Annotated in this window: 85 protein-coding genes, 3 tRNA genes and 1 pseudogene (1 of these 89 cut by a window edge); 31 read left to right on the top strand and 58 right to left on the bottom strand. The window is 71.9% G+C overall.

What is annotated here, in order from left to right:
- From ACXR2U_RS04910 to ACXR2U_RS04900, 3 genes and pseudogenes are all read right to left on the bottom strand, one after another.
- Nucleotides 1–188, bottom strand: a pseudogene (locus tag ACXR2U_RS04910) (ISL3 family transposase); the annotation flags it as partial.
- Nucleotides 189–369: 181 nt separating this feature from the next.
- On the bottom strand, nt 370–2,535 hold the full coding sequence (locus tag ACXR2U_RS04905; RefSeq protein WP_458823810.1) for a 3-hydroxyacyl-CoA dehydrogenase NAD-binding domain-containing protein: 2,166 nt from the start codon (nt 2,533–2,535) through the stop codon (nt 370–372).
- A 53-nt stretch (nt 2,536–2,588) separates the two neighbouring features.
- Complete coding sequence (locus ACXR2U_RS04900) at nt 2,589–3,800, bottom strand: acetyl-CoA C-acetyltransferase (protein WP_458823809.1); 1,212 nt, start codon at nt 3,798–3,800, stop codon at nt 2,589–2,591.
- An 85-nt stretch (nt 3,801–3,885) separates the two neighbouring features.
- On the opposite strand from ACXR2U_RS04900, the gene ACXR2U_RS04895 reads away from it, so the two are divergent.
- From ACXR2U_RS04895 to ACXR2U_RS04880, 4 genes are read left to right on the top strand one after another with little or no spacing between them, the layout of a single operon-like run.
- The gene (locus tag ACXR2U_RS04895; RefSeq protein WP_458823808.1) at nt 3,886–4,695 is read left to right on the top strand and encodes a MerR family transcriptional regulator; all 810 of its coding nucleotides are present in this window, start codon (nt 3,886–3,888) and stop codon (nt 4,693–4,695) included.
- Nucleotides 4,692–5,843 (top strand): acyl-CoA dehydrogenase family protein, encoded by a 1,152-nt coding sequence (locus tag ACXR2U_RS04890; RefSeq protein ID WP_458823807.1) that lies wholly within the window; start codon nt 4,692–4,694, stop codon nt 5,841–5,843. Before ACXR2U_RS04895 ends, ACXR2U_RS04890 begins: the two co-directional genes overlap by 4 nt.
- 56 nt (nt 5,844–5,899) lie before the next feature.
- Nucleotides 5,900–7,255, top strand: a complete 1,356-nt coding sequence (locus tag ACXR2U_RS04885; RefSeq protein WP_458823806.1) for an amidase — start codon at nt 5,900–5,902, stop codon at nt 7,253–7,255.
- Nucleotides 7,256–7,303: 48 nt separating this feature from the next.
- Nucleotides 7,304–8,983 (top strand): AMP-binding protein, encoded by a 1,680-nt coding sequence (locus ACXR2U_RS04880; RefSeq protein ID WP_458823805.1) that lies wholly within the window; start codon nt 7,304–7,306, stop codon nt 8,981–8,983.
- A 15-nt stretch (nt 8,984–8,998) separates the two neighbouring features.
- On the opposite strand, the gene ACXR2U_RS04875 is transcribed toward ACXR2U_RS04880, so the two are convergent.
- Nucleotides 8,999–9,235, bottom strand: a complete 237-nt coding sequence (locus tag ACXR2U_RS04875; protein ID WP_458823804.1) for a hypothetical protein — start codon at nt 9,233–9,235, stop codon at nt 8,999–9,001.
- 234 nt (nt 9,236–9,469) lie between these two features.
- Here ACXR2U_RS04875 and ACXR2U_RS04870 point away from each other — a divergent pair, with 234 nt between their 5' ends.
- Together ACXR2U_RS04870 and ACXR2U_RS04865 are read left to right on the top strand one after the other, a co-directional pair.
- Nucleotides 9,470–9,769: a hypothetical protein gene (locus ACXR2U_RS04870; RefSeq protein ID WP_458823803.1), complete on the top strand. Its 300-nt coding sequence runs from the start codon at nt 9,470–9,472 to the stop codon at nt 9,767–9,769.
- A gap of 128 nt (nt 9,770–9,897) precedes the next feature.
- Nucleotides 9,898–10,626 (top strand): ZIP family metal transporter, encoded by a 729-nt coding sequence (locus ACXR2U_RS04865; protein WP_458823815.1) that lies wholly within the window; start codon nt 9,898–9,900, stop codon nt 10,624–10,626.
- Nucleotides 10,627–10,699: 73 nt separating this feature from the next.
- On the opposite strand, the gene ACXR2U_RS04860 is transcribed toward ACXR2U_RS04865, so the two are convergent.
- Nucleotides 10,700–10,796: transfer RNA gene (locus ACXR2U_RS04860), tRNA-Glu, on the bottom strand.
- Nucleotides 10,797–10,967: 171 nt separating this feature from the next.
- Here ACXR2U_RS04860 and ACXR2U_RS04855 point away from each other — a divergent pair.
- From ACXR2U_RS04855 to ACXR2U_RS04845, 3 genes are all read left to right on the top strand, one after another.
- On the top strand, nt 10,968–11,417 hold the full coding sequence (locus ACXR2U_RS04855; RefSeq protein ID WP_458823802.1) for a hypothetical protein: 450 nt from the start codon (nt 10,968–10,970) through the stop codon (nt 11,415–11,417).
- A complete protein-coding gene (locus ACXR2U_RS04850) occupies nt 11,414–11,830 on the top strand; it encodes a hypothetical protein (protein ID WP_458823801.1) in 417 nt (138 codons plus the stop codon). Before ACXR2U_RS04855 ends, ACXR2U_RS04850 begins: the two co-directional genes overlap by 4 nt.
- Nucleotides 11,831–12,773: 943 nt before the next feature.
- Nucleotides 12,774–12,983 (top strand): hypothetical protein, encoded by a 210-nt coding sequence (locus ACXR2U_RS04845; RefSeq protein WP_458823800.1) that lies wholly within the window; start codon nt 12,774–12,776, stop codon nt 12,981–12,983.
- Nucleotides 12,984–13,009: 26 nt separating this feature from the next.
- On the opposite strand, the gene ACXR2U_RS04840 is transcribed toward ACXR2U_RS04845, so the two are convergent.
- The 10 genes from ACXR2U_RS04840 to ACXR2U_RS04795 form a co-directional block, all read right to left on the bottom strand.
- On the bottom strand, nt 13,010–13,537 hold the full coding sequence (locus ACXR2U_RS04840; RefSeq protein ID WP_458823799.1) for a type II toxin-antitoxin system VapC family toxin: 528 nt from the start codon (nt 13,535–13,537) through the stop codon (nt 13,010–13,012).
- Entirely contained in the window at nt 13,537–14,253 is a 717-nt protein-coding gene (locus tag ACXR2U_RS04835) for a hypothetical protein (RefSeq protein ID WP_458823798.1), read from the bottom strand. Before ACXR2U_RS04835 ends, ACXR2U_RS04840 begins: the two co-directional genes overlap by 1 nt.
- A gap of 43 nt (nt 14,254–14,296) precedes the next feature.
- Nucleotides 14,297–14,596: a hypothetical protein gene (locus tag ACXR2U_RS04830; RefSeq protein WP_458823797.1), complete on the bottom strand. Its 300-nt coding sequence runs from the start codon at nt 14,594–14,596 to the stop codon at nt 14,297–14,299.
- A gap of 52 nt (nt 14,597–14,648) precedes the next feature.
- On the bottom strand, nt 14,649–15,026 hold the full coding sequence (locus tag ACXR2U_RS04825) for a hypothetical protein (protein ID WP_458823796.1): 378 nt from the start codon (nt 15,024–15,026) through the stop codon (nt 14,649–14,651).
- Nucleotides 15,027–15,403: 377 nt separating this feature from the next.
- Nucleotides 15,404–16,249 carry a hypothetical protein gene (locus tag ACXR2U_RS04820; protein WP_458823795.1) on the bottom strand — a complete coding sequence of 282 codons (846 nt, stop codon included), beginning with the start codon at nt 16,247–16,249 and terminating at the stop codon, nt 15,404–15,406.
- Nucleotides 16,250–16,263: 14 nt separating this feature from the next.
- Nucleotides 16,264–16,524, bottom strand: coding sequence for a hypothetical protein (locus ACXR2U_RS04815; protein WP_458823794.1), 261 nt, complete (start codon nt 16,522–16,524; stop codon nt 16,264–16,266).
- 144 nt (nt 16,525–16,668) lie between these two features.
- Nucleotides 16,669–16,854, bottom strand: a complete 186-nt coding sequence (locus ACXR2U_RS04810; RefSeq protein ID WP_458823793.1) for a hypothetical protein — start codon at nt 16,852–16,854, stop codon at nt 16,669–16,671.
- The gene (locus ACXR2U_RS04805; protein WP_458823792.1) at nt 16,851–18,200 is read right to left on the bottom strand and encodes an AAA family ATPase; all 1,350 of its coding nucleotides are present in this window, start codon (nt 18,198–18,200) and stop codon (nt 16,851–16,853) included. Before ACXR2U_RS04805 ends, ACXR2U_RS04810 begins: the two co-directional genes overlap by 4 nt.
- A 190-nt stretch (nt 18,201–18,390) precedes the next feature.
- Nucleotides 18,391–18,723 carry a hypothetical protein gene (locus ACXR2U_RS04800; RefSeq protein WP_458823791.1) on the bottom strand — a complete coding sequence of 111 codons (333 nt, stop codon included), beginning with the start codon at nt 18,721–18,723 and terminating at the stop codon, nt 18,391–18,393.
- Nucleotides 18,724–18,749: 26 nt separating this feature from the next.
- The gene (locus ACXR2U_RS04795) at nt 18,750–18,944 is read right to left on the bottom strand and encodes a helix-turn-helix domain-containing protein (RefSeq protein ID WP_458823790.1); all 195 of its coding nucleotides are present in this window, start codon (nt 18,942–18,944) and stop codon (nt 18,750–18,752) included.
- Between the two features lie 136 nt (nt 18,945–19,080).
- On the opposite strand from ACXR2U_RS04795, the gene ACXR2U_RS04790 reads away from it, so the two are divergent.
- Complete coding sequence (locus ACXR2U_RS04790) at nt 19,081–19,617, top strand: helix-turn-helix domain-containing protein (RefSeq protein ID WP_458823789.1); 537 nt, start codon at nt 19,081–19,083, stop codon at nt 19,615–19,617.
- A complete protein-coding gene (locus ACXR2U_RS04785; RefSeq protein ID WP_458823788.1) occupies nt 19,617–20,813 on the top strand; it encodes a tyrosine-type recombinase/integrase in 1,197 nt (398 codons plus the stop codon). The genes ACXR2U_RS04790 and ACXR2U_RS04785 overlap by 1 nt, the downstream gene beginning before the upstream one ends.
- A gap of 5 nt (nt 20,814–20,818) precedes the next feature.
- Here the strand turns inward: ACXR2U_RS04785 and ACXR2U_RS04780 are convergent.
- From ACXR2U_RS04780 to ACXR2U_RS04765, 4 genes are all read right to left on the bottom strand, one after another.
- Nucleotides 20,819–20,891 (bottom strand) — tRNA-Glu (locus ACXR2U_RS04780).
- 37 nt (nt 20,892–20,928) lie between these two features.
- A tRNA-Gln gene (locus ACXR2U_RS04775) sits at nt 20,929–21,000 on the bottom strand.
- Nucleotides 21,001–21,040: 40 nt separating this feature from the next.
- Nucleotides 21,041–22,513 carry a glutamate--tRNA ligase gene (gltX, locus tag ACXR2U_RS04770; protein ID WP_458823787.1) on the bottom strand — a complete coding sequence of 491 codons (1,473 nt, stop codon included), beginning with the start codon at nt 22,511–22,513 and terminating at the stop codon, nt 21,041–21,043.
- Nucleotides 22,510–23,259 (bottom strand): fumarylacetoacetate hydrolase family protein, encoded by a 750-nt coding sequence (locus ACXR2U_RS04765; RefSeq protein ID WP_458823814.1) that lies wholly within the window; start codon nt 23,257–23,259, stop codon nt 22,510–22,512. The genes gltX and ACXR2U_RS04765 overlap by 4 nt, the downstream gene beginning before the upstream one ends.
- A gap of 120 nt (nt 23,260–23,379) precedes the next feature.
- Between ACXR2U_RS04765 and ACXR2U_RS04760 the strand changes: the two genes are divergently transcribed.
- On the top strand, nt 23,380–23,661 hold the full coding sequence (locus ACXR2U_RS04760; RefSeq protein ID WP_458823786.1) for a hypothetical protein: 282 nt from the start codon (nt 23,380–23,382) through the stop codon (nt 23,659–23,661).
- 35 nt (nt 23,662–23,696) lie between these two features.
- Here the strand turns inward: ACXR2U_RS04760 and cimA are convergent, their stop codons facing one another.
- The 3 genes from cimA to ACXR2U_RS04745 all read right to left on the bottom strand — a co-directional run bounded on the left by cimA (nt 23,697) and on the right by ACXR2U_RS04745 (nt 27,259).
- Complete coding sequence (gene cimA, locus ACXR2U_RS04755) at nt 23,697–25,289, bottom strand: citramalate synthase (RefSeq protein ID WP_458823785.1); 1,593 nt, start codon at nt 25,287–25,289, stop codon at nt 23,697–23,699.
- 157 nt (nt 25,290–25,446) lie between these two features.
- The gene (locus ACXR2U_RS04750) at nt 25,447–26,466 is read right to left on the bottom strand and encodes a 3-isopropylmalate dehydrogenase (protein WP_458823784.1); all 1,020 of its coding nucleotides are present in this window, start codon (nt 26,464–26,466) and stop codon (nt 25,447–25,449) included.
- Between the two features lie 91 nt (nt 26,467–26,557).
- On the bottom strand, nt 26,558–27,259 hold the full coding sequence (locus tag ACXR2U_RS04745; protein WP_458823783.1) for an SDR family NAD(P)-dependent oxidoreductase: 702 nt from the start codon (nt 27,257–27,259) through the stop codon (nt 26,558–26,560).
- A 120-nt stretch (nt 27,260–27,379) separates the two neighbouring features.
- Here ACXR2U_RS04745 and ACXR2U_RS04740 point away from each other — a divergent pair, with 120 nt between their 5' ends.
- The gene (locus tag ACXR2U_RS04740; protein ID WP_458823782.1) at nt 27,380–28,543 is read left to right on the top strand and encodes a benzoate/H(+) symporter BenE family transporter; all 1,164 of its coding nucleotides are present in this window, start codon (nt 27,380–27,382) and stop codon (nt 28,541–28,543) included.
- Between the two features lie 51 nt (nt 28,544–28,594).
- Here the strand turns inward: ACXR2U_RS04740 and ACXR2U_RS04735 are convergent, their stop codons facing one another.
- From ACXR2U_RS04735 to ACXR2U_RS04710, 6 genes are all read right to left on the bottom strand, one after another.
- Nucleotides 28,595–28,909 carry a hypothetical protein gene (locus ACXR2U_RS04735; RefSeq protein WP_458823781.1) on the bottom strand — a complete coding sequence of 105 codons (315 nt, stop codon included), beginning with the start codon at nt 28,907–28,909 and terminating at the stop codon, nt 28,595–28,597.
- Between the two features lie 26 nt (nt 28,910–28,935).
- Entirely contained in the window at nt 28,936–30,618 is a 1,683-nt protein-coding gene (locus ACXR2U_RS04730; protein WP_458823780.1) for a sodium:solute symporter family protein, read from the bottom strand.
- Between the two features lie 103 nt (nt 30,619–30,721).
- Nucleotides 30,722–31,750 (bottom strand): ketol-acid reductoisomerase, encoded by a 1,029-nt coding sequence (ilvC, locus tag ACXR2U_RS04725; protein ID WP_458823779.1) that lies wholly within the window; start codon nt 31,748–31,750, stop codon nt 30,722–30,724.
- A 24-nt stretch (nt 31,751–31,774) separates the two neighbouring features.
- Nucleotides 31,775–32,305 (bottom strand): acetolactate synthase small subunit, encoded by a 531-nt coding sequence (gene ilvN, locus ACXR2U_RS04720; RefSeq protein WP_458823778.1) that lies wholly within the window; start codon nt 32,303–32,305, stop codon nt 31,775–31,777.
- Nucleotides 32,302–33,021, bottom strand: a complete 720-nt coding sequence (locus tag ACXR2U_RS04715; protein WP_458823777.1) for an aspartate/glutamate racemase family protein — start codon at nt 33,019–33,021, stop codon at nt 32,302–32,304. Before ACXR2U_RS04715 ends, ilvN begins: the two co-directional genes overlap by 4 nt.
- Nucleotides 33,018–34,790 carry an acetolactate synthase large subunit gene (locus ACXR2U_RS04710; RefSeq protein ID WP_458823776.1) on the bottom strand — a complete coding sequence of 591 codons (1,773 nt, stop codon included), beginning with the start codon at nt 34,788–34,790 and terminating at the stop codon, nt 33,018–33,020. Before ACXR2U_RS04710 ends, ACXR2U_RS04715 begins: the two co-directional genes overlap by 4 nt.
- Nucleotides 34,791–35,042: 252 nt before the next feature.
- Between ACXR2U_RS04710 and ACXR2U_RS04705 the strand changes: the two genes are divergently transcribed.
- Both ACXR2U_RS04705 and ACXR2U_RS04700 read left to right on the top strand, forming a co-directional pair.
- Nucleotides 35,043–36,800, top strand: a complete 1,758-nt coding sequence (locus tag ACXR2U_RS04705; RefSeq protein ID WP_458823775.1) for a hypothetical protein — start codon at nt 35,043–35,045, stop codon at nt 36,798–36,800.
- A gap of 1,043 nt (nt 36,801–37,843) precedes the next feature.
- The gene (locus ACXR2U_RS04700; protein WP_458823774.1) at nt 37,844–39,265 is read left to right on the top strand and encodes an HNH endonuclease signature motif containing protein; all 1,422 of its coding nucleotides are present in this window, start codon (nt 37,844–37,846) and stop codon (nt 39,263–39,265) included.
- Between the two features lie 8 nt (nt 39,266–39,273).
- On the opposite strand, the gene ACXR2U_RS04695 is transcribed toward ACXR2U_RS04700, so the two are convergent.
- The 5 genes from ACXR2U_RS04695 to ACXR2U_RS04675 form a co-directional block, all read right to left on the bottom strand.
- The gene (locus tag ACXR2U_RS04695; RefSeq protein ID WP_458823773.1) at nt 39,274–40,902 is read right to left on the bottom strand and encodes a bifunctional 3'-5' exonuclease/DNA polymerase; all 1,629 of its coding nucleotides are present in this window, start codon (nt 40,900–40,902) and stop codon (nt 39,274–39,276) included.
- A gap of 21 nt (nt 40,903–40,923) precedes the next feature.
- Entirely contained in the window at nt 40,924–42,453 is a 1,530-nt protein-coding gene (locus ACXR2U_RS04690; protein WP_458823772.1) for an acyl-CoA synthetase, read from the bottom strand.
- Nucleotides 42,454–42,455: 2 nt separating this feature from the next.
- Nucleotides 42,456–43,250, bottom strand: coding sequence for an SDR family NAD(P)-dependent oxidoreductase (locus ACXR2U_RS04685; protein ID WP_458823771.1), 795 nt, complete (start codon nt 43,248–43,250; stop codon nt 42,456–42,458).
- Nucleotides 43,251–43,314: 64 nt separating this feature from the next.
- Nucleotides 43,315–43,737, bottom strand: a complete 423-nt coding sequence (locus tag ACXR2U_RS04680; protein ID WP_458823770.1) for a PNPOx family protein — start codon at nt 43,735–43,737, stop codon at nt 43,315–43,317.
- 22 nt (nt 43,738–43,759) lie between these two features.
- Complete coding sequence (locus tag ACXR2U_RS04675) at nt 43,760–44,755, bottom strand: LLM class flavin-dependent oxidoreductase (protein ID WP_458823769.1); 996 nt, start codon at nt 44,753–44,755, stop codon at nt 43,760–43,762.
- A 144-nt stretch (nt 44,756–44,899) separates the two neighbouring features.
- On the opposite strand from ACXR2U_RS04675, the gene ACXR2U_RS04670 reads away from it, so the two are divergent.
- From ACXR2U_RS04670 to ACXR2U_RS04655, 4 genes are all read left to right on the top strand, one after another.
- Nucleotides 44,900–46,855 carry an acetoacetate--CoA ligase gene (locus ACXR2U_RS04670; protein WP_458823768.1) on the top strand — a complete coding sequence of 652 codons (1,956 nt, stop codon included), beginning with the start codon at nt 44,900–44,902 and terminating at the stop codon, nt 46,853–46,855.
- 15 nt (nt 46,856–46,870) lie between these two features.
- Nucleotides 46,871–47,581: an LLM class flavin-dependent oxidoreductase gene (locus tag ACXR2U_RS04665; protein WP_458823767.1), complete on the top strand. Its 711-nt coding sequence runs from the start codon at nt 46,871–46,873 to the stop codon at nt 47,579–47,581.
- A gap of 103 nt (nt 47,582–47,684) precedes the next feature.
- Nucleotides 47,685–48,389, top strand: a complete 705-nt coding sequence (locus tag ACXR2U_RS04660) for a response regulator transcription factor (RefSeq protein WP_458823766.1) — start codon at nt 47,685–47,687, stop codon at nt 48,387–48,389.
- Nucleotides 48,386–49,669 carry a GAF domain-containing sensor histidine kinase gene (locus ACXR2U_RS04655; RefSeq protein WP_458823765.1) on the top strand — a complete coding sequence of 428 codons (1,284 nt, stop codon included), beginning with the start codon at nt 48,386–48,388 and terminating at the stop codon, nt 49,667–49,669. Before ACXR2U_RS04660 ends, ACXR2U_RS04655 begins: the two co-directional genes overlap by 4 nt.
- 15 nt (nt 49,670–49,684) lie before the next feature.
- Here ACXR2U_RS04655 and ACXR2U_RS04650 read toward each other — a convergent pair whose 3' ends face one another.
- The 3 genes from ACXR2U_RS04650 to ilvD all read right to left on the bottom strand — a co-directional run bounded on the left by ACXR2U_RS04650 (nt 49,685) and on the right by ilvD (nt 53,222).
- Nucleotides 49,685–50,632: a heme-binding protein gene (locus ACXR2U_RS04650; protein WP_458823764.1), complete on the bottom strand. Its 948-nt coding sequence runs from the start codon at nt 50,630–50,632 to the stop codon at nt 49,685–49,687.
- Between the two features lie 162 nt (nt 50,633–50,794).
- Nucleotides 50,795–51,523 carry an SDR family oxidoreductase gene (locus ACXR2U_RS04645; RefSeq protein WP_458823763.1) on the bottom strand — a complete coding sequence of 243 codons (729 nt, stop codon included), beginning with the start codon at nt 51,521–51,523 and terminating at the stop codon, nt 50,795–50,797.
- A 13-nt stretch (nt 51,524–51,536) separates the two neighbouring features.
- Nucleotides 51,537–53,222 carry a dihydroxy-acid dehydratase gene (gene ilvD, locus ACXR2U_RS04640; protein WP_458823762.1) on the bottom strand — a complete coding sequence of 562 codons (1,686 nt, stop codon included), beginning with the start codon at nt 53,220–53,222 and terminating at the stop codon, nt 51,537–51,539.
- A 34-nt stretch (nt 53,223–53,256) separates the two neighbouring features.
- On the opposite strand from ilvD, the gene ACXR2U_RS04635 reads away from it, so the two are divergent.
- Entirely contained in the window at nt 53,257–53,718 is a 462-nt protein-coding gene (locus ACXR2U_RS04635) for a PH domain-containing protein (protein WP_458823761.1), read from the top strand.
- A gap of 12 nt (nt 53,719–53,730) precedes the next feature.
- Here the strand turns inward: ACXR2U_RS04635 and ACXR2U_RS04630 are convergent, their stop codons facing one another.
- A complete protein-coding gene (locus ACXR2U_RS04630; RefSeq protein ID WP_458823760.1) occupies nt 53,731–54,636 on the bottom strand; it encodes a 2-hydroxyacid dehydrogenase in 906 nt (301 codons plus the stop codon).
- Nucleotides 54,637–54,733: 97 nt separating this feature from the next.
- The gene (locus ACXR2U_RS04625; protein WP_458823759.1) at nt 54,734–57,877 is read right to left on the bottom strand and encodes an IPT/TIG domain-containing protein; all 3,144 of its coding nucleotides are present in this window, start codon (nt 57,875–57,877) and stop codon (nt 54,734–54,736) included.
- Between the two features lie 251 nt (nt 57,878–58,128).
- Between ACXR2U_RS04625 and ACXR2U_RS04620 the strand changes: the two genes are divergently transcribed.
- On the top strand, nt 58,129–59,313 hold the full coding sequence (locus ACXR2U_RS04620) for a PQQ-dependent sugar dehydrogenase (RefSeq protein ID WP_458823758.1): 1,185 nt from the start codon (nt 58,129–58,131) through the stop codon (nt 59,311–59,313).
- 67 nt (nt 59,314–59,380) lie between these two features.
- Here the strand turns inward: ACXR2U_RS04620 and gatB are convergent, their stop codons facing one another.
- The 3 genes from gatB to gatC are packed head-to-tail and all read right to left on the bottom strand — an operon-like array spanning nt 59,381 to nt 62,738.
- Entirely contained in the window at nt 59,381–60,868 is a 1,488-nt protein-coding gene (gene gatB, locus ACXR2U_RS04615; RefSeq protein WP_458823757.1) for an Asp-tRNA(Asn)/Glu-tRNA(Gln) amidotransferase subunit GatB, read from the bottom strand.
- Complete coding sequence (gene gatA, locus ACXR2U_RS04610; protein WP_458823756.1) at nt 60,865–62,418, bottom strand: Asp-tRNA(Asn)/Glu-tRNA(Gln) amidotransferase subunit GatA; 1,554 nt, start codon at nt 62,416–62,418, stop codon at nt 60,865–60,867. The genes gatB and gatA overlap by 4 nt, the downstream gene beginning before the upstream one ends.
- The gene (gene gatC / locus ACXR2U_RS04605) at nt 62,418–62,738 is read right to left on the bottom strand and encodes an Asp-tRNA(Asn)/Glu-tRNA(Gln) amidotransferase subunit GatC (RefSeq protein ID WP_458823755.1); all 321 of its coding nucleotides are present in this window, start codon (nt 62,736–62,738) and stop codon (nt 62,418–62,420) included. The genes gatA and gatC overlap by 1 nt, the downstream gene beginning before the upstream one ends.
- 129 nt (nt 62,739–62,867) lie before the next feature.
- On the opposite strand from gatC, the gene ACXR2U_RS04600 reads away from it, so the two are divergent.
- Nucleotides 62,868–63,533, top strand: coding sequence for an ACT domain-containing protein (locus ACXR2U_RS04600; RefSeq protein ID WP_458823754.1), 666 nt, complete (start codon nt 62,868–62,870; stop codon nt 63,531–63,533).
- 152 nt (nt 63,534–63,685) lie between these two features.
- Here the strand turns inward: ACXR2U_RS04600 and ACXR2U_RS04595 are convergent, their stop codons facing one another.
- Complete coding sequence (locus tag ACXR2U_RS04595) at nt 63,686–64,471, bottom strand: hypothetical protein (protein ID WP_458823753.1); 786 nt, start codon at nt 64,469–64,471, stop codon at nt 63,686–63,688.
- A gap of 168 nt (nt 64,472–64,639) precedes the next feature.
- On the opposite strand from ACXR2U_RS04595, the gene ACXR2U_RS04590 reads away from it, so the two are divergent.
- Together ACXR2U_RS04590 and ACXR2U_RS04585 are read left to right on the top strand one after the other, a co-directional pair.
- Entirely contained in the window at nt 64,640–65,221 is a 582-nt protein-coding gene (locus ACXR2U_RS04590) for an RNA polymerase sigma factor (protein WP_458823752.1), read from the top strand.
- A complete protein-coding gene (locus ACXR2U_RS04585) occupies nt 65,218–66,003 on the top strand; it encodes a hypothetical protein (RefSeq protein WP_458823751.1) in 786 nt (261 codons plus the stop codon). Before ACXR2U_RS04590 ends, ACXR2U_RS04585 begins: the two co-directional genes overlap by 4 nt.
- 39 nt (nt 66,004–66,042) lie before the next feature.
- On the opposite strand, the gene ligA is transcribed toward ACXR2U_RS04585, so the two are convergent.
- From ligA to ACXR2U_RS04540, 9 genes are all read right to left on the bottom strand, one after another.
- On the bottom strand, nt 66,043–68,241 hold the full coding sequence (gene ligA, locus ACXR2U_RS04580) for an NAD-dependent DNA ligase LigA (protein ID WP_458823750.1): 2,199 nt from the start codon (nt 68,239–68,241) through the stop codon (nt 66,043–66,045).
- A gap of 108 nt (nt 68,242–68,349) precedes the next feature.
- Nucleotides 68,350–69,561, bottom strand: coding sequence for a lytic transglycosylase domain-containing protein (locus ACXR2U_RS04575; RefSeq protein WP_458823749.1), 1,212 nt, complete (start codon nt 69,559–69,561; stop codon nt 68,350–68,352).
- A 114-nt stretch (nt 69,562–69,675) separates the two neighbouring features.
- Nucleotides 69,676–70,674 carry a methionine synthase gene (locus ACXR2U_RS04570; protein ID WP_458823748.1) on the bottom strand — a complete coding sequence of 333 codons (999 nt, stop codon included), beginning with the start codon at nt 70,672–70,674 and terminating at the stop codon, nt 69,676–69,678.
- Nucleotides 70,671–71,744 carry a tRNA 2-thiouridine(34) synthase MnmA gene (mnmA, locus tag ACXR2U_RS04565; RefSeq protein WP_458823813.1) on the bottom strand — a complete coding sequence of 358 codons (1,074 nt, stop codon included), beginning with the start codon at nt 71,742–71,744 and terminating at the stop codon, nt 70,671–70,673. Before mnmA ends, ACXR2U_RS04570 begins: the two co-directional genes overlap by 4 nt.
- A gap of 14 nt (nt 71,745–71,758) precedes the next feature.
- Nucleotides 71,759–72,952: a cysteine desulfurase family protein gene (locus tag ACXR2U_RS04560; protein ID WP_458823747.1), complete on the bottom strand. Its 1,194-nt coding sequence runs from the start codon at nt 72,950–72,952 to the stop codon at nt 71,759–71,761.
- Nucleotides 72,953–72,960: 8 nt separating this feature from the next.
- Nucleotides 72,961–74,361, bottom strand: coding sequence for an MFS transporter (locus tag ACXR2U_RS04555; RefSeq protein ID WP_458823746.1), 1,401 nt, complete (start codon nt 74,359–74,361; stop codon nt 72,961–72,963).
- Between the two features lie 150 nt (nt 74,362–74,511).
- The gene (locus tag ACXR2U_RS04550; RefSeq protein WP_458823745.1) at nt 74,512–75,471 is read right to left on the bottom strand and encodes an electron transfer flavoprotein subunit alpha/FixB family protein; all 960 of its coding nucleotides are present in this window, start codon (nt 75,469–75,471) and stop codon (nt 74,512–74,514) included.
- Nucleotides 75,472–75,498: 27 nt separating this feature from the next.
- Nucleotides 75,499–76,272 carry an electron transfer flavoprotein subunit beta/FixA family protein gene (locus tag ACXR2U_RS04545; protein WP_458823744.1) on the bottom strand — a complete coding sequence of 258 codons (774 nt, stop codon included), beginning with the start codon at nt 76,270–76,272 and terminating at the stop codon, nt 75,499–75,501.
- Nucleotides 76,273–76,364: 92 nt separating this feature from the next.
- Nucleotides 76,365–76,967: a hypothetical protein gene (locus ACXR2U_RS04540; RefSeq protein ID WP_458823743.1), complete on the bottom strand. Its 603-nt coding sequence runs from the start codon at nt 76,965–76,967 to the stop codon at nt 76,365–76,367.
- A 50-nt stretch (nt 76,968–77,017) separates the two neighbouring features.
- Between ACXR2U_RS04540 and ACXR2U_RS04535 the strand changes: the two genes are divergently transcribed.
- Entirely contained in the window at nt 77,018–78,205 is a 1,188-nt protein-coding gene (locus ACXR2U_RS04535; RefSeq protein WP_458823742.1) for a hypothetical protein, read from the top strand.
- A 10-nt stretch (nt 78,206–78,215) separates the two neighbouring features.
- On the top strand, nt 78,216–79,376 hold the full coding sequence (locus tag ACXR2U_RS04530; protein WP_458823741.1) for a glycosyltransferase family 4 protein: 1,161 nt from the start codon (nt 78,216–78,218) through the stop codon (nt 79,374–79,376).
- A 14-nt stretch (nt 79,377–79,390) separates the two neighbouring features.
- Here ACXR2U_RS04530 and ACXR2U_RS04525 read toward each other — a convergent pair whose 3' ends face one another.
- The 6 genes from ACXR2U_RS04525 to ACXR2U_RS04500 all read right to left on the bottom strand — a co-directional run bounded on the left by ACXR2U_RS04525 (nt 79,391) and on the right by ACXR2U_RS04500 (nt 83,978).
- Nucleotides 79,391–79,846 (bottom strand): MarR family winged helix-turn-helix transcriptional regulator, encoded by a 456-nt coding sequence (locus tag ACXR2U_RS04525; protein ID WP_458823740.1) that lies wholly within the window; start codon nt 79,844–79,846, stop codon nt 79,391–79,393.
- Between the two features lie 43 nt (nt 79,847–79,889).
- Complete coding sequence (locus ACXR2U_RS04520) at nt 79,890–80,480, bottom strand: acyltransferase (RefSeq protein ID WP_458823739.1); 591 nt, start codon at nt 80,478–80,480, stop codon at nt 79,890–79,892.
- Nucleotides 80,477–81,181 carry an HAD hydrolase-like protein gene (locus ACXR2U_RS04515; protein WP_458823738.1) on the bottom strand — a complete coding sequence of 235 codons (705 nt, stop codon included), beginning with the start codon at nt 81,179–81,181 and terminating at the stop codon, nt 80,477–80,479. Before ACXR2U_RS04515 ends, ACXR2U_RS04520 begins: the two co-directional genes overlap by 4 nt.
- Entirely contained in the window at nt 81,178–82,140 is a 963-nt protein-coding gene (locus tag ACXR2U_RS04510; protein ID WP_458823737.1) for a class I SAM-dependent methyltransferase, read from the bottom strand. Before ACXR2U_RS04510 ends, ACXR2U_RS04515 begins: the two co-directional genes overlap by 4 nt.
- A complete protein-coding gene (locus ACXR2U_RS04505; protein WP_458823736.1) occupies nt 82,137–82,943 on the bottom strand; it encodes an enoyl-CoA hydratase/isomerase family protein in 807 nt (268 codons plus the stop codon). Before ACXR2U_RS04505 ends, ACXR2U_RS04510 begins: the two co-directional genes overlap by 4 nt.
- 186 nt (nt 82,944–83,129) lie before the next feature.
- Complete coding sequence (locus tag ACXR2U_RS04500) at nt 83,130–83,978, bottom strand: ABC transporter ATP-binding protein (protein ID WP_458823735.1); 849 nt, start codon at nt 83,976–83,978, stop codon at nt 83,130–83,132.
- 24 nt (nt 83,979–84,002) lie between these two features.
- Between ACXR2U_RS04500 and glgX the strand changes: the two genes are divergently transcribed.
- Together glgX and ACXR2U_RS04490 are read left to right on the top strand one after the other, a co-directional pair.
- Complete coding sequence (glgX, locus tag ACXR2U_RS04495; RefSeq protein WP_458823734.1) at nt 84,003–86,159, top strand: glycogen debranching protein GlgX; 2,157 nt, start codon at nt 84,003–84,005, stop codon at nt 86,157–86,159.
- A gap of 89 nt (nt 86,160–86,248) precedes the next feature.
- On the top strand, nt 86,249–87,202 hold the full coding sequence (locus ACXR2U_RS04490; protein WP_458823733.1) for a transglycosylase SLT domain-containing protein: 954 nt from the start codon (nt 86,249–86,251) through the stop codon (nt 87,200–87,202).
- Between the two features lie 172 nt (nt 87,203–87,374).
- Here the strand turns inward: ACXR2U_RS04490 and glgP are convergent, their stop codons facing one another.
- Nucleotides 87,375–89,933 (bottom strand): alpha-glucan family phosphorylase, encoded by a 2,559-nt coding sequence (glgP, locus tag ACXR2U_RS04485; RefSeq protein WP_458823732.1) that lies wholly within the window; start codon nt 89,931–89,933, stop codon nt 87,375–87,377.
- Nucleotides 89,934–90,077: 144 nt separating this feature from the next.
- On the opposite strand from glgP, the gene ACXR2U_RS04480 reads away from it, so the two are divergent.
- The 3 genes from ACXR2U_RS04480 to ACXR2U_RS04470 form a co-directional block, all read left to right on the top strand.
- Nucleotides 90,078–92,075, top strand: a complete 1,998-nt coding sequence (locus ACXR2U_RS04480) for an alpha-1,4-glucan--maltose-1-phosphate maltosyltransferase (RefSeq protein WP_458823731.1) — start codon at nt 90,078–90,080, stop codon at nt 92,073–92,075.
- Nucleotides 92,076–92,163: 88 nt separating this feature from the next.
- A complete protein-coding gene (treS, locus tag ACXR2U_RS04475) occupies nt 92,164–94,023 on the top strand; it encodes a maltose alpha-D-glucosyltransferase (RefSeq protein ID WP_458823730.1) in 1,860 nt (619 codons plus the stop codon).
- Nucleotides 94,020–95,382: the 5' portion of a maltokinase N-terminal cap-like domain-containing protein gene (locus ACXR2U_RS04470; protein ID WP_458823729.1), read on the top strand. It continues 158 nt past the right edge of the window; the window shows 1,363 of its 1,521 coding nt (coding positions 1–1,363); it begins with the start codon at nt 94,020–94,022; the stop codon falls past the right edge of the window. The genes treS and ACXR2U_RS04470 overlap by 4 nt, the downstream gene beginning before the upstream one ends.

Here is a 95,382-nt window from a genome sequence, read left to right as displayed (position 1 = left end):
CACCGCCGCACGCCGGCTCCGCGGTCATAACCGGGGCACCGCACACCGCACTTGCCGCACCGTCGCTGCGCCTTGCGGGCCGGATGCACATCGATGACGAGGTGCTGCGCCCGCTGGTCGAACACGACACCGTCGACCACGGTGTCATCGACCCCCAGCACAGCGCGCCATAGGCTGGCGTCGCGCACGCCGTTCTCCGTTCATGGTTGCTGACCTTCGACAAGCCAGAAACCTAGACAGAGAACGGCGTGTTGCTATCTCACCACCCCGAACCCACCCACAGATGCGTCACAAGAGCCGCTTTTCCTGACCATTCGACGGGAGAGGTGCCCACTCGCCGGACTCCGTGGGCTGGGACCCGGGGACGGGTCAGAAACGCTCGCCGTTCTCGGCCATCTTGTGCAACAGCGGGTTGGGGGCGAAGCGCTCGCCGAAGCGGTCCGCGAACGACGACGCGCGGGCGACGAATCCCGCCACCCCGCCCTCGAACCCGTTGACGTACTGCAGGACGCCACCGGTCCACGGCGGGAAGCCGATGCCCATGATCGAGCCGATGTTCGCGTCGGCGGTGGTGAGCAGGACACCCTCCTCGACACAGCGCGAGGACTCGACGGCCTCGATGACCAGCATCCGTTCGCCGAGCTCGTGCAGGTCGAGCGCAGCAGGGTCGGCGACCGGCGCGAAGTGCTCGGCGAGGCCCGGCCAGAGACCGGTCCGGGCGCCGTTCTCGTCGTAGTCGTAGAAGCCCGCGCCCTTCAGCCGCCCGGGGCGCCCGAGTTCGACCATCTTCTCCACGACGTCCTCGGCCGGGTGCCGCACGTAGGAGGCTCCGGCGGCCTCGCGCGCCTCGTTGCGGATCTTCAGGAACAGCTCGAGGTTGAGTTCGTCGGCCAGCTGCAGCGCCCCGACGGGGTACCCCGCCTGCAGCGTGGCCTGCTCGACCGAGGCCGGCGGCACGCCCTCGGCGAGGATCGCCAACGCCTCGTTCACGAACGTGCCGATGACCCGCGAGGTGAAGAACCCGCGGCTGTCGCCGACCACGATGGGGGTCTTGCCGATCTGCTTCGCGTAGTCCAGCGCCCGGGCCAGCGCGGCGTCGGAGGTCTGCCCGCCGCGGATGATCTCCAGCAGCGGCATCTTGTCGACGGGCGAGAAGAAGTGCAGCCCGATGAAGTCCTCGCGCCGGGTGACGCCCTCGGCCAGACCGGTGATCGGCAGGGTCGAGGTGTTCGACCCGAGCAGGGCGTCGGCCGCCACGACCGGCTCGGCCTGGGCGAAGACCTCGTGCTTGAGCGACTGCTTCTCGAAGACAGCCTCGACGACGAGGTCGCACCCGGCCAGATCGGCGTAGTCGGCCGTGGGGGTGATCCGGGCCAGCACCTCGTCGCGCTGCGCCGCGGTGCTCTTGCCGCGGGAGACGGCCTTGTCGAGGATCTTGGCCGAGTAGGCCTTGCCCTTCTCGGCGGCCTCGATCGAGACGTCCTTGAGCACCACGTCGATGCCGGCCTTCGCGCTGACGTACGCGATCCCCGCACCCATCATCCCGGCGCCGAGCACGGCGACCTTGGTGGCCGGGCGCGGCTCGAAGCCGGCCGGGCGCGAGCCGCCCCCGTTGATGGCGTTGAGGTCGAACCAGAACGCCTGGATCATGTTCTTCGCGACCTGACCCGTGGCCAGGTCGAGGAAGTAACGACCCTCGATGGTCAGGGCGGTGTCGACGTCGACCGCCGCCCCCTCGACCGCCGCGCACATGATGTGGTGCGGCGCGGGCATGGGCGCGCCCTTGAGCTGCTTGCGGAGGTTGGCCGGGAAGGCCGGCAGGACGGCGGCGAGCTTCGGCGTGCTGGGTGTCCCGCCGGGGATCTTGTAGCCCTTGACGTCGAACGGTTGGGTGGCGTCGGGGTGGGCCGCGATCCACGCGCGGGCCGCGGCGAGCATCTCCTCGGGCGTCGCGGCCAGTTCGTCGACCAGGCCCAGTTCCACGGCCGCCTCGGGACGCAGCCGCTGACCCTGCAGCAACAGCTTGGTCAGCGCGTCGGCGATGCCGAGCATCCGGACCGAGCGGACCACGCCGCCCGCGCCGGGCAGCAGACCGAGCGTGACCTCGGGGAAGCCGAACCGGGCCTTCGGGTCGGCGAGCGCCACGCGGTGGTGACAGGCCAACGCGATCTCCAACCCGCCGCCGAGCGCCGAGCCGTTGAGCGCGGCGACCACGGGCCGGCCGAGGGTCTCCAGGCGCCGCAGCCGCCCCTTCATCTGCTCGACGCCCGCGGCGAACTCGTCCTGGTTCTCGACGGTCACCTGCGAGAGCAGACGCAGGTCGCCGCCGGCGAAGAACGTGCTCTTGGCCGAGGTGACCACCACACCGGTGACGGAGTCCTTCTCGGCCTCGAGCCGGTCGACGGTCGCGCCGAGCGACTCCTGGAACGCGGCGTTCATCGTGTTGGCGCGCTGGCTCGGGTCGTCGAGGGTGAGCGTGACGACGCCGTCGGCGTCCCTGTCCCAGCGGATGGTTCCGGCTTCGGGTGCGGTCATGAGTCCTGTTCTCTCCTGGGTACGGCGGTCGCGGTGCGGTCGGTGGCCGCGGGTCAGACGCGCTCGACGATGGTCGCGACGCCCATGCCGCCGCCGACGCAGAGCGTGGCGAGGCCGTAGCGCTGGTCGCGACGCTCGAGTTCGTCGATGACGGTGCCGAGGATCATCGCGCCCGTCGCGCCCAGCGGGTGACCGAGCGCGATGGCGCCGCCGTTGACGTTGACCTTCTCGTGCGGCACACCGGTGTCCTTCATGAACTTCATGACGACCGCGGCGAACGCCTCGTTGACCTCGAACAGGTCGATGTCCTCGAAGCTCAGACCGGCCTTGGCCAGCGCCTTCTGCGCCGACGGCACCGGCCCGGTCAACATGATCGTCGGCTCGGTGCCGACGACACCGACCGACACGATCCGGGCGCGGGGGGTCAGGCCGAGGTCGGTGCCGACCTGCTCGTTGCCGATGAGCAGCGTGGCCGCGCCGTCGACGATGCCCGAGGAGTTGCCCGGGGTGTGGACGTGGCGGATCTTCTCGATCCAGTGGTACTTCTGCAGCGCGACGGCGTCGAAACCGCCGCCCTCACCGACGGCCGCGAACGACGGCTTGAGCGCGGCGAGGGTCTCGGGGCTCGTGCCCGGCCGCGGGAACTCGTCCTGCTCCAGCACGATCCGACCGTTCACGTCGACCACGGGGATCACGGAGCGCGCGAAGGCGCCGTCGGCGAGGGCCTTGGCCGCCCGCTCCTGCGACTCGACCGCGAACAGGTCGACGTCCTCACGCGAGAAACCCTCGACGGTGGCGATGAGATCGGCGCTCACGCCCTGCGGGACGAAGCTGGTGTCGTAGGCCGTCTCGGGGTCCATCGCCCACGCCCCGCCGTCGCTGCCCATGGGCACGCGCGACATCGACTCGACCCCGCCGGCGACCAGCAGGTCCTCCCAGCCGGAGCGGACCTTCTGCGCCGCGACGTTCACGGCCTCGAGGCCGGACGCGCAGAAGCGGTTGAGCTGGAAGCCCGGGCCGGAGGTCTCGTAGCCCGCGGCGAGCGCAGCCGTGCGCGCGATGTCGGCGCCCTGGTCACCGACCGGCGTCACGCAGCCGAGCACGATGTCCTCGACGCGCGAGGGGTCCAGGCCCGGGTTGCGCTTGCGCAGTTCGTCGAGCAGACCGACGACGAGCGAGACCGGCTTGCTGCCGTGGAGGCTGCCGTTCGCCTTCCCCTTCCCGCGCGGGGTGCGGATGGCGTCGTACACGAACGCTTCGGTCACTGCGGTCCTCCTCGGGACGGGACGGCTCGTGCGGTCCTCGACGGACGACACGCGACATTGACAGTATGACTGTTACAGTTCCTGTGTGCCAGAGGCCGTGACGGAGACCGGCGCCACCCCAGCACGCCTCGCGCCGTTCACCGTCGACGACCTCGCCGCCCGCACCGGACTCACGGTCCGGACGATCCGCTTCTACGTCAGCGAGGGCCTGGTCGCACCGCCGGTCCGCCGCGGCCGGATCGCGTACTACGACGACACGCACCGCATGCGCCTGGACCTCATCCGCACCCTGCAGGACCACGGCTACACCCTCGCCGCGATCGAACGCGTGCTCGCCCGGGTGCCCGACGACGCCGGCGCCGCCGAGTACGCCGTGCAGGCCGCGGTCCTCGCGCCGTGGTTGTCCGACGAACGCGAGGTCCTCGACCGCGCGGGCCTCGACCGGCGCGCGGGCCGTCACGTGGGCGACGACGAACTGCGGCACCTGCGTCAACTCGGTGTGGTCGAGCGCCGGCCGGACGGCGACTTCCTCGTCGCCCCCGCGATGCTCGGACACGCGGTGGAGCTCATGCGGTACGCCGTGCCCGCCGTCGTCCTGCGCGAGTCCGCCGACATCATCGAGACCCACGCGGCCGCGGTCGCGGAGGGCCTGACCGACCTGTTCGTCGAGCAGTTCTGGGCGCCCTACCAGCGCGGCGAGATCGACCACGAACACCTGGTCGGGATGCTCGCCCGGTTGCGGCCGCTCGCCGTGCACGGGTTGGTCGCGGCGTTCGGTCACGCGGCCGACCGCGCCGCCCGCCGTGGCCTCGAGCCCGGACTCCCGGACGACACCGCCACCGCACCGCCCCCCGACGGACCGGCGGGCGTCGAACGAGCTGGGAGAGCCTCATGACCACGGCCACCCGCCCCCGTTGGAGCGACGACGAGACGGAGGCGTTCCGCGACCTCGCGCACGCGTTCTTCGCCAAGGAGTGCGCACCGCACGAACACCGGTGGGGCGAGCAGCAGCACGTCGACCGCGAGGTGTGGAACAAGGCCGGGGAACTCGGCCTGCTGTGCCCGTCGATCCCCACCGAGTACGGAGGGGGCGGCGGCACGTTCGCGCACGAGGCCGTGCTCATGGAGGAGCAGGCCCGCACGCTCGCGCCCAGCCTCGGCACGTCCGTGCACAGCACGATCGTCGCCCACTACGTCAACAGCTACGGCACGGAGGAGCAGAAGCAGCGGTGGCTGCCCGGGCTCGCCACCGGTGAACTCGTCGGCGCCATCGCGATGACCGAACCCGGCACCGGCTCGGACCTGCAGAGCGTCCGCACCAAGGCGATCCGCGACGGCGACAGCTACGTCGTCGACGGCGCCAAGACCTTCATCACCAACGGGTACCTCTCGAACTTCGTCATCGTGGTCGCGAAGACCGACCCCGCCGACAAGGCGAAGGGCATCTCGCTCGTCGTCGTCGAGACCGACGCGGCCGAGGGTTTCTCCCGCGGCCGACCCTTGCACAAGGTCGGCCAGCACGGCCAGGACACCGCGGAGTTGTTCTTCGACTCCGTCCGCGTGCCCGCCGCCAACCTGCTGGGCGGCGAGGAGGGGCAGGGCTTCGTCCAGCTCATGCAGCAGCTGCCACAGGAACGCCTCGCGATCGCGGTGGCCGCCGTGGCAGGCATCGAGGTCTCGGTCGAGCACACGCTGCGCTACACCAAGGAACGCGAGGCCTTCGGGCGTCCGGTGTTCCAGTTCCAGAACACCAAGTTCACGATGGCCGAGATGGCGACCACCGCCACCGTGGCGCGGGTGTTCGTCGACGACTGCATCGCGAAGCACCTCGCCGGCGAACTCGACATCCCGACGGCGTCGATGGCCAAGTGGTGGACCACGCAGATGCAGTGCGACGTCGCGGACGCCTGCCTGCAGTTCTTCGGCGGCTACGGCTACATGGCCGAGTACCCCATCTCGCGGATGTGGACCGACGCCCGCATCCAGAAGATCTACGGCGGCACCAACGAGATCATGAAGGAGATCATCTCCCGCTTCCTCTGACGCGGGCGCCGGGGTCGCGGCCTCGATGGTGGACCCCGGCTGACTACGGTCAGCCCATGGCCAGCACCGCCGCCGAGACCGCGGCCGACGTCCGCGCGAGCCGCACCACCGCCGAGGCCGAGACCCGCGCCGCCCTCGAGCGCATCGCGCAGACCGACCCGGGGATCGGCGCGTTCCAGGTCGTGCGGGGCGAACAGGCCCTCGCCGAGGCACGGGCCGTCGACTCGCGACCGGACCGTTTCGCCCTGCCGCTCGCGGGGGTGCCGGTGGCGGTTAAGGACAACGTGCCGGTCGAGGGCGAACCGATGCGCAACGGGTCGCTCGCCACCTCACCCGAGCCGCAGCTGCGCAGCCACGTGGTGGTCGACCGGTTGCGCCGCGCCGGCGGGGTGGTCGTCGGCATCACCCGCGTTCCGGAGTTGTGCGTGTTCGGCACGACGGATTCCCCGTTCGGTGTCACCCGCAACCCCCTCGACGTGCGCCGCTCCCCCGGTGGTTCCAGCGGCGGCAGCGCCGCGGCCGTCGCCGCCGGGATGGTGACCGTTGCACATGGCAACGACGGCATGGGCTCGTTGCGCATCCCGGCCGCGTGCACCGGGTTGGTCGGGTTCAAGCCGGGTCGCGGGGTCGTGCCGTGGGGCGACGACGCCTCGTGGTTTGGTCTGTCCGAGCACGGTCCGCTCGCCACCACCGTCGACGACGCCGCCCTGCTGCTGTCGGTCCTCGCGGCCGACCCCGCACTCGCGGTCCCCCTCGACCCGGGGCCGCTCCGGGTCGCGACCTCGACCGTGGCGCCGGTGCCACTCACCCCGGTGCACGCGTCGTACGTGCGGGCGGTCGAGACGGCCGCGGCCGCGCTGCGCGACGCGGGTCACCGGGTCGAGCAGGCCGACCCACCCGCTCCGGTCACCACCGCGGTCGACGCGCTGGCGCGCTGGCTGGTCGGCACCGCCGAGTCCACCGAACCCCTGCCGCATCCCGACCGCCTGGTTCGCCGCACGCGGGTGCACGCCGCCCTCGGCCGCGTCGCGGGTCGGGCGGGGTTCCCGCACGCCGCCGCCCAGCAGCGGTGGGTCGAGACCGCCGAGAGGTGGTTCGGAGCAGGCCACGACGTCCTGGTGACGCCCGCGCTCGCCGGGCCGCCCAAGCACGTGGCGTCGCGGTCGGGTCGGCCGTGGTCGGACCGCGGGTGGCTCGCCAACGTGGTGAGCGACGCCCGCTACGCCCCGTTCGCCGCGCCGTGGAACCTCGCCGGGTGGCCCGCGATCGCCGTGCCGGTCCCTTCGGCCGCCGACCGGTCGGCACGGATCCCGCCGTCGGTGCAGCTGGTCGGACCGCCCGGCAGTGAACGCACGTTGCTCGCCGCCGCTCGGCTCGTCACCGGTGAGGGGTCACCCGCACAGCCGGTGTAACCGGAACTCGCAGTATCGGGATCTGGTCGGAGCGGGTAGAACGGTCCCATGCCGGACACCGCCGCCCGACTGTCCCCGGACCGTTTCCGCCACGCCCGCCTCGCGCTCGAACGCCTCGCCCGCACCGCCGCGACCCGCGCGGTGTCGGAGGCCAACGCGACCGCCGCGCTCTGGCGCTCGGGGGCGGTCGGTGTCGACCTCCCGCACCGGATGCTGCCCGCCGCGGGCGCGCTGGTGCGGACCGGACCCGTCGGTGCGGCGATCGCCCTGCCCACCGGGCGGTTCCCGGACCGGGTCGCGGTCGTCGACGAACGCGGACCGGTCACCTTCGCCGAACTCGACGCCCTGGCCCGCCGGCTGGCCGGCGCGCTGGCCGCCCGTGGCGTGGGCAGCGACGACACCGTGGCCGTGATGTGCCGCAACCACCGCGGGATGCTCGTTGCCCTGTTCGCCGGCACGGTGCTGGGCGCCCGCACCGTGCTGCTCAACACCGACTTCGCCGGGCCGCAACTGCGCGACGTCCTCACCCGCGAGGAGGTCACGGCCGTCGTGGCCGACGCCGAGTTCGACGAACGCACCGCGGGCCTCGACACCCCCGGCGGGCGGGTCCTGCTCCCCCACGCCACCGACGACGGCGGGGTCACGACCGGGCACGACGACCTGTTCGACGAGACGGCCGCGCACCCGCCGGCGCCCCGCCCGACCCGTCGTCAGCGCCTCGTCCTGCTGACCGGCGGCACGACCGGCACCCCGAAGGGCGCACCCCGCGACTTCGGCACCACCCTGGCCATCCCCGGCGGCTACCTGGAGAAGATCCCGCTGCGTTCGGGCCGCACCGCGATGGTGCTGTGCCCCGTGTTCCACGCCTGGGGGCTGCTGTCGACCGTGCTCGCGCTCACCGTCGGCGACACCCTGCTGCTCCGGCGCGCGTTCGACGCCGACGCCGCCGCCGCGACGATCGCGGCCGACCGGGTCGACACCGTCATCGCCGTCCCCGTCCTGCTGTCCCGCCTGCTCGACGCGGTCACGGCCCACGGCGTCGACACGTCGTCGGTCCGGGTGGTGGCGGTGTCCGGTTCGGCCCTCTCGACCGATCTGGCCCGACGCGCGCGCGAGGTGCTGGGCGACGTCGTGCACAACCTGTACGGCTCGACCGAGGTGGCGTTCGTCACGATCGCCACGCCCGCGGATCTCGCGGCCGCTCCGGGAACGGTCGGCCGTGCGCCCACCGGCACCACCGTCGCGATCCTCGGGGACGACGACCGATCCGTTCCCACGGGCGGGACCGGGCGCATCTTCGTGGCCAACACGATCCACTTCGAGGGTTACACCGGCGGCGGCAGCAAGGACCAGGTCGGCGGGATGATGACCACCGGCGACCTCGGCCACCTCGACGCGAACGGACGCCTGTTCATCGACGGACGCAGTGACGACATGATCGTCTCCGGCGGGGAGAACGTGTTCCCCGGCGAGGTCGAGGACCTGTTGCTCGGACACGACGAGGTCAGCGACGCCGCCGTCGTCGGGGTGGAGGACGACGACTTCGGGCAACGCCTGCGCGCCTACGTGGTGACGTCGGCCGGGAGCGCGCTCGACGAGGACGCCGTGAAGGCGTACGTGAAGGAGAACCTCGCGCGGTACAAGGTTCCTCGCGAGGTGCGGTTCGTCGACGACCTGCCCCGCAACCAGGCGGGCAAGATCGTCAAGCGCGAGCTCGACGCCGACTGACGCCGCGCGCAGCCCTCAGGCGAGGCGCTCGACGGCGAGACGGAAACGGGTGCCGTCGGCGAGGTCGAGCTCGACCGTCGCGACCCGACCCCGGCCGGGCCCGACGTCGTCCGGCCGCGCGGCCGTCTCGACCCGGCGCACGTCCAGACCGACGTCCTCCGGGGTCGCGAACGGCTCCTCGAGCAGGTCCACGAGCGCCTGGGCGAGCATCCCGGCGGTCCAGGGCGCCCCGCTCGTTCCGGGCGTGTCCATCAGCCGGTCCCGTCCTCGTGCGTCGTGCCGGGGCGTTCCGCCACGACCGTCTTCTCTTCGCGTGACAACCATCATCCGGCAAAGCAGTTGCGGACACCTCAAAGCCTCAGCATCGGTTCACCCAAACCTCACCTGTGGAACATCTGGCGCGTGAAAGGTCGACCGGTCACACTCGGTGGTGACATTCCCCCGTCGACCGCTGCCGCGCCCGACGTGGCGAGCACCAGGGACGAGGTGAGGACACTGACCACCGACGACCACACCTGCGTCCTGCTGCTCGACGACGTCGTCCTGCGCCAGGTCCTCGGGCTCCGCGACGCCGACGAGCGCGCGATGCTCCTGCGGCTCAACCTCGCCGCCAACAACGTCCCCTCCTTCGACGGTCGACTCATCGGCCGCGGGCGTCACGCCGCGCGGCACGCCGCCACCGCCGCCGACCGCGCCCGCCACCCCAGCGCCGGCCGCCACGCGGCCACCCCGAGCCCGGCCCCTGCTCCCGCGGTCGACGCCCGCCAGCAGAGCGCCGCAGCCTGAACCACCCCGCTCGTCCCGACCCCCTCGCCCGGCCGAGCCGTCACCCCCTGCACGTCGACGTCCCGTTCGGCACCGGCATGCTCTGCCGGTGACCTCCCGCCACCGACGACCGCGGTGAGCAGCCGGTGATCGCCCTGGCCGTCGCGGGCGGGTCGGCGGTGATGACGCTCGTGGGCGGCCTCGCGGCGCTGCGGGCCGGGCGCTACCGGCACCTGGTCCTCGGCCTCGCCGCGGGGCTGATGCTCGGCGTCGTCGGGTTCGAACTGCTGCCGGAGTCGCTGGAGGAGAACGACGCGACCGTCTGGTCGACACCGGTGCCGTTGGTGCTGTTCGTCGTGGGCTTCCTCCTGCTCCACGTCCTCGAGCGGTCGTTGTCGCTGCACCACGGCCACGAGGACGCCTACGGTCCGCACCACCACGACCACGCCGCCGGCACGCTGGCCGCGTCCGCGCTCGTGGGCCACAGCGTGCTCGACGGCTTCGCGCTCGGGGTGGCCTTCCAGGTCGACACCCGCATCGGCGTGGGAGTCGCCGTGGCCGTCATCGCCCACGACTTCGCCGACGGTTTCAACACCTTCACCCTGAGCACCCTCCGGGGCGCGGCCCGGCGGCGCGGGCTGATCCTGCTGGCCGCCGACGCCGCGGCGCCCCTGGTCGGTGCGGGGTTGTCGACGGCGGTGGACATCCCGGCGCCGACGCTCGGGGCGTACCTCGGCTTCTTCGCGGGTGTGTTGCTCTACCTCGCCACCGCCGACGTGCTGCCCGAGGCGCACGAACCCGACTCGTCGGCCCTCACCCTCGCCAGCACGGTGCTGGGCGCTGCCGTGCTGTTCGTGGTGGTCGGCGTCGCGGGCTGACCCCGACGACACCAGGGGCCTGGAACGACGCGAGGCCTCCCCGCTGCTGCGGGAAGGCCTCGTGTCGTGTGTGTAGCCCCAGCGGGATTCGAACCCGCGCTACCGCCGTGAGAGGGCGGTCAGACGTGGATCTGTGTCGCCCGGATTCTGGGCTCTCCGCACTGGAGGCCCCGTGCTCTCTGGGCTGCGTGGCGTTGGCTGCGTTGGGCCGTGTTGGACGTCATCGGACGTTCTGCGGACCTCTCGCGGACTAGCTGCGGACTGAACGGCCCGAACCGGTGCGTCAACACCGGCCCGGGCCTTGATCGACACCCACCTGCTAGAGACAGGGAGCACGACCCATGAACGACCGTATCGACACCGGTGTCTTCGGCACCGACCTCCGCCCGATGACACCTCAAGAGGCAGCGCGGTACGCCTCGCAGCGTGAGCGCTGGGCCGACTACCCGGACATCCTCACCGAGCTGGACGTGGACATGCGCCGCCAGCTCTCCCGGCCGGCACCGCCGCCGTGCCCGGAGTGGTGCACCGAGCGGAACCACGACGGCTACGAGGACTTCACCGACGGCACCGGGCGGCAGATGCGCAGCCACGTGCTCGAGGTCTCCTTGGGCGTGAGCTTGGTGGTCGAGGAGTACCGCGACGCCGCCGACGTCGTCACCCTGGGTGACCCGTTCATCGTCGCGGAGACCCCGACGGGGTACGCCATGTCCGCGCAGCAGGCGCAAGAGATGGGCGAGGGCCTGTTGCGGGCCGTCGCCCGCCTCGGTGAGATCGGCGGTGCGGCATGAACACCGACACGACGCCGGACATCATCGCCCAGATGCGTTCCGTTTCGGCCGAGCCTGACTGGCAGGCACACGTCGATCGCAATGAGTGGAACATGCTCAACCAGCCTGCACGTCCAGCGTGTCCGCACTGGTGCACCGACAAGCCGGGGCACCGGTTCGACCTCATCGACATCGGGGAAACGGTTTGGAGCCGTCAGCACACCGACGACATCACCGACAACGTGACGATGGAGCAGGTCGAGGTCTACGACCCGACCACCAGCTCGGTGACGTTGTCGCCGCCGTCGATGTCGTTGTGGGTCGACGGCACCCGGGTCGAGGGTCAGTTCACTGCTCAGTCGGCGAGGGCGCTGCTGGCGACCATCGGCGAGGGCGTGCGGCGGTTCGAAGAGATGACGGTGGTGGACAGCTAGGCACCCACGACGCACAGAAGCTTCGCCGGTGTTTCGCGCTAAGTCAGCATGCATAAAGCTGGCTTTGTCGCTGAACTTCTTGCCGCTTCCCCACCGACTCGCCAGGGAATCGGCTCGCCTCGTATCGTGCCGATCACCCCCGACCGCGAGAGGAGAGCAGTCGGTGGCGTGGTGGGCGTGGCTGCTGATCGCGTGGCTGGTGCTGTCGTGCGCTGTTGCGGTCGTCTTGGCCTACGTGATGCGGCGGGCCCGGGAGATCGATCAGGAGCGCGGCGGGCCGGGCTGCTAACGCTCACCCCGCCCGAGCAGCGCCGGAGTGTTGCCCGGGCGGGGTGGCGGTTGCGGAAGGCCGTCGGCGCTTGAGCCGGACCGGCGATCCCCCGTGTCGGCTACGTCCGTTCCCCCGAATCAGACGTTGCCGACGCATGTAGTACCGCGAGTGAGTCAGGCCCAAACATCACGATCAAGGTGATCTCCCCAGTCAGTTCGATCGCTGCAGCCACCTCGAGGTAGCTGCAGCGTCGGGGACAGGCAGGTCGAGGCGGTGCCACCGTTACCGCGGGGGGTCGGCCGGCGGCACCGCCAAAGTGATCATCAACGTCAGGTCGAGGTTCCGCTAGAGCAGAGGCGACGTGGGCCACAGGTTGTTAGCTCTCTGTTACCCCGGGTATCACTTGTTCGCTGGCGTCGTTCGGGGGATCGACGGTCCAGCGCACGGGGAAGAGGCTCAGCCGGTCGCAGTCGGGGGACAGGCGACCGGCGAGCCCACCCTGACTTCGAGACCCGCGCCCACTTCACGCCACTGACGTCGAACGGTGTCGTCGCACTCCGGGGTCCGGTGCGACGACACCGCCAGCCTGAGCATGGCCCTTGGCGGACATCTCCGCCCGTTGAGGCTCAAACCGTGACAGACCCGCGCCTCGCGGGTGGCTACCGTCGAGCGGTGGCCAAGACGCAGCAGGTGCAGCAGGTGCAGGCAACGTGGGGGATCGCTACACACGGTCGGCTCGACGTCGAGCGTCGGGGGGACGACGTCGTCAGCCTCACCATGCCCGGCGGGTTCGTCATGACCTTGATGGTCGACGAGGCCAGGACGCTGGCGGCTCGGCTGACCGAGGAGTGCTCACACAGCGCGGTTATCCGGCGCGAGTAGGTCTCCGGCGGCCCCGCTGAGCCACATCAGCGATCATGCCTTTCCTCCTGCGCACGGTCGAGTTCGGTTGCGTCGGTGGGATCATCCTCGAAGAACAGACCCACGCTGAGCGGTGTGGCTGGCTTGCGGATCGTCAGCACCGGTGACCCGATCTGGTCAGTCTTCTTGAGCAGCCCGAGGTCGAAGGTCTCAAGGGCGGCTGCCTTGACGGCAATGGCGGTGGCGACGTGGATGGCGTCCTTGGGGTCGACCCCGTTACGCCAGACTATCGCTCGGGCCTGCTCGGCGATGAACCGATCCACGTTTCGGACCACTATGAACTCGTTGGCAAAAAAGTCGATTACGGTCTGTTCGTCGTCGCGGGTGACCGGCTTGCGATGCTTCATCTTGATCACCTCGGCCAACGCCAGCGCTGAACAGACAATCCGAACCTGTCCGGCGTGGGCGCGGTCGAGCGTTGCCTGACAACGGATCAGACGGTCGTCGTCGGTCTGCTTGTTCAGGTAGGACAGGAACGCGTCGGAGTCCCAGCACACCAGCTCGGGTGTCGGCATCAGCCGGCGTCCAGGATGCCGCGGGCGGTGGAGAAGTGCGGCAGGTCGGATTGTCGCGGTAGAGGAGTGACCGACTCGGCGGCGATCGACAGCACGGTGCCGTCGGCCCGGGACCGCAGGGTCCCGTAGACGCTGACGCGCCGGTCGACGTTCCTGGTCACGTCCTCAAGTTGGACGCGACTGCCGAACGAGCACCGGATACGCCGGCCGGTGAGCAGGTCGTACAGACTGAACTCTGGGCTCTGGTGCACGGTCACGCTCTCAAGGCGCCCCTCGACGGACCCGAGGGCGATGACGGAGGCAGCGAGCAGGTGGTCCACGTGCGCCGCGGTCTCGGTGGTCAGGGCACGGCGGGTGGAGGGGCGTCCAATCTCGATCTGGACCGTGTCACTGGTTCGCCTACTGATAGACCGCACGCGGTCCAACGCCCTCTCGGAGAAGTGGGACGGCCAGCCAACTCCCTCGTTCAGCCAGACCAAGCCAGCCTCCAGTTCCTGAAGGATCTCTTCGGCATCCTCGGTCTCGACGGGGCGTGCCGTGATCGTGGCCGGACTGTTTCGGGTCAGGCTGTCGAGCACCCAGTGCACCTGGTCCTTGCCGACCACCTCGGCCGAGAGCTCGGTCAGCAGCTCGATGACGTCGGAGACAACGTGCGCGAACAGCGGCAGCCCGATGACGTCGGCGTCAAGTCGGAGGGATAGCTCATCATCAGCCATCGTGGTCCCCCTTCCTCTCTGGTCGTTGGGCTAGCGGACAGGTTCAGGCGGTCCCGCGGTGGCGGGCAGGCGGCGGGTCGAACTCCTCGAGGAGCGGCCCACCCGGCAGCAGGTCGGCTTGTCGGAGGTGCGCCACGATCTCGCGTAGCGCTCGCACAAAGTCGTCGTCCTCTTCGTGGTTGCCGCCCTCCACCAGCCGGTCCGCCCAACCGCGTACCCATGCGGCGACCTGCAGATGGTTGACGTACACCGCCGGATGATCACGGAAGGCAGTAGCAACGCGGGCGGGGTTGTAGTCGGCGAGGTTCGAGGTGTCGAACGTGAAGTAGTCCGGGGCGGTCACATCCCGGAGTGTCATGCCTTCCCCGCCGCGGTGTCCAGCGGGGGGGAGCCCGTCATGCACCCCTTCGCGACCACCGAGCGTTCGCCAGCGTCCGGGCCGACGACGACCTCGACAACGCGCTGCCGACCGTGACCTCGTCGGGCAGCTCAAGCTGACGGACCAGCCGGGCCAGAGCCGCACGCTGCTGTCGCGCCTCCGAGATCAGCGGGTGCTCACGCATCTGCCCCATCGAGCCGGGCACCGTCAACGGCTGGCCAGCGACCTCGGCGTCGAGGCGGGCCAACACGTCGAGGGTCCGGCACGCGGACTCCAACACCACCAGCTCATCGAGGCGGAGCCCGTACTGCGCCGTCACCTTCACCCAGAAGGCAGCACCAGTTGTCCCCAAACCGGCCGGCTGAGGCACCGACGGGGTGTCCTTGCCGGTCATTCGGTCACCACCGGGAAACCGGTGCTGTGCGCACGCGGGATGGCGGTTGCTAATTTCAGGAGTGTCCAGGGATCCCCCGTCGGGGGGCATGTGGCCAGGGGGGTGGGCACATGCCCTCTCGACCCCCTCGGACGGAGACTCCTTCATTAGCGACGCGTCTCTCTCCACCACATCCTGGGGAGGCAGGAACACCGCTGGCGGGACCGTCTCGGGCTCCACGGTGGTGCTCGAGGTGGGGACAGGACCGGAGGTGGTGGCGAGACGGTGGGCGCTGGCCGGTCTGTGCGAGAGGAAAGGTGACTCGCTCGCGACCATCGTTCCGGGCGGCAACCCAGCTCCGGTGCTTCCGGTGGCGTTGACGCCCACCGCCTGCCGGCTCATGCGACCCGCCGCGCTCGGTTGGCGGCAGCGTCCGGGTCGTTGGCGAGGTCAAGCAGTTCGCCGAGGGTGTGGTCGAACACCCCGCCGTCTCCGGTGTTCATCAGCGCGGCCCGGGCGTGCTGGTACCGCTCTGACCGACGCAGTGCCCCCCCGGGTTCGGCGAGGCTAAGCCCGAGCGGCTGGAGCCGCGCCCAGTGCTCGAGGGTGTTCGGGAGGCCCCCGCGGATGTCGATGACGGCCTGGTCGACGTCACGGACGGTGGCGCCCGCGGGCGGGTCGATCAGCAGGAACACGGCGCCGTAGTGGCCGAGGTCGTCGCCTTCGCCGAGTGCGAGTGCGAGCTGGCCTCGGTCGTACGCGGCCTGCGTGGCTTCCCCGATGATGCGGAGCAGCGCGGTGTGGGCCTCGACCGCCTCGGCGCTCTCGTGACCGGTCAGGGTCCGGGGGGCGGTGTTCAGCAGATCCTGGAGACGGGGCAGCAGGTCGGTGTTCACGTCGTTGACGAGCTGGTCGCACACGGCCGCTGCGTGGCCACGGCCGGCGCGGACACTGTCGAGTTCGAGGCGGTCGGACAGCTCACGGGCGACGGTGACGCGGTCTCGGTGCTGCTGTCGGGCGGTGGCCTGCCGGGTGCACCACTCCTTCGCCTTGCCGGGCGCCGGCAGGGCGGTGACGGCGGCAACGGGTTCAGGCTCGATGGTGAGCTTCTGGACCTCAACGCGGAGGGCTTGCAGGGTGCCCCACCCGTCGGGCAGCGGGTAGCCGCGGGTGCTTGCGATCCGGATGACTTCGGTGGCGGTGTTGCGGAGCCGCTGGAAGTCGACGTCGTTGGTGATGGTCATGTCGGGTGTCCTTCTCAGTAGGGGGATCGGGTGGTGAGGTCGGTCCAGCCGCCTTCACCTCGAGGGCTGGCCATGCTGGTCAGTGCGTTGACGAGGAGTCGTTGACCGATCTCCTCGGTGGACATCACGCGGGCGCCGCCGCTGCCTTGGGCTCGGTTCGGCGCCGGTGTCCGTGGGCCGGGTGCCGCAGGTTCGACCGTTGCGATCGAGGTGGCGGTGGGGACGTTGTTCAGCGAGGACAGGACCTCGGTGAAGTCCTCAGCGGGTGTCGTCACGGGTCGCTCCTTGGGTTGGTTCGTTCTCGGTTGACCACCACGGGTTGACCGGCGGTGTGGGTCGGCGTCGGCGTGCGCACGGCCGGCAGCCGGTCCCTCTCCACGTCACGGGTTCGGTGGTGTGCTCACTGCACACATATGTGCTCACGAGGACGCACCTGCCTTGATCCGCTGCCAGGTTGGGCAGGTCGGTTGGTGGCCGACGTGACCCATGAACACGCCGGGCTTCTCTTCGGCGAGGTGGGTGGTGGCGGGGCAGTCGTCGCAGCCGCCGGCGATCTCGACTCCGACGAGGCGTCGCAGAGCCGAACGGATGGCGTCGTCGGTCATGAGGTCACCTCGGAGGCGTTGGTGAGGTTGGCGGCGATGCACAGGGCGCACTTCCCGGCGGTGGTCTTGACCTTGTCGGGGTGGTCGCAGTCGGTCGAGGTGGTGGTGCCGAACAGGCTGACGACGGTGGCCGCCGGCCGCTCGGCCTCCATAGGCGCCGCCATAGATGCCATAGGCGCCACCTTCTGAGGGGTGACATCTATGGCGCCTTTGGTGTCATCTATGAGCACCCAGACCCACCGGCCCTCGGCACCGAACCCGCGCCGCTCGGCCGTGGCGACCTTCTTTCGAGCGCGCTGCACCGTGCGGTCGGAGAACCCGTCCCGGCGAGATGCCTTGAGGACGTCACCGGCGACGGCCTCACCACCGAGGTCGGTCAGGTGCTTGGTGATCCAGTCGACGACCTCGGTGCGGTCGGCCTGGTCCTCGGTGCTGGCGGCGTCGCGGAGGACGTCGGACACGGACCGTTCGGAGGTGCCGGTGAAGACGAACTTCCCGACCTCGGTGGTGCCACCCTTGACCTCGAGGGGGACGGTCTCGATGGTGTACGACAACGACGGCAGGTCATCGCGCCCGAGTGAGTTCTTGACCTGCGTCATCACCCGCCCGTCGTCGTCGCGGGCGAAGCCGAACACCGACCGCGGGACGTCCTTGAACGCACCCGAGCCGGTGATGAGCGACGCGGCGTCGGTGCCGGCGGACTTGTTGAAGTGCGCGATCCCGCAGACGATGGCGCCGGTCTCGTCGGCCAGCTTGGCGAGCGGGTCGAGCGCGGACCTGACCTCGTGGGAGCGGTGCGTGTCGATGCCGTCGCCGATCATGGACAGCAGCGGGTCGAGGATGACCAGCCCGACGTCGTGCGTCTTGATCGTGGCCTTGAGCGCGGCCAGGTCGTGCGGCAGGGACAAGGTCACCTCGTCGCCCTCGGTGGTGGTCACGTCGATTCGGCCGACCCGCCCGAGGTCCGCACCCGCAGCCATGAGACGCGGGACGAGGGTGTGCCGCCACGAGTCCTCGGTCGCGGCGATGAGCACCGTCTTGGGCTTGCCCTTGAGTGAACCGGGCAGCGAACCGCGGGTGATGTTGGCGCCCAGCCACAGCGCGCACGACGATTTCCCCGTGCCCTCGCGGCCGGCGAGGATCGTCAACGTCCCCGACGGCACCCGTCCCTCGCCGCTGTCGATCCACGCCCAGACGACCGCCTCAGGGGTGATGCTGTCGGCCCAGGTCACCTCGACCTTGCGGACCTTCGTCGTGGTCGTCGAGGTGGTCTTCGCCGAGGCCGGGTACCAGTCGTCCGGGAAGCTGGAAGCGGTCGGCAGGTCGGCGATGTCGTAGCCGGTCACGACACCACCGTCGTCGACTTCTCGACGAGATCCCGTTCACCTTCGGCGCCGAGGTAGTCACGACCACCTCGACCCCAGTACGCCAGTGACCGGATGCAGCGGGAACACCGACGACAGAACCGAGTACAAGGCTTGTTATCCGGCTCGACGTTCGCCACCCGGACGATCGGCCGGCAGGTCGCGCACCCCATCACGCACGCTCCCAGACCGCGTGCACGCCGCCGGCTCGAGCAGCCCGACGCGCCTGGTGGTAGCCAACCCGGCGGATGACACCGTCGCGGGCGGCGGTGGTGAACACCGCACCGAGTCGGCAGGGGTGGTCCGGCAGTCCGATGACGTCCGAGTCGGTGATGTCGTCGGCGCAGATGATGGCGCCGACGGGATACTGCTCGATCAGCAGACGAGCACCCTCGGCCCACCACGGGTCGGCGTAGGCGATCGCGACCTCAAGTCCGCTTGAGCTAACCTCGGTGGTGACGCCGCCCGCGTTGATCGTGTTGTTGGACGAGGCCTCGGTTCCCACGCCGGGGCCTTCGTCATGTCCGGACCTCATGCCACCACCGGCCGCGGGTTGGCCTCGCGCTGGTCGCGCACCCACTGGTCGACGTCGGCGCGGGCGTACAGCACCCTGCGCCCCACACGCGTCCCTCGCGGTCCGGTGCCGGTGTGCCGCCAGTACCGGACGGTCGCCGGCACGGTGCGGAACTCAGAGGCGACGTCCTCGGTCGTCAGCCACTCCGTCATCACGCTGTCCCTCCGCTCGATTGCCCGACCGGTGTGATCGGGTAACTGAATGGTGCGGGTCAGCGCTTGACGTTGTCGACCGAATCGTGCATCGTGTCATTCTGAAGTTCGAATGCCTACACGAGGGGCCGCACCGATGCCACGGGTCAACCCGCTGCGCAACCTGACCAACGAGCGCAACGTCGCCGAGCGTGTGCGGTACGAACGCGAGCGGGCGGGCATGTCCTACGCCGGCCTCGCAGAGCGCATGAGGCAGGCAGGCTTCCCAATCCAGCCGTCAGCCGTCTTCAACATCGAGAAGGGCGACCCGCCGCGCCGCGTTGCAGTTGACGAACTGGTCGGCTTCGCCACCGTCTTCGAGGTGGATGTCGCCGAGATGCTCACCCCCGTGTCGCTGGTGCACGACCGCGATGCGGCGACGACGGTCCGCGAGGCGTGGACGATCTACGCCACGCTGAACAAGAGCATCGACGACCTCACTGACCTACTGCGCAAGGTCCGACGGCTCGCACCGGAGTCCCGTGGACGTGTCGACGCACTCATGGCGGACGGCGAGGACCAGCCGATCCCGAGTTGGGTCACCACGACCCCGGCGGGCGAGCGTTTGAACGAGGCGTACGCCGCCCTACTCCATGCAGTCGCCGATCTGAGCAACGAAGGGGATGAAGTCTGATGGCATCCATCGCGAAGCGCCCTGACGGCCAGTACCGCGCCCGGTACCGCGACACCGCAGGCAAGGAACACTCCCGCCACTTCGGCCGGAAGATCGACGCGCAGCGGTGGCTCGACGACGTCACCACGACCATCGTCACCGGTGTGTGGGTCGACCCCGGGCGCGGGCGGGTCACGGTCAGTGAGTGGTCGCAGCGGTGGCTCGAGGCGCAGTCCCACCTCAAGCCGTCGACGCACGAGCGGTACGCAGGCATCCTGCGCGAGCACGTCGTACCGCGGTGGGGGGCGGTGCGGCTGGTCGACGTCGGGCACGCCGACGTGCAGGCGTGGATCACCGGGTTGATGTCATCACCTCGGTCCCAGCGGGGCGATCGAGATCTCGTTCTGACCACGACCTCGATCTCGGCCGCGACGGTGCGCAAGGTGCACCAGGTGTTCTCCCTGGTTCTCAAGCTGGCGGTGAAGGACGGTCGCCTGTCCCGTAACCCGGCCGACGACGTCAACCTCCCCCGCGTCGTCCAGGCGGAGCACGTCTACCTCACCCACGAACAGGTCGACGACCTCGCGGGCCGCTGCGGGCCTCACCGGCTGGTCGTGCTGTTCCTCGCCTACACCGGGGTCAGGTTCGGGGAGATGGCCGCGCTGCGGGTCGCCCGACTCGACCTCATGCGGCGCCGGGCGACCATCGCCGAATCCGTCACGCTGGTACGGGGCGTGCAGACGTGGGGCACCCCGAAGGGTCACCTGCGCCGCGCCGTGCCGATCCCCCGGTTCCTGGTCGACGAGCTAGCCGCGCACGTCGCGGGCAAGGCGCCGAACGACCTGGTGTTCACCGGCGAGAAGGGCGGGGCGCTGCGGGCGCAGGTGTTCCAGCGGTCGGTGATGACGCCGGCCGTCGAGGCGATGGGTGTGCACGGTCTGCACCCCCACTCACTGCGCCACACCGCGGCCTCGCTGGCGATCGCGTCAGGAGCGAACGTGAAGGTCGTCCAGCAGATGCTCGGGCACAAGACGGCCACGATGACGCTCGACCTGTACGGGCACCTGTTCGCCGACCAGCTCGACGAGGTCGCGGACGCCATGGACGCCGCCCGGTCCCGCGGACTTCTTGCGGACCAGGTGCGGACTGACGGGGTGGTGGTCGCTCTGCCGACCGGCACTGAAAGTGCTACACCCCCCGGAAACCGGGGGGTGTAGAGGTGTAGCCCCAGCGGGATTCGAACCCGCGCTACCGCCGTGAGAGGGCGGCGTCCTAGGCCGCTAGACGATGGGGCCCCAGAACCCGGCCGACACAGGTGCCGGCCGTGCTGCGCTGGGGTACCAGGACTCGAACCTAGACTAACTGAACCAGAATCAGTTGGGCTGCCAATTACCCCATACCCCAAGAGCTCGGTCCACGGTGTCGCTGTGGGCCGCAGGAGAGCCTACCCGATGGCTGCGCGCAGCCGGGACAGGGTGGTCCCCCGACCCAGCAACGCCATCGACTCGAACAGCGGGGGCGACACCGTCCCGCCCGTCACGGCGACCCGGAACGGCGCGAGCGCCTTGCCCAGCTTGAGCTCGCGGGCCTCGATCATCGCTCGCAGCGCGGCCTCGATCTCGGCGTGCTCCCACGTCTGCAGCGGCTCGAGGACCTCGAGGCCCGCGGCGAGCACGGCGCGGCCGTCCTCGGTGAGGGCCTTGGCCGCGGCCTTCTCGTCGAGCGCGAAGTCGTCGGCCGCGACGAGGAACCAGAGCAGGTCGACGGCCTCCCCCAGGGTCTTGCACCGTTCCTGGACGAGCGGGGCGCCCGCGCGCAGCGTGCCGTTGAACAGGGCGAGGTCGACGCCGCGGTACTCCCCCGCGTACGCGGCGAGGCGGGCGGCGAAGTCGTCCGGGTCGAGGCGCCGGATGTGGTCGCCGTTGATCGCCAGGCACTTGGCGCCGTCGAAGCGGGCCGGGTTGCCGCCGACGTCGGCGATGTCGAACGCCTCGACCATCTCGGCGATCCCGAACACGTCGCGGTCCGGGGCGATGGACCACCCGAGCAGGGCCAGGTAGTTGAGCAGTCCCTCGGGCAGGTAGCCCTGCGCCCGGTAGGTGTCCAGGCTCGCCTGGGGGTCCCGCTTGGACAGCTTCTTGTTGCCCTCGCCCATGACGTAGGGAAGGTGGCCGAACTGCGGTGTGGACTCGGCGACGCCGAGTTCGGTCAGCGCCGCGTAGAGCGCGATCTGCCGCGGCGTGCTGGGCAGCAGGTCCTCGCCCCGCAGGACGTGGGTGATGCGCATCATCGCGTCGTCGACCGGGTTGGTCAGGGTGTACAGCGGATCGCCGTTGGCGCGGACGACCACGAAGTCGCTGACCTGCTCGGCGGCGAAGGTGATCTCACCGCGGACGAGGTCGTTCCAGCCGATGTCGGTGCCGGGCATCCGGAAGCGCAGCACCGGCTGGCGCCCCTCGGCGCGGAAGGCCGCGCGCTGTTCGTCGGTGAGGGTGCGGTCGTGGTTGTCGTAGCCGAGCTTGGGATCACGGCCGGCGGCCCGGTGCCGGGCCTCGGTCTCCTCGGTCGTGGTGAACGACTCGTAGACGTAGCCGCCGTCGAGCAACCGCCGCGCCACGTCCGCGTAGATCTCGCGCCGTTCGCTCTGCCGGTACGGCCCGTACGGCCCGCCGACTTCGGGCCCTTCGTCCCAGCCGAACCCGAGCCAGCGCATCGCCGACAGCAGCTGCCCGTAGCTGGTCTCGCTGTCGCGGGCGGCGTCGGTGTCCTCGATGCGGAACACGAACGTGCCGCCGACGTGGCGGCACCACGCCCAGTTGTAGAGCGCGGTGCGGACCAGGCCGACGTGCGGGTTGCCCGTCGGGCTCGGACAGAACCGGACCCGGACCGGGCTGGTGCCGACAGCCGGGATCGTCACGCGCGCACCACCGGGTTGACGAGCGCGCCGATGCCCTCGATCTCGACGCTCACGGTGTCGCCGGGCACGATCGGCCCGACGCCCGCGGGGGTGCCGGTCAGGACGACGTCGCCCGGCAGCAGCGTCATGACGTGCGACATGAACGCCAGCACCGTGCCGACGTCGTGGATGAGCTGACTCGTGCGGCCGTCCTGCTTGAGCACGCCGTTGACGCCGGCGCTGACCCGCAGGTCGGCCGGGTCGAGGACGGTCTCGATCCACGGGCCGATCGGGCAGTACGAGTCGTAGCCCTTGGCGCGGGTCCACTGGCCGTCGGCCTGCTGCGCCGTGCGGTCGGAGACGTCGTTGGCGCAGGTGTAGCCCAGGACACCGTTCATCGCGGTGGCGGCGTCGACGTTCTTCAACGGCCGCCCGATGACGACGGCCAGCTCGGCCTCGTGGTGCACCTCGCCCGCGTCGGCGGGCAGCCGGATCGGGTCACCCGACCCGATCACCGCGGTGCTGGGCTTGAGGAAGATGACGGGCGCGGCCGGGGTCTCACCGCCCATCTCGGCGATGTGGTCGGCGTAGTTCTTGCCGATGCACACGACCTTGCTGGGCAGGATCGGCGCGACCATCCGGACGTCGGGCAACGCCCACCGGGCGCCGCTGAACTGGATCGGCCCGAACGGGTGCTCGGTGATGCTCGCGACCGTGAGGTTCTCCGGCGGGGCGTTCTTCGGGCCCTCGACGACCCCCCACGCCATGCCGGCGGGGACGGTGAGTGGACCCCCTCCCGGCCCTCCGTGGTCGACGACGGTCTCCGGGTGGACGTAGCGGGCGATGCGCACGCCCCGACCCTACTGAGCCGCGTGGATACTGGACCCATGGCTTCCGCGCTCTCGACCGTTCCGCTCGACCGCCGCCGCCGGTCGGCCTGGGTCGCCTCGGGCTTCGCCGTCGTCCTGCTCGCCGTCGGTGTCCTGCCGTGGACCATGCAGACCGACTCGGTGATCCGTTTCCTCACCGCGTTCGTGCTGCTCGCGGCGGTGCTGACCGGGCTGGTCGCGGTGGGCCTGCTGCGCTCGATGAAGGTCGCCCCGCCGCGCGCCTCCTCCGGCGGTTGCGGTGGCGGCTGCCAGTGCGGCCAGCAGCAGCCCGGCTGCTGACCGCGCGGCGTCAGCCCGGCGGGTCGACCCGCCCGTCAGCCGCTGGCAGCACCGGCGGTCCCGGCCGCCAGGCCGTACCGCACGGCGTCGTGCAGGGCGAGCCACGAGGCCTCGATGACGTTCGAGTGCACGCCCACGGTGGTCCACTCCCGTTCGCCGTCGGACGTCGTGATGAGCACCCGCGTCACGGCGTCCGTGCCCTCCTCCGCGCCGGGCAGGATGCGCACCTTGTAGTCGACCAGTTCCATCGCGTCGAGCTGGGGGAACGCCGAGCGCAGCGCCGAGCGGAGCGCGCGGTCGAGGGCGTGGACCGGGCCGTTGCCCTCCTCGGTGGAGATGACGCGGCGGCCGCCCGCGTGCACCTTGACCGTGGCCTCGACCACCGATCCCGTCGGTGAGGAGTCGATGATCGCCCGCCACGACTCGACGACGAACGGCTCGACCGGCTCACCCATCGCGTCGCGCACGAGCAGTTCGAACGACGCGTCGGCTGCCTCGTAGGACCAGCCGACCGCTTCGCGTTCCTTCACCGTCGTCACCACCGAGCCGACGACCTCCGGCCGCCCGGACACGTCGACGCCCAGTTCGGCCGACTTCAACTCGACCGAGGCGCGCCCGGCCATCTCGGTGACGAGGATGCGCTGGTCGTTGCCGACGACCGACGGGTCGAGGTGGTTGTAGAGCTCGGGGCTGACCTTGATGGCCGAGGCGTGCAGCCCGGCCTTGTGGGCGAACGCCGAGACACCCACGTACGGGGCGTGGGAATCCGGCGCCAGGTTGGCGATCTCGGCGATGGCGTGCGCGACGCGCGACATCTCGGGGAGCGTCCCGGTCGGCAGCACGTCACGGCCCATCTTCGTGACCAGACCTCCGATGACCGCGAAGATGTCGGCGTTGCCGGCCCGCTCGCCGTACCCGTTGGCCGTGCCCTGCACGTGGGTGACGCCCGCGTCGACCGCGGCGAGCGTGTTGGCGACCGCGCAGCCGGTGTCGTCCTGGGTGTGGATGCCGAGCCGGATCCCCGTGCGCTGCCGCACGGCCGTCACGACGTCGTGGATCCCCATCGGCAGCATGCCGCCGTTGGTGTCGCACAGGACGCCGACGTCGGCGCCCGCGGCCATCGCGGCGTCGAGCACGCGCACGCCGTAGTCGGGGTCGTGGCGGTAGCCGTCGAAGAAGTGCTCGCAGTCGACGAACACCCGCCGCCCCTCGGCGCGCAGGAACGACACGGTGTCGCCGACCATCGCGAGGTTCTCCTCGAGCGTGGTGCGCAACGCCCGCTCGACGTGCCACACGTCGGACTTCGCGACCAGGGTGACGACCGGGGCACGCGAGTCGAGCAGCGCGCGCACCTGGGCGTCGTCCTCGACCCTCACCCCGGCCTTGCGCGTGGCGCCGAACGCCACGAGTTGCGCGTGTTCGAGCTTGAGCTCGCCGTCGGCCGCCCGCGCGAAGAACTCGGTGTCCTTGGGCATCGCGCCCGGCCAGCCGCCCTCGATGAACCCGACACCGACCTGGTCGAGCAGCCGGGCGACGGCGAGCTTGTCGCCCACCGAGTAGCTGATGCCCTCGCGCTGAGCACCGTCGCGCAGCGTGGTGTCGAAGACGTGGAAGAGGTCGGTCTGCATGGCTGTCCTTCGTTCTCACGGGCTCTGACAAACAGAAAACCCCCCGCCCGGAGGGCGGAGGGTTGAGCGCGTCGGCGTGGTGCTGGCTGCCGACGCGCTAGGCGATGATGATGATCGCGGAGTGACGCACGGCCTCAGTGTGACACAGCATCACCGTTCAGGACACCGCTGCTGCGAGCCGGTCGCCGACCTCGCTGGTCGATCCCGGCGCCTTCGGATCGCGGCCGGCGAGGTCGGCCGCCACCGCGGCTTCCACCTTCGCCGCGGCCGCGTGGTCGCCGACGTGCTCGAGCAGCATCGCCGCCGAGAGCACCGCCGCGGTCGGGTCGGCCTTGCCCTGGCCCGCGATGTCGGGTGCGCTGCCGTGGACCGGCTCGAACATCGAGGGGTTGATGCGCGAGACGTCGAGGTTGCCGCTCGCCGCGAGGCCGATGCCACCGCTGATCGCCGCGGCGAGGTCGGTGATGATGTCGCCGAACAGGTTGTCGGTGACGATGGTGTCGAACCGACCCGGGTCGGTGGTGAAGAAGATCGTCGTGGCGTCGACGTGCTGGTAGGCGGTCGTCACGTCGGGGAACTCGGTCGCCACCCGGTCGAAGATCTTCTTCCAGAGACCCCCGGCGAACACGAGCACGTTGGTCTTGTGCACCAGCGTGAGGTGCCGGCGCGGACGCGCCTGGGCGCGGCTGAACGCGTCGCGCACGACCCGCTCGATGCCGAAGGCGGTGTTGACGCTGACCTCGTTGGCGACCTCGTGGACCGTTCCCGTGCGCAACGATCCGCCGACCCCCGCGTACGGACCCTCGGTGCCCTCGCGGATCACGAGCATGTCGATGGTGGGGTCGCCCGCCAGCGGGCCGGTGACGCCGGGGTAGAGCTTGGCCGGGCGCAGGTTGACGTGGTGGTCCAGCGCGAAGCGCAGCTTCAACAGCAGGCCGCGCTCGAGCACACCGCTGGGGACGGACGGATCGCCGATCGCGCCGAGCAGGATGGCGTCCTGACCGCGCAGTTCCTCGAGGACCGAGTCCGGCAGCGTCTCGCCGGTGCGGTGCCAGAACGCCGCGCCGAGGTCGTAGTGCGTGGCGTCGACGCCCGCGCCGACCGCTTCGAGCACCTTGACCGCCTCGGCCGTGACCTCGATACCGATGCCGTCGCCGGGGATGACCGCGAGCTTCATGCGCCCGACCGTAGCGAATCCCATCCCACGTCCCACGATGTGGGAAGAGCTGGCGTCGTCTTGGCGGCGGCGCCAGCACCGGGCGGACCGCTCACGGGAGCAGCACAGGGTCGCGACCGCCCGCCAGCATCGTCACCACCCGCCCGGCCAGGTCGTCGGCCCGAGCCAGCCGGACGATCTGCGCGGCGACCTCGGACGGCGGCACCAGCGGCGGCGTGGCGGCACGCTCGGCCTCCGGGAGCTCGGCCCACTGCTGCTGCGCCCGGGGCAGCCCGATCCACCCCGGCACGACGCAGGTGACGCGCACCCCGAACCGCTCGCGCCAGTCGGCCACCGCGGTCGTGAACCGGATCAGCCCGGCCTTGGCCGCGCCGTACTCCGGCGAGCCGTACGCCCCGGTCTCGACACCGGCGCTCGACGCGACGTTGACCACCGCTCCCCCACCCCGGGCCAGCTGCGGCAGGCACAGCTGGGTCAGCGCCATCGGTGTCAGCAGGTCCAGTTCCAGCGCGGCCCGCCACGCCGCGGCATCGGCCGCGGGGTACTGCGCGCCACCGCGCGACCAGCCGCCGGCGTTGTTCACGAGGACGTCGATCCCGCCGAGGTCCTCGGCGGCCTGCACCAGCCGTGCCCGCCCGGCGTCGGTCGTGACGTCGGCGGTCAGGACACCCGGCCCGGGTGTGAGGTCGACGGCGACCACCCGGGCGCCCGACCCGGCGAACGCGGCGACGACGACCGCCCCCAGCCCCGACCCGCCGCCCGTGACGACGACGACCTTCCCCGTGAGGTCCACGCCCACGATCCTGGACCCCGGGTCCGACACGGCACTCCAGGAGTCTGCGCCGGGTCAGGAGGCGTCCCCAGCACCGCTCAGACTCCAGGAGTCCGGTCCGACACCGATAGGTTCCGCGTCGTGGAGCGCAGCCAGCCGTACCTCGCTGGCCTGATCACCGCCCTCGTCGGGTTCACCAGTTCGTTCACTGTGGTGTTGGCCGGGCTGCGGGCGGTCGGCGCGACCGAGCGGCAGGCGGCGTCCGGGCTGCTCGCCCTGTCGGTCGCGATGGGCCTGGTCGCGATCGTCATGAGCTGGCGCCGGCGGATCCCGGTGAGCATCGCGTGGTCCACGCCCGGCGCGGCGCTGCTCGGCGCCACCGGCGCCCTGAGCGGCGGGTACGGGACGGCGATCGCCGCGTTCCTGCTGTGCGGGGTGCTGCTGCTCGTGACAGGGCTGTGGCCCGCGCTCTCCCGGCTCGTGGCGGCCATCCCCCGCTCCCTCGCCAACGGCCTGCTCGCCGGGGTCCTGCTCGAGCTGTGCCTGGCTCCGGTGCGGGCGGTCGTGGACCGGCCGGCACTGGCCATCCCCGTGGTGCTCGTCTGGCTGGCGCTGACCCGGCTCGCACGGCGCTGGGCGGTGCCCGGGGCGTTGGTCGTGGCGCTGGTCGAGATCGGCGTCACCTCGCGTGACGCCGAGTTCGGTTCGTTCGCGCCGGTGCTGACCTGGACGGCACCGCACCCGGCGTTCGCGGCCGTCACCCTGGGCGTCTCGCTGTACCTGGTGACGATGGCCGCCCAGAACCTGCCGGGCGTGGCGGTGCTCGAGAGCTTCGACTACGAGGCGCCGCTCGCGCCGGCCCTGCGCAACACCGGCCTCGCCACGGTCGTCGCGGCCCCGTTCGGGGCGATCGCGGTCAACCTCGCGGCGATCAGCGCCGCGCTCTGCGCCGGGCCCGAGGGCGGCGACGACCGCTCCCGCCGGTGGATCGGTGCCGCCACCGCCGGCGGCATCTACATCGTGTTCGGCCTCGCCGCGGGGGCGTTGAGCTCGTTCATCGCGGTGGCACCGGCCGTCCTGGTCGAAGCCGTGGCGGGCCTCGCCCTGCTGGCCACCCTCGGCGGCGCACTCGCCGCGACCGTCGCCGACGACGGTCGGACCCCGCGCGAGGCGGGTGTCCTGACGTTCCTGGTCACCGCCTCGGGCATCCAGGTCGCGGGGATCGGCGCGCCGCTGTGGGGCCTGCTCGCCGGTCTGGTCGTCACCTTCTGGCTCCGCCGCCGACCATCCCCGAATTCTGTGTAGTCCTGCGTCCCACGGACGCAGAAGAACACAGAATCCGGTCGTTTCCGAAGGTCAGTGGCCGGCGAGGGGGTCCTGCGGGGCGGAGCCGGTGTCGTCGCCGTCGTCGTCCGGCACGAGGTCCTCGCGCTTGAGCGGGCGCCACAGCCGCCAGGCCACGAACACCAGGCCGAGGACGACCATGCCGATGCCGGTCCAGAGGTTGATGCGGACGCCGCTCGCCTTGTCCAGCTCCGCCTGGCCGTCGAGGGCCCCGACGACGATCAGCAGGATCCCGAACACGATGAAGATCCCGGCGATGAGCTCGCGCAGGTCGAACAGCCGGTTCGAGGCGTTGCTCTCGCCCCCTGTGGTCTTGTCGGTGCTCACGCGATCACCCTTCCGCTCCGTGTCGCTCACACCGTCACCAGCACGCTCGCGCCGACGGTCAGGACCCCGATGATCCCGGCCAGCACCCACACGTTGGTGTACCAGTGGTCACTGCTGGTGTCGACGAGGTCGGTCGGCGCCTTGCCCCAGACCAGGCCGTCGAGTTCTTTCTCCGGCTTGGGCGCGGTCACCAGCGTGACCCCGATCGAGACCACGAGGTCGACGACGAACGCCACGATGGCCTGGTAGAAGTTCTGGCTCTGCGAGGACTCGATGTGCACGAGGATCCCCGAGCCGTTGATCCAGCCGACGAACGAGAAGTGGGCGATGACCGCGCCCAGGGTGCCGGTGACCAGACCCCAGAAGCCCGCCCACGGCGACATCCGCTTCCAGAACAGACCCAGCAGGAAGGTCGCGAACAGCGGGGCGTTGAAGAACGAGAACAACAACTGGATGTAGGTGAACAGGTTGCTGAAGCCGGAGGCGATGAACGCCGTCCCGACGCCGATCGCGACCCCGATGACCGTGACCCAGCGCCCCACCGAGAGGTAGTAACGGTCGCTGCGGTCCTTGACGACGTAAGCCCGCCAGACGTCGTAGGTCCAGACGGTGTTGAACGAGGAGATGTTCGCGGCCATGCCGGCCATGAAGGCGGCCAGCAGACCGGTGAGCGCCAACCCGAGCACGCCGTTCGGGAGGATGTCCTGGATGAGGTACGGGATGGCGTCGTTGTAGGTGTACATCGCGTTCGGCCCCGTGCCGATCTTGTCGCCGAGCAGCGACAGCACGATGAGGCCCGGGATGACGGTGATGATCGGGATGAAGATCTTGGGGAACGCGCCGATGAGCGGCGTGCGCCGGGCGGCCGAGAGGTCACGGGCCGACAGGCCGCGCTGGACCTCGGCGAAGTTGGTCGTCCAGTAGCCGAAGCTCAGCACGAACCCGAGCCCGAACACGATGCCGATCCAGTCGCCCAGCGGGTTGGTCGGCGTGCCGACGTGGGTCCCGGCCCAGGTGGCGAGCTTGGCCGGGCCGTCGTCCATCGTCGCGATCTTGTCCTTGAGACCGTTCCAGCCGCCGACCTTGACCAGGCCGACCACGACCAGCGGCACCAGGCCCGCGATGATCATGAAGAACTGCAGGACCTCGTTGTAGATCGCGCCCGACAACCCGCCGAGGGTGATGTACACGAGCACGATGGCCGCCGAGACGACGATGGCCAGCCAGAGCGACCAGCCGAGCAACGCCTTGATGACCAGGGCCAGGGCGTACAGGTTGACGCCGGCGGTGAGCACACCCGAGGCCGCGAAGGTCAGGCCGTTGAACAGGTGGGTGGCGTTGTTGAACCGGCGGCGCAGGTACTCGGGCACCGAGTGCACCCGGCTGCCGTAGTAGAACGGCATCATCACCAGGCCGAGGAACACCATGGCCGGGACGGCGCCGATCCAGTAGAAGTGCACCGTCGAGATGCCGAACTGGGTGGCGTTCGCCGCGTTGCCGATGATCTCGATCGCGCCGAGGTTCGCCGAGACGAACGCCAGACCGGTGATCCACCCGGGCAGCGAGCGCCCCGAGAGGAAGAAGTCGTCCGAGGTCGCGATGGCCCGGCGGGCGAGCAGACCGATGGCGATGACGACCGCGAAGTACGCGATGAGGATGACGTAGTCGACCGCGTTGACGGACAGCCGCAGACCGTCGGTACTTGTCACACGTCCTGCCTACCCCCTTCTGTCCCGATTCCCAACACCGGGGTGGGCAGACAGCTACGCCCCGGGTCCGACGGGACCCGGGGCGTGACCGTTGCAGGGTGCGTCAGCGGGCGGCGGTGCCCTCGGTGTAGTCGTCGCTGCTCTCGACCCAGCTCATGAGCCCGCGCAGCTTGGCGCCGGTGACCTCGATCGGGTGCTGCTCACCCTCGGCGCGCAGCCGCTTGAACTCGGGCGCGCCGGCGTCCTGGTCGGCGATGAAGCGGGCCGCGAAGGTGCCGTCCTGGATGTCGGAGAGGATGCCCTTCATCGACGCCTTGACGTGGTCGTCGACCACGCGCGGGCCGGAGACGTAGTCGCCGTACTCGGCGGTGTCGGAGACCGACCAGCGCTGCTTGGCGATGCCGCCCTCGTACATGAGGTCGACGATGAGCTTGAGCTCGTGCAGGCACTCGAAGTAGGCGATCTCCGGGGCGTAGCCCGCGTCGGTGAGGGTCTCGAAGCCCGCCATGACCAGCGCCGACATGCCACCGCAGAGGACGGCCTGCTCGCCGAAGAGGTCGGTCTCGGTCTCCTCGGTGAAGGTGGTCTTGATGGCGCCGGCGCGGGTGCCACCGATCGCCTTGGCGTACGACAGCGCGAGGTCGAACGCCGAGCCGCTGGCGTCCTGCTCGACCGCGACCAGCACCGGCACACCCTTGCCGTCGACGAACTGACGACGCACCAGGTGACCCGGGCCCTTGGGGGCGACCATGGAGACGTCGACGTCGGCCGGCGGCTTGATGTAGCCGTACCGGATGTTGAAGCCGTGGCCGAACATGATGGTCTTGCCGGGGGCGAGGTTCGGCTCGATGGCCTCGGCGTACAGGCCCCGCTGGGCGGGGTCCGGTGCGAGCACCATGATGACGTCGGCCTCGGCGCACGCCTCGGCGGGCGTGAGCACCCGCAGGCCCTCGTCCTCGGCCTTGCCGCGGCTGCGGGAGGTCTCGGGCAGCCCGACACGGACGTCGACGCCCGAGTCGCGCAGCGACAGCGCGTGGGCGTGGCCCTGGCTGCCGTAGCCGAGGACCGCGACCTTCTTGCCCTGGATGAGCGAGAGGTCGGCGTCGTCGTCGTAGAAGATCTCGACTGCCATGCTGGTGGTTCTCCTCTGGTTCTGTCAGGCGCTGCGCTCGACCGAGCGCAGCGTGGCTTGGATCATCGAACGCGGACCGCGGCCGAGCGCGACGGCCCCGGACTGCACGAGCTCACGGATACCGTAGGGCTCGAGCATCTTCACCATGGCGGCGAGCTTGTCGCGGGGGCCGGTGACCTCGATCGTCAGGGCCTCCGTGCCGACGTCCACGACCTTGGCCTTGAACAGCTCGACGGTCTCCAACACCCCGCGGCGGGTGGAGTCGTCGGCCCGCACCTTGATGAGCAGCAGCTCGCGCTCGACGGCCTGGCTGCGCTCCAACTCGACGATCTTGAGCACGTTGACCAGCTTGTTGAGCTGCTTGGTGACCTGCTCGAGGGCGTTGCTCTCTCCCTCGACCTCGACAACGATCGTGATCCGCGAGATCGCCGGGTGCTCGGTCGGGCCGACCGCGAGTGAGCTGATGTTGAAGCTGCGGCGGCTGAACAGGCCGGAGACCCGGGCGAGCACGCCGGGCTTGTCCTCGACCAGCACCGACAGGGTGTGCAGGCTCATCGGTCCTCTCCCAACATGAACGAGGTCAACGCTGCACAGTGCACCGTTGTCGTGTCGACGAACGGCACGGCGGCGTCGCCGTCGTGCAGCAGCAGGTTCTGCTCGGTGCAGCCGAGGATGACGGCCTCCGCCCCTTCGGCGACCAGCTTCTCGACGACGTCGAGGTAGAAGGTCTTCGACGCGGCCGAGACGACGTCGCGGGCGAGCTCGTCGTAGACGATGTCGTGCACCCGCTGCTGGTCGTCGGTGGACGGCACGACGACCTCGATCCCCCGTGCACCCAGCCGGTCCGGGAACATGCTGCTGCGCATGGTGAACCCGGTGCCGAGCAGGCCGACCTTCCGGTGCCCCGCCACGGCGTCGGCGGTGGCGTCGACCAGGTCGACGAACGTCGCATCGCCGATCACGGCCCGGACGTCGTCGGCCACGATGTGGGTGGTGTTCGCCCCGAGGGCGATGCCCTCGCAGCCGGCGTCGACCAGGCGCCGCGCGGCGTCGGCCAACACGCGCCCGACCCCCGGCCAGTCCTCGTCGTGCTGCAGCCGGGCCATCTCGCCGAACTCGACGGACCACAGCGTGACCGGTGCGCTGTGCAACCCACCGGCCGCGGCGGAGACGCTCGAGTTCAGGACCCGGTAGTAGTGCTCACTGGAGACCCAGCTCGTGCCACCGATGAGACCCAGCCGCCGCCAGGTGGCGGGGTCGGCCGCACTCACGTGTTCTCGCTGAAGTCGGGCCGGACGTCGCGGGCGGCCTGGATGTCGTCGTTGCTCGCGCCGGCGGCGACCATCGGCCACACCATGGCGTCCTTGCCGACGGTGAAGTCGACGACCACCGGGGCGTCGTCGATCGCCATGGCCTTCTCGATCGTGGCGTCGACGTCGGCCGCGCTCTCGCACCGCAGCCCCACGCACCCGAGCGCCTCGGACAGCTTGACGAAGTCGGGCACGCGCTTCTTGTGGTGGGTGCCGAGTTCGGTGTTGCTGTAGCGCTTGTCGTAGAACAGCGTCTGCCACTGGCGGACCATGCCGAGGTTGCCGTTGTTGATGAGGGCGACCTTGATCGGGATGCCCTCGATCGCGCAGGTCGCGAGCTCCTGGTTGGTCATCTGGAAGCACCCGTCGCCGTCGATGGCCCAGACCAACTTCTCCGGAGCGCCCACCTTCGCGCCCATCGCGGCGGGGACCGCGTAGCCCATGGTCCCGGCGCCGCCGGAGTTGAGCCAGGTGCGCGGGTTCTCGTACTGCACGAACTGGGCGGCCCACATCTGGTGCTGGCCGACGCCGGAGACGTACACCGCCTCGGGCCCGGCGATCGAGGACAGCCGCTCGATCACGTACTGCGGCGCGAGCGTGCCGTCGACCGGCTCGTCGTAGCCGAGCGGGTAGGTGTCGCGCCAGCCGTCGATGCGCTGCCACCAACCGCCGAGGTCGGCCTGGTGGCCCGCGGCGAACTCGGCGCGGACGGCCGCGAGCAGCTCGGTGATGACCTCGCGCGCGTCGCCGACGATCGGGACGTCGGCCGCGCGGTTCTTGCCGATCTCGGCCGGGTCGATGTCGGCGTGGATCACGGCGGCGTCGGGGGCGAAGGTGTCGAGCCGGCCGGTCACGCGGTCGTCGAAGCGGGTACCGAGCGCGATGAGCAGGTCGGCCTTCTGCAGCGCGGTGACGGCCGCGACCGTCCCGTGCATGCCGGGCATGCCGAGGTGCTGGCGGTGGGAGTCCGGGAACGCACCGCGCGCCATCAGGGTGGTGACCACGGGGATGCCGGTGAGCTCGGCGAGTTCCCGCAGCTGGGCGCTGGCCTCGGCCTTGATGACGCCGCCACCGACGTAGAGCACCGGGCGGCGGGCGCCGGCGATGAGCTTCGCGGCCTCGCGGACCTGCTTGCCGTGCGGCTTGGTGACCGGGCGGTAGCCGGGCAGGTCGAGGGTCGGCGGCCACGAGAACGAGGTCGCGGCCTGCAGGACGTCCTTGGGCAGGTCGACCAGCACGGGACCCGGCCGGCCGGTGGTGGCCAGGTGGAACGCCTCGGCGATGGTCCGCGGGATCGCCGCGGGGTCCTGCACGAGGAAGTTGTGCTTGGTGATCGGCAGGGTGAGGCCGGTGATGTCGGCTTCCTGGAAGGCGTCGGTGCCGATGAAGCTGCGCCCGACCTGCCCCGTGATCGCGACCATCGGGACCGAGTCCATGTAGGCGTCAGCGATGGGCGTCACGAGGTTCGTGGCACCGGGGCCCGAGGTGGCGATGCACACCCCGGCGCGCCCGGTGACCTGCGCGTAACCCTCTGCGGCGTGTCCTGCGCCCTGCTCGTGGCGGACGAGGATGTGCCGGACCCTGGTGGAGTCGTACAGCGGGTCGTACGCCGGGAGGATCGCTCCCCCGGGGATCCCGAACACGACGTCGGCCCCGACCTCCTCCAGCGAACGCACCAGCGACTGGGCTCCGGTGACGGACTGGTCGGCCGGGTTCGAGGCGGCGGTCATGACATCTCCTGCAGAGGAATCAGGCTCGGCGTGTGGTCGGACGTGCAACAAAAAACCCCCTGTGCCGGAGCACAGAGGGTTCAGCGTCTTGCGTGAGCGGTCGGCTCATGCAAGACGCTGATGGATGAGTACGAGGTGACGCACGAGCCAGACACTACCTCCCCCCGCAACCGGTGTCGACCGCAGGACACACAGAGTGGGACGTGGTGTCCACATGCTGGGACGGCGTCCGTTCCGGCACAATCCGTGACCATGACGGACGCTCCGGCACGGCCCGGGCCGTCGACACCCTCACCCCTCGCGCCGGCGGCCGGGGTCACGGCGCTGGTCGCCGTGGCCGCCTGGGTGCTCGCGCTGATCCGGCCGTGGGGCGACACGGGGGTCGGCCGCGCCGCCGCGTTGTCCGACGCGACGCCCGTGGCCCACGTGGTCGCGGTGGGCGTCGCCGCCCTCGCCGCGGTCGTGACGGTCGTGCTGGTCCGTCGCCGCCCCGCCCGTGTCGCACTCATCGCGGGCGTGGTCCTCACCGCTGTGGGCGCGGTCGCGCTCGTGGCCGTCCTCGCGGTGACGACCGCGCAGGTCTTCCCCCGTGACGCCGGGTGGTGGGCGATCGTCTCGACCGTCGCCACCACGGTCACGGGCGCGCTGCTCGTCGCGGCGACGCTGGCGCCGGTCCGCCACACCCGGGCCGACCTGCTGACCCTCGCGGTGGCCGTGGTGGTGCCGGTGGCACTCGTGGTCACCGGCGCTGTGGTGGCGCCGGGGTGGGCCGGGCACGTCGTGGACGGCTCCTCCCCCTCGACGTTCTCCGAGTCCCCCGGCCCCGCCACCGTCACGCGGGTGGCCTGGCGGCAGGACTTCGGCCCCGGGTCGACCTCGGCCGTCCTGGGCGGTCGGGTCGTGGTGGCCGAGGAGACCAACGACAGCGGGCGGTGCCGCCTCGACGTCCGGGCGCTCGACGCCGGGACGGGCGACGCGGTGTGGTCGTCGGCCCGGACGACCCGGTGCAACGGTCCGACGCTCGCCGCGCTCGACGGCAACAACTCCATCGTGCGCGTGACCCTGCGCGGACCTCGCTACGGCGGCGACGCCCGCACCGGACCGGCCACGTACCTCTACCTCGGCACCGAGGACGGCCGGATCCTGCAGCCGTCGTCCGCCCTCGACGCCGTGCGGTGGTGGACCGAGGGTTTCGGACTGGTCACCGACGGCGACAGTGTCCGCGGCCTCGACGCGACCACCGGCGTCACCATCTGGACCCGACCGCTCCCCCGATGCCGTGACGGCAGCAACGCCGCGGTGCAACTGCCGCCCGCACCCGAGCCGGGCCGTCTGGTCGCGCGGACCCCGTACGACCCGCTCACAGCCGTCCCCGGCTCGATGCAGGCCGCGGGCGTCGGCAACGACGTCGTCCTGGCACTGGACTGCGACGGGCTCCCGAGTGTGTGGCTGGTCGACGCGATCAACGGCCCCTCGAACGACCGGGTGGTGGCGCTGCCCGCCGAGCGCACCGCGGGCCCGACCACGTTCCTGCCGTGGCTCGACACGGTCGTCGCCGTCGTCCCGACGGCTGCCGCCACCTCGTCGTTGCACCCCGCAACGGTCTACGGCGTCACCGTCGCCACCGGCCGGGTGGCGTGGGCGCAGACCCTCGGGGACCTGACGTCGATCGACGTCTCGCCGGTCGACGGCCGCGTCTCGGTGTCGCGCATGGACGGCACCGGTCAGACGGTCGTCCTCGACGTCCACAGCGGCAGCGTCCTCGCCACCAGCCCGAACACACTGCCGTCGGCGACGGTCGCGCTGACCCAGGCCCGCCTCGAGTTCGGTACCGCCGGGTTGTCCGTCGAGGACGCGAAGAACGGCACCTCCGCCCTCCCTCTCCAGGACTGCGCGACGGTCGGAGGTGACGGCTCGGCCCTCGCGCTCGCCGGACCCGGCGGCGTCGCCGTCCGCTGCGGCAACGCCCCCTTCGGCCCCGGCAGCCTCGTGGTGGGCCTGGTTCCCTAGTCACCGACCCCGCGCCGCCAGCCTCTGAGAGGCTCGCTGTTGCGAGGGCCGCCTGCTGTTGCACAGTGAGCCGGTTTCGAGAGAACTACGAGTAGCGGTACCCGACTCCCGTGGGTGGTGCCGTGGACCAGTCCGCCCTGCGATGTCGAGTCACCCTGCGCTGGCCGTCTACCTGGTTGTGGTGCTCTGCCGACAAGAGCGGGCGGTGACCACAGGCAGGCGAACGGCGCGCGGCGGGTGCGCCGAGAGCGGGAGCTGGTCTGGTCCAGTCGACCATGCCGTCAGGTCGGGGACCCTCATCGCAGTTCTCTCGGAACTGGTGCACGGCGTGACCTTGGCGGACACGCGATGCGTGAGCAGTTCTCCGTTCGTCAGCGGCGGTTGCGCGAGGGTTGGGTTTCGAGAGAACTGCGAGTAGGGGTACCCGACTCCCGTGGATGGTCGACTGGACCAGACCGTCTCCCGCGGTCGGCTGGCGGTTCCGTTTCCCGCCTACCTGCTTGCAGTGCTGTTCCGAGAAGAGCGGGCGGTGACCACAGCCAGGTGAACGGCGCGCGGCGGGTGCGCCGAGAGCGGGAGCTGGTCTGGTCCCATCGACCATGCCGTCAGGTCGGGCACCCTCATCGCAGTTCTCTCGGAACTGGTGCCCGGCGTGACCGTCGCGGACACGCGATGCGTGAGCAGTTCCCCGTTCGTCAGCGCCGGTTGCGCGAGGGTTGGTTTTCGAGAGAAGTGCGAGTAGGGGTACCCGACTCCCGTGGATGGTCGACCGGACCAGACCGTCTCCCGCTCTCGGCGCGCGCGCCGCTCGCCGTCTGCCTGCTCGTGGTCACCTCGCGCGCTTGTCGGAACAGCACCACAAGCAGGCAAACAGGAAGCGGGACTCGTGTCGACACCGCAGGACGGACTGGTCCACCGCACCACCGACGGGAGTCGGGAACCCTCATCGCAGTTCCCTCGGAACCGATCCCCATCGGAGCCGGCGGCCGGAGAATCAGCAGCAAAGCATTGACCTTTCGGGTTCGACTGGTAGACTCGAACACATGCACGAATCGTTGACGGCCCTCGACAACTGGGTGCCGTGCGAGCCGGTCTTCCTCGAGACCGACGACGGATTCGTGCTCTCCGACCAGGCCAAAGCCATCCTCGCCGCGATGGACGCCGTCGAAGCTGACGGCAGCAAGCCGCTGTCGATGCTCGACCAGGTCGCAGCCCTGCGCGCTCAGGTCGACAAGCTGGCCGTGCTGATCCCCGCCGCGGTTCGCGAGGCCGAGGGGCACGAGGTCCTGGATGCGGTCCACGAACTGCAGGCCGCCGTCAACGTCATCGCTTCCTGCGATCAAGTCCTGATCGCGGAGATCGAACGACGACCCGACACCATCGAACGCACCGGCGCCCGCTCCACCGCCGCCTGGCTGGCCGGCGCGCTCCGCATCCGGCCCGCGGAGGCGAAACGACGCGTGCGCACCGCCAACGGCTGCGCCCCGCGCGTGACGTTGACCGGCGAACCACTGCCACCTGTGCGTCCGCACGTTGCCGCCGCCCAGAGCGCGGGGTTGATCACCGCGGACCACGCCCACACCATCGACCGGGCCCTGACCGCCCTCCCGGTCGGACTCCCGGTTGAGGTCGTCGACGCGGCCGAGCAGGCCCTGCTGAAGGTCGCCCGGGTGTACGACGCGTCCGATGTGGCGCAGCTCGGGCGGGACATCCGCGACCGGCTCGACCAGGACGGACCGGCGCCCCGCGACGAGCGACAGCGCCGCCGCCGCTCGTTACGGCTCACGCAGCACGACGACGGCGCGTGCGCCGCCCACGGGGACCTGACTGCCGGGCTGTTCGCGAAGCTGCAGACCGTCCTGAGTCCCCTCGCGGCCCCGCGACCCGACGACGGTCACGGCCCCGACACCCGCCCCGCCGACGTCCGCCTGCACGACGCCCTCGAAGAACTCTGCGACCGGTTCCTGCGCTCCGGCACCCTGCCCGACTCCGGCGGCGTCCCCACCACCCTCGTCGTCACCATGACCGTGCACGACCTCGAGACCCGCACCGGCCGGGTGCATACCAGCCACGGCGGGGACATGTCGGTGGCCGAACTGCTGAACCTGGCCGCCGAAGCCGAGGTCATCCCCGTCGTCCTCAACGACGCCGGCGGCGTCCTCAGTCACGGTCGGACGAGACGGCTCGCCAGCCCCGGACAGACCAAAGCGCTCATCGCAAGAGATGAGCACTGCAGCTTCCCCGGCTGTCGGATCCCACCGCAGTGGTGCCAACGACATCACGTCCTGGACTGGCTGTTCGACGGTGAGACCGAGATCGACAACCTCACCCTGCTGTGCGGTCACCACCACCGCAACTTCGGGCGCTGGGGCTGGACCTGCGAGATGCAAGACGGCGTGCCGTGGTGGACACCACCACCCGACGTCGACCCCACCCGAACACCGTTGCGCAACGCAACGGTGTGAGCAGTACGTCAACCGGCCTGGTCGTACGCCTCGACGACCGCGACGTCGAGCGGGAACTCGAGCGGGAAGTCCGCGAACAGCAGGCGGGTCGCGTCGAGCGCGGCGGCTTGCACCGCCTCGACCACGGCGTCGGCGAGAGGGGCCGGGGTGTGGACCACGACTTCGTCGTGCAGGAAGAACACCAGGTGCGGGCGCTCCGGCAGCGGGCCCGTGCCGAGCTCCCACAGCGACCGGCGCAGCGTGGCCAGCCAGCACAGCGCCCACTCCGCGCCGGTGCCCTGCACCACGAAGTTGCGGGTGAACCGGCCCCAGGAGCGGGCGTCGCGGCGGTCGGCCGCAGCCTCGGCCTCGTCGGCGGGCAGGCGCCCCACCCACGTCGCGGTGGGTCGGGGCGAGCCGCGACCCAGGCGGCTGTGCACGACCTCGCCGCGCTCGCCGGCGCGGGCGGCGGCCTCGACGGTGTCGAAGGCCCGCGGGAAACGACGTTTCAGCCGCTCCACGATCCGGCCGCTGTCGCCGGAGGTCCCGCCGTACATCGCACCGAGCATGCCGACCTTGGCGTCGGCACGCGTCTCGACCGCACCGGCGTCGACCAGGCCCTGGTAGAGATCGGCGCCCCGGGCGGCGCGCGCCATGTCGAGGTCGCCTGCCATGGCGGCGAGGACACGGGGTTCGAGTTGGGCGACGTCGGCCACGACGAGGCGCCAGCCGTCGTCGGCGACGACGCTGGGCCGCAGCGGCCCGGGCAGCGACAACGCGCCACCGCCGGTCGCGGCCCAGCGACCGGTGACCACGCCGCCGGGCAGGTAGCGCGTGCGGTACCGGCCGTCGCGCACCCAGGTGTCGAGCCAGTGCCACCCGTTCGCCGTGTGCAGGCGCATCAACCGGCGGTACTCGAGCAGCGGCGCCACCGCCGGGTGGTCGACGCGTTCGAGCGTCCACGAACGGGTGTCGGTGACGTCGAGACCCGCCCGGCGCAGCGCGGTTAGCAGATCGGCCGGCGAGTCGGGGTTGAGTCCGGGCGCCCCGAGTGCCGCGCGGGCCTGGTCCACCAGCGGCTCGAGCTTCGGCGGCCGCTCCCCCGCGCGTGGGCGCTCGCCCAGCAGGTCGGCGAGGAGGGCGCGGTGGACGTCGGCGCGCCACGGCAGCCCGACGAAGGTCATCTCGGCGGCGGCGAGCGCGGCCGCGCTCTCGGCGGCGAGCAGCAGGGTGAGCCGGCCGGGGTCGGACGACGACGCCACGGCCCTCCGCTGGCGGTCGAACTCCGCGGTGACGTCGAGCGACGCGACGTGGTCGGCGACGTCGAACAGCGTGTCCTCGACGGCCGTCGCGGCCGGCTCGAGGGCGTCCCAGCGGGCGGCGTCGGCCGGGTCCCACAGCGCCTGGTCCACCCACGGTGAGTGCCGCAGCACCACGTGCTGCAACCGCAGATCGGTGCACTGCGCAACACGCACGCCCGCGGCCAGCAGCGCCGGGTACCAGCGGGCGGTGTCGTCCCACACCCAGCGCGTGCCCGGAGCCTCGCGCTCCGCCACCCAGCCGGCGAGGTCGCCCGCGGCCACATCGACGGTCGCGCCGCCGACCTCGGCGACGGCGACGGTCCCCGGGTCGCGCCGGGTGAGCACGAACGTCGCCACCCGGCGGACTCTAGACAGCAGCTACGACGAGAGTTCCCGCTTGATCTCGGTCTTGAGCACCTTACCGACCTTCGAGCGCGGCAGGTCGGGCCACACCTCGATCTGCTTGGGCGCCTTCACGCTGCCGATCCGTTCCTTGACGAACGCGGTGAGCTCGCCCGGGTCGAGCTCCGCACCCGGCCGCAGCTGGATGACGGCCGTCACCCGCTCGCCCCACTTGTCGTCGGGCAGTCCCACCACCGCACAGTCCGCGACCGCCGGATGGGCCATGACGGCCTGCTCGACCTCGCTGGAGTACACGTTGAACCCGCCGCTGATCACCATGTCCTTCGCGCGGTCGACGATGAAGAGGTAGCCGTCCTCGCCGAGGAACCCGATGTCGCCGGTGTGGTGCCACCCGTGCGCCGACGCCTCGGCCGTGGCGTCCGGATCGTGCAGGTAGCCCCGCATCACCAACGAACTGCGGACGACGATCTCGCCGCGTTCACCTTGCGGCACCCACGTGCCGTCCTCGGCCATGATGCCGACGGTCACCAACGGCGCGGGCCGGCCCGCCGAGGCCAGCCGCTCGGTGGCGATGGAGCCGTCGGCGTGGAAGTGGTCGCGCGGGGCCATCGTCGAGATCATCATCGGCGCCTCGGTCTGTCCGAACAGCTGCGCCATGACCGGCCCGATGCGGGTGAGCGCCTCGGTCAGCCGCGAGGTCGACATCGGTGCGGCGCCGTACCAGAAGCACTGCAGCGACGACAGATCCGTGTCCCCCAGCCGCGGGTGGTCGAGGGCCATGTAGATCAACGTCGGCGGCAGGAAGGTGTGGGTGACGCGGTGTTCCTCGACGTTCGCGAGGAATCCCCCGACGTCGGGTTTGCGCATGATGACGATCTCGCCGCCCAAGGCGAGCACCGGGAAGCAGAGCACTCCGGCCGCGTGGGTCAGCGGCGCGAGCGCCAGGTACACCGGCCGTCCCTCGAAGGGGTAGCTCATCAGGACGATCGAGGACATCGTCTCGAGGTTCGTCCCGGTGAGCACGACCCCCTTGGGGCGACCGGTCGTACCGCCGGTGCCGACGATCATCGCGACGTCGTCGACGCTCGGGAAGTCCGCGGCCGCGGTGTCGTCGCCGCCGAGGAACGCGTCCCACGTCAGCGCCCACCCGAGATCGGCGTCGAGGCAGACCAGCGTGGTCAGCTTCGGCAGGTCGCCCCGGATCGCGTCGACCAGCTCGGCGAACGCCGCCTGGAACACCAGCACCACACAGTCGAAGCGGTCGAGCAGCTCGCGGTTCTCCGCCGCCTCGTTGCGGGGGTTGATCGGGCACCACACGGCGCCGGCGGCGCTGACCCCGAACACGCAGGTGAACGCGGTCGGGTCGTTGGCGGAGAGGATCGCGACCGTGGCGCCCGGCACCACCCCGTGCCGCACCAGGGCCGCCGACACCCGGGACGCGGTCTGCCGCACCTCGGCGTAGTTCCGGCTGACGCCGTCGGTGGTGAGGCACGGGGCGTCGGGACCGAGCGAGACGCCCTTGTCGAGGTAGTCGACGAGGCGCATGCCTACATGCCCATGCCGCCGTCGACGGGGATGCCCGCGCCGTTGACGAACCGGGAGGCGTCGGACGCGAGCCACACGACGGCGTCGGCCATGTCGGCCACCTCGCCCAGCCGGCCCGACGGCGTCAGCTCGATCACCGCACCGACCGCCTCCTCGGGTGAGGGGAACAGCCCGAGGCGCGCGACGTCGTTGGCGAGCCCCGCACCCATCGCGGTGGGGACCAACCCCGGGTAGATCGCGTTGACCCGCACGCCGTACCCGAGCTTGCCGGACTCCATGGCGGCGACCCGCGTCAACCGGTCCACGCCGGACTTCGTGGCGCTGTACACGGAGATCCCGGGGAAGGCGATGGTGGCCGCGACCGAGGCGACGTTGACGATCGACCCGCCCCCGCCCGCCACACCACCCGGACGCATGGCGCGGAACGCGTGCTTGATGCCCAGTGCCGTGCCCAGCAGGTTCACCTCGAGCTGCTTGCGGACGTCGGCCGGGTCGAGGTCGACGATGAGGCTGGTGATCTCGACCCCCGCGTTGTTGACGACGATGTCGAGGCCGCCGAGCTGACCCGCGGCGTCGGCCACCGCCGACTCCCAGTTGGCGTCGTCGGTGGTGTCGAGGTGGACGAACCCGTGGCCGTCTCCGAGCGCCTCGGCGACCTTGGCCCCGAGGTCGTCCTGCAGGTCCGCGATCACCACGGACGCACCCGCGGCGGCGAGCGCCTGGGCCATCCCCTCGCCGAGGCCCTGCGCCCCGCCGGTGACCAGTGCCTTGCGGCCGGACAGATCGAGCTGCGTCATCGCGGCTCCTCCTCTTCGTGGTGGACGTGGTCGGGGCCCGCGGTGGACCCCGACGTGAACGGGCCTAGCTGCTGGCGGCGGACCAGCCGGTCAGCCCCACCACGCGGCACACCAGCACGCGGTGGAACGGCTTGTCGGCGTACTGCGGAACCGTGCGGGACAGGCGGTCGGCGAGGTCGGCGGTGACGGCCGCGGGTGGATCGGGGACGTGCCGCAACTGCGCCCGCACCCACCACAGCCGCGACCAGTCCTCGGTCTCCCAGTGCTCGACCAGCAGCGAGCCGCGGGGATCGGCCTCGAGGTTGTCCTCGCGGCGCAACCGGGTCGACGACTTGGGTTTGACCGTGTCGATGGGCACGCCGACGTGACCGTCGTCGGTCAGGGCGTAGACCACCGGCTGCGGGTCCGGGCCACGCTCCGGGTGCAGCGTGACCAGGACGCCGTGGACCTCGGCGGCGAGGCGCGTGCGCGCCTCGTCCTCACTCATCTTCACGGTCGACGAACCGAGGTCAGCCCGCGTTGACCTTCGGCAGGATCTCCTCGTTGATCCGCTTGAGGTCGTCGAGGGTCTTGGCCGTCGGCACGTCGCGGAACGGCGGCCAGATGAGCGGCATGGTCAGGCCGGCGTCGCGGTAGCGCTTGAGCATGTCCTCGATCTGCTGGGCGGTTCCCGCCAACAGGTTCGTGGCCTTGCCGGCGGGCGTCTGGTCCATCGGCGCGTCCGTGATGACCGTCCAGATCATGCTGCACATCTCGAAGCCCTCGGGGAACCCGCGACCGAGTTCGCCCAGTTCGCGTTCCATCTCGCCCTTCCAGCGGGCGATGTCCTCGGGCGAGTCCTGGATGCCGATCCACCCGTGCAGGCCGTACTTCGCGATGCGCTTCGCGGAACGCTTCGGGTCCTTCAGACCGGAGAAGAAGATCGGCGGGCCGGGTTGCTGCAGCGGCTTGTGCCCGAACCCCGACGGCTCGAAGTCGGCGAACTCCCCGTGGTACTCGAAGACCTCGTTCTTCTCGTCCCAGATGCCCTGCATGATCTCGATCGTCTCGCGCACGTGCGCGTGCCGGCGGGGGAACAGGTGCGCGACGCTCGCCGCCGCGAACTCCTCGGGCATCCAGCCCGAGCCGACGCCGACGTTGAGCCGCCCGCCGGCCAGGTGGTCCTGCGTGGCCAGTTCGGCCGCGAGCACACCTGGGGACCGGTACGGGGTGTCGATGATGCTCATGCCGAGGCGCACCTTCTGCGTCTTGGCGGCGAGCCACGGGATGAGCGTCATGCCCTGGAACCACTTGCCGCGCGCGACGACCGGCAGCGCCTTCGGCAGGTCGCTCATCATCCCGAACGGGTACTGCATCTCCACCCGGTCCGACGACTCCGGGACGATGATCCGGTCGAGCGTCCACACCGAGTCGAAGTCGAGGTCCTCGGCGAGCTGGGTGAGATCCTCGAGTTCCTGGAGCGTCACCTCGTCGCGGAAGTTCGGCAGGTACAGAGCGAGCTTCATCGATCGTCTCCTCGTGCTGTGGTCGGGCCGGTGTGCGCGTGCCCGTCAGCGTGGCCGACCGGCCTCAACGGGACCTGGGAGCCGTCTCAACGGACCATCAACGCCGGGGTGCAGCCACGTCCGGATGGCCTAGCGTCGGCGGCGATGGCCGACATCGTGTGGCGACCGACGCCCGAACGCATCAGGGGTTCGGTCCTGCGCGCCTACCTCGACGGCCTCGAACGCCGTGAGGGTCGCGCCTTCGCCGACCACGACGCGCTCTGGGCGTGGTCCGTGGCGGACCTCGACGGGTTCTGGCGATCGGTCGTCGACCACTTCGGCATCACCATCAGCGGTGACCCGCAGCAGGTACGGACCGACGACCCCATGCCCCACACCCGCTGGTTCCCGGGCGGGCGGCTCAACTGGGCCGAGCACGCCCTGCGCCACGGCGCCGACGACGCGACCGCCGTGGTGTGCACCGGCGAGGAGGGGGTCCCGACCCGCGAGATCACCTGGGGCGCGCTGCGGCGGTCGGTCGCCGGCGCCGCCGCGTGGCTGCGGGCCGCGGGTGTGCGGCCCGGCGACCGGGTCGCCGCGTACCTCCCCGCCACGGAACACGCCGTGGTCGGGGTGCTCGCCGCGGCGGCCGTCGGCGCGGTGTGGGCCTGCTGCTCCCCCGACTTCGGCGCCGACGGCACCTCCGCCCGGTTGGCCCAGCTCGAACCCACCGTGCTCGTCGCGGCCGACGGCTACCACTGGAACGGCAAGGTCGTCGACCGCCGGGACGTCGTCGCGCAGCTGCGGGGCGATCTGCGCACGGTGCAACGGTTCGTCTCCGTGCCGTACGTGTTCCCGGACGATCCGCCACCCGACGGCGCCACCCCGTGGGCCGAGGTCGTCGGAACCGACGCCGCACCGGCGTTCGAGCTCGTCGGGTTCTCCCATCCGTTGTGGGTGTTGTTCAGCTCCGGCACCACCGGGAGACCCAAGGGGCTCGTGCACGGCCACGGCGGGATGACGCTGCAGGGGGCGATGTGGACCGGCCTCTACGCCGGCCTGCGCGAGGGCGAGCGCATGTTCACCTACACCTCGACCGGCTGGGCGCTGTGGAACATGCAGCTCGGTGCGCTGCTGCAGGGCGCGAGCATCGTGCTGCACGAGGGCAGCCCCGGTCATCCCGCCGGGGCGGTGTGGGCCACCGCCGCCCGCACCCGGGCCGACGTCGCGTTCATGGGCGCCGCGGTCGTCACCGCGTCCGCGGCGGCCGGGGTGTCGCCGCGCACCACCCACGACCTGAGTCGGTTGCGGCACCTCATGATCAGCGGCTCCGCGCTGCCGCCGGACGGCTACCGCTGGGTCATGGCCGAGGTCGGCGACGACCTGCGCATCGACTCGACCAGCGGCGGCACCGACGTCTCCGGCGCGTTCGTGGGATCGAACGAGTACGCCCCCGTCCACGTCGGACGCATCGGGGGCCGGCTCGCGGGCGTCGACTGCGCCGCGTGGGACGAGCGGGGCGAGCCGGTCGTCGGGCAGGTCGGCGACATCGTCGTCACCCAGCCCATGCCCTCGATGCCCGTGGCCCTGTGGGACGACCCGGACGGCCACCGCTACGCCGAGACCTACTTCGACACCTGGCCGGGCGTCTGGCGCCACGGCGACTGGGTGACGTTCCACGACGACGGCAGCGTCACGATGCACGGGCGTTCCGACGCCACCCTGAACCGCCAGGGCGTGCGCCTCGGCAGCAGCGAGTTCTACGACGTCCTCGACACCCTGCCCGGGATCGAGGAGACCCTCGTGGTGGGTGTCGAGGAGCCCGACAACGGTTACTGGCTGGGGCTGTTCGTCGTCCCCGCGGCGGGCCACGACCTCGACGACGACCTGCGCCGCACCATCGTCACCACCCTGCGCACCCGGCTCACACCACGGCACGTTCCCGACGAGATCGTCGCCGCACCCGCGATCCCCCACACGCGGACCGGCAAGAAGCTCGAGGTGCCGGTCAAGGCGTTGCTGCGCGGAACCCCGTTGGACCGCGCCGCGAACCTGTCCTCGGTCGACGACCCCGACGCGTTGCGCTGGTACGAGCGCTTCGCCGCCGACCGCCGGAGCTGACGTGGGGCCGACGGGATGAGGCTGGGAGCCACGCTCGTCCACTTCGCCGACGCCCCGCCGTTCGAGACCGTGCCGTGGGCGCAGCGGCTGGAGGCGGCGGGGTTCGAGAGTCTCTGGACCTCGCACGTCATCGGCCGCGCCACGTTCGTCCCCGACCCGTTCGTCACCCTGGCCGCGGCGGCCGCGGTGACCCGCGAGGTGGAGATCGGCTCGGCCACCGTGCAGGTCCCGCTGTTCCACCCGGCGGATCTCGCCCACCGCGTGCGGTCGCTGCAGGCGGTGTGCGGGGACCGGCTCACGTTGGGCGTCAGTCCGGGTTCGACCGATCTCGACTTCCGGCTGCTCGACCGCGACCACGCCACCCGGTTCCGCGTGTTCCGCGAGAACGTCGCGCGCCTGCGCACACTGCTCCCCGATCCGCCCGACCTGCTGCTGGGCACGTGGGGTCACAACGTCGAGCGGGCGGCCACCGAGTTCGGCGGCTGGTTGGTCTCGGGCCACCGGGTGAGCGACGACGCGATGGTGGCGGCGCTCGAGCGGTTCCGCGCCGCCGGCGGCCGTCGGGCCGTCGTCTGCACGCTGCCCGTCGGCCGGGACCTCGACGCGACGGCCGCGCGAATCCGCACCCTGGCCGACGCCGGTTTCGACGACGCCGTCCTGCTGTTCGAGCCGGGGGGCCCGGGGCCGGAGGAGGCGCGCACGCTCCTCCCCCGCGCCGCGGTGTGACGCACCTCGCTCTCGCACCGGTCCGACCGGTACGGTCCAGGGCGCAGGGGCCGGACGTGGTCGCGACGGGGCGGCCGCGTGGGCCGGTCCGGCGGGAGCGCGGATGACGGTGAGCACGGACGAGCGCCCGTCGCTGCTCGTCGTCGACGACGACGCCCGGGTGCGCACGGTCGTGGGCTGGCAGCTCGAGGCCGACGGCTACGCCGTGCGCGAGGCGGCCGACGGCCACACCGCCTGGGCGGCGATCACCGACCGCCGGCCCGACCTGGTCGTGCTCGACCTGTCGCTACCCGGGCCGTCGGGCCTGGACCTGCTGCGGCGGTTGCGGGCGGCCGGCGACCGGTTGCCGGTCGTGGTGCTGTCCGGTCGCAGCGGCGAGGGCGACCGCATCCAGGGGCTCGACCTGGGCGCCGACGACTACCTGGTCAAGCCGTTCTCGGTCGGCGAGCTCGCGGCGCGCATCCGCTCGGTGCTGCGCCGCAGCGCTCCCGAGGCGCCCGCCCCGGCCGCCCCGGACCCGCTCGGGGAGACCTCGTCGGCGCTGCACCTCGACCTGCGGGCCCGCGAGGTGGAACTCGACGGTGAACCCGTGCCGCTGACCGCCCGCGAGTTCGACCTGCTGGCCTTCCTCGCCGCCCACCCGCGGCAGGTGTTCACCCGCGCCCAGCTGCTCGAACAGGTCTGGTCCAGTTCCCGCAGCTGGCAGCAGGAGGCGACCGTGACCGAACACGTCCACCGCCTTCGGCACAAGCTCGGTGCGGAGCACCTCGTCACCGTGCGCGGCGTCGGCTACCGGCTCGAGCCGTGACCGCCGTCGACGTACGGCTCGAGCCGTCGGACGCCGTGGCGCTGCTCGAACGGCAGACCGAGATCCTCGAGCAGATCGCGACCGGGACGCCGCTGGCCGTGGTGCTCACCGGCATCGCCGCCACCCTCGAGGACCTCGTCCCCGGCTGCTGGTGTTCGGTGCTGCTGCTCGACCGCGGGCCGGGTGTGCTGCGGCACGGGGCGGCCCCCTCACTGCCCGCCGCGTACTGCGCGAGCATCGACGGCCTCGCCATCGGGGCGGTCGCCGGGTCGTGCGGCACCGCCGCCTACTCCGGCCGGTCGGTGGTCGCAGTCGACATCCGCTCCGACGACCGCTGGGTGGATTACCGCGAGCTGGCCGAGGGATTCGGCCTGCGCGCCTGCTGGTCGACCCCCATCGGCGGGCGTGACGGCGTGAGCGGGACGTTCGCCGTCTACCACCGTGACCCGCACCGGCCGACCGCCCGCGAGGAACAGCTCGTCGAACGCCTCACCCACCTCGCCTCGGTGGCCATCGACCACGCCGCCGCCGAGCAGGAACGGCACCGGCGCATCGAGTCCGAGCTCGCCCGCTCCGCCGCGGAGGCCGCCAACCGCGCCAAGACCGACTTCGTCGCCGCGCTCGGGCACGAACTGCGCACCCCGCTGCAGGCGATCACCGGGTTCACCGAGGTGCTCGGCACCCTCGACCTCGACGACGAACGACGCACCGCGGCGCTGCACCACATCACCGCGGCGGCCGGGCACATCCTCGAGATCGTGGGCGACGTCCTCGACGTCGCGCGCATCGAGACCAACGCGCTGCCGCTGACGCTGCGCGACGTCGCGGTGCCGGAGGTGGTCGAGGAGGTGGTGGCGATGGTGCGGCCGCTGGCTGCGGCCGAACGGGTGACGCTGCGCCTGGAGCCGTCGCCCGACGTGCTGGTCCGGGCCGACGAACGCCGCGTGACGCAGGTGTTGCTCAACCTCGTGACCAACGCGATCCGGTACAACCGCGACGACGGCGCGGTGTCGGTGGCGTGGTCGGTGGTGCCGTCGGCCACCGGCGACACCGTGTGCGTCACGGTCCGCGACACCGGTCCCGGTATCGCCGCCGAGCACCGCGACCGGCTGTTCACGCCCTTCGACCGCCTGGGCCGTGACTGCGACGAAGGTGTCGGTCTCGGCCTGCCGCTCGCCCGCGGCCTCACCGAAGCGATGGGCGGTCACCTCGACGTCGAGAGCGAGGTCGGGACCGGCACGACGGCCGCGATGGTCCTGCCGGTGTCGCCGACCTCCTAGCGCGCGGGACGCTCGTCACTCGGGCGTCGGCTGGTTCTCCACGGGCGGGGCCGGGTGGACGCGGCGCAGGGTGCCGATGGTGATGTGCGGCCAGCTCAGGCCGTTGAAGTCGAGCATGACGACCTGGCTGTACTGCAGCACCGACGGCTCCGGTTCGTCACCGACGGTCTGCAGCCAGATCGTCGCCGTGGTCGCGGTGGCGGTCGCGTTCGGGATGAGGAACGCCGTGTTCCCGGATCCGCCGCCCGGGATCCCCGCCGGCGGCGGGGTGCTCACGTGGATCACCGTCGTCGTCGTCACGCCCGCGACGGCCTCGAGCGCGGTGTTCATGTCGTCGATGATCGACTGGGTGAACCCGTGCGCGGCCGGATCGGGCGTGCGGAACGGGGTGGGCCGGTCCAGGTGCTGCTCGTCGAAGTCGATGGTCTGGCCGGGCTGGCCGATGACGAACGGGGTGAGGTCGACCTCCGGGAAGCTCGGCGGGCCTCCCGCGGCCGTGGCCGTGCCCTGCGCGTTGATGGTGCTGCCGTGCGGGATCGAGGCCATCCGGGCCACGGTCTCCCCGACGGGCGGGTCCTGCGTCTCCGGTACGGCGAGCCAGATGCCGGTCTCGAAGTGGATGCCCTTGCCGTTGCTGGAGATGGTGTTCGCGTACTCCAGGCCGGCCATGAACAGGTCGGCCTGGTTCAAGCCGCGGTTCGGGATGGTGCCGTCGAGGGCCTTGAACTCGAAGGCGTCGACCGTCGGTGCGAGTTGCAGGAAGTGCGCGTTGCCGGTGACCTCCTTCTGACTCGGGGTCCAGATGGCGTTCAGTCCGCTGCCGGACCAGGTGCCGACCAACCCGGCGAGGAGCCCGAGCGTCGAGACCACCGGATCGGTGGTGCCGCCGTCGTCCCTGGTCGACGGGTGCGGCGAGAACGGCAGGACGGTCGGTGTGGCGGGGATCTGGGTCGTGTCGGTCATGACGGCACCCGGCTTCCGGAGTGGTGGCGATCGGACGCCGACCAGCATGTTCTCCGGGGCCCGACGGGTCAGCAGTTCCGCCCCGGTGCTGCACCAAGGCGCATGCCCTTCCGGACCAGGGGGTTCCACTTCACCGCGGGGTCGTCACACCCGGGTGTCGCGTCACCGTTCCGTGCGCACCCAGTCGTCCCAGCCGCGCGCGGCGGTGAGGGCGGACGAGTCGGCCGGCAGCAACGACCCGTCGCGCACCGCGGCTGACAGCCGCCCCGGCACGCCGAGGTGCAGGACGCGGTGGCCGCCGAGGTCGCGGGCCGCCCGGGCGAGGGTGACGGTCTGCGGGCCGCCCATCTCGATCGTTGCACCCTGCGGCGGTTGCATGACGCGGCGGACGACGAGGGTGGCGACCTCGTCGACGTCGCACGGTGCAACGATCCACCCGCGCGGGGCGACGCCGAAGCGAGCGAGCTGGCCCGCGACCTGGCCGACGAACGGGAACCACTGCGTGGACCGGACGATCGTGGCGGGCACGCCCGACCCCCGCACCACCTGCTCGGCGGCGTGCTTCGCGCGGTAGTAGGAGAACGGGGTCCGGTCGACACCGACGATCGACAGGTACACGACGTGGCGCAGCGACCGGCGCGAGCACGCCTCGAGCACCTTGGCGGTGCCGGCGACGTCGACGTCCTGCGCGTGCCGCGGATCGGTGGCCGCGTGCACGAGGACGTCTGCCCCTTCGAGCACTTCGTCGAGGGCGTACGCGAGCGACGTCGTCCCGCGCAGGTCGACGCCGTCGGCCCGGCCCACGGCGACACCGTGCAGACCCTGCGCGGCCAACTGCGGCACCAGCGCGCGACCGAAGCGGCCGCTCCCGCCGAGGACGACGACCTTCACGGCGCGGGCGGACTCAGCCGCAGACGGCGCCCTGGGCGGCGGACCCGACCAGCTTCGCGTACTTGCCGAGCACCCCGAAGTCGAGGTTCTGCGCCTTGGGCTTCCAGCCGGCGCGGCGCTTCTCGAGCTCCTCCTCGGACACGACGAGGTCAAGGGTCTTCGCGGCCATGTCGAGCCGGACGATGTCGCCGTCCTCGACCAACGCGATGGGTCCGCCGTGCGCGGCCTCCGGCGCGACGTGGCCGATGCACAACCCCGTGGTGCCGCCGGAGAACCGGCCGTCGGTGAGCAGCAGGACGTCCTTGCCGAGGCCCGCGCCCTTGATCGCGCCGGTGACGGCGAGCATCTCGCGCATGCCCGGTCCGCCCTTGGGCCCCTCCCACCGGATGACCACGACGTCGTTCTTGTTCAGGGTCCCTGCGGCGACGGCGTCCATGGCGCCCTGCTCACCGTCGAAGACCCGCGCGGGGCCCTCCCACACCTCGGCGTCGAACCCGGCGCTCTTGACGACCGCACCCTCGGGCGCGAGCGTGCCCTGCAGCACGGCCAGGCCGCCGGTGCGGTGGATCGGGTTCGACATCGAGTGCAGGACCTCGCCGTCGAGCTCCGGCGGCGCGAGCAGTTCGAGGTTCTCGGCCATGGTCTTGCCGGTCACGGTCAACGTGTCCCCGTGCAACAGTCCGGCGTCGAGCAGGGCCTTCATGACCACGGGCACGCCACCGATGCGGTCGACGTCGGTCATGACGTACTGGCCGAACGGCTTGACGTCCGCGAGGTGCGGCGTGCGGTCGCCGATCCGGTTGAAGTCGGCGAGGGTCAGGTCGACGTGCGCCTCGTGGGCGATCGCCAGCAGGTGCAGCACAGCGTTGGTCGAACCGCCGAGCGCCATGACCACGGTGATGGCGTTCTCGAACGCCTCCTTGGTGAGGATCTGCCGGGCGGTGATGCCGGCGTCGACCAGGTCGACCACCGCCTCGCCGGAACGGCGGGCGTAGACGTCGCGGCGGGCGTCGGGCGCGGGCGGCGCTGCCGAGCCCGGCAGCGACATGCCGAGGGCCTCCGCGGCCGAAGCCATGGTGTTGGCGGTGTACATGCCACCGCACGCCCCCTGCCCCGGGCAGATGGCCTCCTCGACGCGCTTGACGTCGGCCTCGGTGATGCGACCCGCCAGGCACGCCCCGACGGCCTCGAAAGCGTCGATGATGGTGACGTTGCGGCCGTCGAGCGAGCCCGGCAGCGTCGAGCCGGCGTAGAGGAACACCGCGGCGACGTCGAGGCGCGCGGCGGCCATGAGCATGCCGGGCAGGGACTTGTCGCAGCCGGCGAGCAGCACGGCGCCGTCGAGCTGCTCGGCGCGCATCACGGTCTCGACGGAGTCGGCGATGATCTCGCGGCTCACCAGGCTGTAGTGCATGCCGCCGTGGCCCATCGAGATGCCGTCGGACACCGAGATGGTGCCGAACTCCAGGGCGTAGCCGTCGTTGCCGAACACGCCCTCCTTGGCGCCCTGGGCGAGGCGCTGCAGGGACAGGTTGCACGGCGTGATCTCGTTCCAGCTGCTGGCCACGCCGATCTGCGGTTTGCGCCAGTCGTCGTCGCCCATGCCCACCGCGCGCAACATGCCGCGGGCCGCGGCGCGCTCGACGCCGTCGGTGACGATGTGGCTGTGCGGCTTGCGGTGCTGGCGGGGCTCGCTCATGAGGCCAGAGCCTACGGCGGTTACCGTCAGGCCCATGAGCGAGCCGGGAGCGATCACCCCCGAGGGGGCGGGTGACGACCTGCGGGTGCGCTTCCGGCTGCCCAAGTCCTCGTACCTCGCGGTGCTGTTCCTCGCCCTCGGCGTCTCGGTCCTGCTGTTCCAGCCCTGGTTCGGGTTCCTCTACCTCGTCCCGGTCGCGGTGGCCCTGTTCATCGCCCGGCGCGGCACCGACGTCGACGCGGACGGCGTCACCGTCCACGCCCTGCTGCGCTCGGAGCGCTTCCCGTGGTCGCAGGTCCGGGGCATCGCGGTCGACGCGAAGGGACGTGTGGCGCTCGCCCTGCGCGGCGCCGACGGCGGCGTCGCCGCGACCGTCCGGTTGCCCTGCATCGGCACGGCCGGGCTGCCGGTCCTCGCCGAGGCGAGCGGCGGCGCACTGCCCGACCTGCCCGCGGCCGTCATCACGCCCGCGCCGGGCCGCACCCGCCGGCGGTAGCGGCGGCGGCGGTCAGTAGCCCTCGCTGACCACGTTCTCCAGCGGCTCCCCCGCGAGCCAGCGCCCGAGCTGGGCCAGCACCAGCTTCTCCGCGCGGCCCGGGAACCCGACCACGTTGCCCCCGACGTGCGGGGTGACCAGCGCGTTGTGCAGGTCCCACAGCGGGTGGCCGGCGGGCAACGGTTCGGGGTCGGTGACGTCGAGGGCCGCCCGCAGCCGCCCGGCCGACAGTTCGGCGAGCAGGGCGTCGGTGTCGACCACCTTGCCGCGGGCCGCGTTCACCAGCACCGCGCCGTCGGGCATGGAGGCGAGGAACCGGGCGTCGACCATGCCGGTCGTCGCCGGCGTCAGCGGCACCATGACCACCACGACGTCGGCGGCGGGCAGCAGGGTCGGGAGCTCGTCGGTGGCGTGCACGCCGTCACGGGCACGCCTCGCGACCATCGTGACCGTGGCGTCGAACGCCTCGAGCCGGCGCTTCATCTGCTCGCCGAGATCGCCGGCACCGAGCACGAGGACGCGCTTGTCCTGCAGTTCGTCGGTGGTGTGCCGGTCCCAGATCCCGCGCTCGGCGGCCCGGACGAACACCGGGATGTCGCGGAGCACCGCGAGCAACGCGGTCATCGCCCACTCCGAGGTCGATCCGCCGTGCACGCCCCGGCCGTCACACAGGGTGACGCCCTCGGGGACGACCTCGACGAACGTCTCCGCGCCCGCCGACGCCAACTGCACGACCTGCAGGGCACCGAGCTTCGCGAAGTCGGCCCCCGAGGCGAGGAACTCGGGGACCCAGAACTCGACCCGGTCGAGCCCGTCGGGCGGCGAGTGCTGGTCCGACCACACCAGCACCTCGAGCTCCGGGTGCGCGGCCGTGATCGCGGCGGCCAGGTCGGGGGTGCTCACGCAGACGGTCGTCACGAGCCTCACCGTAGAGCGCGGCGGACCCCGCCCCGGAAGGTGCCCGGGGCGGGGTCCGTCGATCGGGTCGAGCGTCGAGGCGGAGCGGGTCAGCCCGTCACGCGGTGTAGGTGAAGGTGGCGGCGGTGACCACCGCCGACTGCCCACCCGGGGTCGTCACCCGGACGTTCACCGTCCCGCTCACCCCGTTCGGTGCCGGCACCGTGATCTTGGTGGCGGACACGACCGTGAACGACGTCGTCACCTTCGACCCGAACTTCACCGAGGTCGCCCCGGTGAGGTCGGTCCCGGTGATGGTGACGACCGTGCCGGCCGCTCCGGAGCGCGGGCTGACCGCGGTCACGGCCGGGGCCCGGACGTAGGTGAACGTCCCCCCGGTGACCGACCCCGCCGGCACGGTCACCTTGGTCTGGACCGCTCCGGTGCCGGCCGGCGAGACCGCCTGGATCTTGGTGTCGCTCACGACCGTGAAGCTGGTCGCGGCGACGGTGCCGAACTTGACGGCGGTCGCCCCGGTGAAGCGGGTGCCCTGGATCGTGACGGTCGTGCCGCCCGCGGTCGGGCCCTTCTTCGGGCTGATGCTCGTGATCGTCGGTGGGACGAGCAGCGAGATCGAGTCCGAGACCGGCGCCGACCACATGCCGGCGTTGTTGAGGTACCGCACCCAGACCGTCTTGGCGCCGTTCGCCCCGGGCAGCTGCACCTTCGTCGAGGTCGCGTAGGGCACGACGGCCTCGGTGTCGAAGGTGCCGTCGGTGCTCAGTTGCATGGACACGACCCCGGTCTCGGCGTCGGACCCCGACAACGTCACCGTCGGCTTGACCTTGGTGGTCGACGCCGCACCACCGGCGATCGAGATCGTCCCGGTCGGGGCGCTGACGTCGGCCCAGAGCTGGACACCGCCCGATGTCATCCCCTGGTTGACCAGGACCAGACCCGCGTAGCCCGTGGCCGACGGGGTCACGGCGAGCGAGACGTCCTGCCCGGCGGCGCCGACCGGCCCGTTGACCGCACTGCTGCGGCCGAGGACTCCCACCCCCGGCTGCAGGAAGCTCAGCGCGAGGGTCTGACCGGCGAGCGGCACGGCCCGGTAGTACACCGGGACGCCCGCGTTCTGGTAGCTGTCGCGGATCGAGATCGGCAGCGTCGAGCCGGTCGACACGGTCTGGCCGCCCGACGACAAGGTCGACGAACCTTGGTAGAACCCGACCGTGTAGTTGCCGGTGCCGGCGAAGCGGTTCACCCGCGGGAAGTAGGTCTGCAGCGGCCGGACACCACTGTTGGAGTTGACCGCCACGAAGTCGGTCGTGGTGCTGGTGTACCCGGACGACGCGAGCACCGAGCTCTGGGCCGCGTCGTCGTAGAGGATCAGGTCGGAGTCGCTGCCGTCCTGCGGCCGCACGGCGACCGCGGACCAGTAGTTCCGCGTCGTCGTGGCGCTGTAGTTGTGCGCGACGTACGCCTGCGGCTGGTTCTTGCTGATGCCGTCGGTCAGCGGGTTGCGGAAGCCGTAGTCGATCGTGCCCTGGAACAACGCCGACAGAGCCGCCTGGGAGACGTCCTGGCCTCCCGCCGCCCGGCCGGCCCAGAAGCTCGCGAACGTGGTGGGCTTGTAGGTCCGCATGGTCGACCAGAAGTTCACCGCGGTGCGGTACCCGGGCCCGGAGATGTTGTCGAACGGGTACTTGGCCCCGTCGTTGAGGCTCGCGAGCGCCTGCACGACCCGGCCCTCGACCTGGTCACCGGCGTCGCCGCCGTCCCACGTGCGGTTGAAGTCGTCCGTGCCGCCGGTGCTGTAGGTGTAGAGCGTGTTGCCCCAGACCGACACGTCGGCCCAGTCGGCGTAGCCCTCGGTCCAGGCGCAGGTCGTCGAGCTGACACTGAACAGGTAGTGCGGGCTGCAGTTCGTGGTCGACGGGAACGTGCTGCCGTAGAGGTCGTACATCAGCTCGTGGTTGTACTCGTGGGTCGGGACGTCCTCGGAGTCCGGAGACGTCGCCCCGAGGTACACCCGGTCCGGGGTCCAGTTGCTCCCGCTCGCGTGGTCGGCCTGCCACATGACCTGCATCTGGCGGCAGCTGCTGCCGTACGGGCTCCAGCAGCCGACGTTGGGGTCGGTGCCGGAGTTCTGGTAGATCCAGTCGTAGGTGATGGCCGCCGTGTGGTACGCGTGGAGCGCGCGGCGCTGGGTGGTGTCGGCGGGCAGCAGCGTCCCGAAGTCGTAGGTGCCGCCGTCGGCGATGCTCACCGTGCCGGTCACGTACGCGTAGTCCGCACCGGCGTCGTTGACGACCTTCCACACCTTGTTCGTGTGCACGAACCGGACGTACACGGAGTTGGCCGTGCCGCCGCTCGCCCAGCACAGGGTGTAGCCGCCGGAGTTGTTCGCGAACTGGCTGGCGATCTGCGCGCCGCCGCGCCAGACCTGGATGACGGCCTTGGCCGTGCCGACGGTCGCGCCGCCGGCGTCGGTGAACGCCCAGGTGCCGGTCGCGCAGGTCGTGCCCGGCGCCGCTGCCGTCGCGGCGGACTGGGTCGCCGGCCGCGAGAGTGCCGGCAGCGGGGCCGAGGGCCGGTTCACCGCCAGCGGGGCGACCTTGGCCCTGGTCGCGACGACCGCGCCGTCGCCGGTCTTCGGGGCCAGGCCCTTGTGGGTGGTCGCCGCCGTGGCGCCGACGGTGAGGTGCACGGTGTCGGCGCCGACGTCGGTGCGGGTCTTGCCGACCACCGCGCTGGCCTTCGCCGTGAGCTCACCGAAACCCGTACGGACCGCCTTCACCGTGCGGGTGTAGGTCCGGCTCGCGCCGGGGGCGAGGTCGGTGGTGGCGAGGGTGGCGCGCTGGGCGGCGCCGGCCCCGTTGACCGCGGCCGTGGTCGCGGTGCCGTCGGCGAACGCCAGGGTGGACGGCAGGTCGACGGTGACCCTCGTGCCCGCCTCGGCGCGGCCGGCCCTCACCGTGACGGTGAGGGTGGCGGTCGCACCGAGTGCGGGGACCGACGAGAGCGTCGCGCCGACCCCGATGCAGGACAGGTCGTCGGACTTCTGCGTCAGCGACGGCGACAGCGTGCAGCCGGCGTCCGGGTTCGGTGCGGCCGACGCGGGCGCGCCCTTGGCGCCGCCGGACGACCCGAGCGGGTCGGCGGCGGCGGTGCTCGCGGTGGCGAGCCCCGCGGTGGTCACGAGGGTGGCGAGGACGGCGGTGGGGACCGCCCACCACCTCCTGCTGGACTGCTCGGTCATCTGGCCTCATTCGTCCGGTGGCGGTCGGCCGCCCGGGGTCCGGGCAGCGGAGGGATCGGCGGGAACCTCTCACCGGCTCGGACGCGGCCTCAAGGGATCGGGCTGGTCTTGGTCTGATCGGGCACTCACACGGCTCTGACATGCACGCTTTGGGCGAGTCGTCACGTGCGACCCGGGGTCCCGACCCGTCCGGGCGCCGTGCCGACGACGCTCAACGCGCACCCTCAGGCCCGTCGGTCACACTGGTCGGCGTGACCGTCCGTCTCCGGCCCGCCGTCCTGGTGGGTCTCGCGGCCCTGACGCTCACGGCGTGCGGGACGGCGGCCGCGGAGGCGCCGGACTGGCAGCCCAAGCCGGACGCCCCCTACGCGGCGGAGCCGGACGCCCCGACCCAGGCGGCACCCACGCCCGGCCAACCGAGCCCGTCGACCCCGCAGTCGCCCGGTCAGAGCCCGTCACCCGGACCGTCGACCACCGGGCCCGACCCCAGCGTGCTCGCCACGAACCTGACCCAGCCCTACGGCCTGGTCCTGCTGCCCGATGGCACCGGGCTGGTCGGTGAGCGCACGACCGGGCGCATCCTGCAGGTCCAGCCGGTCGCGGGGCAGCCGACCCCGGTGGTGGAGACCGTCCCCGGCCTCGACGCCACCGGCGACGGCGGCCTCATGGATCTCGCCATCGCCCCCACGTACGACGAGACGGGTCTGGTCTACGCCTACGTCACCACCGCCGCGGGCAACGCCGTGGTCACCTTCACCCTCGGCGGCCCGGTCACCACGGTGCTCTCCGGCATCCCGAAGGGGCCGACCGGCAACCTCGGGCGCATCGGCTTCGACCCGAACGGCGACCTGCTGGTCGCCACCGGCACCGCCGGGCAGCCCGTCACGGCGACTTCGCTGAACGGCAAACTGCTCCGGTACGACGACGTCGGGCGGGCCGCGGCCGACAACCCCACGGCCGGATCACCCGTCTACACCGAGGGTCTCGCCGGCGCCGAAGCCCTGTGCGCCGTGCCCGTCGACGACGCCGGACCGGTCGGCGCCACGGTCCTCATCGGGTCGGCGACCGACGGTGGACTCCGCACCGCCGATCCCGGCACGACGATCGGGGCCCCGATCGCGACCCTGCCGACGTCGTTCACCGGCCTCGGCGGCTGCGCGGTCCAGGGTCAGCAGGTGTTCGTGAGTTCCCTCGACGGGAAGGCGCTGCTGGCGGCCGACATCTCGGCCCCCACCCCCAGCTCCCTCGGCCTCAGCACGTTCAAGCCGACCGTCCGCGACACCTACGGCCGGTTGCGCACGGTGGTCCCGGCGCCTGACGGCTCGCTCTGGGTGACGACCTCGAACAAGGACGGCAAGGGCAAGCCCGTGGCCACCGACGACCGGGTCGTGAAGATCACGCCGTCCGGCGGGGGCGGCGGGGACTCCAAGGCCTGACCCGCCGCGGCGAGTTCCGTGTACTCCTGCGGCCTCAGGCCGCAGGAGTACACAGAATCCGGTCCTCTCAGAGGCCGAGGCGCTCGCGCAGGAGACGGTCGACGGCCTTGGGATCGGCCTTGCCGCGGGTGGCCTTCATGACCGGGCCCTTGAGACCGTTGATGGCGTTGGGGTTCGCCTCGACCTTGGCGACGATGTCGGGGTTGTCGGCGATCGCCTGGTCGATGATCGCGCCGAGCTCGTCGTCGTCGGACTCCAGTGCCAGCCCGCGGGCGGCGATGACGGTGTCGATGTCGTCGCCGGACTCGGCGACGCCGTCGAGCGCCTGCCGGGCGAGCGCGGTCGACAGCGTGCCGGCGGCGACCAGCGCCACGGCCCGCGCGACGTCACGCGGGGTCACGCCGAGCTCGCCGACCTCGACGCCCTTGGCGCCCGCCTGCTGGTTGAGGTAGCCCAGCCACCAGTTGCGGGCCTCCTCGACCGACGCGCCCGACTCGACGGTGTCGGCGACCAGTTCGACCGCTCCGATGTTGGTCAGCTTGGACAGGTCGTCCGCCGAGAGCCCTAGCGTCTCCCGCTGCCGGATCCGGCGCTCACGCGGCAGCTCGGGCAGCGACGCGCGCAGGTTGTCGATCCACGCGCGGTCGGGAGCCATCGGCACCAGGTCGGGGTCCGGGAAGTACCGGTAGTCGGTCGCCTCCTCCTTCGAGCGGCCGGCGCGGGTCGAGCCGTCGGTCTCGTTGAAGTGGCGGGTCTCCTGCTTGATCGTGCCGCCCTCGGACAGGATCGCTGCCTGGCGCACCATCTCCGAGCGCATGGCCCGAGCGACCGACCGCAGCGAGTTGACGTTCTTGGTCTCGGTGCGGGTGCCCCACCCGGAGCCGGGCAGGTTGAGCGAGATGTTGACGTCGCAGCGCAACGAGCCCTGCTCCATCTTCACGTCGGAGACGTCGAGGGTGCGCAGGATCTCGCGCAGTTCGGTGACGTACGCGCGGGCGACCTCGGGCGCGAGGGCGCCGGTGCCCGGCACGGGCTTGGTGACGATCTCGACCAGCGGGATGCCGGCGCGGTTGTAGTCGACGAGGCTGTGGTCGGCGCCGTGGATGCGCCCGGTGGCCCCACCGACGTGCGTGTTCTTGCCGGTGTCCTCCTCGAGGTGGACCCGTTCGATCTCGACCCGGTAGGTCTGGCCGTCGAGGTCGACGTCGACGTAACCGTCGGTGCACAACGGCTCGTCGTACTGCGAGATCTGGTAGTCCTTCGGCATGTCCGGATAGAAGTAGTTCTTGCGGGCGAAGCGGCACCACTCGGCGATGTCGCAGTGCAGCGCCAGGCCGATCTTGATCGTCGACTCGATCGCGACCTGGTTCGCCACCGGCAGCGATCCCGGCAGCGCCAGACACACCGGGCAGACGTGGGTGTTGGGCTCCGCACCGAACTCGGTCGAGCAACCGCAGAACATCTTCGACGTCGTGCCGAGTTCGACGTGGGTCTCGAGCCCGAAGACCGCCTCGTACACCTCGGCGACGTCGGACGGTTCACGGAAGGTCGTCATCGGGAAACCCCTTCTGCGCCGACGAGGGCCGGGGCGTTCGCGAGGATCGAGCCGTTGGCCGCGACGTACGCGGCCTCGAAGGTGGCGGCGACCCCGAAGCAGAGGTCGTCGGCGAGGGTCGGGGCCATGATCTGCAGCCCGCTCGGCAGCGGGACCCCCTCCTCGGTGCTGACGCCGTTGGGCACCGAGATGGCGGGCGTGCCCGCGAGCGACGCCGGCAGCGTGCAGAGGTCGTTGACGTACATGGCCATCGGGTCGGCCACCCGCTCACCGATCGGGAACGCGAGGCTCGGCGAGGTCGGGGAGACCAGCACGTCGGCCTGCTCGAACGCCGCGGCGAAGTCGCGCGCGATGAGCGTGCGGACCTTCTGCGCCTGGCCGTAGTACGCCTCGTAGTACCCCGAGGACAGCGCGTACGTGCCGAGGATGATCCGACGCTTGACCTCGGGCCCGAAGCCCGCCTCGCGGGTCAGGGCCATCATCTGCTCGGTGGTGTTGCTGCCGTCGTCGCCCACGCGCAGGCCGTACCGCACGCCGTCGAAGCGGGCGAGGTTGGAACTGCACTCGCTCGGCGCGATGAGGTAGTAGGCGGGCAGCGCGTACTCGAAGTGCGGGCAGTCGACCTCGACCACCGTGGCGCCGAGTTCGCGCAACGTCTCGACCGAGGCGTGGAAGGCGTCGAGCACGCCGGTCTGGTAGCCGCCGGTGCCACCGGTCAACTGCTTGACCACCCCGACCTTCGTCCCGCGCAGGTCGGCGCGGGCGGCGCCCTCGCGCGCGGCCGCTGCGGCCGCGAACCGGGTGTCGGGGATCGAGGTGGAGTCGAGCGGGTCGTGGCCCGCGATGACGTCGAACAGCAGCGCGGTGTCGAGCACGGTGCGCCCGAACGGCCCGGCCTGGTCGAGGCTGGAGGAGAAGGCGATGAGGCCGTAGCGCGACACCGCGCCGTAGGTCGGCTTGTGGCCGACGATGCCGGTGACGGCCGCGGGCTGGCGGATCGACCCGCCGGTGTCGGTGCCGATCGACAACGGCGCCTCGAACGCGGCGACGGCCGCGCTGGACCCGCCGCTCGACCCGCCCGGGATGCGGGAGAGGTCCCACGGGTTGTGGGTGGCGCCGTAGGCGGAGTTCTCGGTCGAGCTGCCCATGGCGAACTCGTCCATGTTCGTCTTGCCGAGCATCACCACGCCCGCGGCCTTGATCCGGGCGGTGATGGTCGCGTCGTACGGCGGGCGCCAGCCCTCGAGGATCTTCGAGCCCGAGGTGGTCGGCAGACCCTTGGTCACCACGACGTCCTTCATGGCGAGCGGGACACCGGCGAGCGGGCCGAGGTCCTCGCCGCGGCGGAGAGCGGCGTCGACCTCGCGGGCCGCGGCGAGCGCGCCGTCGTCGTCGACGTGCAGGAAGGCGTGGACGGCGCCGTCGACCTGGTGCACGCGGTGCAGGTGGGCCTCGGCGACGTCGACGGCGGTGACCTCACCGGTGGCGACGGCCTCGGCCGTCTTCGCGGCGGTCCAGCCGGTGATCGACGCGTGGTCGGGAACGGTCATCAGGCTTCCTCACCGACGATGCGGGGCACACGGAACCGGTCGTCCTCGACGTCCGGGGCGCCCGCCAGGGCGGCCTCGCGGTCGAGCGAGGGGACGTTGACGTCGGGTCGGTAGACGTTGACCAGGGGCACGGCGTGCGAGGTGCCCGGGACGTCGGGCGCCGCGACCTCGCCCACCCGGGCCACCGCGCCGAGGATGACGTCGAGCTGGCCCGCGAACAGGTCCAGTTCGGCGTCGGTCACCTCGAGCCGGGCGAGGGAGGCGAGGGTGGCGACCTCGTCGCGGGTGACCCGCGCGGTGGTCTGTTCGTCAGCTGGCACGTCTGCCGAGTCTAGGAGGTCGCCCCGACCCGGTTCCGGGCCTGGCGAGGTGGCGAACCTGGGAGCAGGCTCACGACCGCCTCACCCCCGTTACCTCGCCGTCACCCCGGTCCGTGACACTCCTGTTCCGTGTCGTTCCTGCTCCGCCTCGTCCTCCCCGACCGCCCCGGCGCGCTCGGGGCCGTCGCGACGGCTCTGGGCGGGGTGCAGGCGGACATCCTCTCCGTCGACATCGTCGAACGCACCCACGACGGCCGCGTCACCGACGACATCGTCATCGACCTGCCGAGCGACCGGCTCCCGGACAGCCTGATCACCGCGGCCGGATCGGTGACCGGCGTGCGCGTCGAGTCCATCCGCCCGTACGCCGGCCGGATCGACCCTCACCGTGAGCTCGAGCTGCTCGACGCCCTCGCCGCCCAGCCGTCCGACGCCCTGCAGCTGCTGGTCGACGGCGTGGCCCGGATCTTCCGCGCCGGCTGGGCCGTGGCGCTGCAGCCGGGCTCCCCCACCCACCTCGCGCACGTGATCGCCGCCAGCTCCGCCGCGCCCGAGGTCGAGGACCTGCCCACCCCGTGGTGGCCGCCGCACCCCGCCCGGGTGCTGGAGATCGGCGACGACGGCGGCGGCTGGGCGCCCCAGAACTGGTCGACGCTCGCCACCGAGCTCGCCGTCTGCCCGCTCGGCCACGACGCCCTGCTGGTCGGGCGTCCGGCGCTGCGCTGGCTGCCCTCGGAGCTGGTGCGCCTGCAGCACCTCGCCGCCATCGCGGCGACGGTCGCCACGCTCCACTGAGCTGAGCCGCCTCCCCGGGTTTCACGCGTGTCGTCTGGACCCAGCGCACGCGGCGGACGCGCTGATGCCCACGGCCGGGCAGCCCGAGGTCACGGACGGCGGAAGGGCCGCCCCGACGGTGTCGGGACGGCCCTTCCGGTCGTGCGGGTACCTCACGCTTCGGAGCGGGCCTCGGCGGCTTCCTTCGCGGCACGCTCACCCAAGGCCTTGGCGCGGGCGGCCTGACGCTCGGCGACGACGCGGTAGGCGTCGGCGGCGAAGTCGGGGTCGAGCGGCTTGCTGTCCACCTTCGTGACCGGGTGGCGGGCGTCGATGTAGGCGCCGAGCTCCGGGCCGGACGTCCACGACGTGATGAGGCAGTAGCGCGGACGCTCGGTGTTGGGGTGCCACACCGCGTGCCACAGCCGCTGGGTGTCGATGACGACCTGGGTGCCGGCCGGCAGCGGGATGCGGGTCTCGGTCGAGGGGTCCTCGCGGTCCTCGCGCAGGATCATCACGGCGTCGGGGTCGTCGGTGAGGTTGAAGAACCCCCGCACGATCCAGCCGGTGCCCTCGGGGTTGAGGCGGTTGTTGTCGTCGCGGTGCAGGTTGTAGATGCAGTCGCTGTAGGAGTTCGGCTGCAGCTCGATGACCCGGCAGCGACCGACGTTCGCGCCGGGCTCCTGGGCGCGGGCGGTGAGGCGCGGCGCGAGCGCGACGTTCTTCTCGACCCAGACGCCGTCCTTGTCGGTCTTCGGCGGCGTGTGGTTCCAGAATCCGTTGCACTCCATGTCGCCGTACGCCGACGCGAGCGGCGCGAACCGGGTGTCACCCGAGGACTTCCAGTCGACGTACTCGATGTCGAGCCACTCCTGCGGGTCCTGGCTCTGGTCGTAGCGGTCGAGCACCACGTAGCCGGTGTCCTCGAAGACGGGGAGCTTGATGTAGTCGTCAGCCATGAGCTGGGGTGGATCCTCTCCGATGTGCCGTGATCGTCTTGTGACCTCGCGGGCCACCCTAGCCGTCGGACCCACGAACTCCCCTCAGGCTCGGGGCGTCGCCCGGGGCGCGGAAGGTCGGGGTCACCCCTCGCGGAACCACGCGGGGACGTGCGGACAGGAACGGGTGTGAGCGCGACGCCGAACGGACGGTCCGACGAGGACACCTGGCGCACCGCCGACGGCGCGACCGCCCTCGGGGCCCTGTTCGACCGCCACGCCGACCGGGTGCACGGCCACTGTCTGCGCCAGCTCGGGTCGGTCGCCGACGCCGAGGACGCGACGGCCGCCACCTTCCTCACCGCCTGGCGACGGCGGGCGGACCTGCGCTTCGTCGACGGCTCCGCCCTGCCCTGGTTGCTCGTGACCGCGACCAACACCTGCCGCAACCTCGCCCGGGCGCGTCGGCGCCACCGCGCCTGGCTGGACCGACTGCCCCGGCCCGACGTGGAGCCGGACCCCGCCGAGGCCGCGGCGCTGCGGCTCGACGCCGCGGGCTCCGGGGTCGTACGGGCGTTCCGCTCGCTCGGCACCGACGCGCAGGTCGTCCTCACGCTCTGCGACATCGAGGGACTGGGCTACGAGCAGGCCGCCCGGGTGCTCGGGGTGCCGGTCGGCACCGTCCGCTCCCGGTTGTCGCGCGCCCGTGAATGGCTGCGCCACGCCCTCGCCGCCACCACCCCACCCCTCTCGGAGGAGGTCCGACCATGATGCTCGACCGCCCGGACGACACCCTGCGCGAACCGTTCCGGTCCGCGCTCCACGACCTGCTCACCGAGTACGCCGACGAGCCCCCGCTCGCCCACCGGCCGCCGCGGAACGCGCGCCGACCGCTGTCGGCCGGCGCCCTGCTCACGGCCGGAGCCGCCGCGGCTCTCGCCGCGTGGTTCGCCCTCGCGCCGTCCGACGGTGGGCGGACGGTCGGTCCGGCGGCCTCGACGAGCGCCGCGTCGAGCGGTGCCGTCCCGAGCACGGCTCCGCCCGCCGACCTGGTCGGCACCACCCCGCAGGTCGTGGTCGCGACGTTGGTCTCGCTGCTGCCCCCGGGCACGGTGTCCGGCGCCCGGGGTGGCTCGGCCGGCGGTCAGGAGTACGGCTCGGTGGTCTTCGACGACGGGCGGGGCGCCGCACTGGTGTCGATCCTGGTCGCACCCGCCGCGCAGTCGCCGTGCGGTCTGGGCGGCGGCATCACGTGCACCGCCCGGCCGGACGGGTCCCTGATGTGGTCGACCTACGACTTCGAGTACCCGCAGCAGCAGCGCGGCGCGATGGAACGGTCGGTGATCCTGGTCCGCGACGGCATGATGCTGCAGCTCCAGGAGTGGAACGCGCCCACCGAGAAGGACTCGGCCACCACCCGGGAGGCGCCCCCGCTCGACGAGACCCAGGTGTTGGCGCTGCTGGACGACCCGGCGTGGGCGCTGCAGGTCCCCGCCACCGCCGCGGCCTCGGCCTCGCCGTACTTCACCCCGACCCGCCCGCCCGGCGGCTGAGTCGCTGGGTCGGCCGGCGGGTCCGGCCCGGTGCCGGGGCTAGCCGGGCGCGCCCGGCGCGGAACCCGCTTCGGAGGGGTCGGCCTCCGGCCCGGCACCCGCCCCGTCCGGCCCGGCCTGCGCGACGGCGCGGGCGGCGTCGGGCCCCTCGGCCAGCAGGACGTCGAGGCCGTCCTCGTCCAGGACGGGGACCTTGGCGGCGATCGCCTTCTCGTACTTGGTGCCGGGGTTGTCGCCGACGACGACGAAGGAGGTCTTCTTCGACACCGACCCCGAGCTCTTCGCGCCGCGGGAGGTCAGGGCCTCGACGGCCTGGTCGCGGCTGTAGCGGGCGAGGGTGCCGGTGACGACGACCGACAGACCGTCGAGCGGCCGGGGGCCTTCCGCCTCCCCCGCGACGTCGGCGAAGTTGACGCCCGCCTGCCGCCACTTCTGCACGATCTCGGCGTGCCAGTCGACCGAGAGCCACGACTTCAACGCCTCGGCGATGACTGGCCCGACGCCGTCGACCGCGGCGAGTTCCTCGACCGGCGCGGCCTCGATGCGGTCCATCGAGCGCAGCTCACGGGCCAGGGCCTGCGAGGCCGTGGGGCCGACGTGGCGGATGGAGAGCGCGACCAACGCCCGCCACAACGGACGGGTCCTGGCCGTCTCGAGCCCCCGCAGCAGCAGTTCGCCACGGGCCCCGAGCACCCGGCCGGCGGCACCGGCCTTCTTCTCCGCCGCCGAGGGCGCCCGCGTGAAGAAGTCGACCCCGAGCAGGTCGGCCTCGGTGACCGTGAACAGGTCGCCTTCGTCGTCGACCAGGTGGTGCTCGAGCAACGCCTGGCAGGCCTCGTAGCCCAGGCCGTCGATGTCGAACGCGCCCCGACCCGCGACGTGGAACAACCGCTCCAGCAGTTGCGCCGGGCAGGAACGGGTGTTGGGGCAACGGATGTCGAGGTCGCCCTCGCGCTCGTAGGCCAGCACGGTGCCGCAGCGCGGGCACTTCGTCGGCGCCTTCCACTTCCGCAGCCCCTTCGGGCGCAGACCCAGCACCGGCCCGACGATCTCCGGGATGACGTCGCCGGCCTTGCGCAGCACCACGGTGTCGCCGGGGCGGACGTCCTTGCGCGCGACCTCCGTTGCATTGTGCAACGTGGCGCGCTCGACGGTGGAACCTGCGACCAGCACGGGGGTCATGACGCCGAACGGGGTCACCCGGCCGGTGCGGCCGACGTTGACCTCGATCCGCAGCAGCTCGGTGTTGACCTCCTCGGGCGGGAACTTGAAGGCGATCGCCCACCGCGGTGCCCGCGAGGTCGAACCGAGTCGACGCTGCAACCCGAGATCGTCGACCTTGACCACCACACCGTCGATCTCGTGCTCGGCCACGTCGTGGCGGTGCTCGCCGGTGTGCGTGATGTAGGCCTGCACGCCGGCCAGGTCCTCGACCACGCGGAACGCCGGTGAGGTGGGCAGTCCCCAGCCCCGGAGCTGCTCGTACCAGCCCGACTGCGAGGCGGGGGTCGGCCCACCCTCGACCGCCCCGACGCCGTGCACGACCATCGACAGCGACCGCGAGGCCGTCACCCGCGGGTCCTTCTGCCGCAGCGACCCCGCCGCCGCGTTGCGGGGGTTGGCGAAGGTCGGCTTGCCCGCCTCGACCAGCGACGCGTTGAGGGCCTCGAACGCGACGACCGGGAAGTACACCTCGCCGCGGACCTCGAGCAGCGACGGGACGTCCCCGCCCGTCAGGCGGTGCGGGATCGCGGCGATGGTCCGCACGTTGCCCGTGACGTCCTCGCCGGTGCGGCCGTCGCCACGGGTGGCGGCGGTGACGAGCCGGCCCTCGCGGTACACCAGGTCGATGGCCAGGCCGTCGACCTTGAGCTCGCAGAGGTAGGACGGCACGGTGCCGGCATCGCGTTCGACCCGCTGCGCCCAGGCCGCGAGGTCGGCGTCGGTGAACACGTTGTCGAGGCTCAGCAGCCGCTGGACGTGCTCGACCGGCGCGAACGTCGTCGAGAACCCGCCCGCGACCTTCTGGGTCGGCGAGTCCGGCGTGCGCAGCGACGGGTACTGCTCCTCGAGCGCCTCGAGCCGGCGCATCCGGGTGTCGTAGTCGATGTCACTGCTCGTCGGCTGGTCCAGCACGTAATAGCGGTAGCTGTCCTCGTCCAGCTTCTCCGCCAGGTGCTGGTGTTCGGCCCGCGCCTCGGCCGGGACCTCGCGGGCCGCGGCCACCTCGTCGCTCACGCCGTTCACGCTAGCGAGGGGGTCCGACAGTCCACCGGCTCGACCGGCTCGACCGGCTCGACCGGCTCGACCGGCTCGACCGGCTCGACCGGCTCGACCAGCGCGGTGTCAGGCGCCGGGTGACGGCGCCACGCTCGGGTCCGCGTCCGCCGACGGCACGACCGACGACGTCGGCGCGACCGTGGTGGTCGCCGCCGAGGTGGACGCCGTGGGCGTCGGGCAGCCGCTCGGGACGGGCGTGGCGGTCCCGGTCGACGTCGCGCTGCTGCTCGGTGAGGTGGTCGAGGTCGGCGACGGGGTCGGGCAGGTCGGGGTGGTCGTCGTCGTCGTCGGGGCCGGGGTGGTCGGGCGGGTCGTCGTCGGGGTGGTCGTCGGTGTCCCGGCCCGGGTCGGCGTGGCGGCGGGCCGCGGGGCGGACGGGGTCCCGGACGGCGTGGGCGAGACCGCGGGCGGCGCGGCGGGCGACGGTGAGGTCGTGGTCACCGGCCGGTGGGCGTAGGCGGCGTCGAGCGCGAGGACGGTCGCGACGTAGCTGTCGAGGTGGTTGTAGCCGAACACCGCGACCCGACGCCCGGCGTCGGTGCGCAGGTCCTGGTCGTAGCGGCAGAGGTAGTCGCCGGTCGTCGCCGCGGCGTCGACGATGTTGAACGGGTCGGCCTTGCCGTCGCCGTTGCCGTCCAGGCCGCGCAGCGCCCACGTGCTCGGGATGAACTGCATCGGGCCGACGGCCCGGTCGAAGGTCTTGTCGCCGTCCAGCCGACCGCCGTCGGTGTCGGCGATCCGGGCGTTGCCGTCGGTGCCGTCGAGGACCGGCCCGATGACGTGCGGGAGGTCCTGGCCGTCGGCGTAGAGGCGGGCGCCGGCGTGGGTGCCGTGGCCGGACTCCACCGCCCCGATCGCCGCGACCAGGGTCCACGCCAGGTGGCACGAGGGCCGGGTCGCCGCCTGCAGGGCCGCCGCCTCCCGGTACGCCTCCAGCGCCACGATCGGGATGCCCTGCGCGGCGAGCGCCGTGACCGCCGGTCCGCTCGGGGCCGCGGTGGCGCCCGGCGTCGGGGTCCGGGTCGCGTGGGGGTTCGTGCTCACGTCGCCCGGCAGGTCGAGGGCGTCGTCCGCGGCGCTGCCCAGCAGGGGGGCAGCCACGGCGACCGGCTGGGGCGTCACCGTCGACGGTGCCTGCGCCACCGGCCGGGCCGCGCTCGGTCCGGGCGCGAACGTCGCCGCGCCGGCGAGGGCCGCGATGACGGCGAGCCCGGCGAGGCCGGACACCCGGTGACGGCGGGAGGTGACGAACTCGGGCAGCGGCACGGCGGTGGGCACGGCAGGGACCTCGTGGACTTCAGGGAACTGACGACGGTGGCGGTTCCCCCCGACACTAGGTGTGTTCCGCGGTCACCGCCCGTCGGTCACCGGGTCGTCACCCGATCGACGCCGTCAGGACAGTTCGGCTGCCGCCCGGCCGACGTCGCGCAGCACGCCCATGACCGCCCGGGCGTACGCGGGGGTCGCGCCCGCCATGCCGCACGCGGGGGTCGGGACGACGACGTCGGCGAGCTGCCCCGCGGGGAACCCGAGGCGGGACCACCAGGCGGTGAGCCGGTCGCGGGTGGCGGCGAACGTCGGCGGCTCGTCACCCGTCGAGGCGACGACGCCGAGCAACACCCCGACGCCGGCGTCGACGGCCGCGCCCAGCGCGTCGGTCGTGGCGGTGTCGACGGTTGCGAGGTCGACCGCGACCGCGGTGGCGCCGGCCTCGACGAACAGGTCGACCGGTGGGGCGTCGGCACAGCAGTGCACCACCCGGTCCGTCGGCAACGCCGTGAGCACCCCACCCAGCGTGTCCCGCACGACGGCCCGGTCGACGTGGCGCACGGTGCCCCACCCGGACGCGGTCGGCAGCGTGCCCGCGAGCACCCCCGGCAGCGACGGCTCATCGAGCTGACCGACCAGCGTGGCCGCGGGCATGCGGGCGGCGAGGTCGGCGGTGAGGACGCGCAGCCCCTCGGCGAGCGACTCGGCGAGGTCGCGGGTGGCGCCGTGGTCGGTGACCACCCGGTGCCCGTTCGGCAGTTCGAGTCCCGCGGCGAGCGTCCACGGCCCCGCGGCCGCGAACTTGAAGGCGCCGTCGAACCGCGACGCGAGTTCGGCGACCGCGTCGAGATCGCGGGCGAGCAGGTCGCGGGCGCGGCGCAGGTCGCGGCCCGGGCGTCCCGCGATCCGCCACCCCGAGGGCACGAGTTCGACCGGTAGGTCGACGAGCACCGCGGCGGTGCGGCCGATGACGTCCGCGCCCGGACCGCGCGCCGGCAACTCGGGCAGGTAGGGCAGGTCCGGGACCTCGCCGAGCACGGTGCGCAGCGCCTCGGTGGCGTCGGTGCCGGGCAGGGAGCCGAGCCCGCTGGCGGCCCCCCGGGGCCAGGGCCGGGTGGTCACGCGGGCAGTCCGGCCGGCACCGCGGCGGTGATGGTGGCGCTGCCCAGCACGGTGGTGTCGGTGGGCTCGTCGTAGAAGACGGCCGCCTGCCCCGCGGCGACACCGCGGACGGGGACGTCCGGCACGATCTCGACCAGGTCGTCGCGCAAGGTGACCGTTGCAGGCGACACCATTCCGTGCGCTCGCAGCTGGACGCGGGTCCGGAACGAGTCGCTGGGCGCACCGCCGCGACCCCACACGGCCCGATCCGCCGTCACCACGGCGACGTCGAGAAGTTCGCGCCGCCCCACGACGACCGTCCGGTCGACCGGGCGCAACCCCAGCACGTAACGGGGTTCCCCGCCCGGAGCCGAGCGGTCGAGCGCCAGACCGCGCCGCTGGCCGATGGTGAACCCGTGGGTGCCGCGGTGCGATCCCACGACCTCGCCGGACTCGGCGTCGACGATCTCGCCGGGCGCCTCACCGAGCCGGCGGGCGAGGAAGCCGCGGGTGTCGCCGTCGGCGATGAAGCAGATGTCGTGGGAGTCGGGCTTGTCGGCGACGGCGAGCCCGCGCGCGGCCGCCTCGGCCCGGACCTGGTCCTTGGTGGAGTCGCCGAGCGGGAAGTGCGCGCGTGACAACTGCTGCACCGTGCACACCGCCAGCACGTACGACTGGTCCTTGGCGGCGTCGGCCGAACGCGAGAGCACGGCGTCGTGGACGCGGGCGTGGTGGCCCGTGACCACACCGTCGAACCCGAGGGCGACCGCGCGGTCGAGCACCGCAGCGAACTTGATCTTCTCGTTGCACCGCAGGCACGGGTTGGGCGTGCGGCCCGCCTCGTACTCGGCGACGAAGTCCTCGACGACGTCCGCGGCGAAGCGTTCGGCCATGTCCCACACGTAGAAGGGGATCCCGATGACGTCGGCGGCGCGGCGGGCGTCGCGGGCGTCCTCGAGCGTGCAGCAGCCCCGGGCCCCGTTGCGGGACGCCGCGGGCGAGGGTGAGAGCGCGAGGTGCACGCCGGTGACGTCGTGACCGGCCTCGGCGGCGCGGGCGGCGGCGACGGCGGAGTCGACCCCGCCGCTCATGGCGGCGAGCAGCCTCACGGCGCGGCCGCCATGGTCGCCGCGGCCTTGCGCGCCCGCTCGACCGCCGGCCCGATGGCTGCGACCGCGGCGTCGACGTCGGACTCGGTCGAGGTGTGGCCGAGCGAGAACCGCACCGAACCGCGGGCGACCTCCCGCGAGGCGCCGAGCGCGAGCAGGACGGCGGACGGTTCGCTGACGCCCGCGTTGCAGGCGGACCCGGTCGAGCACTCCACGCCCACGGCGTCGAGCAGCATGAGCACGGCGTCGCCCTCGCAGCCCGGGAACGACACGTGCAGCAGACCAGGCAGACGCTGGGTGGGGTGGCCGTTGACCACGAGGTCGGGGACCTCGGACCGTAGGCCCGCGAGCAGCCGCGACCGCAACGACTCCAACCGCCGGGACAGCGCATCACGCTCGGCGACCGCGGCGGTGACGGCGGCGGCGAACCCGACGATCGCGGCCACGTCGAGGGTTCCCGAGCGGACGTCACGTTCCTGACCGCCCCCGTGCAGCAGCGGCTCGCAGTCGAGGTCACGGCGCAGCACCAGTGCACCGACCCCGCACGGTCCGCCGAGCTTGTGGCCGGTCACGGCCATGGCGTCGACCCCGGACGCGGCGAACGACACCGGCAGGGTGGCGAGCGCCTGCACGGCGTCGGTGTGGACGAGAACGCCCCGCTCGTGAGCGAGGGCGGCGAGCTCGGCGACCGGCGAGACGGTGCCGATCTCGTTGTTCGCCCACATGACCGACACCAGGGCGACGTCGGTGGTGTCGGGGCCGAGCGCGGTGTCGAGGGCCTCGGGGGTGATCACGCCGTACGGGTCGGCCTCGACGGTGACGAACTTCGCGCCCTCGTGCGCGGCGAGCCAGTGCGCGGCATCGTGCACCGCGTGGTGCTCGGTGCTGCCGGTGAGGACCCGCACGCGGGCGGGATCGGCGGCCCGGCGAGCCCAGAACAGGCCCTTGACGGCGAGGTTGTCGGACTCGGTGCCCCCGGACGTGAACACGATCTCCGACGGCCGGGCGTCGAGTGCCTCGGCGACCGCCTCCCGCGACTCCTCCACCCGCCGGCGCGCCCGGCGACCCGCGGCGTGCAGCGCGGACGCGTTGCCGGTGTCGGCCTGGGCCTCGGCGACGGCGGCGATCACGTCGGGACGCACGGGTGTGGTCGCTGCGTGGTCGAGGTAGGCGTACTCGGTGACTGGCATGGCGCCGTTCAGCTTACGGACCGCGCGGGCCGCAACCGGCGCGCCGCGAGCGCGCCGAGCAGGGCCACCCCGGCCATGGCCAGGTCGACGACGGTGAACGCGGCGCCGTACCCGAGCGCACCACCCGCGGCCAGTGCGACGAGGATCCCGCCGAAGCCGGTCGCGAGCGCGGCCCCCACGGCGTCGCACAACTGCATCGACGAGGAGTCCCGGCCGCGGTCCGCGTCGGTGGTGAAGCGCAGCAGCAGCACCGACACCGCGGTGATGCCGAGCCCGACACCGAGTCCGGCGACGCCCTGCGCGGCGACGGCGATCCACGGCCAGACGGAGGGGTGCGCCACCGTGGCCATCCCGGCCGCACCGACGGCGATGCAGAGCAGGCCGCCCTGCATGAGCCGCACCCGCTGCGTCACCGTCCAGCGCTCGCGGCCCTGGATCCACGAGCCGAGCGCCCACGTGAGCGAGCCGCAGGTCAGCGGGATGCCCGCCTCCAGTGGGGAGAACCCGTGCTGGGTCTGCAGGGTCAGCGGGACCAGGGCGTCGAGCCCGAAGAACGCGCCGGCGAGCACGCCGCGCATCACCACCGGCCCGGACACGCCCGGTGCGAGCTTCCACCACCCGGTCGGCAGCAACCCGAGCAACGCCACCACGACGACCACCACGCCGCCGACCGCGAGCGGCACGGCCGCGCCGATGTCGACGTGGCCCGCCTGCTGGAACAGCGCGACCCCCGCGGCGACCACGAACGCCAGCACCAGACGCGCCTTGACCGGCGGGGCGTCGGCACGGCCACCACCGGCCAGACCGCGCAGGGCCGGCACGAGCAGGACGCCCGCGACGATCACGAACGGCGCGATCCCCCAGAACACCCAGCGCCACCCGACGGTCTGGGTCAACGCCCCCGACACCACCGGGCCGATGAGGGACGGCACCACCCAGGCCGACGAGATCGCGGCCATCATCTTCGGCTGCAGCGCGGTCGGGTAGTGCGAACCGATGACGACGTAGAGCGCGGTGATCATCATGCCGCCGCTCACGCCCTGGATCACGCGGCCGAGCACGAGCACCTCGAGGTCGACGGCGGCGCCCGCCACGACCAGACCGACGCAGAACCCGATCAGGCCGGCGACGAGCGGCACACGTGGCCCCCGCCGGTCCGACAGGCCGCCGCCCGCGACCATCCCGACCATGTTGGCCACGAGGAAACCGGTGAACAGCCAGCCGTAGCCGGCGACACCGTCGACGCCCTTCGCCGCGGACGGCAGGGCCGTGGCGACGGCCATCCCCTCGAACGCGACCAGCGTGATCGTGATGACGATGCCGAGGGTGGTGGTGCGGTACCGGCCGGCGAGGATCGAAGGGGCGGTGCCGCCGTCCTGCTCGACCGGGGCGTCGTCGACCCGGGTCACTCCCCCAGTGTCCACACCGGCCGGGGCGGCCCAGCACCCCGGGACGCCAGCACTCCGAGACGGCAGAGCACACCGGGACAGCAGAGGACCCCGGGACAGCAGAGGACCCCGGGCGGATCGCCCGGGGTCCTCTGGTGGAGCGTCGTGGAACTACTTGCGCTTGTCGATCTCGTCGGTGAGCTGCGGCGCGACGTCGAACAGGTCGCCGACGATGCCGTAGTCGGCGAGCTCGAAGATCGGCGCCTCCGGGTCCTTGTTGATCGCGACGATGGTCTTGCTCGTCTGCATCCCGGCGCGGTGCTGGATCGCACCGGAGATGCCGACCGCGATGTAGAGCTGCGGCGACACCGTGACACCGGTCTGGCCGACCTGGCTGGTGTGCGGGTACCAGCCGGCGTCGGTGGCGGCGCGCGAGGCACCGACCGCGCCACCGAGGGAGTCGGCGAGCTTCTCGACGATCGCGAAGTTGTCGGCGCCACCCATGCCACGACCGCCGGACACGACGATCGCGGCGTCGGCGAGGGCCGGACGCGAGGAGGTCTCCTCGACGACGCGGTCGACGACCTTGGCCTTCTTGGCCGAGTCACTCACGGTGAACTCGACCGGCACGACCTCGCCCGCACCCGACGACGCCTCGGCCGCGACCGAGTTGGCGCGCAGCGTGATGATCGGCGTGCCGCGGGTGACCTTGCTCTGCGTGGTGATGGCACCACCGAAGATCGACTGGGTGGCGGTGCCGTCGGCCTCGACGCCCACGGCGTCGGTGAGGATGCCGCTGCCGGTCTTGATGGCGAGCCGGCCCGCGATCTCCTTGCCCTCGGGGCTGGAGGCCACGAGGACCGCGACCGGGGAGGCCTGCGCGACGACGGCGGCGAGCGCCTCGGCCTTGGGAGCGACGAGGTAGCCGTCGACGTCGTCGGACTCGGCGACGTAGACCTTCGCCGCGCCGTAGTCGGCGAGGACGTCCTTGACCTTGTCCGCGGTGCCGGGCGCGCCGATCACGACGGCCGAGGGCTCGCCCAGCGCACGGGCGGCGGTGAGCAGTTCGAAGGTCGCCTTGCCGACGGTGCCCTCGGCACTGACGTCGGCGAGAACCAGTACTTCAGCCATGTGTGCTGTCTCCTCTTCCCGGCCTGCTCAGACGATCTTCTTGGTCACGAGGTACTCGGCGATCTTGGTGCCGCCGTCGCCCTCGTCCTTCACGGCCTGACCGGCCTGGCGCGGGGGCGCGTTCTCGAACGTCGCCACCTGGCTGGTCGCGTTCTCCAGCCCGGTGTCGTCGAGGCCGAGGTCGGCGGCCGACACGGTCGTGACCGGCTTGGACTTGGCGGCCATGATCCCCTTGAAGCTGGGGTAGCGGGGGTCGTTGATCTTCTCGACGACGCTGACGACCGCGGGGGTCTGGGCCTCGACGACGGTGTAGCCGCCGACGCCCTGACGCTCGATGCGGACCGTGTCGCCGTCGACCTCGACCTTGCGGGCGAGGGACAGCTGGGCGACGTCGAGTTCCTCGGCGAGCATCGCCGGCAGGATCGACAGCCGCGAGTCGGTCGCCTCGGAGCCCGCGATGACGACGTCCCACTCGATGGTGCCGAGCGCCTTGGCGATCGCCTTGGTGGTCTGGACGACGCAGGCGCCGTGCAGCGCCGGGTCGGTGATCAGCAACGCCTTGTCCGCGCCCATCGACAGCGCCTTGCGGACCGATTCCAGCGCGCGCTCGGGACCCATCGACACGATGGTCACCTCGCCGCCGTGGGCCTCCTTGAGGCGCAGGCCCTCCTCGATCGCGTACTCGTCGATCTCGTTGATGACGGCCTCGACCCCGTCGCGGTCGAGCGTCTTGTCCGAGTCGGACAGGGTGCGCTCGGCCCAGGTGTCGGGGACCTGCTTGACCAGGACTGCGATGTTCACAGCGTTCCTCTCGTGGAGTGCTCGGATCGCGACGGCTCTGTTACAACCGGATGTCACCCCATCGTGCCGTTGTTACTGGCGAGTAGCAAACGTCAGGCGCCCGGATCCTCCGTGACACCACTCACCAGGTCGCGGGGCTCGGCCCCGAACCGCCGGTACAGCGCCCCGAGGACGAGTCCGACCGCGGGCACCGCACACACGACGCACAGCAGCAGCATGAGGCCGGCGAGGTCGGTGTGCGCGTCGTCGGCGTCGTCGACGAAGAGCGCACGGGTGCCCACCGCGCCGCCGGTGCAGGCCACCGAGACCGACCCGCTCACCGGCGCGACGAACTTCCCGACCGCGTGCGTCGCCCGGCTGTCCGCGGCCTCGGCGGTGACCGGCAGGGGCATCGTGGCGCCGGCGGCCGTGGTGAGGGTGCAGGAGAGCTGGGCGGCGGCCGGGACCGCACCCGGGCCGTCGACGGTCGAGAGCAGGTAGTCCTGGCCCGCGGTGAGCCGGACGGCCGCGGGCGGCGTCGGGTTGCGGTCGTAGCTGTGCTCGCCCTGCCCCGAGCGCACCAGGTAGCCCAGCCCGAACACGATCGCGAGCGCCAGCAGGGCGACACCGACCAGGCCCGCGTAGCTGCGGCGCGGGCGGGGTTCGACCGGCGGTGGCGGGATCGGCACGGGGCTGATCCGCACGGTCCGGGGCACGCACGCATCGTCGCACGCGCCGGTGGTGTCGTCGTGGCACGCTCACCGCCGTGACACGGGTCCCGGAGTCCGCCGTCCGCACGGCCGTCGCGGCGTACGCCGACCGTTGGCACCGCGGCCTGCCCACGGCCCACCAGGTGACGTCGCCGCTGGGCGCCTGGCTGGTGCTGGCGCTCGCCGCGCCGCTGACCTCGGGCCGCGACCGGGCGGACGTCGAGGCGGCGCTCGGACTTCCCGCGGACGAGGCGTCCGTCGCCGCCGGCGCGCTGCTGGACGCCGCACCCGAGGCCGTCGCCGCGGCCGCCGCCTTCTGGTGCCGACCCGAGGTGCTGGACGGGTGGACGCCGACGTGGCCCGAGGCCGTGGCCACGGGCCCGGTCCCGGACCAGGCCGCGGCGGATGCCTGGACGCGCGAGCACACCCTCGGCCTGCTGTCGCGGTTCCCCGTCGAACTGTCGCCGCTGACGATGTTCGTGCTCTGCTCGGCGATCGCTACGCGGGTGCGGTGGCGGGTGCCGTTCCAGGTCGGGGAGCCGTTCGGGGGTTGGACCGTGCCCACCCTGACGGCCGCGGGCGGAGCCGCAGGTGCCGGGATGATCGTCGGGTCCCGGATCGGTGATCTCGCGGTCTGGACAGCGTCCACGGACGACGGCCTCGACGTCACGTCCGTCGTCGCCGATCCGGCGGTGCCCGCGGCCGACGTCCTGGCCGTCGCGCACGAGGTCGCGGTGTCGGTCACCACCGATCCGGGTCACACGCCGCGACGTCGTTCACTGTTCGACCTGCCCCTGGGGGCGACCGACCGGTGGGAGCTCACCGAGCACGTCGGGCCGCACCCCCGCTCGGAACGGGTCACCGCCCGGCTGCCCGCCTGGGAGGCCGGGTCCACGCACGCCCTGCTCGCCGACCCGGGCACGGGCTTCGGGGCGATCGGCCGCGCCCTGGCGGCGCGCACGGGCGGTCCGGAGGTCGACGCGGTCCAGGCCGCTCTCGCCCGGTTCGGCCGTGAGGGGTTCGAGGCCGCGGCCGTGACGGCGGTGGCCGGGCGCGCGGCCGCCTCCGGCAGGGAGGACGGACCACAGCGGCACGCGACGTTGCTCTTCGGCCACCCGTACGCGGTGGTGGCCACGGCGGGCGGCTGGCGTCAGGAGGACCTGCACAGCCCGTGGTTCGGGATGCCGGTGTTCGCCGCGTGGGTCTCCCGGGCGTCGGACCCGGCGGACGTGACGACCGGTTAACCTCCCCGCCGTGCGCGTGACGATGCCGTCGTGGGAGTTCCCACCCCTGGTGGTGGGCGGGCTCGGCCGGCACGTCGACGGCTTGTCCCGTGCGCTCGCGGCCGGCGGGACCTCGGTCGAGGTGGTCACCCGCGGGGCACCCGAGGTGCCCGCGCAGGAGACCCGCGACAAGGTCGAGGTGCTCCGCGCCCGGGCCGACGAGATCGAGGTCGGCTTCGCGGTGGAGTCGCTGCTGGCGTGGGCGTCCTCGGCCGACCACGCGTTGCTGCGCGCGGCCCTGCCGCGGGTGCTCGCGAACCCGCCCGACGTCGTGCACGCCCACGACTGGCTGGTGGCGCAGAGCGCGGTGACCCTCGCGCAGGCCGCGGGCGTGCCGCTCGTGACGACCATCCACGCCACCGAGTGGGGACGGCACCGCGGCCACCTCACGACGCCACTGCGCCGGGCCGTCGACTCGGTGGAACGGTGGCTGGTGCACCAGTCCGAACGGGTCGTCGTCTGTTCGCAGGCGATGCGGTCGGAGGTCGTCGACCGGCTCGGTGCCGACCCCGCACGGGTGGACGTCGTGACGGGCGGGGTCGATGCCGACGCGTGGGGCGGACGCCGACCCGCGCGGGCGCCCGGCCGGCCGCCCGTGCTGCTGTTCGCCGGCCGGGTCGAGTGGGAGAAGGGGCTGCAGACGGTCGTCGAGGCCCTCCCGGCGCTGCGGCGCGCGGTCCCCGGCGTGACGCTGCGGGTGGCGGGCGACGGCGCGTACCTCGACGAGGTCCGGGCGCTCGCCCGGCGCCGCCGGGTCGCGTCGGCGGTCACCTGGCTCGGTCGACGTTCCGACACCGACCTCGCGGCCGAGTACCGCGCGGCCGACGTCGTGGTCGTGCCGTCGCTCTACGAGCCCTACGGGTTGGTGGCGCTCGAGGCGGCCGCCGCCGGCACACCCCGCGTGGTCGCGGCGACCGGCGGCCTGGCCGAGCAGGTCCGCGACGGAGTCTCCGGCGTCGTCGTCGAACCCGGGGACGTCGCAGCGTGGGTCGCGGCGTTGCGCTCGGTCCTGGCCGACCCCGACCGGGCCCGTCGACTGGCCGCGGCCGCCCGTCGCGACGCGCGGCGTCGGCACGGGTGGGACGTCGTGGCCGCGGCGACGAGCGAGGTGTACGCCCGCGCGCTGGGCTGAACGGTCGGGGTCGATCAGCCGCGGTAGCCCGGGTGCACGCCGGCGGTCAGCTCGTGGTGGTCGGCCAGACGCCGCAGCAGGTCGGTGAGCGTGGCGCGTTCCGCGGCGTCCAAGGGGGCGGTGACGGCCTTCTCGTGGGCCCGGGCCACCGTCGCCACCTCGGCCAGCGCCGCCCGACCCGCCGCGGTCAGGTCGAGGACGTTCACCCGGCGGTCGTCGGGGTCGCGCACCCGGGAGATCCACCCGCGGCCCTCGAGGTCGTCGACCCACGCGACGACCCGACTCGGCGCCGCTCCCAGCACCCCGGCGAGCGCCTGTTGGCTCAGGCCCGGACGGACGGCGAGCAGGCGCAGGACACCGGTCAGCGGCGGGGTGAGCTCGAGACGGGCGACGGCCTCGGCGTACCGGCCGGCGGCGAAGGTGCCCAGCTGGGTCAGCAGGAACGCGACGCCGTCGGACGGGGTGGGCACGGGTCAACCGTAGTGGGGGTGAACCGTTCGCGCGCTGAACGGATCAGCGGCGGTCGCCGCGTTTGCGCACGACCCGCGCCGGCGCGCCGACCGCGACCGAGTACGGCGGGACGTCGCGGGTGACGACCGCGTTCGCACCGACCACCGTGCCGCGTCCGACGACCACCCCGCGGCCGACGGTCGACTTGACGCCGAGCCACACGTCGTCCTCGATGCGGACGCGGGCCTTGACGATCCCCTGGTCCTTGATCGGGCGGTCGCGGTCGTCGGTGCGGTGGTCGAAGTCGGAGATGTAGACGTCGTCGGCCATGATCACCGCCTCACCTATCTCGACGTCGAGATAGGTGTTGATGGTGCTGCGCTGCCCGACGACGCACTTGGCGCCGATCCGCAACGTCCCCTCGTGGCACCGGATCGAACTGCCCCGGCCGAGGTGGGTCCAGGGCCCGAGGACGAGTCGGCCGCGGCCGCGCTCGAGCTTGACGTCGACGTCCCGGTCGAGGAACACGAGTCCCTGCAGGTGGATCTGTGGATGACGCAGCTTGAGGCGGGCGAGCCGGAGGTATCGGATCAGGTACCAGGGGGTCCAGGCGCGGTGACGGACGGCCCACCGCACCCACGCCCAGCGGTTCACGAGCCGACGGGGTCGACGAACGCGGGCAGGGTCGCCAGGGCGTCCGCGGCGTCGGGCCACACCCAGACCGCCCCGGCCTCCTCGAGCTCACCCGGCGGCGCGTAGCCCCAGGCCACCCCGATGCAGTCGATGCCGTGGGCGAGAGCGCCCTCGACGTCGTGCTTGCGGTCACCGACCATCAGGACCCGGTCGGTCGGCGGGTTCCCCAGCCGCTGCAGGGCTTCGGCGATGACGAGGGCCTTGGTGTCGCGTTCGTAGTGCAGGCCGTCGCCGCACACGGTGGCGAAGTAGGGCGCGAGGCCGAGCCGTTCGACGATCGGCACGGCGTAGGCCTCGGGCTTGCTCGTGGCGACGGCCAGCGTGCACCCGAGGTCGCGCGCGAGGTCGAGGATGTCCGTGACCCCCGGGTAGAGGTTGGTCTCGTACATCATCCCGCCGTCGACGTAGTGGCGTCGGTACGCGGCGATGACGTCGGAGACGTCGTGTCCGCCGATCAACGGCGGCAGGGTGTAGGTCCACGGCGGGCCGATGAGCGACTGCTCCGTGGCGGCGTCCAGCTGCGGGATGCCGAGGTCGGCGAAGGCCTTGCGCATCGCGCCGATGATGCTGGGGGCGGATTCCGACAGCGTGCCGTCGAGGTCGAACAGGACGGTCGAGATCCTCTCGACCGGTCCCTCCGCCGCGGTGCGCGGACCCCTCACGCCTTCACGCCGGTGATCTCGACGTTGTAGAACAGCCCGTCCGGGACGACCTTCTCGAGCACGGCGTCGACCTTCGACAGGTTCTGCCAGGACTTCATGGCGAACGTCGCCCAGCGCATCCCGAGCTTGCCCGGCGGCACCGCGCACTCGAACGTGCGGACCGGCCAGCCCAGCCACGCCGCGGTGAGTTCCACCGTGCGGGTCTCGACGTCCGCCGCACCCGCGTCACGCGCGATGCGGGCGAGCTCGGCCGGCGGGAAGACGTGCAGGTCGACGACGGCTTCGAGCGCCGCGGCCCGGCTGGACTCGTCGAGTTCCGCCTCGGGCCGTCGCCAGCTCTCGAGGCCGGGCAGCCGGGTGGCGTGGGTGGCGGCCCACCAGGTCGCGCGCGAGAGCCGACGGGCGACGTAGTCCCCGTACTTCGTGGGTTCGCCGGCGAACACGAACCGGCCGCCGGGTCGCAGGACCCGCAGGATCTCCCGGAAGCTCGTGTCGAGGTCGGGGATGTGGTGCAGGACGGCGTGGCCGACCACGAGGTCCATCGACTCGTCCTCGTACGGCAACCGTTCGGCGTCGGCGACCCGGCCGTCGACGTCGAGCCCGAGCTTCGTTGCATTCTGCAACGCAACCTCGACCATGCCGGGGCTCAGGTCCGTGACGTGCCCACGCTCGGCCACGCCCGCCTGCATGAGGTTGAGCAGGAAGAACCCGGTGCCGCAGCCCAGCTCGAGGGCGTCGCCGTACGGCCACCCGTCCGTGCCCGCGACGTGCACGAACCGGTCGCGCGCGTAGTCGATGCAGCGGTCGTCGAAGCTGATCGACCACTTGTCGTCGTAGGTCTGGGATTCCCAGTCGTGGTAGAGGATGTTGGCGAGCTTGGGGTCCTGCCACGCCGCCTCGACCTGGTCGGCGGTGGCCACCCGGACCGGTGCGGGTTCGACCTCGGGAGAGTGCGTCACTTGCCCTCGAAGGTCGCCTTGCCGGGACCGTTCGTGACGAACGAGGCGATGCCCCCGGCACCGTCGGCCGTCCCGAAGGTCTGGGTGAACAACGCGGACTCCAGCCGCAGACCGCTCGACAGGTCGGACTCGAGCCCGGCGTCGATCGCGGTCTTGGCGGCGGCCAGGGCGATCGCCGGCCCGCCGACGAACTGGCGCGCGAGCTCCAGCGCGGTCTCGAGCACCTCGGCCTTGGGCACGACGACGTCGACCAGGCCGATCTCCTGCGCCTCGGCCGCGCCGATCATGCGGCCGGTGTAGATGAGGTTCTTCGCCTTGGCCGGCCCCACCAGCCGCGGCAGCCGCTGCGTGCCGCCCGCGCCGGGGATGATGCCGAGCAGGATCTCCGGCTGACCGAAGCGGGCGTCGTCGGCGGCGACCCGGAAGTCGGCCGTCAGCGCCAGCTCGCAGCCGCCGCCCAGCGCGAACCCGGTGATCGCCGCGACCACGGGCTTGGGCAGCCGGGCGAGCGCGTCGAGGCTGTTCTGCAGCGTGTCGGCGTAGGCCGCCATCTCGGCGATGCCCATGGTGTGGAACTGCTTGACGTCGGCGCCCGCCGCGAACACCTTCTCGCCGCCGTGCACCACGACCGCCCGGATCCGCGGGTCGACCGCGATGGCCTCGGCGTGCGCCCGCAGCGCCGCCACCATGGTCGAGTTGAGCGCGTTCATCGGCGGCCGGTCGAGCCGCAGCACCGCGACCGTCCCGCCCGGCGCGTCCGCGTCGCCGTCGAGTTCGAGGTGGACCAGGTCGTCGTCAGCCACGTCGTCACCCTAGAGGGCGCGGCGCTGGGCCGGCGGCGCGGCTGACCTCGGCCGCTCACGTCCCCGCGCCCCCCGCGCCGACCCTCACCGACCCTCGATGACGGGTCGAAGGTGCGGACGGGGGCCCGTGGTGTCGCCCGAGTCGGTACGAGTTTGCACCGCCGTGATGGTGCAAACTCGTAGTCGTCACGGTGGACCTTCGCGACCCTCCGTCGATGCCCGAGATGTCCGGTTCCGGGCGCGGGCGAAGTAACGGTCGCCGACCCGGTCGACCCGGAGCGACAGGCCGAAGGTCTCCGAGAGCGGGCCGGCGGTGAGGACGTCACGGGCGAGGCCGGAGGCGACCACCCGGCCGTCGCGCAGCAGCAGCGCGTGGGAGATGCCCGCGGGGATCTCCTCGACGTGGTGCGTGACCAGGACGGTCGCGGGCGCGTCGGGGTCCATGGCGAGGTCACCGAGTCGGCTCACCAGGTCCTCGCGGCCCCCCAGGTCCATGCCCGAGGCCGGCTCGTCGAGCAGCAGCAGCTCCGGGTCGGTCATGAGCGCCCGGGCCAGCTGCACCCGCTTGCGCTCGCCCTCGGACAACGTGCCGTAGGCGCGGTCGGCGAAGCGCTCGACGCCGAACTGGGCGAGCAGGGCCGTCGCCCGGCGGACGTCGGCGCGGCCGTACGCCTCACGCCAGCGCCCGACCACGGCGTAGCCCGCGGAGACCACGACGTCGACGACCTTCTCCCCCGGCGGCACCCGCAGGGCGAGCGCGGCGGACGTGAGCCCGATGCGCGGGCGCAGCTCGAACACGTCGACCCCGCCGAGCTTCTCCCCCAGCACCCACGCCGAACCCGACGTCGGGAACAGCGTGGTGGCGGCGATCTGCATGAGGGTGGTCTTGCCGGCGCCGTTGGGCCCGAGCACGACCCACCGTTCGTCCTCCTCGACCACCCAGTCGACGGAGTCCAGCAGGATCGACGAGCCGCGGCGCACCCCGACCCCGGACAGCGCGATGACGGCGTCGGACGGCGGTTCTGCGAGCACCACGCCGACACCCTATGGTCACGCCACGTGGCACCTCGCGGAACCGTCGACGCCGCCCCTCCGGTCTGGCCGGGTCGGCCCGTCCCGCTGGGCGCCACGTGGGACGGCGCGGGCACCAACTTCGCGGTCTGGTCCAGCACCGCCACGGCCGTCACGCTGTGCCTGTTCGACCGGCAGGGCCACGAGACCCGCGTGCCGCTGCGCACCGCGGGCCTGCACACCTGGCACGGCTACCTGCCCGACGTCGGCCCGGGTCAGCGGTACGGCCTGCGGGTGGACGGCCCGTACGAACCGTCCCGCGGGACCGTGCACGACGTCAGCAAGCTGCTCGTCGACCCCTACAGCCGCGCGATCGACGGCACGTTCCGCGACGACCCGTCGGTGTACTTCGACTCCCCCGCGGACTCCGCCCCGCACGTCCCGCGCAGCATCGTGGTCCGCGACGACTTCCCCTGGAGCGGCGACCGGCCGCCGGAGGTGCCGGCCGACCAGCTGGTCATCTACGAGATGCACGTCAAGGGCTTCAGCGCCGCCAACCCGGCCATCCCCGAGCACCTGCGCGGCACCTACGCGGGCATTGCCCACCCCTCGAGCATCGAGTACCTGCGCGACCTCGGGGTGACGGCCGTCGAGCTCCTGCCGATCCACGCCTACGTCACCGAGCCCGCGATCCAGCACCGCGGCCTGGTCAACTACTGGGGCTACAACAGCCTCGGCTTCTTCGCGCCCGACGCGGCGTACTCGACCCGCGGGCCGTCGCACCCGGCCGACGCCGTGCGCGAGTTCAAGGTGATGGTCCGGGCGCTGCACGCCGCGGGCATCGAGGTCATCCTCGACGTCGTCTACAACCACACCGCCGAGGGCCCGCCCGACGGCCCGGTGCTGAGCTTCCGCGGCATCGACAACCGCAACTACTACCGCACCGACCCCACCGACCGGTCGCGCTACGTCGACTACACCGGGTGCGGCAACACGTTCGACGCCCGGCCGCCGCACTCCCTGCAGTTGATCATGGACTCGCTGCGCTACTGGGTCACCGAGATGCACGTCGACGGCTTCCGGTTCGACCTCGCCTCGGCGCTCGCCCGCAGCCTGCACGACGTCGACCGGCTCTCGGCGTTCTTCGACACCATCCACCAGGACCCGGTCGTGAGCCGCGTCAAGCTCATCGCCGAACCGTGGGACGTCGGCGCGGGCGGCTACCAGGTGGGTGAGTTCCCCCCGCTGTGGGCGGAGTGGAACGGCAAGTACCGCGACACGGTGCGGGACTTCTGGCGCGGCCGGGCCGACGGTGTGCGCGACCTCGCCTTCCGGCTCGCCGGCTCCTCGGACCTCTACGCCGACGACGGCCGCACCCCGTTCGCCTCGATCAACTTCGTGACCGCCCACGACGGCTTCACCGTGCGCGACCTGGTCTCGTACGAGCGCAAGCACAACGAGGCGAACCTCGAGGACAACCGCGACGGCACCGACGACAACCGGTCGGAGAACCACGGGGTCGAGGGCGAGACCACCGACCCCGCGGTCAACGCGGTCCGCGAGCGGCAGATCCGCAACCTGCTCGCCACGCTGCTGCTCTCGACCGGCGCGCCGATGCTGCTCGCCGGTGACGAGCGCCGCAACACCCAGGGCGGCAACAACAACGCCTACTGCCAGGACAACGCGACCTCGTGGCTGGACTGGTCCCCCGACCCCGACGCCGACATCCTGCGCGGGTTCGTCACCCGCCTGATCGCCCTGCGTCACGCCCACCCGGCACTGCGGCAGCGCGCGTTCTTCGAGGGCCGCCCGGTCCGCGGCGGCGCGAAGACCAAGGACCTGGTCTGGTTCAACCCGGACGGCACCGAGATGACGGCCGACGACTGGTTCGACAGTGCACGACGCACGATCGGGATGTACCTCGACGGCCGCGGGCTGCGCGAACGTGGCCCCCGCGACGAGCCGATCGTCGACGACTCGTTCCTCCTGCTCCTGCACGCCGGGGACGACGACCGCGACGTGGTGCTGCCGGACGGCCCCTACGCCGACGCGTTCCGGGTGCTGGTCGACACCACCACCGCCGACGGCGTCCCGACCCCGGACCGCACCCTGCTCGCGGCGGGCACGACCCACACCGTCACCGGCCGCAGCTTCCTGCTGCTGCGGGCGGTCCGCGCCGACGCCCCCGACCACGAGGGCGACTGACACCCATCGCCCGGCGGGGTAATTCTGCCGACGGCGCACCGGCGCTTTGCCCGATGCGCGGTGACCCGGGCGTCGCGACGATCTGACCCATGACGGCGACGACGAGCGCTCCGGCCACCACGACCAGCGGCACCTCGAGCGGCGGCAGTGGCGACCAGTTCGGCATCACCCTCTCCGGCGTCGCGAACGCCGTGAAGAGCATCGAGGGTCTGGTGGGCAGCAGCACCGGGACCGCGGGCCAGGTCGCGAGCGCCGTCCTCGACGTCCTGTCCTTCGCGGGCATCGGTTCGACGGTCGGCGCGCAGAACACCGCGCTCAACGCCAAGCACGTCGAGTCACTGCAGAAGGTCCTCGAGCTCATCACCAAGATCAAGGGTCTGGTCGAGCAGGCCGCCCAGGGTTACGCCGACGCCGACCAGGCGACCGCGAAGGGCTTCGGCGGCGACCAGAGCGGGCCGGGGACCACCCCCGGCACCACGACGCCCGCCGCTGCTGCCGCCCCCGGCGACGGGTCAGCGGACACCGCTGCCCAGACCGGCGGAGCGGAGGACACGGGAGGCCCGAATCACAACGGCCTCCCCGACTACGTGTCGCCGAACGCCCACCCGGCCGTCGTCGGGCACGACCGCCAGGGGCACAGCCTCTACGACATGACCGGTCACGAGGCGCCGAGCACGCGCCCGGCGGGCGACCTCGACTCCTGGATCACCGACGCGAAGTCCGCTCTGAGCGCGCACGGTGTGGACACGTCGTCGATGAGCGACTCCGACCTGCGCACGCTGATCCAGCACGAGAGCTCCGGCAACCCGCACGCGCTCAACAACTGGGACTCCAACGCGCGCAGGGGGATTCCGAGCAAGGGCCTCATGCAGACCATCGACCCGACGTTCAACGACTACGCGTTGCCGGGCCACACCGACATCTGGAACCCGACCGACAACATCATCGCGGGTGTTCGTTACGGCATCGAGCGTTACGGCAGCTTCGACCGGATCCCCGGCGTCCGTGCCCTGCACCGCGGGGGCGGATACGTCGGCTACTGAGGGCACAGCGAACCTCGTCTGTCACACCGGCCTCAGGGTTCCCTGACCGGGGACCAGTTGTGGTGCGGAACGTTGCAAGGGGGAACAATGGAGTTCGCGTGGAGGTCCTGCGGGCCGGGTTCCGGAGTCCCGGACCCGCAGGGCCGACACGTGACAGCGGCGAGGATCTCCCTCAGGCGCTGACGACCACGCCGAGTTCGGCCGGGTTGGTCAGCAGCTCGTGGCGCGGCAGCACGCGCACCGTGTAACCGAACGAACCGGTCTTGGCCAACGGCAGGTCGCCCTCGTACCGGACCGTGTCGTCGTCGGTCTCGGTCAACGACAGCGACACCGCCTGGGTGTCGCGCAACGACTCGTCACCGTCGACCGTGCCGTAGACCGCTTGGACGTCGACGTCGGACGGCTGCAGGCCACCCAGGTGCACCTCGGCGCGCAGGTGCAACGCGCCACCGAGCTGGGCCGAGACCTGGTCGCCGTCCAGCGAGCTGTCGACGTAGCCCACCGACACGTTCGGCCACTTCGCCAACACCCCACTGCGCCACGTGGTGAACTCACGCGCCTTCGCGTACCCGGCGGCGTCGACGACCCGGCCCGAACGGGCGGCGGGCGCGTAGAGCTTCTCGACGTAGTCGCGCACCATCCGGGTGGCCAGCACCTTGGGTCCGAGGGTCGACAGCGTGTGTCGCACCATCTCCAGCCAGCGGGCCGGGGTGCCCGAACGGTCGGTGTCGTAGAAGCGTGGCGCGACGTGGTGCTCGACCAGGTTGTAGAGCGCGGCGGCCTCGAGGTCGTCGCGTCGGTCGGGGTCGATGCCGTCGTCGGCCGACGGGATGGCCCAGCCGTTCTGACCGTCGAACCACTCGTCCCACCAGCCGTCGAGGATCGAGAGGTTGAGGCCGCCGTTGAGCGCGGCCTTCATGCCCGACGTGCCGCTCGCCTCGAGCGGGCGCAGCGGGTTGTTGAGCCAGACGTCGACACCCCAGTAGAGGTATCGCGCCATGCCGATGTCGTAGTCGGGCAGGAAGGCGATCCGGTGGCGCACCGCCGGGTCGTCGGTGAAGTTCACCAACTGCTGGATGAGCTGCTTGCCGCCGTCGTCGGCGGGGTGGCTCTTGCCGGCGACGACGATCTGGACCGGACGTTCCGGGTGCAGCAGCAGCGAGGTGAGCCGCTCCGGGTCACGGACCATGAGCGTGAGCCGCTTGTAGCTCGGCACCCGGCGGGCGAAGCCGATGGTGAGCACGTTGGGGTCGAAGACCGAGTCGACCCAACCGAGCTCGGAGTCGAGGAACCCGCGCTGCTTGGACGACGCCAGCAGCCGGCGGCGGGTCTCGCCCACCAGGCGCTCCCGCAGTTCGCGGCGCACCGACCACACGTCCTTGTCCGACGCGCGGGCGAAGCTGTCCCAGCCGCGGCCGAGGTCGAGGTCGTCGCCGGTGACGTCGCGGGAGGTCAGGTCGAAGATCTCGCGCGCCTGCCAGGTCGGGCGGTGGACCCCGTTGGTGATCGAGGTGATCGGCACCTCGGCCGGGTCGAAGCCCGGCCAGAGCGCGTTGAACATGTCCCGGCTGACGTGCCCGTGCAGCTGGGAGACACCGTTGGCCCGTGCACCGATCCGCAGGCCCATGAAGGCCATGTTGAAGATCGCCGGGTCCTCCTCGGCACCGAGGCCGAGGATGGGTTCGACCGGCACACCCGGCATGACCGACAGGTAGCGGGCGACCAGGTCGCGGGGGAAGCGGTCGATGCCCGCGGGCACCGGCGTGTGGGTGGTGAACACCGTGCGCGGCCGGACGGCCTGGAGCGCCTCGTCGACCGTGAGGCCCGGGTCGATCAACAGTTCGCGGATGCGCTCCACGCCGAGGAAGCCCGCGTGGCCCTCGTTGGTGTGGAAGACCTCGGGCGCGGCGATCCCGCGAGCCGCGCAGAACGCGCGGACCGCGCGGACCCCGCCGACGCCGAGCAGCAGCTCCTGCTCGAGACGGTGCTCGTGGCCGCCGCCGTAGAGCCGGTCGGTGACCTGGCGGGTCGCGGCGTCGTTGTCCTCGACGTCGGAGTCGAGCAGCAACAGCGGCACGCGGCCGACCTGGGCGATCCAGATCTGGGCGTGCAGGGTGCGGGAGTCGGGCAGGTCCAGGCTGATGCGCAGCGGGGTGCCGTCGGTGCCGGTGAGCTGCTTGATCGGCAGGCCCTGGGGGTCGAGGCTCGGGTACCGCTCCTCCTGCCAGCCGTCACGCGAGAGCGACTGGCTGAAGTAGCCCGCGCCGTAGAGCAGCCCGACGCCGATGATCGGCACGCCGAGGTCGCTCGCGGCCTTGAGGTGGTCGCCCGCGAGGATGCCGAGACCGCCGGAGTACTGCGGGAGCACCTCGGTGATGCCGAACTCCGGGCTGAAGTACGCGATGGAGGCGGGGAGATCGGCGCCCGCCTCCTGCTCGCCCTGGTACCAGCGCGGCTGCTCGAGGTAGTCGGTGAGTTCCTCGTGGACGTCGGACAGCCGCCGCAGGAACCGGCGGTCCTTCGCGAGCGCGGCCAACCGGTCGGCGCTGACCTCCCCCAGCATGCGGGTCGGGTCGCCCGCGCACTTGCGCCAGAGCTCGGGGTCGACCGACTCCAGCAGGTCGAGGGACTCGGTGTGCCAGGTCCAGCGCAGGTTGCTCACGATGTCGCTGAGCGCCTCGAGTTCGGGCGGGAACGCGGCGCGGACGGTGAGTCGTCGGAGAGCCTTCACGGCGCGCCACCCTAGCGGCTCCACGTGACGGTTCCGTACCGCCGACGCGTACCGGCCGGTAACGCTTTCCGTCCCGCTCGCGGACCACCCCGAGGGCCCGGTCCCCGTGACGGGGGCCACGGCGGCTTCGCTAGGGTCGGACGGGTGGTAGGACGCCTCGGCCTCACCCAAGTCAGCCCCACCGTCGAAGGCGGCTACTCCGCCCGCGCGGTCGTCGGGGAACAGGTACCGCTGCAGGCCACGGCCTTCCGCGAGGGCCACGACGCCATCGGGGCGTCGGTCGCACTCCGGGCTCCGGACGGCCGTCGGATCCCGTTCCTGCGGATGACCTCCACCAACCCCGGGCTGGACCGGTTCGGCACGGTGTTCGTGCCCGACGCCCCCGGGATGTGGACGTTCACCGTCGAGGCCTGGGCCGACCCGTTCTCCACGTGGGAGCACGCCGTCGCGGTCAAGATCGAGGCGGGACAGGGCGCCGAGGACCTCGCCAACGACCTCGAGGAGGGCGCCCGCCTGTTCGAGCGCCTCGGCAAGCAGGTCGCCAAGGGTGAGCGCCCGACGGTGCTGGCGGTCGCGGCCACCCTGCGGGACACCTCGCTCGACCTCGCTCACCGGGTCGCCCCCGCGCTCGAGGACCCGGCGACCCTCGCCCTCATCCGCGACTTCCCGGTGCGCGAACACGTCACCCGCTCGGCCGCCCACAAGCTGTGGGTCGACCGGCCCCGCGCCCTCTACGGCTCCTGGTACGAGCTGTTCCCGCGGTCGGTCGGCGCCGAGTTGGCGGGCGATCCCCTCGCGCCGGCGAAACCCGCCCGGCACGGCACCTTCCGCGACGTCCTCGGTCACCTCGACTACGTCGCGGACCTCGGTTTCGACGTCGTGTACTTCCCGCCCATCCACCCGATCGGCGAGGTCAACCGCAAGGGCCCGAACAACACCCTGGTCGCGCAGTCGTGGGACGTCGGCTCCCCGTGGGCGATCGGCAGCCGGCACGGCGGCCACGAGGCCGTGCACCCCGAGCTCGGCACCATCGAGGACTTCAAGGCGGTCGTCGACCGCGCCCACGAGCTGGGCATGGAGGTCGCGCTCGACTGGGCGCTGTCCGCCGCGCCCGACCACCCGTGGGTCACCGAGCACCCGGACTGGTTCACCACCAAGCCCGACGGCACGATCGCCTACGCCGAGAACCCGCCGAAGAAGTACCAGGACATCTACAACTTCAACTTCGACAACGACCCCAAGGGCATCGACGAGGCGTTCCGGGCGGCGATCCAGGTCTGGATCGACTGCGGCGTCAAGATCTTCCGGGTCGACAACCCGCACACCAAGCCGCTGAACTTCTGGCAGCGCCACATCGAGTCGGTGAAGAAGGACCACCCGGACGTCCTCTTCCTGGCCGAGGCGTTCACGCGGCCGCCGATGATGCACGAGCTCGCCAAGCTCGGGTACACGCAGAGCTACACCTACTTCACCTGGCGCAACACCGTGCCCGAGCTGCGGGAGTACCTCGAGGAGCTGGTCGCCGCCTCGCACTACATGCGGCCGAACTTCTTCCCCGTCACGCCGGACATCCTGCCGTTCTACCTGCAGACCTCGGGGCCGGCGGGTTTCGCGATCCGGGCGATCCTCGCCGCCACGCTCGCGCCGACCTACGGCATCTACTCCGGCTACGAGGTGTACGAGCACCTGCCGCTCGCCCCGGGCCGCGAGGAGTACCTCGACAGCGAGAAGTTCCAGCTCCGGCCGCGCGACCTGGTCGGCGCCATGGCCGACGGCCGTTCGCTCGCACCGCTGCTGCGTGATCTCAACCGGATCCGCCGTGAGCACCCGGCCTTGCAGTACCTGGCCAACCTGCGCTTCCACGAGTCCGACAACGACGCCGTGCTGGTGTACAGCAAGCGACTCGTGCAGGACGACGGCCGTGTCGACACCGTCATCGTCGTGGTCAACACCGACCCGTCGAACGTGCGCGAGGCGACGATCACGCTCGACATGGCCGAACTCGGGTACGACTGGAACGACCGCTTCGAGGTGGTGGACGCCCTGAACGGTGACCGCTTCAGCTGGGGTCAGTACGACTACGTCCGGCTCGACCCGTACTGGCACCCCGCGCACGTCCTCGTGGTGACGAACCCGCGTTGAACGCGGGCACGTCGGCAGTGCAGTCGATCCACCGGGGCTCCTCCGACGGGTGAGCGCCACACGATCCGCGTGACAGGAAAGGACCTCCGTGACCCAGACCGTCCCGACCGGTACCACCGACCCCGCCGGGGACTCGGGCGCCGCTCCGGCCCCGCGCGACCCCGAGTGGTTCAAGCGGGCGGTCTTCTACGAGGTCCTGGTGCGCGGGTTCCAGGACTCCAACGGCGACGGCACCGGTGACCTGCGCGGCCTCACCGAGCGGCTGGACTACCTGAGCTGGCTCGGGGTCGACTGCGTGTGGCTGCCGCCGTTCTACACCTCGCCGCTGCGCGACGGCGGCTACGACATCTCCGACTACACCGGGGTGCTGCCGGAGTTCGGCAGCATCGAGGACTTCCAACGCTTCCTCGACGCCGCCCACGCCCGCGGCATCCGGGTCATCGTCGACTTCGTCATGAACCACACCTCGGACCAGCACCCGTGGTTCCAGGCCTCACGCAACGATCCCGACGGCCCCTACGGCGACTACTACGTCTGGTCCGACACCGACGACCGCTACCCCGACGCCCGTGTCATCTTCGTCGACACCGAACCGTCGAACTGGACCTTCGACCCGGTGCGCAAGCAGTACTTCTGGCACCGGTTCTTCAGCCACCAGCCCGACCTCAACTTCGACAACCCGAACCTGCAGGACGACATCCTCGAGGCGCTGCGGTTCTGGCTCGACATGGGCATCGACGGCTTCCGCCTCGACGCCGTGCCGTACCTCTACGTCCGTGACGGCACCAACGGCGAGAACCTCCCGGAGACCCACGACTTCCTGAAGCGGGTGCGCAAGGAGGTCGACGCCGCCTACCCCGACCGCATCCTGCTGTGCGAGGCCAACCAGTGGCCGGCCGATGTCGTCGACTACTTCGGCGACCCCTCGGTGGGCGGCGACGAGTGCCACATGGCGTTCCACTTCCCGGTGATGCCGCGCATCTTCATGGCCGTCCGGCGGGAGTCGCGGTACCCGATCTCGGAGATCCTGGCCCAGACCCCGGCGATCCCGGCGAACTGCCAGTGGGGCATCTTCCTGCGCAACCACGACGAGCTCACGCTCGAGATGGTCAGCGACGAGGAACGCGACTACATGTGGGGCGAGTACGCCAAGGACCCCCGCATGAAGGCCAACATCGGCATCCGCCGGCGCCTCGCGCCGCTGCTGGACAACAACCTCGACCAGATCGAGCTGTTCAACGCGCTGCTGTTCTCGCTGCCCGGCTCGCCGGTGCTCTACTACGGCGACGAGATCGGGATGGGCGACAACATCTGGCTGGGCGACCGCGACGGTGTCCGCACGCCGATGCAGTGGACCCCTGACCGCAACGCGGGTTTCTCGACCACCGACCCGCAGCGGCTGTACCTGCCGGTCAACATGGACTCGGTCTACGGCCACCAGGTCACGAACGTCGAGAGCCAGACCCGCAACACGTCCTCGCTGCTGCACTGGACCCGCCGCATGCTGCAGGTCCGCAAGGCCAATCCCGCGTTCGGGATGGGCACGTTCACCGACATCGGGGGGTCCAACCCGTCGGTGCTGTCGTTCGTGCGCGAGTTCGGTGACGACATCGTGCTGTGCGTCAACAACCTGTCCCGCTTCGCCCAGCCGGTCGAACTCGACCTGCGGCCGTGGCGGGGTGCGGAACCGATCGAGCTCATCGGTGGCAGCCGTTTCCCGGCGATCGGTGAGCTGCCGTACCTGCTCACGCTCGCGGGGTACGGCTTCTACTGGCTGCGCATCCCGAAGGTGGCCCCGCCCGACGACATGATGCCGACGGTGTCCAGTTCGCTCGCGGGCTACCCGGGTACCGAGGACCTGGCCCAGGTCGAAGCCGCGATGACGAGGGAGGCTGCGGCCGAGACCGACGCCGACGGCTCGCCCCACGGGCAGGAGGAGTCACAGTGACCGAAGGCCACACCGCACGCCATTCCGTTCCGTCCGGCGACCAGGGCTGGGACCCCGCACCGCAACTCGCCGACCGCTTCGCCGAGTGGATCCCGCGGCAGCGGTGGTTCGGCGGCAAGGGTCGGCCCGTCACCATCGGCGCCCGCCGTGTCGGGGGGCTGGTCAAGGGCGATCTCGCCGACGAACGCGACAGCGGGGCACCACTGGGCATCTGGGTCGCCGAGATCCTCTACGGCGACGACGGTTCGACCGACCTGTACCAGGTCCCGGTCTCGGCGTACGGCGAACGCATCGAACCCCTCGACCACGCGCTCATCGGCGTGATCGACCGCGAGGGTTCGCCGGTGTTCGTCTACGACGGCCTGCACGACAAGTACGTGACCGGCCGCTGGCTCGCCGGGATCCGGCTCGCCGGGACCGACGGCGCGAGCTCCGGACCGTTGCACTTCGACCGCATCGTCGAGCCCGACGCCGTCCCCGTCGACTCCACGTCGCTCGTGCTGGGCGGCGAGCAGTCGAACACCTCGCTGGTCTACGGCGACACCGCGATCATGAAGGTGTTCCGCCGGCTGCAGCCGGGGATCAACCCCGACATCGAGGTCCACGCGGCGCTCTCGAAGCTCGGCGGGTCGAACATCGCCACCCTGCTGGGATCGGTGGCGGCCGACGGCGTGTTCCTGACGGAGGCCGACGGTGGGCAGGGGCCGGACGCGGAGCCGACGTCGCTCGCGATGGTCCAGGAGTTCATGACCACCGCGACCGACGGCTGGGAGCTCGCCAAGATCAGCGTCCGCGACCTGTTGGCCGAGGCCGACCTGCACGCCGACGAGGCGGGCGGCGACTTCGCCGGCGAGGCCGAACGGCTCGGGGCCGCCACGGCCGCGGTGCACGCCGAACTGGCCCAGGCGTTCGGCACCGCCGAGCTGACCTCCGAGGACCTCGCGGCGCGGGGCCGGGACATGGCGGCGCGTCTCGATGTCGCCGTCACCGTGGTCCCGCAGCTCGCGCAGCTCGAGGCCGGCCTGCGGGAGGCGTTCGCGGCCCTCGGGTCCCTGCCGGAACCGGTGCTCGGGCAACGGGTGCACGGCGACCTGCACCTGGGGCAGTGCCTGCGCACCGCGCGGCGGTGGGTGGTGCTCGACTTCGAGGGCGAGCCCGCCAAGAACATCGCCAGCCGCCGTGCGTACGACTCCGCGCTGCGCGACGTCGCGGGCATGCTGCGCTCGTTCGACTACGTGGCACGCCACATGATCGTCGACGTCGGCAGCACGCCCCAGACCGAGTACCGCTCGACCGAGTGGGCCGTGCGCAACCGTGATGCCTTCTGCAACGGTTACTCCGAGGTCGCCGGGTTCGACC

It is taken from the genome of Jatrophihabitans sp. YIM 134969 (genome assembly GCF_054456675.1).
This window is presented reverse-complemented; position numbering and strand designations above follow the sequence as displayed.

Coding starts and splice junctions, on each gene's coding strand:
- ACXR2U_RS04905 (WP_458823810.1), bottom strand. CDS start 2,535: ATGACCGCACCCGAAGCCGGAACCATCCGCTGGGACAGGGACGCCGAC.
- ACXR2U_RS04890 (WP_458823807.1), top strand. CDS start 4,692: ATGACCACGGCCACCCGCCCCCGTTGGAGCGACGACGAGACGGAGGCG.
- ACXR2U_RS04885 (WP_458823806.1), top strand. CDS start 5,900: ATGGCCAGCACCGCCGCCGAGACCGCGGCCGACGTCCGCGCGAGCCGC.
- ACXR2U_RS04880 (WP_458823805.1), top strand. CDS start 7,304: ATGCCGGACACCGCCGCCCGACTGTCCCCGGACCGTTTCCGCCACGCC.
- ACXR2U_RS04875 (WP_458823804.1), bottom strand. CDS start 9,235: ATGGACACGCCCGGAACGAGCGGGGCGCCCTGGACCGCCGGGATGCTC.
- ACXR2U_RS04855 (WP_458823802.1), top strand. CDS start 10,968: ATGAACGACCGTATCGACACCGGTGTCTTCGGCACCGACCTCCGCCCG.
- ACXR2U_RS04850 (WP_458823801.1), top strand. CDS start 11,414: ATGAACACCGACACGACGCCGGACATCATCGCCCAGATGCGTTCCGTT.
- ACXR2U_RS04840 (WP_458823799.1), bottom strand. CDS start 13,537: ATGCCGACACCCGAGCTGGTGTGCTGGGACTCCGACGCGTTCCTGTCC.
- ACXR2U_RS04835 (WP_458823798.1), bottom strand. CDS start 14,253: ATGGCTGATGATGAGCTATCCCTCCGACTTGACGCCGACGTCATCGGG.
- ACXR2U_RS04825 (WP_458823796.1), bottom strand. CDS start 15,026: ATGACCGGCAAGGACACCCCGTCGGTGCCTCAGCCGGCCGGTTTGGGG.
- ACXR2U_RS04820 (WP_458823795.1), bottom strand. CDS start 16,249: ATGACCATCACCAACGACGTCGACTTCCAGCGGCTCCGCAACACCGCC.
- ACXR2U_RS04810 (WP_458823793.1), bottom strand. CDS start 16,854: ATGACCGACGACGCCATCCGTTCGGCTCTGCGACGCCTCGTCGGAGTC.
- ACXR2U_RS04795 (WP_458823790.1), bottom strand. CDS start 18,944: ATGACGGAGTGGCTGACGACCGAGGACGTCGCCTCTGAGTTCCGCACC.
- ACXR2U_RS04790 (WP_458823789.1), top strand. CDS start 19,081: ATGCCACGGGTCAACCCGCTGCGCAACCTGACCAACGAGCGCAACGTC.
- ACXR2U_RS04785 (WP_458823788.1), top strand. CDS start 19,617: ATGGCATCCATCGCGAAGCGCCCTGACGGCCAGTACCGCGCCCGGTAC.
- ACXR2U_RS04765 (WP_458823814.1), bottom strand. CDS start 23,259: ATGGCGTGGGGGGTCGTCGAGGGCCCGAAGAACGCCCCGCCGGAGAAC.
- ACXR2U_RS04760 (WP_458823786.1), top strand. CDS start 23,380: ATGGCTTCCGCGCTCTCGACCGTTCCGCTCGACCGCCGCCGCCGGTCG.
- cimA (WP_458823785.1), bottom strand. CDS start 25,289: ATGCAGACCGACCTCTTCCACGTCTTCGACACCACGCTGCGCGACGGT.
- ACXR2U_RS04750 (WP_458823784.1), bottom strand. CDS start 26,466: ATGAAGCTCGCGGTCATCCCCGGCGACGGCATCGGTATCGAGGTCACG.
- ilvC (WP_458823779.1), bottom strand. CDS start 31,750: ATGGCAGTCGAGATCTTCTACGACGACGACGCCGACCTCTCGCTCATC.
- ilvN (WP_458823778.1), bottom strand. CDS start 32,305: ATGAGCCTGCACACCCTGTCGGTGCTGGTCGAGGACAAGCCCGGCGTG.
- ACXR2U_RS04710 (WP_458823776.1), bottom strand. CDS start 34,790: ATGACCGCCGCCTCGAACCCGGCCGACCAGTCCGTCACCGGAGCCCAG.
- ACXR2U_RS04705 (WP_458823775.1), top strand. CDS start 35,043: ATGACGGACGCTCCGGCACGGCCCGGGCCGTCGACACCCTCACCCCTC.
- ACXR2U_RS04700 (WP_458823774.1), top strand. CDS start 37,844: ATGCACGAATCGTTGACGGCCCTCGACAACTGGGTGCCGTGCGAGCCG.
- ACXR2U_RS04690 (WP_458823772.1), bottom strand. CDS start 42,453: ATGCGCCTCGTCGACTACCTCGACAAGGGCGTCTCGCTCGGTCCCGAC.
- ACXR2U_RS04685 (WP_458823771.1), bottom strand. CDS start 43,250: ATGACGCAGCTCGATCTGTCCGGCCGCAAGGCACTGGTCACCGGCGGG.
- ACXR2U_RS04680 (WP_458823770.1), bottom strand. CDS start 43,737: ATGAGTGAGGACGAGGCGCGCACGCGCCTCGCCGCCGAGGTCCACGGC.
- ACXR2U_RS04675 (WP_458823769.1), bottom strand. CDS start 44,755: ATGAAGCTCGCTCTGTACCTGCCGAACTTCCGCGACGAGGTGACGCTC.
- ACXR2U_RS04670 (WP_458823768.1), top strand. CDS start 44,900: ATGGCCGACATCGTGTGGCGACCGACGCCCGAACGCATCAGGGGTTCG.
- ACXR2U_RS04665 (WP_458823767.1), top strand. CDS start 46,871: ATGAGGCTGGGAGCCACGCTCGTCCACTTCGCCGACGCCCCGCCGTTC.
- ACXR2U_RS04660 (WP_458823766.1), top strand. CDS start 47,685: ATGACGGTGAGCACGGACGAGCGCCCGTCGCTGCTCGTCGTCGACGAC.
- ACXR2U_RS04650 (WP_458823764.1), bottom strand. CDS start 50,632: ATGACCGACACGACCCAGATCCCCGCCACACCGACCGTCCTGCCGTTC.
- ilvD (WP_458823762.1), bottom strand. CDS start 53,222: ATGAGCGAGCCCCGCCAGCACCGCAAGCCGCACAGCCACATCGTCACC.
- ACXR2U_RS04635 (WP_458823761.1), top strand. CDS start 53,257: ATGAGCGAGCCGGGAGCGATCACCCCCGAGGGGGCGGGTGACGACCTG.
- ACXR2U_RS04625 (WP_458823759.1), bottom strand. CDS start 57,877: ATGACCGAGCAGTCCAGCAGGAGGTGGTGGGCGGTCCCCACCGCCGTC.
- gatB (WP_458823757.1), bottom strand. CDS start 60,868: ATGACGACCTTCCGTGAACCGTCCGACGTCGCCGAGGTGTACGAGGCG.
- gatA (WP_458823756.1), bottom strand. CDS start 62,418: ATGACCGTTCCCGACCACGCGTCGATCACCGGCTGGACCGCCGCGAAG.
- ACXR2U_RS04595 (WP_458823753.1), bottom strand. CDS start 64,471: ATGGCTGACGACTACATCAAGCTCCCCGTCTTCGAGGACACCGGCTAC.
- ACXR2U_RS04585 (WP_458823751.1), top strand. CDS start 65,218: ATGATGCTCGACCGCCCGGACGACACCCTGCGCGAACCGTTCCGGTCC.
- mnmA (WP_458823813.1), bottom strand. CDS start 71,744: ATGAGCGGCGGGGTCGACTCCGCCGTCGCCGCCGCCCGCGCCGCCGAG.
- ACXR2U_RS04560 (WP_458823747.1), bottom strand. CDS start 72,952: ATGCCAGTCACCGAGTACGCCTACCTCGACCACGCAGCGACCACACCC.
- ACXR2U_RS04550 (WP_458823745.1), bottom strand. CDS start 75,471: ATGGCTGAAGTACTGGTTCTCGCCGACGTCAGTGCCGAGGGCACCGTC.
- ACXR2U_RS04490 (WP_458823733.1), top strand. CDS start 86,249: ATGACGGCGACGACGAGCGCTCCGGCCACCACGACCAGCGGCACCTCG.